The sequence below is a fragment of the Siphonobacter sp. BAB-5405 genome (assembly GCF_002872335.1).
GTDB lineage: Bacteria > Bacteroidota > Bacteroidia > Cytophagales > Spirosomataceae > Siphonobacter.
In genome coordinates, this window is sequence record NZ_NJAG01000001.1 from 115,343 (window position 1) to 230,685 (window position 115,343).

Below are 115,343 nucleotides of genomic sequence, written 5' to 3' on the forward strand. Positions count from 1 at the left end.
TGGTAGGTCGATTTAAGGAGCAACAGGGCTTCTGCCAGCCGTTCGCGTACGGGTTTCATCGCCATGTGAATCATCCGTTCCTGCGACTCCCCCAACGCTTTCGCCAGCATTTTCATCAGATCATTGGCCACTTTCACGTTGGCATCAATCAGGTGGTTGAAATCCGTGGCAGGCAGAAAGCAGGCCTGCGTATCGTCCAGAGCCACCGCCGAAGCCGTGTACTTGGTATTTTCAATCAGAGAACGATAGCCCAGCGTATCGCCCGACTTCGCCAGACGAATGATCTGCTCCTTCCCTTCTGAGTTAAGTCGGCTGATTTTCACTTTTCCGTCGAATACACAAAACAGACCGAACGGGCGATTGCCTTCGTGGAAAATGACCTGTCCCTTTTTATACGTGTGAAAGCACTTATTCTCATTCATCTCCAGCAATTCGTCGTGCTGACAATTTTTGAACAGCGAATGTTCACGAAAAGCACAACGTTGGCACTCAGGAGCAGCTTGCGATTTCATCAGGATCTTGTTTAAATGCCAAAACGTATATGGTATCACTACCGGTTGGCCTGACAAAGTTGCAAGGTCACATCAGTTAGAAAAATGATAAAAATCAGTTTCCGGACTTAATTCCAATCATGGAAAAAGGAAATGGAAAAGCGGACTTTTGGGGCTGCAACGAACGTAACATCCGCCGTTGTCATCCGGCTTTCCCAGGTCTTGCCTGATTTACCTGCCATGAACAGCTCCACTGCTTCCTTATCCATTGCTGCACCTACGCATTGCTACCATTGTGGCAATGATTGTGCGGAAGATGCCCTCCACGTAGACGATAAAACGTTTTGCTGTGAAGGCTGTAAGACCGTTTATGAACTACTGGCCGACCACGAATTATGCGGGTACTATTCACTGGGAAAAAGTGGGATTGGCACCTCTCCTAGTTTAGCCCGATTCGAATTTCTGGATCACGCCGAAATCAGTGATTCCTTACTCGATTTTCAGAACGATACGCAGGCGAAAGTAACGTTTTATCTGCCCGCCATCCACTGTTCTTCCTGCCTGTATCTGCTCGAACACCTGCCGCGTCTCCATCCGGCGGTATTAACCAGTCGGGTCGATTTTATGAAAAAGCAGGTCAGCATTCTGTACCGAAAAACGGGCGATAACCGAATTTCACTACGGGAGCTGGCCGAACTGCTAGCCTCGGTAGGGTACGAACCGCTGATCAGCTTACAGGATGTGGTGAAAGAACAGCAAAGCCCTACCTACCGTAATCTGCTCACACGTATTGGCGTTGCGGGATTTTGTGCGGGAAACATCATGCTCTTTAGTTTTCCGGAATACCTGGGGCTGGAAGATGATTCGTATAAGGTACTCTTTGGCTGGCTTAGCCTGATTCTGTCGTTACCGGTCGTCTTTTATTCCGGCGGTGGGTACTTCGAATCCGTGTACAAAAGCCTACGAGCTGGGCGGCTTAACCTCGATTTCCCAATTCTGTTAGGTATTCTCGTCGCCTGGGGACGGAGTGTCTACGAAGTGCTTTTTCTGCAACAGAACGGCTACTTCGATTCGCTGACGGGCCTGACGTTCTTTTTGTTGGCTGGACAGTGGTTCCAACAGAAAAGCTACGCCTTTCTTTCGTTCGAGCGGGATTATAAATCGTACTTCCCGCTGGCCGTTACGCGGATTAAGAATTTCCTGACGGCTGAGACGGAAAGCATTCCGGTTCAGCAACTTCGTCGGGGCGATCGCATCCGAATTCGGCACGGCGAGCTTATTCCTGCCGATAGTCTTTTATACCGGGGAACGGGCCTGATCGATTACAGTTTTGTGACGGGAGAAGCGGTCCCCGAGTCCAGAACGGTGGGCGAACTGGTCTACGCGGGTGGACGACAACTGGGCGATTCCGTGGAGCTGGAAGTACTGAAAGACGTTTCCCAAAGTTATTTAACCCAACTCTGGAATCATACGGCTTTTGCTAAAGGTCAGGAAAGTCGGTTGAAATCCTTTGCGGATCAGGTCGGTAAATACTTCACGATCAGCGTACTCACGCTGGCAACGTTAACGGCCCTGTACTGGTACGCGTACGATCCTTCCAAAATCCTCAACGCTTTTACGGCGGTACTCATCATTGCCTGTCCCTGTGCCCTGGCTCTTTCGTACCCCTTTGCTCTGGGGCACGGTATGCGGATGCTCGGTCAGAAAAAGCTATATCTGAAAAACGCCGAAGTCATCGAACACATCGCTCAGTGCGATACGCTGGTTTTTGACAAAACGGGTACGCTGAGTACCACTGAAGTCAGTCCGATCCAGTATCAGGGCGAACCGCTCACGGCAGAGGAACGCGTGGCTCTGGCTTCGCTGGTTCAGCATTCTACGCACCCGATTAGTGTGAAACTGCTGGAATATCTCCAGGAATCCACACGAAAACCCGTTACAGGATTCGAAGCCGTAACCGGAATGGGGCTTTCCGGCGTCGTCGATACGCACGTACTGAAATTTGGCTCCGCGGCCTGGGTAGGTGTTTTAGACCGGGAAGGTTCCGCCAGCTTTTTTAGTATCGATGGGCAGGTGAAAGGGGCTTTCCAACTCGTGCACCAGTACCGCGAAGGCCTCGACGAAACACTGACGCAGCTGGCTCATTCCTACGAACTGTACGTTCTTTCCGGCGACTCTGATGCGGAAAAGCGTACCCTGAGTCGCTGGTTTGCCAGTGATCACATGGTCTTTAAGATGAAACCCGAAGACAAACTAACCTTTATTCAAACGCTTCAGCAACAGGGTAAAAAAGTAATGATGCTGGGCGACGGGCTCAACGATGCCGGAGCCCTGAAACAGGCCGATGTGGGGATTGCCCTGACGGATAATACGCTGCATTTCAGTCCGGCCAGCGATGCGATTCTGGAAGCTTCTCAATTAAAGCATTTAGGACATTTTCTGAAATTCAGTCGTACAGGCCTGAAAGTCATTCAGTTCAGCTTCCTGATTTCACTCATTTACAATTTTATCGGCTTAAGCTACGGGCTTACAGGTAATCTGGCTCCAATTGTAGCGGCCATTCTCATGCCCGTCAGTTCGGCTTCCATGCTTTTCATTGCCATTACGGGCATGCACTGGGCGAGACGGCGGGAGTTGGTGAGGGTTTGAGCAGGTTTGAGGTAGTATAAAGTTTGACTGTGAGTTTGAGCAGGTTTGATAAAGGTTTAAGGTTTGAAGGACTCCAGCCTTGGAAATGTTTTAATCGACGAGTATTTCATTCTTTATGAAGATTAAAAAAACCAAGAAACAGCTTATCAACGCTTGTAACGCCAACCTTCCCTATCAAACTAACTCAAACTTTAAACCTCCTCAAACCAATTCAAACCTGAAACCACCTCAAGACCCACCACCAACCCCACCCCATTAAATCCTTTCACACTACAACATCTTTCCATGTACATTCTGATTTTCTTTCTGGCTCACTGGTACCTTTCCCTGTTTTCACAAACGTTTTTCCTGCATCGTTACGCGGCTCACCAGATGTTTACGATGTCGAAGGGTTGGGAGCGATTTTTCTACTTTTTCACCTGGGTTACGCAGGGTTCGAGTTTCCTGAGTCCGTACGCGTACGGGGTCATGCACCGGCTACACCATGCCTTTGCCGATACCGAGAATGATCCGCACTCCCCCAGCTTTTCAGACAATGCCTTCGATATGATGTGGAAGACCAAGAATATCTACAACCGCATTTTGAAGCATAAAGAAAACGTAGATCCGAAGTACTTCAAGAACGTTCCGTACTGGGGCTTTATGGAAAAGATTGGCGATAACTGGCTTTCGCGTATTGGCTGGGGTACGGCGTATACGCTGTTTTACATGCACTACGCCACCAGTCCCTGGATGTATTTGCTCCTGCCGATTCACTACCTGATGGGTCCGGTGCACGGGGTAGTGATCAACTGGTTTGCTCACAAGTACGGCTATACGAATTTCAAAGTGAATGATACGGCGAAGAATCTGCTGCCTTTTGACTTTCTGATGATGGGCGAATCATACCACAACAATCACCACAAGCTGGGTGGACGGGCGAATTTTGGCGTTCGCTGGTTTGAGTTCGACCCTACGTATCCGTTTATTCTGCTGTTCAATAGCCTGGGTATTCTGAAACTGAAGAAGAATAATGATTTGAATTATATGTAGACCCAGGATTTGAATTGAAGGCTGCTAAAAAACAAATCGAGTTTACGAATCTTTCTGACAAGATTCGTAAACTCGATTCTGGGTCGGAACTCATTACAACTGATTCGATCCGATTAATACGGCTTCGACTCGTGGCTTTCTTCTTCGGCCTGCTTTACCGCATCTTTGGAAGACGTACTACCAATCGGGCCTTTCTGGATGTCCATGCTGGCGGCGGCTTTGAGGCCGTCGGCTACGCGTTGACCGTATTCCGGATCGCACTGCGTGAACAGATCAATCATCCGGTCCTGGATTTCCTTCTTGGCCGGAGCCAGCGTATTGACCAGGTTGGTGATCAGATCGTCGCGTTCCCAGTCTTCAAACGTCCGGTAGCGTTCGCCCGCCTGAGCGAAGTTGTTCTGACGATCGATTTTCTGACGTACCAGCTTGGCTGCATAGTAAGGTTCGTAATCATTGCCGGCTTTAGGGGCTTCCTGTAGACCATTCATCACCGAAGGCTCGTAGTTTACGTGCGGATTGCCCCCTTCGGGTACATCTACGTGATACGCCATTTGTCCATCCCGCTGATTGGTTGCCACGTGTGTTTTCGGAGCGTTGATGGGCAGTTGCAGATAATTACTACCGATGCGGTACCGCTGCGTATCCGAGTACGAGAAGGTACGGCCCTGCAGCATTTTATCATCGGAAAAATCCAGACCGTCGACCAGAACCCCCGTACCGAAAGCCGACTGTTCTACCTCGGCAAAGTAATTTTCCGGGTTACGGTTCAGCGTCATTTTACCAACGGGCAACCAGGGGAACTGATCCTGCGGCCAGATTTTAGTATCATCCAGCGGGTCGAAGTCGAGTTCCGGATGATCATCATCACTCATGATTTGTACGAATAATTCCCACTCGGGGTAATTACCTTCCTCAATGGCGTCGAACAAATCCTGGGTTGCGTGATTGAAGTTTTTACCCTGTACTTCCTGGGCCTGCTCCTGCGTCAGGTTTTTGATTCCCTGCAGGGGTTCCCAGTGGTATTTAACAAGTACGGCCTCCCCGTCGGTGTTCACCCACTTGTACGTATTCACGCCCGAACCCTGCATTTGCCGGTAATTAGCCGGAATGCCATAGGGCGAGAATAAAAACGTAATCATGTGCATCGCCTCGGGCGTGCCGCTGATGAAATCAAAAATGCGTTCGCCGTCCTGACGGTTCGTTACGGGATCGGGTTTGAAAGCATGTACCAGATCGGGAAATTTCATGGCGTCCCGAATGAAGAACACTTTCAGGTTATTACCCACGAGATCCCAGTTGCCGTCTTCGGTATAAAACTTGACGGCAAAACCACGGGGATCCCGCAGGGTTTCGGGCGAGTGCCCCCCGTGAATGACCGAAGAGAACCGCACGAATACGGGGGTTTGTTTTCCCTTTTGCTGAAATAACTTAGCTCGGGTATACTTGGAAATGGGCTCGTCCCCTACCGTACCATACGCTTCGAATACGCCATGGGCTCCGGCTCCGCGAGCGTGCACCACGCGTTCGGGAATGCGTTCGCGGTCGAAGTGGGAGATTTTTTCCAGGAAATGGTAGTTTTCCATCGTGGCCGGACCGCGATTCCCTACCGTACGGATACTTTGATTGTTAGTGACGGGGTGACCCTGGCGAGTGGTCAGCGTTTTGTCGGAATCAGTACCATTCGCATGGCCATTCTGATTCGCACCGTTTTCATTGCTCATAGGTAACTTGATTTATTTATGAATTAGAGGATTTCTGGGCGTGTAAGGCCGCCACCAGGATTTCGTAGCTTTCAGCATTTTCCTGGACCATGGCGTAATCAATGGGGTTTTTCCCGAAACGATCTTTCAGTAAGGGATCAGCCCCGTGTTGTAATAGTAACTCGACTAATGCTTTATGATTGAATGTGGCCGCAAAGGTTAGAGCCGTGGCTCCGTTCCCATTGGTAGTATCTACTGCCGCTCCGAATTCAAGCAACAATTGGGCTATTTCGGTGTACCCTTTGAAACAAGCTCCCATCAATGGCGTATTGCCCATGGCATCCTGAGCGTCCGGATTTGCCTGAGCTTCCAGTAAGAGCCGGACTGCTTCCGGGTGGTTATAATACCCGGCAATAATCAGGGGCGTACTTCCGCGGGCATCGACTACGTCGGGATGTAGCGTTTCCAGTTCCTGCTCCAGGGCTTCGAGGTTGTTTTGCCGGGCGGCTTCAAAAATGTCCATAGTGTACTCGTCGGGATCGGTTAAATAGAGGGTAATTACTGATACTTTTGATTCCCTGCCAAGATAGAAAAATTGATAACAAAATGAGCGAATGCCGGGCGAAGCACTAATGGATTTATTGGCCAGGCTAACAACCGTTCATTCCTCTTTTCCCTGAGGGAAGGAGTAGAACATTTCTCAATAATCGTGCCATTCCAAAAACCCGATCAGCTTTGTTTATCAGCTAATTAGTTAGGTTTATAATCTTCGTAAAATTGCTCGTCGAAGGTACGACCGCTCGGAACGCCGTACTTTAAAATGCGATACGCCATCCAGCCCACGACCACGGGAGACAGCAACCAAAGCGTGGCGACTACGGGCGTGGAAAGCCAACCCAGGTTAGCCCCGACCGTATAAACCAGTAAGTACAGTGTTGCAAAAAATAGTGGGAAACGAACGTTTTTCATGGCTAAGTTGATTTAACAGTGTTGATTTGATGCTCATCTCTTTTAAGCACCCTTCGATGGACTCCCCCACAAAAAAGATATTCCTTGATAGCCCCGAAGCCGTTCGGCATCTGGTAGATTCATTCTACGAGAAAGTACAGCAGGATTCTCTGCTGGCTCCCATCTTTACAGAGGTTGCCCAGGTAGACTGGTCGAAGCATTTGCCGAAGATGTACGCGTTCTGGGAAAATTTGCTGCTGGGCAATAATACGTACCACGGCCATCCGTTCCGTCCGCATTTAATTGTCAATCAGAAACATACGCTAACGATTGAGCACTTCGAACGCTGGTTACAACTGTTTACGCAAACACTTTCGGAAAACTTTGAAGGCCCCATGGCCGAGCAGGCCCGCGAGCGGGCAACGCAGATTGCTCTGGTCTGGAACTCCAAACTGGAATACCTCAACAACGACTCGTACATGGAACGCTAGACCCGGCGATTTCCTCTTCTCCCTCGAAAATCACCCCAAAGGGTGATTTTTGTCATTTCTATCCCTTCCCATTATTTAGACCTTTGGAACTGAAAATCAAAGGTTTATGAATATCATTTTCATTCTCATCGGCATTAGCCTCTTGCTGGCTCTGGGTTTTCTGGGAGCCTTCTTCTGGGCGATGAAGTCCGGACAAAATGATGACATGTACACGCCGGGCATGCGAGTGCTGCTCGACGACGAGAAATGAATTCCCCTAACATCCCTTATCACCCATGATTTCCCACGCTGCTTCCCCTGCCCCTCCGACGACGCTCGAACGCTTTGCGTACGACAACCGGGTGGTTAAGGCCTTTTCGATTGCGACAATTGTGTGGGGACTGATCGGTATGCTGGTGGGCGTAATTGCCGCCACGCAGCTGTTTCATCCCGGCATGAACCTGGACAATCAGTACACCACTTTCGGACGAATCCGGCCCCTGCACACGAATGCTGTCATTTTTGCCTTTGTGGGTAATGCCATTTTTATGGGCGTTTACTACTCGCTTCAGCGACTGCTGAAGGCCCGCATGTTTTCCGATACGCTGAGCTGGATTCACTTCTGGGGCTGGCAACTCATCATCGTATCCGCCGTACTGACCCTACCCCTTGGTTTTACGACTTCCAAGGAATACGCCGAACTGGAATGGCCTATCGATATTGCCATTACGGTCATTTGGGTGGTATTCGGTATCAACATGTTCGGTACGATCATCAAACGCCGCGAACGTCACCTCTATGTAGGGATCTGGTTCTATATCGCCACGTTCGTTACGGTGGCCGTTCTGCACATTATCAACTCGTTTGAAATGCCCGTTAGCTTCCTGAAAAGCTACTCCATGTACGCGGGGGTTCAGGATGCTCTGGTACAATGGTGGTACGGACACAACGCCGTAGCATTCTTCCTAACGACGCCGTATCTGGGCATGATGTACTACTTTCTGCCGAAGATGGCGAATCGTCCGGTTTACAGTTATAAGCTTTCCATTCTGCACTTCTGGTCGCTGATTTTCATCTATATCTGGGCTGGTCCGCACCACTTGCTGTATACGAGTTTGCCCGACTGGGCTCAGTCGCTGGGTACGGCGTTCTCGATCATGCTGATTGCTCCGTCCTGGGGTGGGATGATCAACGGTCTGCTTACCCTTCGCGGAGCCTGGGATCAGGTTCGGGAAGATGGACGTCTGAAATTCATGGTGGTCGGCATTACGGCCTACGGGATGGCCACCTTCGAAGGTCCGCTGCTTTCCCTCAAAAACGTAAATGCCATCGGTCACTTCACCGACTGGATCGTGGCTCACGTACACGTGGGAGCTCTGGGCTGGAACGGCTTCCTGACGTTTGCCATTCTGTACTACATCGTTCCTAAACTCTGGAAAACGGAATTGTACTCGAAACGAATGGTAAATATTCACTTCTGGCTGGGTACGCTCGGCATCCTGTTCTATGCCGTACCGATGTACATTTCCGGCTTTACGCAGGGCATGATGTGGAAAGAATTTACGCCCGAAGGCACGCTGAAATATCCCGCTTTCCTCGAAACAACGCTTCAACTGTTACCCATGCACATGATGCGGGCCGCGGGTGGCGTCATTTACCTGGGCGGTGCCATCCTGATGGCCTTCAACCTTTTCAAAACGATGGCTCAGGGTAGTTTCCAGGCCAATGAAGCGGCTGAAGCTCCGGCTCTTACGCCTGAGTACGTAGCTACGGGTGGTGACACCTACTGGCACCGCGTTCTTGAACGTCGCCCCATGCAATTGCTGGCCGGCTCGCTGATCGTGATTCTGATCGGTACGGTGCTGGAAATCATTCCGACGTTTACGGTTGAATCCAACGTAGAAACCATTGCCGCGGTACAGCCCTATACGCCGCTGGAATTGCAGGGTCGGGATTTGTACATCCGTGAAGGCTGTAATAACTGCCACAGTCAGATGGTACGGCCCTTCCGCTCGGAAACGGAGCGATACGGTGAATATTCGAAAGCCGGCGAGTTCGTATATGACCACCCGTTCTTATGGGGATCGAAGCGTACGGGTCCGGATTTACACCGCGAAGGATTCAAATATCCCGACTCCTGGCACTACCACCACATGAACGATCCGACGACGATGTCACCTGGTTCCATCATGCCGCCGTACCCCTGGTTACTGACCCAGAAGCTGGATAACAGTCAGCTGGAAGCGAAGCTGAAAACGATGCAATCCCTGGGCGTTCCCTACGATGATTACGCCATCAGCGACGCTCAGGCGAATGCCCAGCAACAGGCCGAAGGGATTACCAATCGCCTGAAAGCCGAGGGCATCAAGATTCAGTCCGACAAAGAAATTATCGCCCTGATTGCGTACCTGCAACGACTCGGTACGGACATAAAAAACGCTCAGGCCGCTAAATAGACATTGGTTGGAGGTTGTTTGTTGCTGGTTCGTAGTTCAACACTTCATCAACAAACCATTACCGGGGACCGCCATCCCTACCAACAACGAACAACCACCAGCTAAAAACTAACAATCAAACCAACCATGTTTCGCAACCTTGTTACCCAACTTCAGGGAGCTGATTTCTACATGATTTCCTCGCTTCTGATTTTCGTTGCCTTCTTTGTTACGGTGAGTCTGTTTGCCTTACTGACGGATAAAAATCACCTTCAGGAAATGAGCAAAATGCCTTTGGAGAAATAAGCTTCTCAGTTTACAGTTGTCGGTTTACTGTTTTCAGTTTCGTAGTACCCGTTTGAACAAAGTCACCCCCTGAAAAGGGTGAACTGTAAACTGTCTTTTAACCCCTACTTTCATGAACTTTGAGATAAAAACCGGCGAGGATCTTTTCCTTATTGTGGTTCTCTGCTGCCTGATCTTGGGAGCGTTGGCTCTGATGGTCACGACGCTTCATTTGTATTTGACCGTTAAACAGGCTTTCCCTGATCAGACCAAAAAGGAACTGGAAGAGCAATACCAGTACAGCAGTTTCTGGCATCGGATCATGGGCCTTCGTCCTACGGCCATGAATGCCCAGCTGATGCTTGAGCACGCCCCCGATGATATTCAGGAACTGGATAACCCCACACCGGGGTGGTTTATGGCCCTGTTCTACGGCACCATCGTTTGTGCCATCGGTTACATGCTCTACTACCACGTGCTTGGCCCCGGTGATGTAATGAATCAGGAGTATACGACCGAGATGGCCGTTGCCGAGAAAGCCCACGAAGCATACCTGAAAAAATTTGCCAATTCGGTTAACGAGTCGAACGTGACGATCCTACGCGACGAAAAAGCAATCGAAGCGGGGAAGAAAATCTTCGATCAGAACTGTACGGCCTGTCACGGTGCCGCGGGGGAAGGAAAAGTAGGCCCGAACCTGACGGATAACTACTGGCTGCACGGCGGTACGATCAACGCCGTATTCAAAACCATTGCCGAAGGTGTTCCCGACAAAGGGATGCTTTCCTGGAAAAAACAGTTGAATCCCATTCAGATTCAGCAGGTATCCAGCTATATTTTTTCCTTACAGGGCACGAAACCGGCCGGAGCCAAAGAGCCGCAGGGAGAGGAAGTAAAGACGGTTCCTGAAGTTGCCAAACGCTAAGGTCATGTTCACCATAGATGAAGATATAGAGTTTCTTGCCCACGGGGCGGTCTCGGGTCAGCGAAAGTATCCCCGCTGGCCCGAAGGCGGCCGCCTGCTGCGGTGGCGGGAAATCGTAGCGGGCGTTCTGCTACTGATTCTTTTTGGTCTTCCCTGGCTGGAGATTGAGGGGCATCCGCTATTTCTGTTCAACGTACTCGAACGTCAGTTTATCTTCTTTGGCGTACCCTTCTGGCCGCAGGATTTTCACCTGGTAGCCCTGGGTCTACTGGCGTTCATTGTTTTCATCATCGTATTTACGGTGGCCTTCGGACGAATCTGGTGCGGTTGGGCCTGTCCACAAACGATTTTTATGGAAATGGTTTTCCGGCGAATCGAACAGTGGATTGAAGGCGACTTTAAAGCTCAGCAACGCCTGACAGCCGCTCCCTGGACCGCCGAAAAAATCCGGAAACGCGTACTAAAACATGGTCTGTTTTTCCTCATCGCTTTTGCCATTTCGAATACTTTTCTGGCGTACGTCATTGGCAAAGACGAATTGATCCAGATTCAGACCGATAACCCTGCCAACCATTTAGGCGGACTGGCGGCTTTACTGATCTTTACGCTGATTTTTTATTTCGTCTTTGCCCGGTTACGGGAAATGGTCTGCGTGGTGATCTGTCCCTACGGACGTTTACAGGGCGTTTTGCTTGACAAAAAATCCATCGTCGTCGCCTATGATTACGTACGGGGCGAACCCCGGGGAAAACTTCGGAAGCAGTCTACCGAAGTCAAAGGCGATTGCGTAGATTGCTCCCTCTGCGTACAGGTTTGTCCAACGGGCATCGACATTCGCAAGGGTACGCAACTGGAATGCATCAACTGTACCGCCTGTATCGACGCCTGCGACGGCGTGATGGATAAAATCAGTAAGCCTCATGGGCTGATTCGATACGCTTCGCAGGAAGGTATCGAGCAGGGAAAGAAATTCCAGTTTACGGGACGGCTCAAAGCCTATACGCTGGTTCTGATTCTTTTACTGGGCGGCTTGGGCTACCTGCTTCTGACCCGAAAAGCCATCGAAACGACGGTACTGCGAGCTTCGGGACTTACTTTTCAGCAGCAGGCCAACGGTCAGATTTCCAATCTGTATACGGTAGAAGTACTTAACAAAACGTTCAAGCCGGTTGCGTTGGAATTTAAAGTCAAAAATCCGGGCTTCTCGTTACAGTACGTAGGTCAGCCCCTACAAACGGCACAACCGGGTACGTTTACCAAAAGCTCCTTCTTTTTGCTAACGCCCGCGAAAGGCATTCAGGAAAATAAAACGCCGCTCACGATTGAAGTACGGGCGAACGGTCAGCTGATGCAGGAAGTAAAAACGAATTTCATGGGTCCGGTTTTGTAGTTTTTCAGAAAGCATATCCACTTTCTGAAAACTGAAAACCACTAACCAACAACTAAGCTATGAACTGGGGCAAATCCATTATTCTGGCCTTTATTCTCTTCGGTAGTTTCATTGGTTTTCTGGTCTACCGAATGATGCGTACACAGGTAGATCTGGTACGACCTGATTACTACCAAACCGAAATGGCTTACCAACAGCAAATTGATCGCGTAGCCCATAGTAAGGCCGCCAAAGAGCTGGTCACCATGCAGTACCGTCCGCAAACGCAGCAGGTGCAGTTTTCCGTACCGAACGCAGTACAGGAAGGCAAGATTCAGTTCTTCCGCCCTTCTGATGCCAAGCTGGACTTCACCGTCGCCGTGCGACCCGGTGCCGCTGCCCAGACCATCTCTACCGAAACCCTAAAAACGGGTTACTGGCGGGTAAAAGTTACCTGGTCAGACGGTAAGCAGGAGTACTACACCGAAGAAGAAATCATTATTTGAGATAATAGATGATAACGTTTAGAGGATAGGTAAAAACGTCTTTAGTCTGTCCTCTATCATCTCTATTCTTTATCCATTCCCATGGTTCTCGCCTTTCTCACCGGACTTCTTTCCAGCATTCACTGCGTCGGCATGTGTGGCCCAATTGCTCTGGCCTTACCCGTGGGTGGTTTGTCGGAAGGACGGATGCTACTGGCTCGACTGAGTTACAACCTGGCCCGAACGCTGAGTTACGGGTTATTGGGCTTGCTGGTAGGATTTGTGGGCGAACGCGTATCCATTCTCGGCTGGCAACAATACCTTTCGCTGCTGGCGGGAGTACTGATGGCAGGCTTCGTGATAGCCGATCGCTGGATTGGCTTTAGTCCCTTCGCACAGCTGAAATCAACTTTTAGTAAGCTATTACAGCAGAAAACCTGGATGGCGTACGTGGGCGTTGGGTTTATCAACGGCTGGTTGCCCTGTGGGATGGTATACGTGGCACTGGCGGGAGCTCTGGCGGCTGCAACGCCCGTTCAGGGTATGCTCTGGATGCTGGCATATGGGGCAGGCACCATTCCGGCGATGCTGGCCGTGGGCTGGGTTTGGCAGTGGGTGAGTTTACCTGTACGCCGAACGTTGAACCGCTGGGTACCCGTACTGACGCTGGCGATTGCGTTGCTGTTTGTCTGGCGGGGACTGGGATTGAATTTGCCGTCTCGTCCGGGTTTGCCTTCGGCGGGGGTTCCGGTTTGTCATGAAAAGTAGGCACAGCCTACTAATTTGATCATCCGTAGCGGATGCTACGGATAACGGGATTTGGTTACCTGACGGGAAGGTTCACATTGGCTTGGCTGTAGCTTATGGCATTTTTTGCCAAGCAACTGGTTGAGAAACACGCCTTTCCAGCTCTTCAGCAAACCTATCCTTAACATAACTCTTCCCACGCAGCGAGTTGTTCGTAGCATCCGCTACGAACCATCTAATTTGTAGGCTGTGCCTACCCCACTGATTCAACGGTACACACGAAATAAACTACCCGCGGTTTCTTTGCTGCATGATCTTCAAACCTTATCAATTCAGTAATCCTCGGGGTATTTATTTTATCAGTTTCGCAACGGTTTACTGGATCGATGTATTCACCCGAATTCATTACCGAACCATCTTTCTGGATAGTCTAACGTTTTGCCAGCAACACAAAGGCTTACGCCTTCATGCCTGGTGCCTCATGAGTAATCACGTGCACCTCATCATTAGTGCAGCAAAGGATTTTAACCTTTCTGATATACTCCGGGATTTAAAGCGGCATACGGCTACTACGCTCATAGAAGCGATTAAAGAAGATCCGGAAAGTCGGAAAGAGTGGATGCTCTGGATGTTCCAGCGAGCGGCTCATCACAACAAACGCAATGACGATTACCAGTTCTGGCAACAGGATAATCATGCGGAAGAACTCATCACGCCCCGCTTTACGAAACAAAAATTAAATTACCTGCATCAGAATCCGGTAGTGGCCGGATGGGTTGATACGCCTGAACATTTCCTCTACAGCAGTGCCCGGGATTATACCGGATTTGGAAAAGGATTACTGGAGATTGTATTTCTTTTCTGATTTTGCACCTTCCCTAGCATAGGCTAAAGCAATGGCACGGCCAATGCCGGAGCTCGCCCCGGTTACAATGGCTAATTTATTGGCTAGACTGTGTCAGTACAACAGAATCTGTATCTGGAAATTTTGTCTCATTTACAGCCTCTCAGCAGGAAAGGTTAAGTTTAAAAGCTTATAAGTGTATAAATTTTTATTTGTAACAAACAACTAGTTCAGATTTTCTATGAATACTTATGTTACAGGATTGCTTTTTCTTTTGCTTTCCAGCTCCTGTTTCGGCCAAGACTACTCCTTGCCCACGGGTGACTACATGGATACCACTTATCAGATGAGTTCGAAATGTTCTTCCTGTCGTATCGTTTACTATTATCACATTAATGCGAAATATCCTAAAAGCTCAGCGACCTTACGAACCGAGGTTAACCAGTACTTACTTGAACGTAAGCGTTCATACCAGGGTAGCGGCTACGTTACTTTTCGTTTCATGATTGATTGTGAGGGAAAGCGAGTTCAACGGGTACGAGTTTTACAAACCAGTTCCGACTATAAAACTTATCAATTTGATAAGGTCTTCGTAAATGATTTATTTGATTTTATAAAAACACTTGATCGATGGCAACCTGGACATTATAAAAACCTGTTCCCTGTCAATTACTTAACTTATTTATCTTTTAAAATTCACGATGGAAAAGTTATTGCTGTACTACCTTAATGTTTTATTTCTTATTTTTTCTTTCTCCCCTAGCCCTGCTCAGCCTTGCAGTGACTCGGTCGTAACGGATAGTTTGATTCATCATTATCTTGAGAATGGTGCTTTTAAAGTTGGATATAACGATCCCCGTTGGGAAATGTACTGCGACAGCCTTATTGCAACCTGTCCAAACATCGCAGTGGCTTACCGTGAGAAAGCAATTCCCTATATAAAATTTGGCGATTTTGGTAAAGCGATGCTCCTCGAAGATCAGGCCGTATCGCTTGATCCTCAACAGTGGATTGACTACAGAGCTTTTTTAAAATGCATTTTTACGAGGGACTACGAAGGTGCCCTTAAAGATTTTGAACAGGCAGAAATCTATCATCCTATGGCTTCCATAATGGACCATTTTTATCCATTTTATCAGGGCCTTTGTCATTTAGAGCTGGGGAATTACCAAAAAGCTGAACAATACTTAAGACAAGATGTTTATGCACAAAGAAAAAGTAGAGCAAAAGGTATTCACTTTAATACTTATTTTTATCTGGGCGTAGTATTTTATGAAATGAAAAAATATAGCTAGCTGAAAAGTATTTAAAGATGTGTCTGTCCATATACGAGCAACATCCAGATGCCAATTATTACCTAGCTCGTTGTCAGCTTAAAAAGCAAAAGTTCAATACTGCTTTAAACTACCTAAAACAGGCAAAAAAATATATGCAGGAAGGCTTTACTTGTAATGAAGATAATATTGTCTACTCTAGCTACCCACACCAAATTACTACTTATGAAATAGAAGAAGAAATCGATAAAATTAACACTATAAGAATTCATTAACCTTTTCTGATGTACATTTATTAGACTTTGTCTATCTTTAATATAGACGATTGATAATTCCATACTTTTAACGTGATTTACTAGTAGCAATAAAATAAACATTTCTCATGAGCTATACGAATTAATTTTTAATTACCTGTATATGCCTGACTCCCTCCCCAGCCGTCCGTTACCAGCCATGACGTATCCTACGGCTCTCCTCATCGAAAAGCTACGCAAGCTTGATCAGCTTTTGCTGGAACTACTGGAATCGCTAACGCCTGAAGAATGGCAGGCCCAGACCGTAGCCAGACTCTGGAAAGTAAAAGATGTAGCCGCTCACTTACTGGATGGTAACATTCGGATCCTGTCTTCACTACGGGATGAGTATCAGGGTGAAAATCCCGATATTCGCTCCTACCAGGATTTGCTGGATTTTCTGAATGGACTCAATGCCGATTGGGTAAAGGCCATGAAACGGGTCAGTCCGCAGGTATTGATCCTGCTCCACCGGATTACGGGACCGATGTACTGCGACTATTACGCCGCCCTCGATCCGCAGGCAAAAGCCACTTTTCCCGTAGCCTGGGCCGGTGAAGAAGAAAGTCAGAACGGGATGCATATCGCTCGGGAGTACACCGAAAAATGGCTGCATCAACAGCAGATACGAGCTGCCGTACATAAACCGGGCTTATTGACGCAGGAGTTTTTTCACCCCTTCATCGACGTCTTTATGTATGGCCTGCCCCATACGTACCGAAACGTAGAAGCGTCCGAAGGGACTACCCTGAAAGTCACCATCACGACCGAGGCGGGAGGCAGCTGGTATCTGATTCGTCGACCGGATTTCTGGCAACTGGAACGCGACCCGCAACCGCACTGGGATACCGAAGTGACGCTAACCCCGGAAGTGGCCTGGACCCTGTTTTCGAAAAGTATACGTCCGCATGAACTCAGTAGTGGTGTGCATATTACCGGTGATGAGGCTTTGGGAAAAGTTGCCCTAGAAATGGTTTCGGTGATGGCGTAAACCGCCGATAGGTCTCGCTTTACTTCCGCCTGAACGTGCGGGCAATGCGTTTAAAAGTGGCCAGGTTGGCTTCGGGTTGTTCGGTGGTCATCCCAACCAGAATAAAATACCCGCCCTCCTCCGGAAAAAGCATCGTTTGGTACACGAGCTCTGGTTTACCTGCTTGATTTTTGCCACTGGCTCGTATTTCATACCCATCCAACCCGTCGATCTGAACAGGCTGCACCTCTTTTACTTCGCTAGCCTCACCGCCGGGTAAATTTTTCAGCCGTTGAATGGCAAATGTTTTTCGGTCCGCTACGGGTTCCGTACTCATTGCCGTTCCAACCATTAGCATTGGTTTAACCGAAGGAAGTTTCCCATCCGTTGTAAAAATGAGACTTCCCACCATATACTTCGCTAATTTGAATTCACTGTGGCTTACGTCTATCGTAAAGGGAACGGCGGCCAGGGGGTCGTCGTTTTGATTGACGTTGTACGTAGTCGAGAGCAGAGCCTGCCGGATGTCTTTCTCAATGTTTTTATGAGCCTCCGGATAAATACCATTGACCAATATGGTCACCTCGGCATTACCAAAAATCAGCATCTGCTTTAGGTATGGGGTGGTACCTAAGGATTGACTCACGGTGATGTAAGCAGCAGGTGCCTGATGAAACGTGATTTTCTTTTTTTCCAGTAAGGTCATTCCACGGGTTTGTAACGCTTCTGCTGTAAACCCATCGATGAGGGTCTGAGCAGCGGTATTTAACTCTGTAACCATAATGGAAGCCTGTAGATCTGCCTTTTGAAAGCCACTGAAATTCGTAGCCACTTCAAATCCAGCGGGCGGAATCATACTGCATTTGGTCCCGGGAATGATTTTCCGTTCGGCGGTTTGTGCTAACGCACTAGGTACAAAAATGAAAAAGGCAATAATGAGCTGTAATTTCATACCAGATTTAATGTACTTTATTCCTTCCCAATGGATAAGACTTCCTGCGTAGCAAACGCATTAATTATTAATAATTTGAATGGCCCATTCATTCTTATTCGGAATTTTTGCCGATTTCGTAATCACAAATAATCGGTTGCCTTTTGCGTTCACAAAAACGAATAAAGGTTCTACTCCTTTAACGATGGAATACCCATAGTTATCAGTAGCGGCATACGTTTCTAAAGGTATTTTTTTAATATAATCCAGGTTAAGAGCATTGTGAATATAGACGAATGGTAAGCCCGGATCATCCCAGTTCGTTCCTTTATTGATTATATACAAAGCATTAGCGGCCTGCGAATGATCCAAACCAATAATAGAACGATGCATATAATAATTGGTGAATACGGTATCATGCGGTACGGTACCGTTATAAACCATATCCTGCGTTTTAACTTCGGAGGATTTTAAAACAGTTCTTCCTTTCACAAAGATTCGATTTCCGTCTTCCGAAAACCACAAATCTCCATCAATATTGTAGGTACCATGGTACGGCGAATCGTACATGTATTGAGCCGTTCCATACTGAATATCAAATTTTACGATATCCGAAGGAGAAACACCATTATCCGCTACGTACAGGTATTTACCGGAAGGGTGAATTTTCGCTTTCGAACGTTCCCGAATTAACTGAAAGGGGTTCAAGGTTTCTACGCCCGTGGCTAATTCAATGCAATGAACTTTTACCGCCTGATCTCTTTTAGGAAAAGCGTAAACCCAGTTATTGGGACTCAACACAATGTCGAATACTTCACAACTAACGTCATAGACTTTAGTTACTCGCATGCTGACTAAATCGATATACGAAATACGGGCATCGTGGCCGACTACCGCCGTTTTCCCATCTAAAGCGATCGCTACACTTAAGGGAGCAAAATCCAGATCAATCGTTTTTCTGGTGTTTTTACCCGTATTATAGACGTGCAGCTGATGCGGTTTGGAAGAAGCGTAAATAAGGAGATCGGTTTTCCTGGAGTATTCGGCATCAATGACTTCAGTTTCCAAAATAATTTTTCCATCACTAATAGAAATTTCATCGTCTTTATTTTTCCGACAACTCGTAAGTTCAACGCAACAGGTAAGCAGGAGAAAAAGGTATACAATTTTTTTCATTGGACGTAAATGGATTAATACGAACAAAAGTAATTGCATCCCTCTTTCACCTAAGCGTACATTCTTATTTATTTTTCAAGTAAATTCTGAAACGAAACCTCTCCCATGCCGTCTTTTTCATACTTCGCCAGGGGCTGAAAAGTGTTATCAAAAGGCTTTTCGCCGGGTTGTAATTCCGCGGGTACGGCACTACCGGTTTTGAAGAAATAAACCGTTGTGGTACCGTATTTGGTATGCGGCATAAAATCGCCGTATTGCTTCATTTCGCTCCACAACGTGTCGTCTACCGTTACGGCATACATGCGTTTGATCGGACCCGTGTTATTCTCATTCCGGTACAACGCGACTTCCTTGAAATTCCCCTTCAAATCCTGTACGCCGGGTTGCGAGGTGGCGTTATACACCATGTAAGCCATCAGGACAAGAATGGCTCCTATAAACAGATATTTTATTTGCTTACTCATCTGATTTTCAATTAGTCAATTCTTTACGCTTTCGGCTCCACCATCACCACTTCTTCTTTTTCGACAATCACCTGGCCTTCCTGTAAATCGCGGGTTTTCCGGACGAATTTCTTCGGCGTTACGATCACCGGACACAGCGTATCATTGCGTCGTTTGGAGTAGTAAGCCGCCAGTTGAGCCGCCCGCTCAATCACCGGATTTGGAAAGCGTTTACCCGCCTGATGCCGGATGATGACGTGCGAACCCGTTACGTCACGGGCGTGCAGCCAGAGGTCTTCCTTACGGGTGTACCGCTGGGTCAGCAGGTCGTTGTTTTTCGCATTTTTACCCACGAAAATCTCGAAACCCTGGTATTCGTAGCGTTTAAAGAGCGTCGCCGCTGAGACATCGGGCTTTTCAATTTTATCAAGGCCACTCGTTTTCAGGTATTTCCGCAGCTCCTTCAGCGTTTCGATGGATTCCACTTTCGCAACCTGAGCGTCGTATTCGGCCATTTCCCGCTCCCGCACCTCCAGGGCTTCCATGAGGTGTTCGACTTCGATCTTCTCGTTTTTCGACTTTCGATAGTACGATTCCGCGTTTTTCTGCGGCGACAAATCGGGCTTGAGTCGAATCGTTACGGGCTGGTCGCGGTAGAAATCATGTAGCTCTACGGACTCGGTCCGCTCGGGAATCTGGTGCAGATTCGCCATCAGGATGTGGCCGACTTCCTCGTGCTTGATGGCCTTTTCCATCTCGTCGAGCTTTTCGTACACCGAGTCTACGTACTGCTGCGTTTTCTGTTTCCGCTTCTGTAAAGCCCGGACAATCTGCCCCTTTTCCCGGTCAAATACATTGATTCGCGAGTAGGCGTAGTAAAAGCCATTGGCCGCCTCAATCGGATCGGTAAAGGATTTCTCGGCGTCGTCGGGCAGCAGCGTCAGTACGGGCTGGTACTCCACCGTTTTAATGTAATACGTCGGATTTTCCAAATAGCCGCGTACCTGTTCCACCAATGCCCATTTTTCGTCAATGGTTTTCGACCGGTACCCCTGCCGATCCAGCCAGGCGGTGACGTCTTTGCCAAACGTAGGAAAGAGCTTTCGCCAGTCGCCATTCGCCCGATCAAAGGCTTCGCGGCTCTGATCCAGCGGTCGATCCAGCGTGGTGATGTCCAGCTTTTCGTCCGTTACGAGCTTGTTGTGAAAGAGATCCACGACCGCCGTTCCCTGCACCAGTACCAGGTTGGAACGGTTTCCAAAAAGCTTGAATACTAAATGAAAATCATCCGCGAAATCAATGGAAAACGCCCGCTCGTTCAGGTATTGCCGAACGCCCAGAATGGGTTTATCGAGTAACTCGGAGAATAAATCAACCGTATTTTTTCCCGCCCGTCGAAAGTCCTCGGGAAAGTTTAATGCCACAAAATCAGGCCGGATGGTGGCTCGTATGTAAAAATCCCGTCGCTTTCGCCACTGCTTCTCCGCCGGACAAAACCCCAGCACCAATTCATCTTTTTCCTGCGAAAAACACTCCGCCAGAACCAGGCCTTCGAGCTGGGCTTCGATCTCCCGGGAGAGCTGACGAAGAAAGTAGTAATTGCTTTGCATACCCCAAAAGTACGAACGGCCCGCCCGGAATACTGAAAGGTTTGGCAAGGGATTCGCAAAAGCTTTCTTTTGCAGGTATGCTACAGGTCAAAAATTATCGGAAAGCGTACCACGGAAGGACGATTCTGCAAGTACCCGACTGGCAGTTATCGCCGGGTATCCACTGGATTCGGGGTTCGAACGGCTCCGGGAAAAGTACGTTTTTCCGGTCCATTGCGGGTATGCTTCCCTGCGAGGGAGAAATCTGGCTGAACAATCAGTATGAAGTCAGTCTGCATGCGGTTCCCTATCGCCTTCGGGTAAATTACGCCGAAGCGGAGCCGCTGTACCCGGAATATCTTTCGGCCTTTGATCTGATTTCTTTCGTGGGAAAGGCCAAGCAGTCGCCCGCCGGGCAGGTGGATTCGTTGATTGACACGCTGGAAATCCGGGAGTTCTGGAAACAGCCCGTTGGTACTTATTCCTCGGGTATGCTCAAGAAAACGTCGCTGGTGCTGGGCTTTTTGGGGCAACCCGAACTCATCATGCTGGATGAACCCCTCATTACCATCGACGACCGGGCCGTAGCCAACGTCTGTAGCCTCATTGCGACGTACCACCAGCGGGGCGTGAGTTTTCTACTGTCTTCGCACCAGGATTTTCGCCTGACTGCATTAGCCCTGGATTCTTCGTATCTGATCCAGAACCATACGCTGGTGGAAACGCCTGCCTAATCTTACTCGCCAACGCCCTTGAACGCTGTCTTTTTTCGTACGCTGGTTACCGAATTTTACCGACAAAATTCGGGCTTCTTCCTACTGATCTTACTGATCAGTTTCGGTATCATCCGCAGCGACGATCATGTAGCCCTGTTTCGGTACGCGATGGCGTCGCCTTCTACGCTGGTGTATTACGTTATCCCCTGGATGCTGTACGGATTAAAAACGCTGAGTTTTGTTCGCAGTCAGTTTCGGCATCCGGCGTATGGATTTTTGGACCTTTGGCGGCTGATTCCATTTGGCACGCGTCTGAGCGGCTGGGTTACCATGCAGGCTGGACTGTTACTGCCCGTTTTTCTGTACGCGGGCTGGATGGGTGTGTACGCTTTTCCAGCCCGCCAGTGGTCAGCTTTAGTTCTTATAGGTCTGGTTCTGCTGGGGCTCGTCGTACTGCCAATTCCGCTACTGGAACGAATGCTGCACCAGACGAGTCGGGAAGTTCGCGTGCGTACGTTCATCCGGCACTGGCCCTTACCTTATCCGCTGTACTTCATTCAGCATTTGTTCCGGCGGCAACCGCTGTTGTTGCTCCTAACCAAAATCTTCTCCGGGTTGCTGATCATGGGGGTTTGTCTGCTGTACCCCACCGACGACTACGACGAACGGCTGTTGACCATCGGTATGCTCATCGGTGGACTGACGCAGCTGGGACTGGCTCAGGAACAGTACGTTTTCGAACACGAGTATCTGCTTTTCCTACGAAATCTGCCCCTTTCGTTCGGCAAACGGATAGGCTATCTGTTCGTCCAGGGTTTGCTTCTGTTTATTCCGGAAACCCTGCTCCTGTTCCGCTACCTACCTGCAACGGTATCGTGGCTGTACGCCGGGAAGGCCCTTTTCTTCGGGATGGGTCTGTGGCTGGCGGGTTTACACCGCTTGTATCAGAATGATAAAAGCCTGGAGAACCTCGGATCGTATGGATTGTGGGGCTTTCCAGTCGGTCTGCTGCTGATCATGTTTCAGGTAGATACGGCTCTACTGGGACTGCTGCTGTGGGCGTACGCGGGCTGGGTAAATACCTACCACTACTACCGCTCGGAATTTCATTTGCCGCAGTAGTTGCTTTCCTTTTGACTATTGAATCGTAACTTGGGGTTTGTAAGCTCTTCCCAGTTTCTATGAAAAAAGTAATTCTACTGCTCCTGATGAGTACTTCCCTCCTGCATGCCCAAACCCGCTTTCGCGAGCATACGCAGCAAACCATCGGCATTCTGAAAACGGGTACGCACAACGCCATTACCGATGTCGCCGGATTGAAAGTAGGACACGTTACGCTGATTGAAGGTCAGCAGATCCGAACGGGCGTAACGGCCATTATTCCTACGGAAGGGAATCTGTTTCAGCAAAAAATCCCGGCGGCCGTCTTTGTGGCGAATGGGTTCGGGAAAATGGCGGGAATCAGTCAGATCAATGAATTAGGCAATCTCGAAACGCCCGTCGTACTGACCAATACGCTTTCGGTAGCGGCGGGGATGCAGGGACTTGTTTCGTATACGCTGGCCCAGCCGGGCAATGCCTCCGTTCGTTCGGTCAATGCTATCGTAGGTGAAACCAATGACAGTTTCCTCAACGACATTACGGGCTTTCACGTCAAACCCGAACACGTTACCGAGGCCCTTCAGAAAGCCCAAAGGGGTCCGGTTGCCGAAGGAAACGTCGGAGCCGGAACGGGTACCATCTGCTTTGGCTGGAAGGGCGGGATTGGCACCAGTTCACGGGTACTGCCCAAAAAATCTGGTGCGTATACGGTGGGCGTGCTCGTACAAACCAACTTCGGGGGCGTGCTCGAAATCAAAGGAAAACCCATTGGAAAATCACTGGGCAAGTACTTTCTAAGTGATCAGTTGAATGATCCGGCAGATGGTTCCTGTATGATCATCGTAGCGACGGATGCTCCGCTCACCCACCGCAACCTCGAACGGCTGGCGAAACGGGCCTGGTCGGCTCTGGCAAAAGTGGGCGGTATTGCGTCAAACGGCTCGGGTGAATACGTACTGGCTTTTTCTACCAGTGAAAAGGTACGTATTCCGCACAACAGCAAAAAATTGACACAAACCGTTGAGGAAGTGGATAATGAAGCGATGTCACCCCTGTTTCTGGCTGCCATCGAAGCGACGGAAGAAGCCATCCTGAATTCCCTGTGGGCGGCTCGTACGATGCAGGGGAAGAATGGTACGGTTAACGAATTACCGAGGGATCAGGTGAGGACTTTGCTGAAGTGAGGATGGGGTTTGAAGTCTGATCGTATATAAAGTTTCAGGTTTGATTGTGTTTGAGGACACTACCAATCAACCCTGAAAGGGTTCAATATAAATAGCCAGGGGTAAAACCCCTGGCTTCACCGCCTTGTCAGGACGTTTGGTATTCATTTATAACTGCCCTACTTCAAAAAGTTAGTCTTAATAGTTTCTACCACATCACTCAGATCGCCTCGCAGGGTTTCTTTCATCATGTACATGCTAAAACCCCAGGCCTGCTGAAACTTGATTTTCGGCGGCATGGACAATTCCGTCGGATTCACCACCACATCCAGCACTACGGGTCCAGAATGACGCAGAGCTTCATCAATGGCTTCCGGTACATCTTCCGGATTTTCCACCCGAATGCCCCGAATCCCCATGGCTTCGGCCATACGGGCAAAGTTGGGATTTTTCATATCCGTACCGAAGGGCGGTATCCCCGCTACCTTCATTTCCATCGCCACAAAACCGAGGGAATAATTGTTGTAAATGACCAATTTAACGGGAAGATTGTACTGATAAATGGTGAGCAGATCGCCCATCAGCATTGAGAACCCACCGTCGCCCGCCAGTGCAATCACCTGTCGATCCGGGAATGCAAACTGGGCACCAATGGCCTGCGGCATGGCACTCGCCATCGATCCGTGCGTAAAGGAGCCAATCAGTCGCCGTTGCCGGGTCATCTTCAGATAACGAGCTGCCCAGACCGTCGGGGTTCCGACATCGCAGGTAAAAATGGCGTCCGGACTAGCCTGTTCACTTAAAACGGACGTGAGGTATTCCGGATGAATGACCCCATCGTTTTCGTCACCTTTGGCGTGTGAATCCAGCTCTTTGCGGGCTTCCTGATACGCCTCCAGCGAATCGTCGAGGTGACTACGATCCGTTTTCGGTAATAACATGGGCAAGAGGGCCTGAATCGTTGGTCCAACACTACCCACTACGCCCAGATCCAGCCGCGTACGGCGACCCAAATGTTCCGGTCGAATATCAATCTGTATAATTTTTGCCTGTTCCGGGTACCAGTCTTTGTACGGGAAATCGGTCCCTAACATTACCAGTACTTCCGCCCGACTGATGGCTTTCGCTCCGGAAGAGAAACCAATCAGGCCCGTCAGCCCTACTTCATAGGGATTTTCGTACTCCAGATATTCTTTGCCCCGTAAAGCGTACACCAGCGGAGCTTTCAACTGCTCGCACAATTGCAGGACTTCCGCGTGGGCTCCGGCACAGCCGCTACCGCCCAGAATCGTAATTCGGTCGGCCTCGTTCAGGAGCCGGGCCATCTGCTGCAATTCTTCGTCAGAGGGTCGGATGACGGGTTTCGGCAAAAAGAGGGGATGAATCAGGTTCGTTTCCTCAACGGTTTCTGACGAAACATCGCCCGATAGCGTAATCACCGCTACGCCCTGTTTTCCGATCGCATTCTGCATCGCAATCTGGAATACCCGGGGCATTTGCTTGGCCGAGGAAATCGTTTCGCAGTAGTGACTACACTGCTGAAACAGGTACTCGGGCTTGGTTTCCTGGAAATAACCCGTACCAATTTCCATACTCGGAATCTGAGCGGCAATGGCCAGAACGGGTGCCATACTCCGCTGGCAATCGTATAAACCGTTGATCAGGTGAAGGTTTCCCGGTCCGCAGCTGCCCGCACACACCGCCAGCTGGCCCGTTGCCTGAGCTTCGGCCCCGGCCGCAAAGGCAGCCGCTTCTTCGTGCCGGTAATGAATCCATTCGATTTCTCCGGAACGGCGAATTTCGTCGACCAGTCCATTCAGCGAATCGCCTACAATGCCGTGAATGCGGCGAACTCCGGCCTGTACCAGCATTTCGACCATTACGGCCGCAATTGTCTTAGCCATATCTGTAGATAGGTTTTGTATGCAAACATGCTTAGGACACAAAAGCCTTGCCAGATAGGGATAATTGCGAAGCCGTTAATGATCTTTTAATACCCGAATGGGTTCAGATGGAAGCAGTACTTTCTGAAGCAAGCGGTACGTTAGGCACAGCCTAACAAGTAGGCCGTCCGTAGCGGATGCTACGGACAACTAGCAGCTTGGGAAGAGGCTTGAAAGGGTAAACTAATTTATAAAAGCAACGGATAGGCAATTGCTTTAAATTTTTTAAACTTCAAACTACTCCACTCCCGTACAAACGACAGATAGTTAAGCCTTGAACTTTTCAAACTTCATACCAATTGAAACTTCACACCCCAAAAAAGAGCCCAGACGTACGAACACGTCCGGGCCTGTTTTTCAAATCTCAAACCATAATCAAACCTTAAAACGAGTAGCCTACCATCAGCATAAACCGTCGTCCGCTACCTCGGGTGTAGTTTTCGTTACTACCGAAGAACTGAGCGATATTGGTGTAGTAACTTGTGTTGAGCAGGTTTTCAACCCCCAGATTAAGTCGCACCTGCGTACTTACCTTATACCCAACGTTCAGATTCCAGAGGTTGTAGGATCGAATCCGTCCTTCGTAAATCGCATACGTCCCGTTAGCCCGGGGCATGAAGCGATCCCGGTCGCCCAATCGCCACCAGTTGAGGTCAACACTCAGGTTTTTAATACCCGTATAACGAGCATAAAGGGTGGTTTTATCGGGTGAGATACGGCTGGCGTTCAGGTAGGTCTCATAATCCCCATCCGAATTTTTATCCACTTTCCCTTCCGTAAAGGCATAATTTCCTCCGACAGAAAACGTCGATACCGGCGACCAGTCAAGCTGTGCTTCATAGCCCCAGACGCGTTCGGGAGCCCGCTCGGTGCTGTACACGCCTTCACCCAGGTCCACGAAGTTGGCTCCCAGCTTGGAGGTACTAACATACCCCGCCGCCGACAAGGAAAGTGTACCAACCTGACTACTAAAGCCGACTTCGTAATTATTAACAATAATGGGCTGCGTTTGGAGTTTTTCGATGGTATTCTCCTGAGCCGAACGCAGAATCCGACCTAAATCATAAATCGAAAACGCCTGTGAATAACTGACGAAGGGATTGAATGCTTTGTTTTTAGAGTAACGCAAACCGGCGTTGAAGACCAGGGCTTCGTAATCCAGATTTCCGCCTTTCACGAAAATGCTGCCCTGTCCGTTAGGTCCGGTCGCGAGTGTATTGAAGTCGGCAATTTTAGTTTTGATGTTTTCCGCCCGAACGCCCGCTTTCAGAGTTAGTCCTTCCATCAAAGCAGCACTCAGCTGAGCATAAGGGGCCAGGTTTCGCATGTTGATGTTCGGAACCCAGGCCCGACCGTCTACTAACGACTGCGAAGTCTGGTCGTTGAGCAAGTCAAAGCCGTAGGTAACGTCCCCCCGAATCCGACTGGCAATCACGAAAGGGCTGCTCAGATTGACCCGAAGTCCTTTTTTCTGGGAAGGAATCTGCGATTGGCCGGAACCGTAAAACGAAGCCGAGTTGGAATACACGGTCAGGAAATCCTGAAAGTATACACTAGCGTTGATACTGGTTCCGCCGATGATATTCCGACCGATGTACTGAAGGTTGGCGTTGTGGTTATGCCGGGTTCCTTCATCCACGCCTACACGTTTGCCAATTACGCCGATCGCAGGACTGACGCCATACTTACCCGGCTTTAGTACGTAATTGGAATGTTGATTGGAACCGTAGAAGTTATACATCCCTTCAATCCGATGCTTGCTGGAAATGTCGTAACCTATTTTCACGAATGCGTTGTAGATACGCGTTTCGCCCAGACCATACTCGGGCGAGATGACCTGACCTTCGCCATCCCGAAACACGCCCGTTTTCTCGTGCATACCACTCACTACGTAGTCTACTTTTCCGGTACGTCCGAAAAATTGCTGGGAAAAGCGGTAACCGAAGGTACTGTCACCCTGCGTATTACCCGTCATGGCCAGTTGCGTAGAGCCACCCGAATGGTCTTCCGGACGCACTTTCTTCGTGATATAATTAATCAGGCCGCCGTCGGCTCCATTACCATAAATGGAGGTCGCTCCTTTGATGACTTCAATGCGTTCAATCACGGAAGGGTCGATGGTACGAATATCGCGACCACCCGCCCGCAGGGGCGTTGATTGCGGAATGCCGTCGATCAGCACCAGTACGTTACGGCCCCGCAAGGTTTGGCCGCTATTACCAGTCTGGTTGGTGGAAGGAGCCAGTCCGGGTACCGTGTTCGAGAGAATGTTGGCAACGTTGGGACTAATGCCCGCCTGCGTTTCCAGTTCCTTCCCGGCAATCACCGTAACGGAAGAAGGCGTTTCTGCCAGCGTCTCCACCCGACGCCCCGCCGAAACGATCACTTCGGAAAGCTGTTTGTTGCTCTCTGTGGTTTGCAGCGTCACTTCATTTTTCTCACCCGCTATCAGCGTAATGGCTTGGCGTACGGTTTCATAGCCTACCCCACTGGCAATAATCGTATAGGATCCGGCGGTGGCTTTCATTGAAAAATTTCCGGCTTCGTCGGCGGTCGTGATGGCTCGAATGCGGCCCTCTTGTTCCAGCGAAATATTAATGAATGCAGCGAGTCCTTTTTCGGTGCGGACCGTTCCCTGAAGGGTAGTACGATCGGATTGAGCCTGAGCCGTAGTGAAGAAAAAGAAGGTTAAAAGAAGCAGATAGGGAAGTTTTAAATAGGGGTGCATGGAATTGACTAATTATGAACGCCCAAATTTATTTATATTTAGATTGATTACAGATAATAATTTTTCAAATTCCTATCCCCTCTTCGGCTTAGCGTGTTTTTACTTATATACGTTTAATACACTGGTCTTTAGGACAAGCAATGTTTTTTACTCCCACAATGAAGTTTGTGCAAGGGCTCCTTCCAGCCGCAGCAACCGATTTTTATGCACTAATCCACCCGCAAATCCTACGAGTTTACCCGACGCCCCCACGACCCGGTGACAGGGGGCCACAATCGAAATCGGATTACGATTCGCCGCACCACCCACGGCTCGTACCGCCTGCGGATTTCCCAGTTGTTGGGCAATCTCGCCGTAGGTGCGGGTTTGACCATAAGGAATGGTGAGCAAAGCTTGCCAGACTTGTTTCTGAAACTCGGTTCCGATAAAGTCCAGGGGCAAGGTGAACGTCTTTCGTTTTCCTGCAAAATATTCCTTTAACTGTTGTTCCGTTTCCAGCAATATCGGGTGTTGCTCGTTCGGCGTACCCAAACCAACGGAGACACGTTCGGGACGATCATTTTCCCACAGGATCGCAGCTAGCCCCTGATTACTGGCCACCAGTGTTAGCGAACCGACAGGCGAGGGTATCGTTTTGTAAGAAGTAGTCATCGTGTGTTAGACAAGCCCTGAAAAGTCAGGAACCAAGGTTTTCCAGTACGTAGGCCCTGACGCCATCGTAATCTTCCGCATCAAACCATTGAAAATGATCCTGATGGCGGAACCAGGTGAGTTGACGTTTGGCATACCGGCGACTATTCTGTTGGATTTTCTCAACCATGGTTTCGTACGCATACGTACCGTCGAAATAGTCGAATACTTCCTGATAGCCCACCGTTTTCAAGGCATAATGGTTTCGGTACCCGGCCACGCTTCGGACTTCTTCGACGAGTCCCTGCTGGATCATCGATTCCACCCGATTATTGATCCGGTCATACAGAATGGCCCGGTCGCGGGTCAGGCATATTTTCAGTATTCGGAAGGGACGCTCGACTTTGTGTCCGGTCCGGAAGCTGGAGTATGGTTTACCCGTCGCTAAACAAACTTCCAGAGCCCGTACGATGCGTTGGGTATTGTTGCGATCCACGTAGTCGAAATACGCCGGATCGAGCTGGCGGAGTTCATCGACCAAGGGGGTAATTCCCTCCTGCTCGAACCGTTCCATCAATTTTTTCCGAATGTCCAGATTCACTTCGGGCATTTCGTCCATGCCGTCGGTAATTACCTTGAGAAACAGGCCGGAACCACCCGTCAGGATGGCTACGTTGGTACGGGTAAAGATTTCCTGAATGGTTTGCAGGGCTTCGCGTTCAAAGTCACCTACGCTGAAATACTCGGCAATGGAGTGCGAATCGACGAAATGGTGCCGTATGCCCTGCCGCTCGGGCAGGCTGGGTTTAGCCGTACCGATGCTAAGTTCGCGGTAAAACTGCCGGGAATCCGCCGAAACGATTTCCGTGCCGAGTTCCTGGGCCAATCGTACGCACAATTCTGTTTTTCCAACGGCCGTCGGACCGGCGATTATTACTAAAGTAGGAAGACGCATAGCGAAACAAACGCGGCCCGAAACTGAGTCCAGACCGCGTTTTCAGGTATTAGTTACTGTTTTTCTGTTGATTTTTCCACCGCCACATGGCCCGGCTGGCCGTGGTTCGGTAGGGTCGCCAGTTTTCGGCGATTTCGATCATCCGCTTGCGAAGGTTCCGGTCTTTTTCCAGCCCATACACCAGCATCATGCCCTGCTGTACGCCCAGATCATCGACGGGAAATACGTCCGGACGCTGTAACGTAAAGATCAGAATCATTTCCACCGTCCAGCGGCCCACGCCTTTGATCTGGCTGAGGTAATCAACGAGGGCATCATCGTCATACTCGTCCCAGTTCTTGTTTTCCAGCTTTTCCTTCAACCAGAATTCCGCTACATTCTGCATGTAATGGGCTTTCGACTTGGACAAGCCCACCGAACGCAGCGTCTCAATATCCAAAGCTAAAAGTTGCTGTGGATGCGGGTACTCGCCGGGAAACAGGGTTAGAAATCGCTGAAAAATAACGGCAGCGGCCTTCGTCGACAACTGTTGGGAGACGATAGAATCGAGTAAGTCGTAGTATAAATCGCCCGTTGGCTCCGGGGCGGGTAAGGTTACCGCCGCCAGAACTTGAGCCAGTTTGGCGTCGCGATGAACCAGATGAACAAGTGCTTCCTGCATACATTTAATCCTGAGTTGGTGAATTAGTGGTGCGGTCCAGCCCTTTCAGCACCAGACCCAGCCCCACCACAGCCACGCAGCCAATGACGTTGAGCCAGAGAAAAGCCGTCAGATTCAGTACCCAGCACACGACTACCAGAATCTCGGCTCCCACTGCCGCCCAGAACGTAGCCTGGGCTCCAATCGACTTAAAGTAAAAGGCAACAACAAATACGCCCAGAACCGTTCCGTAGAACAGCGATCCCAGAATATTAACGGCTTCGATCAGGCTCCCCACGCGGCTGGCGTACATAGCAACCGCAATACTAAGCATGCCCCAAACCGCCGTACTGATTTTTGATACCCGGATGTAATGGGCTTCCGTACCGTTTTTGACCCACATGCGTCGGTAAATATCCACCACGAAGCTCGACGTAAGCGAACTGATGGCCGAAGCGATAGACCCCATCGAAGCGATAAAAATAATGGCAATTAGCAGGCCCACTACGCCCGGCGGCAGGTATTTCACCACAAAAGATAAAAATACGTAGTTGGTATCGTTGGCGTCGCCACCCTCGGCCTGTACCAGTTTTTTGGTTTGATTGCGAAGCTCCGTGGTTTGGTGGTCGAGCGTTTGGACGCGTTGTTGCAGGGAAGCAATCCCGCCTTCGTCTCCGCGTTCGAGGGCCGATTGCAATTGCGTCACGACCTGCTTTTTTTCCTCAAATCGCTGCGTATGCTCCCGCTGAAGCGTCTGGTATTGGGCGGTATGTTCGACTTTCTTTAAAGCCGTTTCGTTGAACAGCAAGGGGGGCTGATGAAACTGGTAGAAGACAAACACCAACGCTCCCACCAGCAGAATCAGAAACTGCATGGGAATTTTGACGATACCGTTCATGAGCAGGCCCAGCCGACTTTGTCCGATGGTTTCGCCCCCGAGGTACCGCCCGACCTGCGACTGGTCGGTACCGAAATAACTTAGCTGCAGGAAAAATCCGCCAATCAGTCCCGACCAGATGTTGTAGCGATCATTCCAGTCGAATTGCCAGTTGATGGTTTGTAGCTTCCCCATCTTTCCGGCCACTTCCAGCGTATCGACCAAACCCATGTTTTCGGGCAGGAGCCGTACGACCAGATACCCCGCCAGAAACATACCCCCGAGGACAATGAACATCTGCTGCACGTGCGTATAACTCACCGCCCGGCTACCGCCCAGCACGGTGTAGATCAGCAGAATGCCGCCCATGGCCAGATTCGTCCAGACAATATCCCAGCCAAAAATGGTCGATAGGATAATACTCGGAGCGTAGATACTGATGCCCGTGGAAAGCCAGCGGGGCAACAGAAACAGCAGGGCCGTGAGGGTACGGGTTTTCAGATCGAACCGCGTTTCGAGAAATTCATACGCGGTATAGACGTTTAGTCGATGGAAAATCGGAATAAAGGTAATGGAAATGACGACCATGGCCAGGGGCAGTCCGAAGTAGAACTGCACGAACCGCATGCCGTCGGTATAAGCCTGTCCCGGTCCCGACAGAAAGGTAACCGCCGAGGCCTGGGTAGCCATCACGCTCAGGCAGACGTGCCACCAGGTCAGCGTATGGCCGCCCGTCAGGTAGGTTTCCAGGTTTTGTTGCTGTCGACTGCGGTAGATGCCGTAACCTACAATGAAGGTTAGGGTAACGCCCAGTACGATCCAATCGAGTAAAGACATATACTCAAGGGTAAAGAGGTGTTTTTGGGTTTATTCGTTGGTTTTTGTTGGATCAATTTCTACGGGAATCGATGCTATGCTTTCGTCCCTACTGGGGTTTGGTGCATATAGACCGGGTTTGGTCCTGCTTACTGGCCGACTAGTAGCCCGTGAGCCTCTCCATGCCTGACAACAGCCCGCTTCAGGCCACCGCGTTGCGGCTGTCGTAGGGCATTCCGTTGCTCACGGGCGGGAGAGATTTTCATCTTCTGACAATAGTTACCGGTCATTAGTTGATAGTTGTTTTGCACATACAAATACCTTCATGGACGACATAAACCCGAACCCGTCCTATCGCGAAAAGCCGCCTTTTTCATCCGCAATGCGGTGGCCTAGTGCAGGATGAAAAGAGCGGTGTTCGCGATACGGACTAAAAAACCAGCCGTGCTTGCGGGACGAAATACTGATCCTGTAATACTCGTTTATTGTTAACAATTCCCTGTATGGAAATACGGACTAAAAGATCAGCCATCTCAGCGGGACGAAAATAGCTACCCATCCACTTAAAACCCGTTAGGAAAACGCCTCTGTAAACCACCAGAACAGCCCAATCATCAAGATAAGATTAGCGATGACTAAGGCATAGAGCTGCTGCCAGGACCGGATAAAGGGTGGCAGGCTTTCACGATCTTCATTCTTCATCATGTCCGTATGCAATCAATCCATAAAGGATGCAAACTGCCCAATTTTGAGCACTTGACCAACTTTTAGCCGTAATCCCTTCTGGAAAGGGAACGAAGAAGCCGGGCAGTTTTTGTACCTCCCGCCGATAACTTTTACGCCCGACTGTCGACTCTCTACTCTTTCATCTATTTTTGCGGCTATGGTACAGATCGCCCCTATTACCGAAAGCCTGCCCGCTTTCCTTGCCTCGCACTCCTTTTCTCAGGTAGCCGTTCTGGTGGACGAGCAAACCTTTCAGCACTGCTATCCCCGCATTCAGGCTTTACTGCCCCCGCATACGCTGATTCAGATTCGTTCGGGTGAAAACGAAAAACACCTGGAAACGGCCACGCAAATCTGGGAAGGGCTTACGAAAGCGGCTTTCGATCGCCACAGCCTGCTGATCAATCTTGGCGGCGGCGTTATTGGCGATATGGGTGGCTTCTGTGCGGCGACCTACAAACGGGGGATTGCCTTTATTCAAATCCCCTCGACCTTACTTTCGCAGGTCGATGCCAGCGTAGGCGGCAAACTGGGTATTGATTTCCAGGGACTAAAAAATCATATTGGCGTCTTCCAGATTCCCGAAGCTGTTTTGATTGATGCCGATTTTCTGGCTACGCTCCCGCCCCGCGAGCTTCGGTCGGGTTTTGCCGAGATTATCAAACATTGTCTCATCGCCGATGCGGCTAAATGGGAGGAACTCCGTCAACAAAGCTGGGAAACGCAGAACTGGACGGACCTGATCGCTCATTCCGTCGCCATTAAAGAACGGGTGACGCAGGCTGACCCCACGGAAAAAGGAATACGGAAGATTCTTAATTTTGGACATACCCTCGGCCACGCCATCGAAACGTATTTTCTGGAAGATCCCGAAAAGCGGCTCCTGCACGGAGAAGCCATTGCGGCGGGCATGCTGACAGAGGCGTTTCTGAGTCGGCAACGGGGCTGGCTGACGGAAGAACAATTCGCCACGATTCAATCGTACCTGCTTCAAACCTACGGCAAAGCCCAGATTCCTACCGATGCCTTCGAGGCAATCGTCGAATTAACGGCTCAGGACAAGAAAAACCGGGGTAAGGAAGTTCGGTTCTCCCTACTCGAGGGCATTGGTAGCTGTCGCTTCGACATTCCCGTATCCAACTCCGAAATGCAGGAAGCTCTGACGTACTACGCGGGCCTGTAAGGGCGTCGTTTCAAATCGGTTCCCTATGCATATTATTACCTTCCTTCAACAGCACTTACCCTTATCTGCGGAAGTCGTCGAAGAGCTTCAGAAAATTATTGTTCGGGAACACCTTCCGAAAAACCACGTGCTGGTCCGGCCGGGCCAGCACTGTCGAAGGCTCTTTTTCATTGAAGAAGGTCTCATTCGGGAACATTATCAAAGCCTCTCGGGGAAAGAAACGACGTACCGCTTTCATACGGAAGACAATTTCGTAACGGCAGACGAAAGTTTCATCGACGGTCAACCCAGTCAGTATTACCTGGAAACCCTGGAGGAGACAACGCTGTGTTCCATCTCGCACGAAGACTTTGAGCAGTTACTCAAACGGCATCCCCTTTTCGAGCAATTGCACGTACTGGTCATGCACCAGGTGATGCGGGAAATGAAGGAACGCATCACGGCCCTGCAATTTCAAACGGCCACCGAACGCTACGAGTCGTTACTCCAAAATCAACCCTCCATTTTTCAGCGGGTCAGCCTGGGTCATATTGCTTCGTACCTCGGCATCTCGCAGGAGACGTTGAGTCGGATTCGGAGTAAAAAGTAGGCATAGCCTAGAAATTTGAAAATCCGTAGCGGATGCTATGGATAACGCAGACTGCCGTTCTCAATACCAGTCTTCCAAAGAAATATACCTTAGAAGCAGCAGCAGAATCTACTCCTCTGTAAAAATCACTTTATCTCCCCTTTCCAAGGAGCGAGTTATCCGTAGCATCTGCTACGGACGCCCAAATTAGTAGGCTCCGCCTACCTCCCTTCGCTTTTTGACTTTTATCAAAGAGCCTGGCGTAAATCTTTCCGAGCTTTGCATGCACAACCCGAAAGCAGTGTTATGAAAGCCCTGAATTTCACGCAGCAAAGCAGCCCTATACCGGATCGACACTGGATCTTTTTATCAACGTCGTACTCCCTGCATTCGCTGATTGATTTGCTAAAAACTCTACTGAATCGCCACCAGCCGTGTACCGTCATTCATGGCCTGACGCAGCTGAATTCTCCGTTTTTTCCCGACGAGCTTACCCGTCTCGAATCGACGTTTCGTGGCCTTTTGAAAACGTATTATGTATTCGGCAGTCCTACACCAGCTTACCCGGCGTTAGACCTGCTCGAATCGCTCACCAATACATTCCCCGTATCAGAACTAAGTTTTATTCTGACGGATACGGAAGAATGGGTTGACAGTGTCCTTGAACACTTACTCTTTTTAGAAATCCCCCAATCACAAATTCACCTACTGGAAACGATTAATTAATGCAGCCATGAATACCAAATCTTATTTTCCCATCGGTTTAGCGGCCATTCTACTCGGCAGTTGTCAGAGCAAACCCGCACCTGAAACCGCCACCGCCGATCCGGCCGTACCGGTCATTACGCAAACAGTTAGTCGATCTTCTTCAGAAAATCAGATTTCGATTAGCGGAAACGTCGAAGGAAACCGGACCGTCAAACTCGGTTTTCTCGTGGCGGGAAAAATCAACTACATCGCGGCTACGGAAGGCCAGCCCGTAGTCGCTGGAAAAGTACTCGCCAGTCTGGACCCTACCAGTTACCGGCTCGGCGTGGACGCGGCTACCGCCAGCGTCAATCAGGTGCAGGACGAGTACAACCGGCTCAAGCTTATGCACGACCGCAACAGCCTGAGCGATGCCGATTTCGCCAAAGTCTCTAACGGACTCAAACAGGCTCAGGCCCAGGCCGGACTCCAGAAAAAGAACCTTTCGGATACCAAACTCTACGCTCCGTTCTCGGGCGTACTGCTCAAAAAGAATACGGAGATTGGTGAAATCGTAGGTTCGGGAATGCCCCTGTTTATCGTTTCAGACATCCAGAAAGTAAAAGTCAACGCGGCCATTCCGGAATCGGAATTACAGCGGGTGAAAATCGGTCAGTCAGCTCAGGTGTACATCTCAGCCCTCGACAGCACCTTCACCGGAAAAGTGACTGAAGTAGGTTCCGCCGCCGATGCGACGACGCGTTCGTTTTCGGTGAAAATCGAATTACGCAATCCGAAGCTCCTGATTCGTCCCGGTATGGTGGCCGAAGTGAAACTGCCTTCAACGCAGAAAACGGAATCGCTAACCTTACCCGCCGAAGCCGTCTTGCACGATACCGATAATTCTTCCTACGTTTTTGTAGCCGATTCGCAGAAAAAGCAGGCCTTTAAACGTCGCGTATCCATCGGTCGCCTGCTGGATTCTACCATTGAAATTACTTCGGGTTTACAGCCGGGCGAGCTGGTCATTACGGGTGGACAGCAAAAAATCCACGACGGTTCCGCCGTTCAGCTTACCAATACCCAGCCTTAACGTATACAAAACATCGTTCAATTTTATTTAACGGACGTATACGCTTCTTACTCTACAGGCCTTATCCAGTGTAGATCATGAATTTTGTCAAATCATCCCTAAAATATTCGCAGGTTACGCTGACGGTACTGCTGATGGTTTTTGCCGTTGGTGTACATTCCCTGCTGACCATGCCCCGCCGGGAAGACCCCAAGATTACCATTCGTACGGGTCTGGTACTGGCGTATTTCCCCGGAGCGAATTCCGCTCAGGTGGAAGATCAGGTTACGAAAAAGCTGGAGCAATACCTGTTTCAGTTTGAAGAAGTCAAGAAATCCAAAACCTTCTCCACGACCCGCGACGGTGCCGTCGTCATTAATGTGGAGCTGGAGGACAAAGTAAAAGACCCGGACGTATTCTGGAGTAAACTGCGGCACGAATTACTCGTCGCCAAAACGCTGGCTCTGCCCGAAGGTGTACGTGGCCCGATCGTCAACTCCGATTTCGGTGATACGGAAGCTCTGGTTATCGGGATTGAATCCGATCAGGCTTCGTACAACGAGTTGAAAGACTATCTACAGAAAGTAGAAGATCAGCTCCGGACGCTGCCCGCCGTGTCGAAAATCAAACGTATTGGCGAGCAGAAAGAACAGATCGTCATTACGAGCAATTCCGAAAAACTGGCTCAGTACGGCATCAAGTTCACGCAGGTGATGAACGTACTGAAATCCCAGAATGCCATTAGTCCGACGGGAAATGTGAAAACCGGAACGGCGGAGGTACCGCTCTACGCCAACGGTGGTTACAGCACCGAAAGCCAGATAGCCAGTCAGATTATCGGTACTTCCAAAACCGGAGACGTGATTCGACTCGGCGACGTAGCCCGCATCACCCGTCAGTACCAGGACCCCACGAGTACGACAACCGTAAACGGACACCGGGCCCTGATGCTGGCCGTGGAAATGCACGAAGGAAACAACATTGTGTCGTTCGGTAAGGACGTTGATGCTCAGCTGGAAGCCGTGCAGAAATTATTACCGAGTACCGTGAAACTGACTACGATTGTTAATCAGCCGCATCTGGTGGATGAGAACGTTGGTCACTTCATCCGGGAATTTTTCCTGGCTATTGTTTCGGTCGTGATTGTCGTGATTTTGCTCCTGCCCTTCCGCATTGCGGCGGTGGCGGCCATGGCGATTCCGATGACGGTTGCCGTCACTTTTGCCCTGCTGCACGCCTTTGGTATCGAGCTGCATCAGGTATCGCTGGCGGCCTTGATTGTGGTACTGGGCATGGTCGTCGATGATGCCATCGTCATTGCCGATAACTACGTGGAACTGCTCGATGAAGGACTGGACCGCTGGACGGCCGCCTGGCGGAGTGCCAGTGATCTGGTAGTTCCCGTATTTGCAGCGACGATTACGATCATTGCTTCCTTTATGCCGATGGTTATTCTGTCGGGCTCGGTGGGTGAATTCATTTTTGCTCTGCCCATTACGGTGGCCATTGCCTTGTCGGCTTCGTTCATCGTCGCCATGATTCTGACGCCACTGCTGTGTTATACCTTCATCAAAAAAGGCTTACACGATCCTTCCGAAGCGAACAAGAAGAAACGTACGTCCCTGCTGGATCGGATGCAGAATGGCTACAACGCGGCCATCGACTGGTGCATGCGTCATTCCGGCGTAACGATTCTAGGCAGTTTGCTCACAATCGCACTGGCGGGTTTACTCTTCACGACGATCCGTCAGAAGTTTTTCCCGGCGGCGGAGCGAAATCAGTTCGTCGTGGAATTGTGGATGCCGACGGGTACGAAACTTGATAAAACCCGGGCAGCCATCAGTAAAATTGAAAACGTTGTCAAGAAAGATCAGCGGGTAACGAGTTACGCCACTTTTGCCGGAACAAGTGCTCCCCGATTTTATTACAACTTTTCGCCCGAAGTACCCGTCACCAATTACGCCCAGATTCTGATCAATACCACGGATATTGCCAGTACGCAGGCGATGGCGGAAGAACTGACCCGTCAGGTCGATGCCCTGGTGCCCGAAGGACGTCCGCAGGTGAAACTCATGCAACAGGGTACGGTTACCAAAGCTCCGGTGGAAGTACGCATCGTGGGCGACGATCTGCCGACGCTCAAGCAAATCGGCGTACAGGTAGATAGTGTTCTGCGAAATACACCCGGCAGTGCATGGTGCGTACCGATTTTATGGAAGATTATTACGGGGTGAATATCAACCTCAAGGGTGAAGCCAACCGACTGGGCTTTACCACCTCCAGTATCGGGCAAACGATTTACGCCGGTTTCAACGGGGCTCCCGTGACCACCTTGTACGAAGGCACAACACCCGTGGATCTGGTGGTACGGCTGGACGAAACCAACCGCCGCAACTTCGATGATTTGCTCAACACGTACCTCTCCTCGCCCGTCACAGGAGCTTCGGTACCCCTGCGGCAAATCGCTGATCTGCAGCCCGCCTGGCAAACGGGCCGCATCATGCACCGCAACGGCGTTCGAACGCTGACGGTCCAAAGCGAAACGCAGGCCAATTTGTTGCCCTCGGAATTGCTAAAAGCGGTTCAACCCAAAATTGAGTCGCTGAAATTGCCCGCTGGTTACCGCATCGAATACGGGGGCGAGTACGAAGGACAGAAAGAAACGTTCAGCCAGATGGTTGTAGTCATGGTGATCAGTATCGTCCTGATATTCCTGATTCTGTTGTTCCAGTTCCGGAATATTAAGGAAGCTCTGCTGGTGATGCTGACCATTCCGCTGAGTTTGTTCGGAGCTTTCTTGGGACTGATTCTCACGCATAACAACTTTGGCTTTACGGCTTTCGTCGGACTGATCAGTTTATCTGGGATTGTGGTACGGAATGCGATCATTCTTGTCGATCATACCAACGAACTGCTCAAACACGGCATGGACATTCCTACTGCCGCCGCCGAATCAGGAAAACGACGCTTACGTCCGATCTTCCTGACGGCCATGGCCGCTGCCATTGGCGTATTACCCATGATTCTCTCGGGATCGCCCATGTGGAGTCCGTTGGCGAGTGTGATTGCCGTGGGCGTGGTCTGGTCGATGATTATGGCCCTGCTGACGGTACCCGTGCTGTACGTGAAAATGATTAAACCGAAAGACAAAGCGTATCTGATGAGCGTTGGCCGCGATACGCAACCCGTCTAAGTCTTTTCAACCCATTCCATTAAAACCCATGAAAAAGGTTTTGTTATACAGCTTTCTGCTCGGCTCGGCGTGGTCCGTACAAGCCCAGGAAGTACTCTCGCTGGAAGAAGCCAAAAGTCAGGCTTTACAGCACAATCGCTTGCTGAGTATTCAGAAAGAGAAAGTCCGCGAAAGCGAATACAAAGTCACGGAAGCCAAGACGAAGAATAAACCACAATTTCTGGCTTCGGGCATGTATGTCTTCAACGGGATTACGAAAGATCTGGCGATTCCCGCCGGAGCCTTTGGTCAGGTCGGAGGCACGTATCTACCGCAACAACCCGTTCCCTTATTTCAGAGTAAACACAACCTCTTTCTCGGCTCGGTTGGAGCGTACCAGCCCATCAGTCAGCTTGGAAAAATCAAAGTGGGGGTAAAAGCCGCCGAAGCCGACGTACGCATCGCCCAGACGCAGGTAACCAAAGCTGAATTGGAAGTACTCCAGGGCGTAGAAAAGCTGTATTACGGCGTGCTGATTACTCAGAAGCAGCTCGACGAAGCCAACGCCAACGTGCAGCTTACCCAGGCCAAGCTGTACGACGTAGAAAGTGCCCTGCTGGCGGGAAAAACCGACGAAGTATACAAAGTAGGTTTACAGGCCGATCTGGCCAACCAGCAGCAAAAAGTGGTGCAGATCCTGAACCAGATGGAAGATTACGAGGCGGATCTGAAAGTTGTACTCGGGGTGCCGGATACGGATTCCTTACGGCTCACTGACGTTAGCGTGGCTGGACTGGCCGTACAACCGCTGAATACCTATCTGGAAGAAGCCCGTCAGTCTAACCCGGACGTAAAATTGGCGACGCAAACCATCGAAAAAGTGGAGTACGGCATTGAAGCCGCCCGCAAGGACAAGTTGCCTAACGTCGGCGTACTGGCTGGCTACAATTACCAGAACGTCATTTCGGATTTACCAGCGAATAATTACTTCCTGGGACTGAACGTAAGCTGGAACATCTATGATTTCGGTAAACGGCGTTCGGAAGAAAATCAGCGGCTTTCGCAGAAGAAACAGGCCGAAGCCTATCAGGCTCATACGCAGGAAGACGTAGCCGCTAAAATCAGTAAAGCGTACCGAAAAGTGACACAGTCGCAACGCCTCATTACGGTGGCTCAACAGGCGGTTACCCTACGTCGCGAGGAAGTACGGATGAAAACCAATGCGAAAGAAGCGGGATTGAAACTGGAAAAAGATTTGCTGGAATCGAAGGCGAGTCTGGCGAAGGCGGAGCAGGATCTGTACGGGGCTCAACTGGCCTATCGGCTGGCCCTTGCGGAATTGAATACGCTGGCGGGTATTCGCTAGAAAAGCTTACAGGAAAGAAAACGGCGGGCGGAAGTTTGCCGTTTTTTTTATGCATATGTGCAACGGGCGGCAAGGGATTCGTTGCATCAAATCGTACTTATTTCAGCACGTAAGCGTGGGCGGGCTCTCCTTTTTCGAGTTTGATACGTACGCCGTTAATTTCTTCGGGTAACCGGCGTTCCCAGTGTTTGGTCAGACTTTTCACCCGGACCAGGATGTACTCTTTTTCGTTTTCCCGCCGGATTGCCAGTCCCAGGAACCCCTGCTCATCGCGGAGTTGCCGGGACAATTCTTTTTTGATTTCGCCTACCGTACTCATCATCTTCATCATTTACTAAGGGTGACATTCAAGGCCCGTAATACATTGGCAATGGGATTGGCAAAGGTCAGATTCCCATCACCGGCAAACAACAAGCCGACGACTAATCCCGTTCCCGCTTCCACGATAATTGATCCCGAGTCGCCGGGCTGGGAAAATGCGTTTCCGTTTTCCCCTTCAATTTCGATCTGATCCACGAAATAGGCCTGCTTGCGACCAAACGTGACGGGTAAATCCGTGGAAAGCGAAACAACCGTGCCCGTGGTATACCCCGTGGTGCGACCGTATTTTTCCACTTTCATGCCGTACGTGGGCGTGGTAATGCCCGTCAGCGTAGCCAGCGGCGGATTCGACGGAGGAAAGTTAGTGGAAACCAGCGAATTATCCAAAGGTTCGGCCAGAGCGGCGTCGACTTCGTTGGTTCCGCTAAAATCGATGGGGACAAACCGGGCCAGCGTTCCGACCCGACTCGCATTCGATCCGCCATCGCGGACGCCGGGTTGCCAGATGGGATCGCCGGTTTTCGCTTCGTTGCCATTGGCGAAAACGTGATTGTTGCTGAGCCAGTACGTCTTTCCCTGATCGTATACAGCACAACCCAGCGTCCCCGCCGATACGAGTTCATGCCCGATGGACACGCCGTACCACAGGGGTCGCTGCGAGCGGCGGATGGGTTCATTGAAGGCAATGACCTGATTGGCGTGAATCATGCGTAAATCCGGCTCGTCGACTTCCAGTACGGTAGCCAGAGCCGTAATTTCCTGCGGAGAAAGGGGATTTTGAACGAGCACGCGAATGTGGTACTCCTCCGTTCCCTCCCGTCCAATCCCGATTCCGGCAATGGCGGGCTGGATGAGATGCGTACTGCTTTCGAGTACCGTATCCAGTCCGAACGCCCGCACAATTTTATGTTGAGTAGCCAGCAACTGGCCCGACAATACACTTTTGGCCTGTACGGCTTTTTGATAATTCATACTGTTTTTAGCAACAAGTATATATTCTGTTTCGCAGGAACGGCTGGTTTTTAATTCGTATACAGTCGAAACTTATTCATAAAAAATAATGACCAACTAGTATTCTAGATTAGTATTTCGTTCCGCTGAGAGGGCTGGTCATTAGTCCGTATGACATTCTTTGTAAAAACTTTCTAACAGCTAATAACTAGTATCACAGTGTCAGTATTTCGTCCCGCAAGCACGGCTGGTCATTAGTCTCTATGCATTCCATGCCGGGCATCGCATGCGGGGCATCCCATGCCGGCACGCCCGCCGCTCTTTTCATCCTGCACTAGGCCACCGCGTTGCGGATGAAACCATTCCATGGTGGCCGCCATGAAATGGAAGGCGGCTTGAGCCCCAGAATGGAATTCCGCCATGGAATGGGATAGGACGGGGTGCGGTTTTATGTCGCCCATGAAGGCATTTGACTCTGTTCTAACAACTGGCAACAAACAACTATCAACTTTCAAAAGATGTCAGAAGATGCAAACCTCTCCCGCACATGAGCATTCCATTCTGGGCCATTCCATGGCGGCAACTGAACGACCTACGACAGCCGCAACGCGGTGGCCCTGGAGTAGGCTGTCGTCAGGCGTGGAGGGGTCCAGCCTGGAAGGCTCATGTGCTACTAGCCAGCCAGTAAGAAGTGCCAAACTCCGTCTAGGTGAATAACGAAGCTCCATAAGAACTCACTACAAAGGGACTACTAGTCAGCTAGTAAGGAACACCAAAACTGGTCTTTATAAACCGTAAACACCCCTTAGGATTTACGAAACGCCCCATAACTACTCAACTTATCTGCCCGCAGTACCTGACCCGTGGACTGAAACAGCATATAGTTTACTTCTACTGAGGCATGGTACTCGATCACCGCATTTCGCCAGAGGCGTTTGGTAACCTGATACGATCCCTGCGAGGAAATTTGCAATCGCAGGTGGTACGCGGCAGGTTCCTGCAATACTTGATGAAGCTGTTCGATCTGTCGCAACGAGGCCAGCGTGGATACCGGACTTTCAGTAACCTGTAAGTCGGTCCAGATTTTTGTCCCCGTTTGCTGATACGATGCGAGGGCCGTTTTCAATGCATCAACGGTTTGGGTTCGTTGCCGGGCCTGAAACATTTTTTCCGCTTCGTTGCCCGCCCAGGTAGCCAGACGTTCGCGAAAGGCTTCCAGATCCAGATTCGTCTCCGTCGTGCGTTCCAGTAGCTGAGAAAGTTCCGATAAGGTTCGTAACACTACGGATTCCGATCTAACCCGAACAGGATATAGCCGTGGATAAAACAAAGTCACGGCAGCCTGACTGCCTTGCAGCTCTTTTTGCAAGAGAGCTACGGCGTCTTCTTCACTGAGCGTTACCGGCTGACTCCTGATTTCCACTTCTTTCCGAAACAACTGCACCAGTTCGGCCAGCGACTGTACTACGCCCGTGGCCAAAGCCGGAGCCGCCAGCCATCCCATACCCAAATTCTGACTTTGTGCCAGCGGTTTATTTTCCAGCAAGGCCCTCCCCTGCTCCAGCACTTCACGGGCTTGATCCAGAGTCGTTTGAATCGACGTATTCAGCGACTGAAGTTGCTGAAGTATCAGTTGATAATTGCTCAACGCCATTACATCCGATTCCTGATAAATAATGAGTCGTGTTCCTGCAGTCAGAATCGTCTGATTATCGGTGTACACCTGCCTCATCAGTACGCGTAACTGCTGATGAGCGGATTCGGTGATTTGCGGAAATTGTACGCCTTCCCCCACTAAAATACTTCCGCTGGGTACAGGCAGAGGATTCGTGGGTCGTTCGCCCGTAAGCGTTCTGATCTCGGCTACCCGCGTTTCGGCGATGCGTTTTTCGGCTTCTACGCGTTCAGCCCGGGCTTTTGCCAGCGTAGCTGCCTGGCGGGCCTGCTTCAACTCGGCCTCTTCGGCGGGCGTAGTTCCTTCCATAGTAGGTAGTCAGAGGTTAAAGAATAGGGCAGGTATTCCCACCAAACGATTCATTTCTCAAAAGAGCTGATTACGGTCTAGAGATACAAGTTTTTAGGAAGAAATAAGGCAGGCGAAAATGATTTTGCCACTACCCGGCACAACTGGTTTTCTAGCCTGCCAAGCTTAATGAAACCCTTTGGAGCGACGCAGAACTAACAAACGTTTCCAACTTTCTACGATCTACTAACTCTTTTTCCACTCATCCCGGTAAAGTGACCACTCATCCCTGAAATATTAAAAAAACGCCCCTGACTGCAACGCAGCCCTGATTCGCTGCATCCTTGGTGTGTAAATAAGGTCAGCCGTTTTGGAACGCAAACCCCATCAATCACCGCTCATCCAGCAACCAAGCCTTACATACTACTTTGCATTGCATAGTACCTGTTTTCAACCCAACTTTGAATCATCAATCAGGCCAGTCACCTCTGATGAACGTACCCAAGCCATGATTTTCTAAAACAACCGATTAGCTCACTTTTGCCTGTCAATCTCAATCGATAAAAGCCATGAAAACTTCCATTCAATCTCTGTTCGCTCTTGCTTTTGCTTTCGTTACCCTGAACAGCTTTGCTGCTCCTCGTCCAACGGAAGATCCTAAGGGAACCGCTAAATCTTCTTATGCCGTCAATGTCTTCAAAGGGAAACAAGGCAAAGTCAACTTTCTGTTGGAAAAAGTAGCGGGTAAGAAACTGATCGTTTCGCTGCGAAATGCCAAGGGCGATATTCTTTTCAGTGAAAACATCAGTAAAAACGCTACCGGCTACGCCCGCCGTTTTGATATGAACGAACTGGCCGATGGTCAATACCACATTGAAGTGACCGATGGTGAAACCGTCGTCAAAAAAGACATCAGTCTAAATACCGATAAGCCCACTCGCGTGGTGTTTGTGAATTAATTAATTTCCCTATATTCCTTCAATCGTGTCTGAATGCTCTCAGGCCTTTGTCTAGCCGACAAAGGCCTGAAACTTTTTTATAGGGGGTAATCGAAATCGGGAACCCTCTTTTACAAAAGAATCTTTTGTAAAAACCCGACTCTTAAAAAAAGTCTATCGGTTACCTTTGCACCCCCGAAGCAATAAAACGTACTATGACTACAGCAACGGCTCGATTAATTACGAAGCCTTCTGTCCCGACCGAAGCTCTCCGTGACCTCGCTGCCCGCCTTGAAGGCGAATTCTACTACGACGAAACCATGCGTACGCTTTACGCAACGGATGCCTCGGCGTATCGCGAGTTTCCTACGGCTGTAGCCTTGCCCAAGACGCAGGAAGACCTTAAAACGCTCATCGCCTTTGCCCGGCAGTACCACACCTCGCTTATTCCGCGTACCGCCGGTACGTCTCTGGCGGGTCAGGTAGTGGGGGCCGGTATTGTGGTTGACGTTTCCAAATATTTTAATAAAATCCTGGAAATCAATCCCGAAGAAGGATGGGTACGGGTACAGCCCGGCGTCGTACGCGACGAACTGAACCTGTTCCTGAAACCCTACGGATTTTTGTTTGGACCCGAAACGTCCACGGCTAACCGGGCCATGATTGGGGGTATGGTGGGCAATAACTCCTGCGGTTCCAACTCCGTTGTTTACGGTTCCACGCGGGAACACGTTCTGGAAGTGAAAACCCTACTGGCGGATGGTTCGGAAGCTACCTTTGGTTCCCTTTCGGCAGATCAACCTCTGGTACAATCTCTGCTTAAAGGCGAAACTACCTTGCCGGGTATTTCCAACCATTTAGAAGCCGACATTTATCGCAAGACCTTTGAAATTTTAAAGGATACAGCAAATCAGGAAGAAATCCGTAAGAATTTCCCGAAACCCAGCATCGAACGCCGGAATACGGGATACGCCCTGGATATGCTGCTCTACTGCGAGCCGTTTACGCCCGGAGGTATGGATTTCAATTTCTGCCAGCTCCTGGCCGGATCGGAAGGTACGCTTTGCTTTCTGACGGAAATCAAATTGCACATCAATCCTCTACCACCTAAGGAAGCGGGCTTGATTTGCGTACACTTTCATTCGGTCGATGAGGCCTTACGGGCCAATATCATCGCCATGCAGTACAAGCCTTCGGCGAGTGAGTTGATCGACCATTACATTCTCGAGTGTACGAAAGAAAACATCGAACAGAGTAAAAACCGCTTTTTCGTGCAGGGCGACCCCGGAGCCATTCTGGTCGTTGAGTTTCGAAAAGAAACCAGGGAGGAAATTCTGGAAGTAGCCGCCCGCATGGAAGCCGAAATGAAAGCGGCTCACCTGGGCTACCACTTCCCCATCCTGTTTGGAGCCGATACGGGTAAAATCTGGGCCCTGCGTAAAGCCGGATTAGGGCTGCTTTCCAACCTGCCCGGTGATGAAAAAGCCGTAGCGGTGATTGAAGATACGACGGTCGATATCCATGACCTGCCCGACTACATTCGGGATTTCAACGAAATTCTGGCGAAAAACGGCATGAGTGCCGTGCACTACGCCCACGCGGGTTCGGGCGAGATTCACCTGCGTCCGATCATCAACCTGAAGACCCGCGAGGGGAATCAGCAATTCCGGTTGATTGCCGAAGAAATTGCCAAACTGGTAAAGAAATACGACGGTTCGCTTTCGGGTGAACACGGCGATGGCCGCTTGCGGGGCGAGTTCATTTCCTGGATGGTGGGCGAGAAAAACTACGCCCTCATGAAGGAAGTGAAGCGGATGTGGGATCCGGAAAATATTTTCAATCCCGGAAAAGTGGTTGATACGCCGCCCATGCATACGTTTCTGCGATACGAGCCGGGTCAGCAAACGCCGCATTTCCAGACCTTTTTCCGGTATCAGAATCAGGACGTGCTTCAACACGCCGAGCAGTGCAACGGTTCGGGCGACTGCCGTAAGACGGAATTGAGCGGTGGTACCATGTGCCCCAGTTTCATGGCGACGCGAAACGAGAAGGAAACGACGCGAGCCCGGGCCAACATCCTGCGGGAGTTTCTGACTAATTCTACGCAAACCAACCGTTTTGCCCACGACGAGATCAAGGAAGTTCTCGACCTCTGTCTGCTCTGCAAGGGTTGCAAGGCCGAATGCCCTTCAAACGTGGATATGGCGAAACTCAAAATGGAGTTTTTGCAGCATTACTACGAAGCCAAAGGCGTACCACTACGTTCGAGGCTGGTGGCTAATTTTACTTCGCTGAACAAACTGGCTAGTCTGGCTCCCTGGGCGTATAACGGCATTTTTGATACCCCGGCCTTGCGACGCGTGGCAAATAAAATGGTCGGTTTCCACCCGGATCGTACCATGCCTTTGCTGGCGAAGCAAACTTTTACCAACTGGTGGAATAAGGAAGCCAAAACGAAAAAACCGTTAGCTCCGAGTTTCTACCTGTTTGCCGATGAATTCACGAACTATAATGACGTGGAAATCGGCAAGAAAGTTGTGCAGCTTTTTGAGCGATTGGGTTACAATGTGCTATTACCCGGCGAAAACATGCAGTCGGGACGGCCCCAGTTGTCGAAAGGCTTACTGAAAATGGCGAAAGAAGTAGCCAACCGTAACGTGCGACTACTGCGTACGCTTATCACGAAAGATACGCCGCTGGTGGGTGTAGAGCCTTCGGCCATTCTTACCTTCCGCGATGAGTATCCTGATCTGGTAGATGAAGAACTGGTTGACGATGCCAAAGCCATTGCCTCGCACACCTATACGTTCGAGGAATACCTGGCTCAGGAACTCGACGCCAAACGCGTCAAAGCTGATCAGTTTACGACCGAAAAACGGCTTATCAAACTGCACGGACACTGTCAGCAAAAGGCCATGAGTTCGCTCGTGCCGAGTAAGAAAATTCTGTCCTTACCCGCTAACTACGAGGTCCAACTCATTCCTTCGGGATGCTGCGGTATGGCCGGAAGTTTTGGGTACGAAGCCGAGCATTACGACGTTTCCATGAAAATTGGGGAACTGGTTCTTTTCCCAACGATTCGCAAACAGCCCGAAGAGGTGATCATCGCCGCAGCGGGTACGAGTTGCCGCCACCAGATTCACGATGGTACGGGTCGGGAAGCCCTGCACCCGGCGGAGATATTGTGGAATGCGTTGGCGAAATAGCCGGTATACTTCTTCCATCAAAAGCCTCGCAGTCGCTTCATATATTGGGGCAACTGTGAGGCTTTTTGTTTCTAAATGTCTCATTCATTTACGCTGAAGCATGGGCTTTCAAACAGGTCCAGAGCATACCTTAGCAAGAAGAGATGAACCAAACGCTACGGAAATTGATTTATATGTATATACACACATTGACTCATGACACTTCGTACCATTCATAAACTCATTCATCCGCAGCCTCGCCCCATGGGCCCGCTAACGATGCACCAACCCCTGCCCGCTGCCGGAATTGATCAGATTGATCCGTTTTTATTACTGCACCACCACGGTCCACAGAACTTTCCGGGTCGGAATAGTGGCTTACCCTTTGGCCCCCACCCTCACCGGGGTTTTGAAACCGTCACGTTCATTTACGAAGGCGATGTGCAGCACCGGGATAGCAGCGGTTTTGCCAGTACGATTGACAGAGGGGGCGTTCAGTGGATGACGGCAGGCAGTGGTTTAGTTCACTCGGAAGGCTCGTCGCCTGAATTTCGGGAAAAAGGGGGCCCGGTCGAACTCATTCAGCTCTGGACTAATTTGCCCGCTCAATTCAAAATGGTGGCTCCCCAGTACACGGGTTTACAGCAAAAAGACATCCCGACCGTAACCCTTCACAAAGGTACGGCAGCGGTGGTTTCGGGAACCTGGGACCATACACAAGGCCCCATTCAACCGATTTATGAGGTTGCACTGGCAAACATTACCCTGGAGGCGGGTGGAAGCTTCACCCGTACGATCGAAGCGAATCAGAATATTCTGTTCTATTTACTGAATGGAAGTATTACCGTCAACGGAACGGCCATTAGTGGTCGAACGCTGGTCGTTTTTGCGAACGAGGGGGAAGAAATTCAGGTACAAGCCTCGGCCTACTCACGGATTCTCCTGGGTTCGGCCCTGCCCATCCAGGAACCCGTCGTCACGCACGGTCCGTTTGTGATGAATACTCGCGAAGAAATTCAGGAAGCCCTGTATGATTATCAGATGGGTAAAATGGGAACCTTATAACTTAGCGTTTTGGGTTTAGTGTTTTGAGTTTCGGGATAAGTGTCGGAATAGTGTATCAGGGAGTTGAATAGCTACAAAAAAACACTATGTCTTCAAGGTATCTAACCCTTACCAGTCAGAAACTTAACTCTAAACTCTAAACCCAAAACTCTAAACTAAAGCTTATACGCCTGGCGACCCAGTAGCAGCCACTTTCCTTTTTCCTTCACCCAGGTCAAGAGTACGCCTAGTTTGACTTGTCCCGCCTGCCCTTTGTTGGCCGTTTCGCCCGCGAGCGTATGCCGTACCAGAGCCGTACTACCTACTACCGTGACGGTTTGATCACTTAGGTTGATGGATTTAAAGACGGAATTTCCGTTTGTCAGGTTCTCTACAAACAGAGCTTTATCTTCAATCAGGCCGCTCGAATGTCCGTAATTAAGCCGATCATGGGTAATGGCCATCAGATCCGCTTTGTCTCCTTTCATCATGGCCGCTTTGAGTTGTTCAACGGCCTGCGTTACGGCGGTTTCTTCTTTCGACTGAGCCACAGCCGTAAGGGTAAGGGTTAGTAGTGCCATACTCACTACCAGTACTAGCGTTTTTTTCATAGCTATCCGGTTGTTTGGATTTACTCGTCCAGAGGTTTATTCAGAGAAGACGGATAAAAACGTTTCCTCCCTCATTACTTCCTAGATCAATCGGGTGCCGTTGGGTACCGGGCGTTCGGGTTGAGCCAGTACAATGGCTCCATCAGCATCGGGAAATCCCGTTACCAGTACTTCCGAAAAAAAGTTAGCGATTTGCCGGGGCGGGAAGTTAGTCACGGCGATCACCTGTTTTCCAACCAGTTCTTCCTTGGTGTAATGCACCGTAATCTGGGCCGAAGAACGTTTTTCGCCGAGTTCAGGGCCAAAATCAATCCAAAGCTGGTAGGCAGGTTTTTTGGCTTTAGGAAAATCTTCTACACGAAGAATCGTGCCGATCCGTAATTCTACGGCTTCAAAATCATTCCAGGAAATCATAAATGAGCGAGCTAATGAAAGGCACAAAAAAAGCCTTTTCGTTAGAAAGGCCAGCACTGAAGGGGCTAAAAAAATAAGTCTCCGATCCGAGAAACCCGAATCGGAGAGCGGCGTCTATCCAACCCACGTTATACCCGATCTGCAGACGCAGCGAGATCGAGTGAGATCTTTATGAATTTCCCCGAAGGGAGTCAATGCTTTTTTTAAAATCGAAATACGGAATTCGTATTCTTAAAACTGCCAAACATTCACTATCACGCTGATTGCGGCTGTTTTACTCTGCAACATTACAAGATTTTTCTCACATTCATACGCATTATTCCTAAATTTTTTTCAAATTGATGTATAAACATGCATTGTTCTTCATAAATGAGCTTTTTTACTCACCAACTAATGGCAGTTATCTGATCTCAATGCTTATAAAACTACCTGATTCTCTTAAAAATAAGCTTTTATGATGAGTTATTACCAAAAGCCTATGTATAAATTAATCATATCTTTCTTTAGAAGTTTTTTAGCAGGCTAAAAATCATCCTGCAGGACTTATTTTTGTTCCATGCTTATTCTTTCTATCGATACTTCTACGCGAGTTTGCTCCGTAGCATTGCATCAGCAGGGCGAATTACTGGGTTGCTATGAACTGTTGACGGAGAAAACCCATTCGTCCCTACTCACGACGCTCATTGAAAAGGTCGTAACGCACGCGGGTTTTTCGCTTTCTCAACTTGATGCCGTGGCCATAGCCAAAGGTCCGGGATCGTACACGGGCTTACGCATCGGCGTATCCACGGCGAAAGGATTATGTTATGCTCTGGATAAACCCCTGATTGCCGTTCACACCCTGGAGGCCATGGCGGCCCAGTTACAGCCGTTCTATCCGACCACCCATGTGCTCTGTCCCATGATTGACGCCCGTCGGATGGAAGTATACTGTGCCGAATACGAAGCGGGTACCCGACAAGTGTTGCGAGAGACGCAAGCCCGTATCATCGACGAACATAGTTTTGCGGAACTTTTACAGGAGCGTCCCGTTGTGTTCTTTGGCGATGGGGCCGCTAAATGCCAGCCCCTGCTGGCTTCGTATCACCAGGCTATTTTTCCATCGGTGAGCATTCATCCCTCGGCGGTTACGGTGGGTTATCTGGCCAAGGAGGCGTTTGATAAGCAGGCGTTCGAAGACCTGATTACGTTCGAGCCTTACTACCTGAAAGAATTTATGGGCACATTGCCCAAAGCTAAATTATAGTTGACATGGAAACACCAGAAATTATCAACCGGGTTGCTACGTCGGGCCTGGTTACGCTGGATCTGGAAACCTACTATCATTCGGGCGAACGGGTCCTATACGACCTGAAGGATAACCTGTTTATGGAGGCTATCCTGCGGGAAAAAGATTTCCGGGAGTTTCTTAAATCCCACGACTGGAGCCAGTATACCGGAAAAAATGTAGCGGTCCTCTGCTCGGTAGACGCAATTGTACCCACCTGGGCGTACATGCTACTGGCCATTCACCTGGAGCCTTTTGCCCATACGATTGTTTTCGGCGATGCCCAGGCCCTGGAGGACAAGCTGTTCTACGAGGCACTCGAGCAGATTAATCCGGAAGACTACCGGGGAGCCCGCGTAGTCGTGAAAGGCTGCAGTACCTATCCCGTACCCGTAGCGGCGTACGTAGAGATTGCCCGGAAACTTCGCCCGGTCGTACAGACGCTCATGTTTGGTGAACCTTGCAGTACCGTTCCGCTCTACAAAAAAGCGAAACAGTAGGTTCAGAAATCGTTCGGCAATTCGTATAATCCGGAGCGAATGGCTTTCTGCCATTCCGCTTCGGGGCTGTACCCTTCCCTCTGATACATGGGGTTAGATACCCTGCCGACGGAGCGAAAATCGTGAACATCCTTTATCAATGCGGCCCGCTGGGTTTTAATAACGGGCGTATTTTTCACGTAGGTCAATCCACAAAAGACGACACTTCCCACCAGGCCAACGCTGGCGAACAAACGTCGCCACCGGACATTCTCCAGAACGGGTAAGGCCAGTACATAAACGAGGATAAACGCCAGAGCGGTGGCGATCCGGTATCGAGGCACGCAAATGGCCAGTATTGGCGGGCGGTGTAGGGAAATGGCTCCGGCAGTTAAAACAACGAAACCGAAGTAGGCCAGATTAAACGCTTCGGCTGGATTGGATCCCACCGAACGGGAATCCTTCCAGGCCTTTCGCAACCACAGCAGACTTCGTACAGCCACGAACGTACAGAGCACAATTCCTACCCCCATAGGAACAATAGGCCCATTAATGGCCGCCGGCAGAGAGGTGGGGAATCCGATCAGTGCTCCGATGTAGCCAAATCCGGCCTGTATCACTTCCCACAAACGATTCTGCCGATGGTGCATATTTCCCACAAAATCCTGAAAATAGGTGTTTGCAACCCAGCCGAAGGCCAGGGTCCATCCGATCAGTTGTCTTCTTTTTCGTTGCATAACCAGCAGCACTAACCCTAGTGGCCATACGAATAGACCATTGCCGCTGGTAAAGGTGGCCAGCAGAGCCATACTCAGACTACCGGCAAAGCGAATCCAGCCCCGGCCTGGCTGGTCAGACACCCCTGTTAAGTCTGGACTGATGAGCCACCATAAAGACCAGCCTGCCCAGCACCAGACCCCCAGGTTTTGCAGAGCAGCCATGGCAAAGAAAGTATTCTCAAAATACTGTAGCTGAAACAGCAGAAACGGCACCGGCAGAAAGTAAAAAAGCGGTAAGGCGGTAGACTGGAAACTACGATAAAACAGCCCTAAAATGCCCAACAAAGCCAGATTTCCCCAAAGGATGATGGATCGAAAATTAATGGGGCCGCACGCATACGCTACGAGCGATACCCAGCGGGTATAGCCAATCCGGTGTTCATTGTGTAAAGCGATACTCCAGCCAAAAGCCTCTTTTATTGTAGGAGCTTCACGAATCAGCTGGGTCGATGCCAGAATGGCGTGAAAGTCGTCGAGTTGAGGTACGTTCACAGCAAAGCGAATGACCCAAAGGAAATAAATCGATACTGGCAGGAGCAGTATCGCGGCAATAAGCGAACGCATTGATGTTAGGTCAGGTAGTTGGACAGTAGGTTTCGGGGGTTGAAGTGGCCCGATTCATTGTTTCTCAAAACTAAAAAAAAACCTGAAATCACGTTTTCATTTCTTAATAAATCCGGGCTTTCCGGGGCTTTACCTATAGGGGGTATAACTTGCTGCTTTCTTTTCGGTACTTTTGCCGAAAGTTTGTACGCATGAACGCTACCCTAGCTAATACCATTTTCCGCCAGAGCATTGACGTGTATCACCAGACGGATCATGTAGATACCCCCCTTCAGAATCCGTACGAAGCCCAAAGTATGGAGGCCCTGCTGTACCAGAAAAACTGGATTGATACGGTACAGTGGCATTTGGAAGATTTGATTCGCAGCCCGGAAATCGCTCCCGAAGAACTGGTTGGACTGAAACGTCGCATTGACCAGTCCAATCAGGACCGGACGGATACGGTTGAAAAAATGGACGACTGGTTTATTGCCCTCCTGGGCGATGCTCCCCGCAAACCAACGGCCCGGCTGAATTCTGAAACCCCTGCCTGGCTCCTGGACCGTATGTCGATACTCCAGTTGAAAATTTATCATTTCCGTGAACAGGCTCAACGTTTGGAAGCTTCGGATGACCATCGGCAGAAAGCCCAGCAAAAATTACACCTGTTACTCGAACAAGAAACGGATCTGGCGAACTGCTTTGACGAACTGCTCGAAGATATTCGCAACGGTGATCGCTATATGAAAGTGTACCGGCAGATGAAGATGTACAACGACCCTACCCTGAATCCCGTTTTATACCAGCAGAAGTAAGGAGCGAGCATACGCCGAGTGATGAAGCAATTAATTATTTTCCGGTTTTCGGCCATGGGCGACGTGGCTCTGTTAACGCCCGTCGTACGGGCCATTGCCGAGGCCTATCCCGATCGGCAGCTTACCGTCGTCACGCGACAGAAGTTTGCTGTCTTTTTCGAAGGTATGCCGGGCGTTCGGGTGTTCGGAGCTGATCTGGCCGGTCGCCACAAGGGCATGACAGGTCTGTATCGACTGCACCTTGATTTGAAGGAAGCCGGACCTATTGAGTACATCATTGATACGCACCAGAATTTGCGGACGGCTATTCTGAAAACCTTCTTCCGGTTTTCGGGTATACCCAGCGTTACGCTTGACAAGGGACGACAGGAGAAGAAGGCATTAACCCGGCAGGAAAACAAGATTCGGCGTCCCCTGCTCCACAGCATCGAGCGGTACCTGGATACCTTCAGCCGGGCGGGTTACGCCGCTACGCTAGGTACGGCTCCGTACTTTGCTACGTCAGCAGCAACTGAAGTACAGGATTTTCTGAGAAACATTCCCGCTAAAAAATCGAATGAAGTCTGGCTGGGTGTTGCTCCTTTCGCCCAGCACGAGCCTAAAATGTGGCCTTTCGAACGCATTCAGCCAACTCTGGAGCTTATCCGTCAGCAACGACCGGTTCGGATTTTTCTCTTTGGCGGTGGAGCGGCTGAAGTTGCTCAGTTACAAACGTTGGTGGAGACGTTTCCCGAAGCGGTACTGGTCGCCGGAAAACTTTCCTTCCGGGCCGAACTCACGCTGATTCGTCAGCTTGAGCTGATGCTTTGCATGGATTCCGGCAATATGCACCTGGCCGCCTTGAGTGGCGTACCCGTACTTTCGATCTGGGGAGCCACGCACCCCTACGCAGGTTTCGGCCCCTGGGGCCAATCCGAAGGGAATATGATTCAGATTTCGCCGGATGAATTGTCCTGTCGTCCGTGCTCCGTATTTGGGAATAAACCCTGTTTTCGGGGCGATCTGGCCTGCATGAACTGGATTACGCCTGAACTGGTAGCTGACCGGGCTCTGCAATTACTTGACACCCCCTAAAAGCAATCGGGTCCCGCTGGCGGCCAGGACCCGATCGTACTCTAATCCACTACAGGAAGCAGTCCCTGTTGGCGGTCAGGTTCTACTCGGCACTTATCTATGTTACTCACTCATTCGTTGTTACGGCTAACGTTACTTCTACGTTGTTACGGGTAGCGTTTGAATACGGGCATACCTGATGAGCTTTCGCTACCAGAGCTTCGGCCGTAGCCTGATCTACCCCTGGTACATTAGCATTCAGGGTAACGGCCAGTCCAAATCCACCGGCATCGTTTTTACCAATACTTACTTCCGCAGTAATCGTCGTCATACCCGCTTTTACTTTTTCAGTACGGATAATCAGGCTCAGAGCACTGTCGAAACAAGCGGCATAACCAGCCGCAAAGAGTTGCTCGGGGTTCGTGTAGGCTCCACCGGGGCCACCCATTTCTTTCGGAGTCCGCGTTTGCAGATCCAGTACCCCATCACTCGATTTTACCTGACCGTTGCGACCACCTGTGGCGGTTGCGTGGGCCGTATATAATTTTTCCATGGCTGTTGATGTTACGATACTTGGGTATGTTGTACTAAAAATTGTTGCAGCTGCTCGCGTAGCTGCGTAACCTGCTCCCGTTCCAGACGCAGACAGCTAAACATTTGGTCTGGGATGGACGCGGCCTGCTCCTGTAAGGCTTTTCCGGCTTCCGTCAATGTAATGTTTACCACCCGTTCGTCGTGACTGCTGCGGATACGGGTCACCAGGGCTTTTTCCTGCAACCTCTTCAAGAGGGGCGTCAGCGTCCCGCTATCCAGCCAGAGTTGTTCGCCTAATTCTTTTACCGTGACCGACTCTTTTTCCCACAGTACCAGTAAAACTAAATATTGCGGATACGTCAGCGAAAGTTCTTCCAGCAAAGGACGATACAGACCTGTAACAAGCCGGGACGCAGCGTACAGCGGAAAACAAAGTTGCTGATCAAGCTTAAGCTGTTCCATATTCATCTTACGATTACAAATATATTGTGCACAATTTAATTTTGAACAATTATTTAACCCCTATTTTTATAAATAAATGCGAATGAAAGGCAAAAATCACTTATATCACTGACTATCAACGTAAAAAAAGATGCCTGTCGGTTTCCCGGCAGGCAATTATTGTTGTTCTCAGGCTATTTCAGGTATTCAACGAATGTAAAACGAAGGTCAATTCTTCCAAAGCTTCGTCGACGTGCCGTTCGGTTGTGCGAAAGTTGACGAAAGCCGCCCGCAGACAAAACGTGTCTCCCAGTAACGTTGGCGTCATCAATACTTTCCCCCGCTGATTGAGTAAGGCCAGGAATTCAGCGGCTCGCTCGGGCACCTGGCGAAGCGTAAAACAAACGACGTTGAGCCGCACCGGAGCCACCAGCCGGAAATCCGTACTGGCTTCGAGGGCCGCTCCCAGACGTCGGGCACAGGTTACACTTTGCTCGACCATAGTCGCAAAACCCGCTTTTCCGTAAGCCATGAGACTGAACCAGGCGGGTAAAGCCCGCAATCTCCGGGAATTGTCAGGCAGAAAATTCAGGTACGAAAAATTCGCTTCCGGATCACCCAGGTACGGAGCATTGGAATTCTGGAAGGTTTGTACCTGTAAATGCTGATGTTTTCGCTGTGTGAAAATGACGGCACTATCGTACGGAACATTCATCCACTTGTGGCAATCGACGGTGATACTGTCGGCGTTTTCCCAGCCCCGCAAGCGGTCGGCGTATTGGGGTGAGCAGGCCGCAAATCCGCCAAAAGCCGCGTCTACGTGCCACCAGAATGGGTACTGCTGCCGGAGTCGCTGTACGCCGAGGAAATCATCAAAATCGACGGTATTTACCGTTCCGGCACTTGTACTGACAATGATGGGCTGGCCCTGATACTGGCGGAGTTTTTCTTCCAAGTCTTCCAGATCAACGGCTTCACGATCCGGAAGGGTCCGCAGTTTGATCAGGCGATTACTACCCATTCCCAACATCGCCATGGCTTTGCGTACGGCCGAGTGCGGGGTAGCCGCCAGAACGATGGGTTGCACGGACAAGCCTTCCCGAGCAATATCCTGACCCATTTGTACGCCTGCCCACTGCCGGGCTACGGCTAGACCCGTGAAAATGGACATGGTCGCTCCCGATACAAACCCGCCCGTGAAGGTATCCGGTAAGCCCAGCAACTGCCGCATGCTTCGAATCGTTTCGACTTCCAACTGAGCCGAGCGATCACCCGTTCCCTGAAGGCTCTGCGGATTCGCATCAAATACGGACGTGAGCCAGTCGCCCGCCATAGCCGCTGGCGTGGTACCACCCACCACATAACCCCAGTACCGAGGACCGGCACTGGCCACCATCCAAGGCTGGTAATGCTGGCGGAAAAAGGCCAACGCCTGAGCGGTTCCCCAACCCGCTTCGGGCAATTCTGCCGAGACGAAATCCTGTACCTGCGGGCTGGTGGGTACGGATTCGATATTCTGAAGATAGGCCGTGGCCTGGGACCGGACTTCTGCCAGCAGGTCATCCCACTGCTCGATGTCCGTTTGCAAAAATGAATTCATGGCTTTTACTACAGGAAAGTTTGAAGGCTGAACCGGCGATGGTAATTCATTTGACCGGTATGATAGGCGAGATGTATGAGCAGATGCGTTAGGACTACGGCAATGCTTTGCTCGGGGAAAATCGACAGCACCTCCGTCGGATACGGAGCTTCGAGGTCGTCCATCTGCTCGATGGACTGCCGAATCAGGGCGGGCAAAGCATTTACTTCCGTTAGTAAGGCCGTACGTGAAAAAACTTGCTGCGTAAACTCGGCTTCGCGGTTGCGTTGGTACGGCACCTTACCCAGCGTCAGGCCAATGTAGGTTTTCAGATTACCGATCAGGTGTTGCCCCAGATGTCCGGCGGAATTAATGATTCCGGGTACTACCGCCCAAAGCGTTTCTTCATTCGGATAGGCCTGCAGTTCACTGGAAAGTTTGGCCAGTTCACGATCATAAAATCGGATATAGTCGGCTTTGGTCATGGGTGGAGAAACGATAGAAGGACTAACGATCTTTTTTGTTTGAACCGGCATGGGCTGAATAGACTTTCCTACCCATGCTGTTTTCATTCGATGAAAAGGACTTACGCCTCCGCTGCTTCGACAACCAAAGCTCTCTTTTTCTCCTGCTGTCGTCGGTACCCCTGATTGACCAGATACACGCCCACCATAGTAATAGCAAAGGCCAGTCCCGTAATCCAGGTGACGTGTTCGTGCAAAATCAAATAACCTAAAACAATGGCCACCAGCGGATTAATATAGGCATACACCGAAACTAAACCCGCGGGCAACTGGGACATCGCGTACAGATACGACACAAACGCAACAATCGATCCGAAGATAATCAGGTACAGCAAAGCCAGCCCCGAAGTCAGACTCAGCGAGGGCAGGTGCTGCCAATCTTCCGCCAGAGCACTGAGTACCCAAAGGCCCGTACCTCCGACCAACATTTGAATAGCCGCATTGAAGAAGGCATGGGACTGAGCCCGGTGCGTTTGCGTATACAGCCCCCCACTCGCGAAAGACAGGCACGAGAAAAGCGTTACGCCAATGCCCATCAGCGACTTCCGATCGGCCATGAAGTTCATGTGATCGCGAAAGACCAGTAGTACACCCAGAAAACCCATGAGCATCCCCAGAACGATCCGGCCATTGAGCTTATCCTGCGGTCGGATGACGAGTTGAATGAGGATGGTAAACAACGGAATCAGCGAGCAAATGAGAGCCGCCAGTCCACTCGGAATAAAGCGTACAGCCCAGCCCACGATGCCCGTTCCGAAGGTAATCATGCACAAGCCGGGAATGATTTGCAGTTTAATATCGGACCATCCGCCGGGTACGGCCCGGTATCGGATCACGACGAACGTGAGTAACAACAGCCCGGCTGTCATATTGCGAAGAGCCATGAATAACAGAGCCGGAAAGCCCGCCACCCCAATACGGGCGGCCAGGTAGGTCGTGCCCCAGAGGAAACAAATGGTAGCCAGAGCTACATACGCTTTTTGAGTGTTTCGCATCGCCGTAGTCAGGAAAGTACGCCGCAAAACTCGGGTTTCTTTCCAAGCGAAAACAGATGCAGATTTTTAAAATAAGAGCAGAACAGATTTACTTCCATTATCTCGGAAATCTTCGGTATGATTCTCAGTATGAAACCCATACTTTCAGCTTCCGGCTTTTACCTTTGTACTCCGAACAGATTACCATCGCTGTCTTTTGTTTCGTTATGGCGAACGCATCCCTTACCGAAGAGTTTCTATACGTTCAGGTAGCCGAACGGCTGGAAAAGCAAATGGAGAGCCAAATTCTCAAGACGGGCGATAAACTTTTATCTCTGCGGGCTCTGAGTCTGGAACAAGGCATCAGTCTGAGTACTGCCTATAAAGCGTACGTCGAATTGGAAAATAAGGGCCTGATCGAAGCCCGACCTAAGTCCGGGTATTTCGTTCGGTATACGTCCAGGCGGGTCCCGCAGCTCCTGCCCGCCCCGCCCGTTGATCGTTCGCCGGAAAAGGTCAGCGTCGACGCCATGATTCGCCGGGTATACGAAAACCTTTCCCAAACTGATGTGATCAAATTATCCGTAGCCACCCCGGCTCTGGAACTGCTACCCGAAGCCAAGCTCAACAAAGCCATGCTGGAAGCCCTCCGGCAAAACCCCAGCAGCTGTACGGACTACGAAGAACTACGCGGGAACCTGACCTTACGCAAACAGATTGCCAAACACGCCTTCAACTGGAATGGCACCCTTACGGAACACGAGGTAGTAACCACGCAGGGTTGTATGGAGGCTCTGGTCTTCTGTCTGAAAGCCGTTACCAAACCCGGCGATACGGTAGCCATTGAAAGTCCGACCTACTTTGGCATTTTCAATGTCATGAAAAGTCTGGGGCTGCGGGTACTCGAAATTCCTACCGATCCTACCGAGGGTATTCGAATCGATTTGCTGGAGCAGGCTTTGGAAACAACGTCCATTGCGGCTTGCCTGTTCGTCCCTAATTTCTGTAATCCGGTGGGAGCCTTGATGCCCGATCACCGCAAGAAGCAGTTGGTCAAACTGTTGGCTTCGCGGGAAATCCCGCTGATTGAAGACGACATTTACGGAGAAATGTACTTCGGTAAAACCCGGCCCCGTACCTGCAAGAGTTTCGATACGCAGGGACTGGTCATGCTCTGCTCGTCAGTATCCAAAACGCTGGCTCCGGGGTACCGGGTGGGCTGGTGCATTCCGGGCCGTTTTCTCGAACAGGTCCTGAGTGTCAAACTCATGCATACGGTGTCTTCGGCTACGCCTACGCAGGCGGCCATTGCCATCTTTTTTGAAACGGGTCGGTATGATTTACACATGCGAAACCTGCGGAAAGCCCTCCACACGCAATGTTTGCGGTATTTACAGGCTATTGCCGACTATTTCCCCAGAAGTACGAAAGTCAGTCGTCCGCAGGGTGGGTACGTTTTGTGGATTGAGCTGGAAGCAGGCATCGACGCGTTTGAAGTATACGAAAAAGCCTGGCTCGAAAAGATTAGCATTGCTCCGGGGCATATCTTCAGTACGGATGCCCGGTTTACGAATTACCTGCGAATCACATTTGGGGCTCCGTATACGCCAGAAATCGATAAAAGTCTGAAGAAACTGGGACGCCTGATTGAGTCCTTGCGGAAATGAACCATTCCTAAAAACTGAAACGTCCCGCCTGCTTCAGGCGGGACGTTTCAGTTTATTTCTCCGTCTTTTCGGATTTAGCTTTGGTTTCTTTGGTGCGAACCGTTGGGTACTTGATTCCTAGCTGTTCGAGATAGGATTTGTACTTCGTTGGATCGTAGTAGTACTTCTTCATTTTCTCCCGAAACTCCGCCATGATTTCGGTATTGAGGTGGATGGCGGGTTTGTCCGTTTCCCGTACCAGGGGTTCGTATTTGACGTCCTTGGTTTGCACAGTGGAGTAATAATTCCAGGCGTTTTTGACCAGATCCGGACTGACGAGCAAATCCAGAATCGTCATGGCTTCTACCTTGGCCCCGGCAGTAATCCCCTTGTGAGCAATCGGCGTGGCCATCGAGATCGCATTAGCCCAATGGTGACCTGGCAGCCCAGGAATATTGGAAGGGTACCGCAGGACAATCGTCGGCATAGACCAGGAAATATCCGCAATATCGTCAGAACCCCCTCCCATCGATACCACGGGTGGCTCGATGGTACTGTCGAGTTTAACGGCCAGTCCGCTTTTCTCGGGTGACATCAATTCTTCCTGAATGGCTTTCGCCAGCGTCTGATCTTCCGAGGACCAGGTCGGCAGCCCTACCTTTTTAATGTTTTTGAACGTCGCTTCAGCGATGGGCTTACTGAAGTGTCCTGGCCAGGCCGAGCCCAGTATTTCGTAGGTGTACTTGGTATCAGTCATGATGGAGGCACCTTCCGCCATTTTCACACCATAATCGAATAATTGTTTAATCTTATCGTAACTCCGTTCCCGGAAGTAATACCATACCGAAGCTTTGGAAGGCACCACGTTGGGCTGATCGCCCCCGTCCACGATCACGTAATGCGAGCGTTGCGTGGGCAACAGGTGCTCCCGCTTGAAATTCCAGCCAATGTTCATCAGTTCTACCGCGTCCAGGGCACTGCGGCCCCGCCAGGGAGCACCGGCGGCGTGAGCGGCGGCTCCTTCAAAATTGAACTTGACCGAAACCAGTCCGTTGTTGCCGACATCTCCGTACACAACCCCCAGATTATTTCCTACGTGGGTGAAGATACAGGCGTCTACATCCTTGAAATAACCGTCCCGAATGTAATACGCCTTGGTCCCTACCTGCTCTTCGGCCACACCCGGCCAAAGCATGAGTGTACCCGAAATCTTTTCCCGCTCCATGATTTTCTTTAAAGCCAGGGCCGCGGTGATATTCAGCGGATTGCCCGAATTATGGCCTTCCCCGTGGCCGGGGGCTCCGTCGATGATGGGATCGTGGTAGGCGACGCCGGGCTTTTGCGAGGCTTTCGGAATACAGTCAATGTCCGAGCCAACGGCAATTTTAGGTTTTCCGCTACCCCAGGTTGCTGTCCAGGCCGTTGGAATACCACCGATGCCGCGTTGAATGGTAAAGCCGTTTTTCTCCAGAACGCCCGTCAGGTATTTGGACGTTTCGTGTTCCTGAAAGCCCAGTTCGCCGAAGCTGAAGACCATATCATTCATTTCAGCAGAAAAGTCTTTCATTTTATCAATTTCTGCCGCCAACTCCTGCTTGAGAGCCTCCAGCTTTTTCGCCGGGACGAGCAGATTTGCCGTCGCTTCGGGAGCTTTCTTTTTGCTCTGGGCCGAGGCGATTCCGCAACCCATCGTTACCAGCAATACCAGCAGAGCCGGGATTGAAATAGAAGATTTCATGGATGGTTTTGGTTTAGGATGATGGATCGTTGATTGAATCCGCACGTTCCAAAATTTTAGTTTTAGAACGTGCGGATGACTCTTTGAATAGAAGGTTTTAAGAGTTCGAAGGGAACGCCTCTGAAATTCGTAGGTTGTATACAATATACCTCACTTGCATGGGATTGGCAGGCAGCTGTTAAAGGCTGTACAAGTGGTACAGCTTTGAAAACTTGTACCTCCATCAAGTCCCAACCCCGGAGGGGTTTTATGCGATTAGCCCCGTATGAAATGCGGGGTGCGTCCCGCCCGGTAGGCACAGCCTACCAACTTTTGCGTCCGTAGCCAATGCTACGGACAACGCGTGTGAGCGGGGCGGGGAAACTGCAAACTGCCTCCTACCACTCGCAGCTATACGCATCAAAACTACCAATCGGTGCTCCGTCGGGTTCTTTCGAGGGAGGCGTAATCACCACCGTTTCCGGACTACTTTCAAACTGCTGAATCTGGGCCAGAGCAAATTGATACTGAGCCTTTTGATTGACGTCACTCGTAGTTGCTTTTCCCAACCACGCCTTTAGTTCCTGTAGTTTGAGCGTAGCCACAGCCCGTACTTGGTTGGCAGCATCTTTATTGGCCGCCAGTTGAATGAGCTGATCGAGTACCGCACCGTTCACCACGCGTTGTACTTCTCCCGCGTAGCCTGCCTGGGGGGCCGACTTCCAGGTCGTTTCTACCACTTTATCTACGACTTCGCTGAAATCGGGTAAGCTGTTATCAATGGCATGATTCCCAATCAAACGGGCGGCCCGTTCGTGTTGCAGGACGAATCGCAGCGTCATTCCTGCCGCAGCTTCAGCGGGAGCCAAGGGATCGAAGGTTAGACCCGTACGATCTTTGAAAACCTCCCGGTAATTTTCGTTAAAGCCGTACGGACGTGGGGGAATCAATTTGATGATGTTATTCGGCAGTACGAGTTCTTCCGCTTTCAGGGTCGCCATCAAGGCATCCAGGGCCTGCCGCTGCTCGGCTCCACTCACGTACTCCATCACCTTCTGCTTATCGCCACGAACGGCGTAGGTGTAAAATACGCCGCCTACTACCTTACTGGCCGCTTCTACCTGATAGCGATGGAACAGGTACAGAGGAACGAGGGCTTCTTCCAGCGTAGCCATTGGAGCACCAACGGGAATTTTCTTCTCGCTGAAATTCGACAAAGCTATTCGGCGTACCTGCATCACCCGATTCAACTCTTCTACTGAATTTTTACCATTGTCCCATAAGTGCGTAATGGGATGAGCCGATCCTTCGGGCCGTCCATCCTGATCGCTCAGGAACAGAAAGCCTTTGTCGATGTAATCATCAATGATCTTCTTGAGTCCTTTCTTTTCTTCGTCTTTGTTTTTGAATTCCCGGTAGGCGTAGTTAATGGCAATCTTATCCCAATCACCAATCTGCTTGGTGTACGCATCGGACAGACTTAGCTTGTTTTGCCCCATGATACGTACCAGTGGGTGCGGGTAATCCATGACGGAAGCCCGGTCGTTTTGGTTGGAAGCGTAGTTGTGGGGTAAGCCGAGGGTATGACCCGTCTCATGGGCCCCGAGTTGCCGCAGACGGGCCAGAGCCATTTCTTCGGCTTCTTTACTGGGTTTGTCACCTTCGTATTCGCCCACCAGTCCATTGGCAATCAGGTAGTCCTGACGTACCCGTAGGGAACCCAGCGTCACTTTTCCTTTGATGATTTCACCCGTACGTGGATCGGCGACGCTGAAGCCGTACGACCAGCCCCGCGTCGAACGGTGTACCCATTGCACGAGGTTATAGCGAATATCCATCGGATCGGCGGTATCGGGCAGTACTTTCACCTGAAACGCATTCTTAAAACCCGCCGCTTCGTAGGCCTGATTCCACCAGGAAATGCCGTCCATCAAAGCCGAGCGAATGGGCTCGGGAGCACCGGGATCCATGTAGTATACAATCGGCTTGATGGGTTCAGAGACCGCCGCATTTGGATTTTTCTTTTGCAAGCGATGCCGACGAATGTAGCGTTTGGCAATGGGCGTACTAAAGGGCGAGGAATAGTCAAAAAACTCAATGGAATTGATGCCCGCCCGGGGGTCAAACTCACGGGGCTGATACCCGGCATCGGGCAATTTGATGAACGAGTAATGTTCCCGAATCGTGATGGCGTTTGGCGTCGGTACGACTTCCCGCAGGAACGGACCGGCCTGTTCGCCCGTCAGCGTCAGGGTTACCTCTACTTCGGTATTTTCCGGAAAGTTTTTAGTATAAGGCAGGTAGAACGCACAACGGCTGGGGTCCAGACGAAAGACACCCTGTTTGGCTCGGGCAATCGCCGAAGCGGCTTCGTACCCATCGCGTAGGTAGAAGTTAGTGGCATCAACCAGTACGGACTTCCCTTCTTCGGCCATGACATCAAAACCCCAGAGTACGGATTGAGCGAACGACTGCTCGACGGCCCGCATTTCCATTTTATCGCCCGAGGTCGCACGGTACCCGTAATTCTGTTCGACCATCAGTACTTTGGGGCCCGACCGTTGAAACTTGATGATTTTTCCGGCACTGATTTTTCCGCGATCCAGGCCGATGTCGTTGGAACCGATACCGGCGGGCAAGGCCGTATGAAAGAGAATTTCCGTATCCAGTTTGTCGATTTCCAGATACATTTTCCCTTTTTTGGCATCCCAGTACAAATTCAGATAGCCCGGCATTTTTTGCAGGCCCGTCGTAGCTCCGGAGATGCCCTGAGCCCAGAGATTGAACGAAAAGGCCAGGGATACGCCCAGTAAGAAAAGTTTACGCATACGAATAATTTTAAGAGGAAATCAAAATGGAAAGATGGGTACTCTTACAAATAAACTATGGCTGATTACTACATCTACAAAACAAAAGTTAGATTAATCAGCTTTTCACCGTCAATAATACAAAGGATCGGGTTTCAAATTTTCAGAATTGCGATTAATCCTGAAATTAATCCGTCCATTCTCTGAAGTTTGTGCTTCTTTCGCGAAGAAATTGAAGAATCTTACGCCTATGAACATTCTGGAGCTCGACCATGTGGCCCTATACGTGGCTGATGCCGAACAAAGCATACAGTTTTACCGGGACGTGCTGGAGTTAGAACCCCTGCCCCGCCCCGCTTTTGACTTTCCCGGAGCCTGGTTTAGTTTAGGTGGGAACAAACAGTTACACCTGCTGGGCAATCGGGCGGAACCGCTGGAAGAAACCGTGTTGGGTTCCCGAAAAAATCATTTTGCCGTAAAAGTGGCCGATATGGAAGAAACGGAAGCATTCCTACGCCGGAAAGGACTGACCTTTAGAGGCCCCAAGGCCCGACCCGACGGTATTCGTCAGATTTTCCTGCAGGATCCGGATGGCTACTGGCTGGAATTCAATGAATAGTTTCTGCGACTTCCAACGCTTTGGGGCCTTTTAGCGTCTATAGAAGGCAACAGTTTTGAAGTACCTCTCCTGTATACGCAGGGAGGTATCGACTTATTAGTAAAAAAGCTCCGTGGAAACGGAGCTTTTTTCTTATCATTAGTAGGGAGAGGTTAAATCAAACCTGCTTTCGCTTCCCGTAAGTACAGTTGAATGGTATTTTCCAGTCCGTAATACAAAGCATCACAGATGAGGGCGTGACCGATGGACACTTCCAGTAAGCCCGGAATATTCTGCTGAAAATACCGCAGGTTGTCCAGACTCAAATCATGACCGGCATTGATGCCGAGTCCTAAGGCATTGGCCCGTTCCGCCGCTTTGATAAAGGAATTCAGTGCCAGCGACTGATCAATGGAATATTGGTGAGCGTAAGGTTCCGTATACAATTCAATGCGGTCCGTACCCGTTTCGGCCGCTCCTTCCACCATGCGTTCGTCGGCATCGACGAAAATGGACGTACGAATACCCGCTTCCTTGAACATACCCACCAGATCGATCAATCGGCTGCGGTGCTGAATGGTATCCCAACCCGCGTTGGAGGTTACGGCTCCCAGTGCATCGGGTACCAGAGTTACCTGAGCGGGCTTTACCTGTAGTACCAGGTCCACAAATTTCTTTTCGGTTGGGTTGCCCTCAATGTTGAATTCCGTCGTTAGTACCTGACTCAAATCCAGCACATCCTGGTAGCGAATGTGCCGTTCGTCGGGCCGGGGGTGTACCGTAATCCCCTCCGCTCCAAAGCGTTCGCAATCCAGTGCTACTTTAACAACATTGGGATTATTTCCACCGCGAGAATTACGCAGGGTGGCTACTTTATTAATGTTTACCGAAAGACGAGTAGGCATAGACTGGATGATAAGCAGGGGATCACTGCGAAAAAACCCCTTCTGCGGTTGAGATTTTGTAACTTTGCAGCGTGGAGAACCATTCTTTGCGAAGAACAGTTCTAAATAACGCCCCAAATATTGCGGTAAATCTCTTGTAATTTTTATAGACCACCCCTGAATTTTTAGGTCATGTCACTCAAATCAACCATTGAAGCTCAAATCAAGTCAGCGATGCTGGCTAAAAATCAAACCCGTTTATTAGCCTTGCGGGCCATTAAATCGGCTATTTTACTGGAAGAAACGGCCGGAACAGCACACGAATTAACGCCGGAACAGGAAACAAAAATTCTAATGAAGGCCGTCAAGCAACGGAAGGATTCCGCGGAAACCTACGTAAGCAATGGTCGTCAGGAATTGGCTGATAAAGAGTACAGCGAAATCGCCGTTATCGAGGAGTTCCTACCCAAAATGCTGACGGAAGAGGAGTTGAAAGGCCATTTACAGGAAATCATCACTCGCGTAGGAGCCACTGGCCCCAGCGATTTAGGTAAAGTGATGGGCGTAGCCACCAAGGAACTAGCAGGTCTGGCGGAAGGAAAAACGATCTCGGCTACGGTGAAACAGTTGCTGAGCTAGTACTGAAGTTTGATCGTTTCAAATTTGAAGTTTGATTGGTTTAAAGTCGTTTGAAGAAAAATTTGGGGCTTGGTTCGTTTGTAGGGGTTTGAAAAACGGTAGGATAAGACGGGCCGTGAACAGGCGAAAAACGTACTGGATTACAGGCAGGAATCGAAGGGATGCTTCTTTCTGATTCTCAGAAGTAGAAAGTCCCAGGGCCTTAAACCCGACCCCCACTCAAACGTTAAACCAATCAAACCTCAAATTCAAAACTCACTCAAACCCTACCCGCACACACCCACGGTATGAATTTTAATTTTCTTGACCTGCTTCTACTCGTACCGCTCACTTATGGAGCGTATACGGGCTTTCGACGGGGCGTACTGGTCGAGATTATTGCGGTTATTGCTTTTGTCGTTTCGCTTATACTGGGTTTCAAACTTTTGAACGAAGCGATTGCCTTTGTAGCACCTTACGTGGGTGAAACCGTAGGCCGTAAATTTCTCCCGTACATCGGATTTTCGAGCATTTTCGTGCTGGTCATTTTTACCATCAATCGCTTTGGATGGCTGTTGCGAAGAAGCCTCCGCTATACCATCTTCGGAAGTTTCGACAGTATGGCTGGAGCCGTAGTGGGTCTGTTCACCTATGCCTTTGGCATCAGCGTCTTTTTGTGGTTGTTACAGGCCCTTGGCATGGGCTTTCCCAACCGTGAACAGATGACGGGTAGTTATGTCTATCCCATCATCCGGCCCTTTGCACCGAAAGTGCTGGATAAAGTATCCGACGCCATTCCCAAGCGGGATCGGCTCATTGAAAAAGTCGAAGAGTTACGAAAAGAATAACCGCACTGGAACCCAATACTTTAGAAAGCAGTTGCACCAACGTATTACCAAAAACGAGCAATGGACACCATCGTTAAACAAGATATTCGTAAGCTCTCGGCAGAGGGGTTGAAGGCCTTTTTGGTCGAACAGGGAGAACAGGGATTCCGGGCGAAACAGATTCTGGAATGGCTATGGAAAAAGTCTGCCCGTAGTTTCGAGGAAATGACCAACCTTTCCAAGAAAACGCGGGAATTGCTCGAAGCTCACTTTGAAATCCGTCCCCTGAGCGTAGCGAAAGAGCAGATTTCAAGTGATAAAACCATTAAATCGGCTTTCCGACTCTACGACGGAAAACTGATCGAAGGCGTATTGATTCCCGCCGACGACCGGATGACAGCCTGCGTATCTAGTCAAGTAGGCTGCTCCCTGACGTGTAAGTTTTGTGCGACGGGTTACATGGATCGCGAACGCAACCTGGACCCCGCCGAAATTTATGATCAGGTCGTAACCATCAAGAATCAGGCCGAACAGAAGTACGGACAACCCCTGACCAACATCGTGTACATGGGCATGGGCGAACCCCTGCTCAACTACGCAAACGTACTGAAGTCAGTGGATCATATCACTTCACCGGAAGGCCTGAATATGTCACCCAAACGCATTACCGTCAGTACGGCGGGTATCGCCAAGATGATTCAGAAGCTGGGTGATGACGGCGTGAAATTCAATCTGGCCCTTTCGCTGCACGCTGCTAACGACAGCAAGCGGAATCAGATCATGCCCATCAACGAAAGCAATACGTTGGTGGCTTTGAAAGATGCCCTGAAGTATTTCTACAATAAAACCGGGAATAAGATTACGCTGGAATATATTCTCTTTTACAACTTTAACGATTCGGTGGAGGATGCGAAGGAACTTTGGAATTTTGCCAAACATATTCCAAACGCCCACATCAACATCATCGAGTACAATCCCATCGAAAACGCTCAGTACAAGAATACCGACCCGCAGACGCTGGCCAAATTCGCCCGCTTCATCGAGCAGAAGAACATCCCGATTACCGTGCGTCGTAGCCGTGGAAAAGATATTGATGCCGCCTGCGGTCAGCTGGCAACGAAAACAGCCCCGATAACGGTTGAATAATTTCTAAATTTGTTTCTTTTCGTAAAAATTCTGTATTTCCGGCACCATTCCGAAGGATACGCTGGAGAAACCGCCCAACTCTCAGCGAACGATTGGCGAAAGTCCTATTTCCCCAATCGTTACGCGAGCATACGTTTCGGGTTAGGGGTCCCCTATCCATAGAGTCTTAACAATTCCTTAACATTAGGCCCGATCCCTTTCCGTAGCTTCGCGTCAAAATAGCCCCCTAACTCCTTATGTTCGGCTTAGAGACTGGAATTTTCTTTCTTCTGTGTATCTGCCTTTTTTGTGCGTGTGCCTTTGAATTCGTGAATGGTTTTCACGATACGGCCAATGCCGTAGCCACCGTAATTTACACTAACTCCCTGAAACCCAACATTGCAGTAATTTGGTCAGGATTCTGTAACTTCCTTGGCGTATTCTTCGGTGGCATTACCGTTGCCATGGGAATTGTAAACCTGCTACCGGTTGAACTGCTGATCGACCAAAATGTTTATCACGCAGTAGCGATGGTCCTATCCCTACTGCTGAGTGCCATCATCTGGAACCTGGGCACCTGGTACTTTGGTCTGCCCTCCTCTTCTTCCCACACACTGATTGGCTCGATTCTGGGCGTAGGTCTGGCCTACTCCCTGTTGCCTGAAAACGTATCGGGCGTGAGTTCCGTCAACTGGGACAAAGCGAAAGAAACAGGTTTTGCTCTGCTTTTATCGCCGCTGGTCGGTTTTAGTCTGGTGATTATTCTGATGTTTATTCTGAAGCGTACCGTGAAGAATGACATCATTTTCAAAGAACCCAAAAAGAATCAAACGCCTCCGACCTGGATTCGTAGCATTCTGATTATGACCTGTACGGGTGTTAGTTTCTTTCACGGCTCCAATGATGGACAAAAAGGAGTCGGTTTGATTATGCTGATTCTGATCGGTATTACACCCGCTTATTTTGCTCTGGATGCCAGCAAGGATACCTCGCATCTCCAAACTAATCTGGTACAGATTCAACAACTCGTCAATCGGATTGAAGAACCGCGTCTGGCGACGTTAGATCAGGAACGTCTGCGGGTGGTTAAGGCCAGCATTAATGATCTGGATAGCGTCATGAAGGCTACAAACGGCCATATTCCTCCCCAGCTTCGTCTGGAATCCAGAAAAGATATTCTTCTGATCTCAAGAGATTTGACGAAAATTCAGAAAGACGGTGCCCTCACGCTCAACCGCGATGAAGCCGCTACGCTGAGCAGTTCACTGTCGGCAATGAAATCCTACACGGAATACGCTCCAACCTGGGTTATTCTGATGATTTCCCTTTCCTTAGGTCTGGGTACCATGGTGGGCTGGAAACGTATTGTCGTAACCGTAGGAGAAAAGATTGGTAAACAACACCTGACCTACGCTCAGGGTGCCAGTGCCGAATTAGTCGCCGCTAGTACCATCGGTCTGTCGTCAGGACTGGGTTTACCCGTTTCTACTACGCACGTTCTTTCCTCAGGAATTGCCGGAAGTATGGTGGCCAACAAGGGTATTAAAAACTTGCAGGCCGGTACCATTCGTAACATTGTCCTGGCCTGGGTGCTGACCCTGCCCGTATCCATGTTCCTGGCCGGTACGCTGTTCATCTTCTTCCGGGCCGTCCTGTAAGGTTAGCTGGTTGTAACTAGTAGCTGGTTGTTTGTACTGGCATATGATACAAAGGAAATCCCCCGAGCGGCTTCTCGGGGGATTTCCTTTTATGGGATATTGTTCCCATACATGCACACCATGGGTTTCACCCATGGCTAGTGAAATTGAACCCCTTCGGGGTTTGCTCTTCCAATCTCAGAGTAATAAACCAGGTAGATCAAAAAGCTTTTGATCTACCTCCACTACTCACCCAACAACGATCCACCTAAAACCAGCAACTAATTTTCCAGCTCCTGAATGGCCAGCCAGCTCATCAGGCCAGCTCCGATTTCCAGAGCCTTTTCGTCAATATCAAAGGTAGGTGTATGCACGCCGGAGATGATGCCACGATCTTCATTTCGCGTACCCAGGCGATAGAAGCAGGAATCGACTACCTGTGAGTAAAAGGCGAAGTCTTCGCCCGCCATCCAGATGTCCAGATCGATAATATTTTCCTCCCCAACGTAGGCTCCCGCTTCCGCCCGCAAGCGACGGGTCAGCTCGGGATGGTTTTCCAGGTACGGATAACCCCGGACAATGTCTACGACACAGGTAGCTCCCATGCTTTCAGCCAACCCTTCGGCCAGCTTCTGGATACGCCGGAGGCCTTCTTCCCGCCAGACTTCATCCATACAACGGAAGGTACCGTCGATGTGGACTTCGTTGGGAATAACGTTCGTCGCTCCGTCAGCGATTACCCGTCCAAAGGAAAGAACCGAGGGCGATTTAGGCGGACGATTTCGTGAAATAACCTGCTGTAAAGCTACGATGAGATGCGAAGCAATGAGTACCGGATCGATTAAGGAATCGGGAGCCGCTCCGTGCCCACCCTTCCCTTTCACGGTCAGGTAGATTTCGTCGGTAGAGGCCATGTACATTCCTTCCCGGAAACCGATCTTACCTACGGGAATCTGCGGAGCTACGTGCTGACCGATCATGCCCGCCGGAGCCGGATTTTGCAGTACGCCTTCGCGGATCATCATGGAAGCTCCACCCGGAGCCTTTTCTTCACCGGGTTGAAACACCAGTTTTACGGTACCTTCAAATTCGTCCCTTAACTCCGTCAAAATACGGGCTACGCCCAATAGCGAAGCCGTGTGTACGTCATGACCACAGGCGTGCATAACGCCCGGATTCTGACTTTTGTAGACGACATCATTCGCTTCCAGAATGGGCAATGCATCCATATCGGCTCGCAGCCCTACGACCTTTTTTCCCGGATTTTTTCCTTCGATAACAGCCACTAATCCCGTATTGGCCAAGGGCGTCGCCTGTACACCCAGGCTTTGTAGCTGAGCAGCCACAAATTTCTGCGTCTCGTATTCCTGAAAAGATAGCTCGGGATGACTATGCAAATGCCGGCGGTTCGCTACAAAATCCGTTGCGTAAGCGGCGGCCAGTGCTTTGATTTTCTCTTTCATTCGTGGTGTAACCATTGCTGTACCTCTTTTTTCAGGGACGGCAAATGATTTTTTAGTAAAGTCCAAATACGGTCCCACGATTCCTCCTGGGAATGGCAAAATTGAAGAATCGATTGCGTCGCCGTAAATGTAATAACCGAATTTATTTCTACTAAGCGACCCAGTGCCTGGCCAATAAGCCTGATTTCCCGCTCCAGTGTTTCCTGCAAAAGTACATTAGTATCTTCTGCCTGAAACACAAAGCCAGTTCCTAAGGAAGATTCAATTTCGTGAATGGACAACTCGATTTCAAAAAGGCAGTTTTCTTCATACGTATTCATACACACTAACCAAAATGGCGGAGGTAATTAAATCAACTCAATACGTTACTTTCGTATACCTTTAGCTAACGTCAAGGCTAATGGCTAAAAGCTCGTTTTTGAATGTATGCAAAAATAGAACTCATTTAGGCGTTCGATCCTTATAGTAAAAATTTTCAGAATAGTTCCAACCTTTTTCTCCGCAAGCGTGTCCTCCAGCCGGAGGAGCAATACATGGCTTGATCTTTACGAATGGTTTTTGATGAACATGAGCTGGTAATGGGCTGCCGCCGCAAAGATCGCGTCTCGCAACGTCGTTTATACGAAGCGTTTGCGGGCCGTATGCTGGTGGTATGTCTCCGCTATGTCAAAAGCCGCGACGAAGCCGAGGACATTTTGCAGGAATCGTTCATCAAGATTTTTGACAAAATAGACACCTTTCGCTTCGAATGCCCGCTGGCAGCCTGGGTTAAACGCATTGTTGTCAATACCACGCTGAATTACCTGCGGGATAATCGCCGGTACCGTTTTGCTGAAGAACTTGATCACGTGGCCGAAGAAGTGGCCACTACGTTTTCAGAGGAACTTCACTGGAAAGACCTGCTCCAACTTGTTCAAGAACTACCTCCCGGCTGTCGGGCGGTATTTAACCTCTATGCGATCGAAGGCTATCAACATCAGGAAATTGCAACGATGCTGGGTATTTCGGAAGGAACCTCCAAATCGCAGTATAGCCGGGCCAAGAGCCTTTTGCAACGCATGTTGACAAACCATCGTCTGACTGAAAATGGACATTAACGTTTACTGGGCATGAGCCAGCTGGAACCAAACGATTTCGAAGAACAATGGCGTAAAGCTTTTGATGAAGCTTCCGAGCCCCCGAGTGAAGGGCTCTGGAGTCGCATTGAACAGGAGCTTCCGCCTGAGCAGCCAATTGGCCTGCCCTTTTTCTGGGTAGGTGTGGTGCTGTTGTTTCTGGTAAGTCTGGGTAGTCTGGGATGGTGGTACAGCCACCGGGCCGAAGCAACAAAAGGCTCCGTGGCATCTACGCCCGCCGTCACACTTCGGAAATCGGCTCGTTCTCCTCAAGCCAGTGCTTCTACCCGGTCTGAGACCAGCCCTCGGGGACAGGTTACTGCTTCACAACCTACAGCGACAGTAAAACCGAATACTTCAGTGGCAGTTCCTTCGCCATCGGCTTCCAGTCGTAGAACATCGACTACGCCTGGTCCTGTTTCACAATCCAGTTCGGTAGCCCGTCGGGTATTGAGAAGGGCTACTTCCATTGAAAAAACAGAACGGCAAACTACTGCCCGGGTGATTGAGCGAACTTCGCCGGCCCTGCAGACCATCCAGCCACTGGCTCCCTCCACCCCGTCATCGGTTAGCACCGACAGCACGGTAGCGACACGAGCAGCCGCGTTACTGCTCCAGCAGGCCACCACCAAACCCTGGTCTTTATACGCAATTACGGCCCAGCCGAAGCAACCCCCGGTAACTATGCCTGCTCTGCCGGGCAAGCGTATACCGCAGTCTAAATTCTGGATGAGTCTGAACGCTGGCATTATCCGGTTTAATCCTTCCGTAAGTTCTGTTACTGCGTTTCCCTCGTATACAAATTACTCGTATGGCCCACTATCCCAGCGAGTAACACCTACTACAGAACCAAACTATACGAAAAAAGGCACGCATATTTCCTATCAGCTGGAGTGGCTGGCGGGAGCCCGGCTTTCACGGCACTGGTACCTGGAAAGTGGCGTTCAATTTTTACGCGGCCATTCGACCCTGAACAACAACCTGGTACTGATTCAGGGTTCTGGCATCCTTAATGCATTCGCAGATCAGCTCAGCTATAATAAATCGAATCAGGTGCCGAATGGGCCGACTACACCGGACCCGAGCCTGCAGGGTATGAATAATCTGTACTCAGCTAACTCCTTCCGGTACACGTTTGAATACCTCTCCGTGCCCATAAGCGTAGGGTATGAATTGCGGCCCGGCAAGCGTTTGAACTACTTCGTCTCGGGCGGATTATCAGTGGATTTTTTCCTGAGAAACGTGCTCGTGGATGATTCGTACATCGGTATTCCTCCGGCGGAATACGGCCCGAAAGATGGCATTTACCGGAATGTATCCCTCAGTACCACGGCGAATGCAGGAGCTAACTACCGGTTGAGCCGGAAGACTTCCCTGAATGTAAAAACCTTCGTCCGTAAAAGTCTTATGAATGGCTTACAGGGTGATTACCTCAAAATACATCCCGTTACGTTAGGCGTGGGTATGGGCATTCGCCGGGATTTCTAATCAGAAGTGAATACGTAGAAAAAAAGGTTCGGGACCCGGTGTTTCGAACCTTTTTGTTTGGTATGAAAAGCAGGATGAGTACACTTGTTTTTCTTCCCTACCACATCACCTTTAAACCATCCACCACGTACTTTTTGATTTGATCATCGTTGCTGATGAGCGTGTACCGATTTTGAATGGCCTGCCAGATTAACATCCGGTCGAAAGGATCTTTGTGGTACGTGGACGCTAACTGATGATAGCTGGCGGCGTCCTCCGCCGAAAACTCCGTAATGGAAAACCGCATTTCCCGGCAAGCCCCGGGGAAATCCTGCGGGGTAAATACATCTAAATCTAATTTATCCAGAGCGTACTTAATGGAAATTTCCCAGAAACTGATCGTGCTGATGACAATTTCGTTGGTGGGATCTTCCAGCACCCGTCTAACCTTTTCGGATAGTTTTTCGGGTTCGGTTACGGCCCAGATCATGGCATGCGTATCTAACAAATAGGTCATACTTCGAGAAACTCTTCTTCAGTCATTTGATAATTATCTTTGAAAACCACCTTTCCTTTTCCACGTAAAATCCCCAGCGTTCTGGGCTGCAATTCTTCTTCTTTGGGAATCAGGAAGGCTTTGATTTCTTTCTTTTTGCCAAAGGTGATGGCAATTCGCTCTCCGGCTTCCACTTCTTTCAGGACTTCCGAGAAATGGGTTTTTACTTCACCGACTGTCATTGTTTTCATAATTTCCAAATAGTTATCATCCAAAGTAAAGATTTTCTTGTCAAGTTGTCAAGTAAGACTTTAACTGGATTTTAGTTGTAGCCTATTGAATCCCTTTCAGTTACGTCGAATACTGACTAGACTAGCCTTTGAGCCTGTGCTTTTTTAGCGGGAATAGCGGCTTTCATAGGTATTGAACGCCGGTCATCGTTGGCCCCAGTTATTAAATAGAGAAACCGTTCAGCCTGGTGAAGCAGTACCAAACTAAACGGCTCAAAAGAGGCTTTCGACTTACCTTATTCCGTATAATCAGCCGAACGACTGATATCTTCCCAGGCCTTACTATGCTTGAGTTCGTTTTCAAGTTTTTGCTGGTAACGCTCTACGGCCCAGGCACCCAGTTGTAAGCGTAGCGGAGGCTCTTCACGGTCCGCCAGTCCAATCAGAATTTCGGCGGCTTTCACGGGATCGCCCACCTGTTTGCCATTCGTTTTTTCGAAATAATCCCGAATCTTTCCGGCCGTTTCGGCGTACTCCGGCAGGGGTTCGGCTATTTTGATGGATGAACCGGCAAATTCCGTACGGAATGGTCCGGGTTCAATAATCGTCACTTTGATCCCAAAAGGTCTGATTTCCTGAGCGACACTTTCGAAAATTCCTTCCAGAGCGTATTTGGAGCCGTTGTACATCGAAAGTCCCGGCGTAGAAACCAATCCCGCAATCGAGGAAAGCACCTGAATATACCCTTTTTTCTGCTCCCGCATGAGGGGTAGTACGGCTTTGGTGACATTGATGGTACCAAAAACATTCGTGTCAAACTGCGTCCGTAATTCTTCCTGACTTACTTCTTCCAGCCCCCCGCCCAAGCCATAACCGGCGTTGTTGATCAGTACGTCGATCCGACCGAAGCGTTCGTGAGCCGATGATACGGCTGAATTGATTGCCTCCAGATCGGTAATATCGAGCGACAGGGTAAGCAGGTTTTCAGACTCCCCTAATTCCTGTAACGTTTCAACGCGGCGGGCCGTCGCAACGATCTGCTCGCCTTTTTCCAAGAGTTGACGGGCGATTTCCTGACCGAACCCCGATGAACAACCCGTAATGAACCAAACCATGGTTTCTGTATTTAAGAGTGAATGTTGGATGGGCTTGAGGTGGTTTGACGTTTGAGAAAGGTATCAAGTTTAAGAGGGTTTCAGGTTTGAAAATGGCTCGAGGTTTGAATGAACTTCTTCAAACTTCAAACTGCTCTAACCTTATATTGCTACTTTTTTCATTCTTAAACCTTCCAAACCTCAAACTTTATTTAGTCTTAAACCTCACCAAACCTAAAGTCCTACGACTTACTCAAAATTGATACCAGGGCTGGTTTGAGTTCGGGATACAGGTATTGAAAATCGGTTTCCAGCCGAATTCGCTGGTTTAAGACATAATTGCCTCCCAGTACCACAACGGCCATTTCCCCAAATAGTGGCTTCAGTACCCAATCCGGAACCTTGGGAGCCCAGTAGGGTTTATGCAGTACTTTGGCCGTGGTACGCACCAGTTCCTCATTGGTGACGGGATGTGGGGCTACGGCATTGTAAGCTCCCGTCCAGCCCGGGTTTTCCAGAGCTTCGATGTACATCCGGCAGAGGTCGTCGGTATGAATCCAGCTGATGTACTGTTTTCCCGAACCGAGTGGCGAACCGATCCCCAGCTTCACGGGAATCAGAAAACTTTTCAAGGCTCCTCCCTTGGTGTCCAGCACAATACCCGTACGCAGTTTGGAAGTTCGAATCCCCAGAGCAGCCAATTCATCGGCCGCCGCTTCCCATTGCACCACCACGTCGGCCAGGTAATCGATCCCGGGGGTATACTGCTCGGAGAGCCATTCGGCACCGGTATCGGCTCCGTAATAGCTAATGCCCGAAGCGGAGACGAAGGATTCAAACCGATGGCCGGTTTCGCGGAGTTTACGGGCAATCAGTCCAATGGTTTTCGTACGGCTATCGATGATTTCCTGTTTGCGTTCGTCCGTCCAGCGACCTTCTGCAATGCCCGCTCCGGCCAGATGGATCAGGTACTGGCTTTCGGCGAGGGCTTTTTCGTCGAGTTCTTGCTTATTGACATCCCAGCGATATTGCTTGACTTTCGGATCAATGCTGGCTTCGCTTTTACTGCCCCGGGTGAGGTAGGCAACGGCATAGCCGCGTTCAAGTAGTAATTCGGTGAGTCGTGTACCAATCAGGCCGGTACCCCCCGTGAGCAGAACTTGTTTCATTGCCGTCTTGACTTTTTCTAAAAACCAGGCAAAAGCGGTAAAGTTCTAAGCCATTTCAGCGAATGACTAAAAACTTAACAGCTACGAAAGATTCCAGTGAAAAAGAATACCGATTTTTGCCCGAAATCTCCGCTCATTCCATGCGTTATCTGCTTTCTTTCGTACTTTTTTTGATACTGTCTCCCCAAGCCTTTCATAAGGTTTGCCGCCAGAAAAACGAACCCCTTTCGCAGTTTTTCCACTGGGAACCGGGTAAGAAGATCATCATGGCTCACCGAACGACGCCCCTGCCGGGCTATTCGGAAAATACGTTGGCGGCCATGAAACACGCCTACCGAATCGCTCCTTGTGCCACGCAGGAAATCGATGTACGCATGAGCAAAGACAGCGTACTAGTACTGCTGCACGATGCGACGCTGGAACGGACGACTACGGGTACGGGCAAGCTCAGCGATTTTACGTATCAGGAACTACGTAAGCTGGAATTACGGAATGAAACGGGAAAGGTACTACTCGGTCAACGTATACCGCGACTTGAAGAACTGCTGACATTTGCCCGGGGGAAAGTGGTACTCTTTCTCGACAAAAAACCAGAGACGGATCCGATTCGGATGATGACAGCCGTTAAGAAGGCTCGTATGCTTGGTGACGTTATCGTCATCTGCTACTCGATCGCTGAAGCTCAATTCCTTCACCAGCGGTATCCTTCCCTCATGCTGGCCTTGGGTTTCAATGACACTAAAGCCATTGAAACGATTGAAAAATCCGGATTACCCTATAAGAATCTCGTCGCTTTGACACCGGGTCACTTACAGCCTCAAGCCTTTTACGATCGGATTCATGCGATGGGCATCATGACTTCCGTAGGCACAAATGGGAACGTGGATACGCTGCCTTTCACTCAGGCAAGACCTCTGTATGAACAAGTATTACAGCGGGGTGATATTATTTGTACGGATAGCCTTCAACGCGTACAAACGCTCTTTCAACCTTAGTCAACAATCAAAGGCTGGACCGTCACCGGCGTCGGTACGGCTTCTCCAATGGTTTCCCGAACGCTGGCTTCAATAATCTGACACATAGCGTTCAGCGGCAGGTCATTAGGTTCGGTACCAAACGGCTCTTCAATTTCATTGCCAATCGCATCCACCGCAATAAAGGTATACCCGATGAATACCACGATAAAGGGCGTGGTCCAACCCAAAGTATCCACCAAACCAAAGGGCAGGAATAATCCGTATAAGTAGACCGTTCGGTGCAGAAGCACATTATATGTGTACGGAATGGGCGTATTGGCAATGCGTTCACACCCCGCTAAAATGCCCGAAAGATGATTGATCGTCGTGTCCATCGTGACCAGCGTAATCGAGTCGAGCTGGCCGCGTTGGCGTTGCTGCTGCAGCCAGTACCCCATTTCCCGCAGAATCAGTACGGGTTTGAATCGAGCATGCATGAGACGATCGGTAAGCTCCGGAGATAACAGCCGTCGCAAGTCCGCTTCCGGACTCGTTTTCCGTAACTGATGTTTCAGGGCATAAGTAAAGGCAATCAATAAGCGGGAAAAGAGCTGAATTTCAACAGAATCCATCGACAAGCCGCTCAAGGTCGTTACCTGTCGCATCAATGAACGACTTTCCAGGACCAGAGCCCCCCACAGTTTTCTTCCTTCCCAGTACCGGTCATAGCTCGCACTATTACGAAAGCCCAGAAAGATGGCTACGGCGACGCCAATCAGCGTAAAAGGCGTAGGATTCAGGGCAATTTTTACCTGGAAGATTTCTCCCCGTAAGTAGACGACCGCACAGCAGAAGAGGAACAGAATGATCAGCCGCGGGTAAATTTTTTCAATGATGGAGCCTTTCCAGACGAAGAGCAGACGAAACCAATTGTGATGCGGAGGAACAACCATACGAACAACAAACCAGATACGGCCGCAAAGGTAGGCATTAGCAGCCCCGGACCGAGCGGCTTTTCTATTTAATCCTGCGATTGGGTAGGGTACGGCTTAGGAACGGAGTTTTTGCAACTAAAGTCTTTCGCTTTCTTATGGGAGTACCGCGTATGAAAAGTCTAGCTAAACGTAATCCTCTTGATCTGTTTTTAACCCTTCATCAACCCACTGATTGCCTGTAGTCTGTGTATGGCTCCTGGCCTCAATCCCCAAGCAACCTGATAGGCCAGCGACGCTTCGACGTTTAGGGTATTAGGTTCATGCCCTCCGTTAACCCACCGTATACCTGTGGGGTTTTGTCTACATCCAGCGGATGTGCCAGCGAACGCACCGTTCTGCTGAACCATCCGGAGCATTTTCCTTTTCGATTATTTTTATTCTGCTCACTACATGATCCACTTAAACCTTTTTTTCAGACGTGGTTTGGTATTTACACTCGGTCTGGGTGTGTTATCAGCCCATGCTCAACCGCTCGTCCGTCAGCAGGCTACGGTGGCCCTGAATATCGCACCTGCCCGGGCCGTCATTCGTATCACCGGACGGGTAACGGATGAAACCCAGCAGGGCCTGCCCGGGGTCAACGTTTACCTGAAAGAGAACACCAGCGTAGGGGCAACTACCGATGCCAACGGAGCATACAGCTTCAACGTCCCCGACGATCAGGCCAACGGCACGCTGGTTTTCAGTTATATTGGTTATAAAAGTCAGGAAATAGCCATCAACAACCGGACGGAAGTCAACGTACAACTTGAACCCGATAACCAGTCACTGAATGAAGTCGTCGTCATTGGTTACCAGAGCGTTCGGAAGAAAGATCTGACCGGAGCTACGGGTCTGGTAGAAATTGAGAATACGAGTAAAATCGTGACCCGTTCGGCCGTGGAATCCCTGCAAGGGCAGCTTTCGGGCGTAACGATCCGGAACGGTGGTGCTCCCGGTCAGGAAGCCGTCATTCAGATTCGGGGATTGAGTACGCTCAACGGAAATTCCAATCCACTTTACATCATCGACGGCATGTACGCCGACGCCAATACGACCGTCAACCCCGATGATATTGCTTCGATGCAGGTATTGAAAGATGCCTCCGCAGCCGCCATCTACGGATCACGGGCGGCCAACGGCGTGGTGATCATTACTACGAAAAAAGGCAAGGAAGGGCCGATGAAAGTAAGCGTGTCGGGACGGTACACCCTTTCCTCGATTCCCCGCCGCTGGGATATGATGAATGCCCAGGAATACGTCGATTTCAACCGTCGGGCTTATCAGGCCGCCGGGTACGCCCTGCAACCTTCCATTGCAAACTTCAATCCCGCTACCAGCCCCAACACCAACTGGCAGGATGAATTAATTCGAACGGGTTCGGTACAGGATTACAACCTGACGCTTTCGGGCGGTGGAGCCAATTCAAGCTATCTGATTTCGGGCAGTTATTTCAAAGACGAAGGAACGCTGATTCGTAATAATTTCGAACGGATGTCCCTGCGGATCAATACGGAAGCGAAACGTGGTCGGGTTACGTTCGGCGAAAACCTGATGATTTCCAACTCCGTACGCAATAGTCCGTTCAGTGGCGGTTTTGCGGAGGGCAATCCCTGGTACGATCTGGCCAATAACCTGCCCATTATCCCCGTTCGGGATCCCAGTCTGATCAGTACGAGCAATCCGGGTGGCTATGGTTTCGGTTCGATCAACACCCGTACCTTCTCCCGAAATCAGGTGGCAGTGGCCGAGCTTACCCGCAATCATACTACGTTTTTCAAAGTACTGGGAAATGCCTATGTGGACGTTAAACTCTTCGATTGGCTGCAATACCGTTTCAATGCCGGTCTGGAAACCAGCTTCGATAACGCGGGTGGCGTTCGCCGCGAAGGCCTCTGGTACTGGAATCAGTCACCGGAATTCAGTAGCACGGGCGAAAACCGTTCGCAATTCCTGAGTACGCTTTTTGAGCATACGCTGAACTTCAACCGGACGTTTGGCAAGCACAGCATCAACGGCGTCGTCGGGCTGGTGAATCAGACTATTCGGAATAACAACGCGTTTGCCAGTCGTCAGCAACTCACCGTCGCCAACGGTCAGTACTTTACGACGATCAGTTCGGCCACGGGTGGCATGACGGCTTCGGGCGGCAACAACCAGACGCTTATCGGCTCGTACCTGGGTCGCTTGAATTATACCTTCGATGATCGATACCTGGTTACGCTGACCTTCCGGTCGGATAAAGATTCCCGCTTCTCCCCCAATTACCGCCGGGGTAACTTCCCCTCCGTGGCCCTGGGCTGGCGGTTGAGCGAAGAAGAGTTTTTCAAAGTTAGCTGGATCAACGATCTGAAAATTCGCGGTTCGTATGGGGTACTGGGTCAGGCCAATCTGGGCAATTATCAGTATACCGGTTTCATTACGCAGGGTCCACGGGCCGTATTTGGTTCTGATCAAACGGCTTTTCAGGGTGCTACGCAGGCCCGGATTGTCAACCAGAATCTACGCTGGGAACAAAAAACGACGACCAACTTCGGCGTGGATCTGAGCATGTTCAACAATCGCCTCGGCGTTACACTGGACGCCTTCCGTTCCGTTGCCCGCGATGTACTGGTGCAATCGCCCATTCCGGCGTATACCGGTAACCTCGGCGGCAATCCGCTTACCAATATCGGTTCCATCCAGAACCAGGGCGTGGAGCTGGACCTGACGTACCGCAACAATGATAAGGATTTTAAATGGTCGATTTCGGGTAACCTTTCCGTCATCCGTAACAAAGTGCTGGAATTGGGTAACCTGGGCATCGATCCCGAAACCGGACAATCCCGTAATTACATTGCCACGACCCTCACTCGTTCGCAGGTGGGTCGTTCGATTGGTGAGTGGTTCCTGCTCAAGACGGATGGTATCTTCCAGAATCAGGGTGAAATCGATGCTCACCGGGCTCAGGCGGCTTACGCCAAACCGGGCGATATTCGTTACGTGAATGCCGTAGACAATGGTACGAACGACGACATCAACTCCCTGGATCGCCTATTCGTGGGTTCGCCCTGGCCGAAACTGCAAGCCGGTCTGCAATTCAATAGCTCTTATAAGAATTTCTCGCTGGCCGTACAATTCTATGGTTCATTCGGTCAGAAAGTCTACAATGATGTACGCCGCGATCTGGATGCTCTGGGCTATTCCAACTACCGCCGGGGTATTCAGCCCTGGACGGCCGAGAATCCCAATACGGATTTTCCCCGGATTGGCGTTTCGTACGGAACGGGGATCGCCGGTGATCCGGCAGTGGATCGGGGTATCGTTTCCAACGCCCGTAATGACAGCGATCGCTGGCTGGAAAGTGGTTCGTACCTGCGAATCCGGAACGTGGAATTCGGGTACTCCATTCCCAAACCGTTCCTGACCCGCTTTGGCCTGAGCGATGCCCGCGTCTACGTAAGCGGTCAGAACCTGTATACGTTTACCGGCTACACGGGCCTCGATCCGGACATCGTGGGTGGTAACGTAATCCTCGAACCGGGTCTGGATGCGGGTAACTATCCGTCTTCCCGCATGGTGTCTTTCGGCTTAAATCTCAACTTCTAAACCGCTGATTTCCTGACTATTCAGAAAATCGTCGTATTGACTTTGCTACGTATGAAAAAGATAAAATTTATTCTCTACGGCTTGCTGCCCCTACTGATGGGGTGCAACCGGGATTTTGATGCACCCAACCCCAACTCGCTTACCGTTGAGCAATTCTGGCAGTCGCAAAACGATGCCGTTCGGGGCGTCAATGCCGTATACAGTGGCCTGCACCGTACGCCGCTGTACGGTCGCTGGATGTTTTACCATACCAGCCTTCGTTCGGACGAAGGGTTCGGTTCGGGGGGGGACATTGGTCTGAATAACCTGATGAGTTTTGTACAGACCGATTACAATCAAAACCTCACGGCAGGCACCTGGGCGGATAGTTACGTGGTCATCTGGCGGGCGAATCAGGTACTCGAAAACGTTCCCGGCATCACCATGGATGAGACCGTGAAGCGTCGCCTGCTGGCGGAAGCCAAGGTACTACGGGCCCTGATGTATTTTAATCTGGTGAGTTTGTTCAATCGGCCTCCTCTGATTCTTCGTTCGGTACTTACGTCGGATACGCCCAGCAACGCGACTCCCGAACAAGTCTGGGCCCAGATTCAAACCGACCTTACCGAAGCCGCTCCCGACTTACCCCTGCGGTACTCGGGCGACGATCTGGGTCGCGTAACCCGGGGTTCAGCGTATGGTTTGCTGGGCAAAGCTTTGATGCAGCAACGTAAATTCCAGGAAGCCCAAACCGCTCTGGCCTGGTTCATCACGGGCGAAGGACGCGACGTGTACCGGCTCATGCCGAATTACCGCGACAACTTCATCATCACCCAGGAAAACAATACCGAATCGGTATTCGAAATTCAGTTTGCCCAGAATAACAACGAAACTACCGACGACGATACGCAGGAAGGTGCCGTGATTAACGTCGGAGCGTCGCTGCCGCAGTTTCTGGCTCCCCGGGGCGTGGGCTTCTCGGACGGTGCCGCCCGCCGCTGGATGATCGGGGAAATGCAGAAGGAACGTACGACGACGGGTGCCCGTGATCCTCGCGTGGAGGCTTCGTTTTTGTACGACTCGACGGATGTACGCGGTCCCAGTCAAACGCTCATTTACGGTCAAACCTTTGCCAGTCGCTACGGTACGGGTCCGGATCGGAATTCGGTCTGGTTCCGTAAGCCACTCAACGATCACTGGAAAAATGAAGAAGGCTTCCGCTCGCCCAACAACTACCGTCTGATTCGCTACGCGGACATTCTGCTGCTCTACGCGGAATGCCTGAATGAGCTGGGTCGCACGACGGAAGCCTATACGTATGTCGATCAGGTACGCCAGCGGGTAGGACTAGCTCGCTTAACAACGGCCCAGCCGGGTCTGTCCCAAGCCCAGTTCCGGACTCAGATCAAACACGAGCGGGTTACTGAACTTTCGGGCGAAGGCCAACGCTGGTTCGACCTGCAACGCTGGGGCGAATTGACGGAAGCCAATCTCCCCGCCCTGCGGGCACGCGATCCGGAGTTTGGTTCGTTTACACTCAATAAGTCGGCATACTATCCTATTCCGCAATCGGACCTTGATTTGAATCCCAGTCTGTCGCAAAATCAGGGTTATTAAGGCAACGGGTGGTTCCGGAACAGTGTTGCCGGAACCACCCCTTTTACAGATCGTTATATGAATCTTCGCTATTTAGTATTGGTACTCTGGATTGGGTTTTCCTGCGGGAAAGACAACTCCACGCCCGTTACGCCACCGCCTGCTCCCTCGGAGGCTACCTTCCGAAATCCGATTCAAAACGGAGCCGATCCGTTTGTATACCGCAAAGACGGGCAGTACTACTACATGCAAACCGTAGGGAACCGCGTGGATTTGTGGCGTACGGAAAAAATGAGCGAGCTGAATTCCGCCCGCCGCACGACCATCTTTACACCACCCGCGACGGGAGCCAATTCGCGGAATCTCTGGGCCCCTGAAATCTATTTTCTGAACGGCAAATGGTACGTCTATTACACCGCCGGATCGGATACGGAAGAGTACTCCCAGCGTACCTGGGTACTGGAAAACGCCAGTGCCGATCCGACCCAGGGTACCTGGACCCAGAAAGGGCGGCTGTTCAATGCCGAAAACGATAATTACGCCTTGGATGGAAATATTCTCGAACACAACGGCAGTCTGTACTTCCTCTGGAGCGGCTGGCCGAAAGGGGTCAATAAAGTTGAACGTCAGGAAATTTACATTTCCAAAATGGAAAATCCCTGGACGCTGACGGGAAAAACGACACTGCTCACCACACCCGAACTAAACTGGGAACGTAACGGCTTTGGCGTAAATGAAGGGCCTCAGGTACTGAAAAATCCGCAGGGCCGTGTTTTCATGATTTACTCGGCCAGTTACTGCGGCACGGATGATTACGCTTTGGGTATGCTTAGTTTGCGGGAAGGCGGCGATCCGCTCAACGCCGCCGACTGGACCAAAACGCAACAGCCCGTGTTCACAAAGTCTCCCTCAGCCAATGCCTTCGGACCGGGCCATAACTGCTTTTTCCAGTCGCCCAATGGCTCGGAAAACTGGCTTTTGTACCATGCCAACACCAATACCGGCGAAGGTTGCGGCGAAAAACGTAACATTCGGATGCAACCCTTTACCTTTACCAGCTCGGGCCTGCCGCAGTTTGGCGAACCCGTCGCTACGGGTCGCTTGATTGCCGTTCCGGCGGGCGAATGATTTTACTTTTACACTATGAAATCGATTTTTCTAACCTCTCTCCTAGCCCTTGCAACGGCTACGTATGCTCAACAGCAAGCCGTTCTTCCCGGCGATCACGCCGATCCTTCGGTTACTAAAATTGGGGATACGTACTGGGCTTCGGCTACCTCGTCCAACTGGGCACCGGAGTATCCGTTGCTAAAATCCAAAGATTTGATTCACTGGCAAACCGTCGGGTATATCTTTCCGAAGCTGCCCGACTGGGCGGATTATTACTTCTGGGCACCGGAAATCTCCTACGAAAAAGGAAAAGTATACGCCTATTACACGGCTCACAAAAAAGGTGGAAATCTTTGCGTCGCCGTCGCCAGTGCTGATAAACCCGAAGGTCCCTGGAAAGATCACGGCCCGCTGATGTGCGAGTCCGACGGCTCGATTGATGCCTTCCCCATGCGGGACGAAAACGGCAAACTGCACCTGATCTGGAAAGAAGACGGCAACAGCATTCGGCAGCCGACGCCCATCTGGATTCAGGAAATGAACGAAGAACGGACGGCTTTGCTGGGTGAGAAAAAAGAACTTTTCCGGAACGATCAGCCCTGGGAGGCCAATCTGGTTGAAGGCGTTTCGATGATGCGGCACGGTGGGTATTTCTACGCTTTCTACGCGGCGGCCGGTTGTTGCGGCGAAGGCTGTACGTACGTGTCGGGCGTGGCTCGGGCTAAAAATCTGCTCGGTCCCTGGGAGAAATTTTCGGGCAATCCAATTCTGACGTCGGACGAAACCTGGAAATGCCCCGGCCACGGTACGCCCATCGAAAAAGATGGAAAATACTACTTCCTCTACCACGCGTATAGCACGAAGAGTACCGCTTACTCCGGTCGCCAGGGCCTGCTTCGGGAATTTGAATTTACGCCCGACGGCTGGATTGCCTTCAAGGCTCCCGTAGCGACGGTCAATCAGGTTCCAGCGGTCGTGAAAGATGATTTTTCGAAGGCTTCAAATCTGTGGAACTGGTCGGTTTTCCACTGGCCGGAGTATCAGACTAAAGGCGGTAAACTTCATTTGAAAGCCATTCCTGAACAGGCGGGCGTGTATCTGGCCCGTAAAACCTATACGGGTAACTACATGGCTCAGGTACAGGTAGAGGTCCCTAAAACCACGGACTTAAAAAGCGGTTTGAGTTTGATTGGGGATGATGACAATGCTCTCGGCCTTTCGGTTCAAAAGGGTGAACTGCTCGTCTGGAAGCGGGAAAAAGGAAAGGACAAAGTCCTGCAAACGCTCCCGCTGTCGAACGCGAAAACGGTAGTCTTACAGGCTCAGGTGAAAGATGGTAAAAACGTTACCTTCAAATACCTCATCAACAGAAAAAACACGCAGGTATTCGATTCCGTGGATGGAACGTTTTTGCCACCCTGGGATCGGGCCGTTCGGGTTGGCGTAATTGCCAAGGGGGAAGGTACGGGGGTGTTTGATAACTTCCTCTTGCGGTCAGAGAAGGAGTAGGTTTTCGTTTTTTAAACAGATAAAGGCTCGCTGGTATGGTGAGCCTTTGTTGTTTCCTTAACTTTTACCCCTACCGTTGTTGGTGTTTAGCGTAGCGTCACCAACAACTCAGGTGGTACGACGCAGGTAAATCAGTAGGCTGTCAGTATAAAATGAACACATGATTAGACTTTCAAACACCTAAATTCAGTGATTACAAGTGAAATTCTGCTAAAAGATTCGTAAAACAGTAGGGAGTATACTTAGAGTTGTTGGTAATGCTACGTTAAATATCAACAACGGCAGATACAGCTATGTTTTACGTAACCAAATACGAATAGTAACAATAGCGGATTTATAGCATAATGGAATGGTATTACTATCATCTTTCAGAGCTAATACTTGATGCATTGGTATTATCCTCATAGCAAATTTATCCATTATTTTTCCAAAAGTTAATAAGCTTTTTACTGTGGCATTATCATTGGCATCATAGCTGAAAATGTACGGTCCATTTTCTTTCCAGTATTGACGTAATAATAGTCGCCAAACTGCTTTTTCATAGTAATTATTTCGACCATGTAAAAATTTAGCTAAAGCTACTTCTTGCTTGAAATTTGACAGATTTTGTTTGATCTGCACCTGTATTTTTCCCACTGTTCAAATTATTTAAAGGTTTAACATATCGGTCTAGAATACGAAAATGAAGATGTAGATCTTTCCTAAGGATAATTGTTCTCCGCCGTTGTTGGTGTTTAGCGTAGCGTCACCAACAACTCAGCCTCATTCACTATAATGAGTAAGAAATCCAAACGCATCCTGATTAAATTCATAAAATCGGGCACTAGAATAATAATAATCTTCGGGTATGTGGGCCAAATTCCAGTGCGGTTGAATAGGATTATTATGAATATAGGTTAGCTTTTCTAGTATGACTTTATTTGAGTAGCAGTAGATAGATAAAGAATTTCTTTCCCAAATCTGATATTTTCGATCACCCTGTGTACTTGCTAGTTTTTCTAAAACTGCTGGATGGTTTTTTTGAATATCATTTTTAATGTACTGACCCGTAAATTTCAAAAAATCTCGTTGTACTTCTGACTTGCTAAAGGGTGGCATTATCTTCCAAATCAAGTGAAGGTGATTTGGCATAATTACAAATCCATATACAATGACTCTATTATTTTCTACTAAAAAGCGTAAACTGTCAATGATGATTTGCTTATATTTATCAGGTTTGAGTACGTGTTTCCAGGAAAGAATAGTCGCTGTGAAAAAAGCGGGATACTGATGCTCATGCATGAGTTTTAGCTATTTCTAACAAATATGGTTTATAGCTCTATAAAGCTATACGCCGAATAATAAGTACTGATTGTTAGAGACACTTCGTTAAGGCAAGAGTAGAGTAATACGAAGTAAAGTTTCGTTCGATGATTAATTCTTATTGAAGTGAAGTTGTTGGTGACGCTATGCTAAACACCAACAACGGCGAAGAGAGATCATCATTATAAAGATCATAACTAATCTCAGGCATAACCACCGTTGTTGGTGACGCTACGCTAAACACCAACAACGGCAAGAGCGTGTCTACCTATTCCACTACAACCGCTCAACCCGAAAAATCAAATCTCCTTCAGCAACTTTATCTGTGCTTCTCTTTCTTTCCTTACTTCTTCCAGATCGCCGGGAAACAGTTTATTGATCATCGTCACCGCAAAATCAGTGGCCCATAAGCCATGATATTTCGTATGCGGGCTAGCCGCTATCTGTGCCTGCGTTCTTAAAAATTTTACTTTAGCCGGGTCTTTTTCAAATTTAGCTATTCGGCTAATTTCCAGACTCAAATTCCTGGCTTCGTGATAATTGGTCTTTCCATCGAGCCATCTTTGCATGGCTTCGAATGCTGCTCTCATTTCGTGGCAGGGTTCGAAGCCCGTTTTCTCGATCAGATGTTGTCCGAATACCAAACAAAACTGCACCATTTCCCGGTGGCTTTTGGTATCGTACAGAGTTATAAACTCCTCCTTCAACGCAGGAATATCTTCTATTTTGCCGACTAACCGCTGGTATTCGTAAATATTCATAAGCTCCTGTTACCTTAGAAATCATTAACTGTTCATACCGACCTCACTCCGCCGTCGCTGGTAACGACTTGCCAAACAACTGCAAAGTCAAAACCAAGCCCAAGTATAAACGAAAGCTTTTACTCAACAACCAAACTACCCAACGAATGGATCAGACCAACGATTTGTCTTCCATTAGCTTCTATCATGGAACCAAGGCCGATTTGAAACCGGGTGATCTCATTCGACCGGGCTTTCAATCCAACTACGGTCAGCGGAATCAAGCAAAATACATCTACTTAACCGCCACCCTGGATGCCGCCATCTGGGGTGCCGAGCTGGCTGTGGGTGAAGGGCCTGAACGAATCTACCAGGTAGAACCTACCGGCCCTATTGAGGACGACCCTAACCTGACCGATAAAAAATTTCCGGGGAACCCTACCCGCTCCTATCGTTCCTTACAGCCGCTCAAGGTCGTTGGTGAAATTACGGAATGGCAGGGGCATACGCCCGAGCAACTGAAAGCCATGAAGGATAACCTGGAGCGATTAAAACAACTGGGGATTGAAGCCATCGAAGATTAATTCCTAGGTTCCGGAATCACGCCGGGGAGCGGTTGTACTCCTAGGTTGATCGGTACCAACGGCCATTCATCCGAAAAAACACGTATGAACGGTTCTCTGGCTTTTCTTTACTACTGGAACAGCTCACTCGCCTGGTGAAGGCTTCCGCTCTTTACGACCAAAATCCAGTACTCTACTCACTACGAATCGATGGAAGAAATCAAACCCTACACCAGCCTTGAGGAAGCGATGCGGGAGCTAGACAATGGTGGTCGATTTTACAATCTTTTCACCGAGGCTCAAGATGAGGTCATTACCCCGGCCGAACTGTCTAAAGTATCGGGTGTATTTCTTACGAAACAGAAAATGATTCTCTTTCTGGAAATGGCCCTTTGCCGATTGGACGAAAAAGCAAAAGCAGAGGTATTATCAAAACTGGATGATCGATTGCAACTGGATTATCAGAACTATAAACCTTTGCAGATAAGCGTTTCGGAAGCAATTCAAGTGCATTCTTCTTCCAATATTATTCTTACGGGAACGCCTAAACCCAATACTTCGAAATCAGCTCTGGAAGGCTTTGTGCTCATTGCCTTTGGAAAAACTTTTATGCTGATTCCCACCGTTGATTTATACGACATTTACGAACTAACCGACGAACAGACAGCCGAGAAACTTCTCATTGCTCACAGCAAACGTTCGGTAAAACTACCCGAACAAAAGCTGCTGGTGGGTGGGATCTGGAAACAATTTCCTGCTCCGTCGGATAAAGATCAGGCATCGACTCCTGATGTCCTGGAACGATTAACGTCGAAACAAAGCGGTAAACGCTATTTGGAAATTCATTATTTCATTGCCTAAAGGCCTTCATCTGTTTTTCCGGTTGTTGAGCCTCCTACGCTAGATACGAACCCTGGCGTAGTGAGTTCTCCTTTCTTTCTGACCTCATTTCAAATTTTTTCCTGTACTACTTTAGCAACCTAAAGGTATTGTCTATGAGGTAGCCAATGCCTACGCCAGGATACCGCCGGTCGTAAAGATTCGGCTTACGAAAATCAGCCTACGACTTCGGCGTTCCCGGGAGGCATCGACTACTTGGTTTTTGAACTTATTTAGATGAGCTGGACGTATTCGTAACGCCTTCACTAGTCATTATGACCCGTTTCAAGGTCCCGTTCTTGTTATACTGTAGTTTATCAATGCATATCGAGCGACTAAAACTGCTACCATCGGTTTGAATACCGCCGTTGTGGTAGATGAAGTACCACTGCCCTTTATGCTGAACAATCGCCTGGTGGTTGGTATTACTATTGCCGGCAATTTCGTTGAGAATGCCTTTGTATTCGTAAGGGCCTTCGATTGCATCGGCCACGGCGTACGCAATTTTCTCCGGGAAACCCGTCGCGTAACTCAGGTAGTATTTGCCTTTGTGCGTATGAATCCAGGGAGCTTCCGTAAAATCGAAACCGGGGAACTGCACCCGTTTGATTTCTCCTTCGATTTCAATCATATTTTTCTTGAGCCGGGCATAATAACATTCGCGATTGCCCCAGAAAAGCCAGGCCTGATCCTTGGCATCGATATACACCGTGGGGTCAATACAGGCCCAGGAATGGGACGAAGCGAAACAATCCTTGTTGGTAAGCAAGGGTTTTCCCAAGGCATCTTTGTAAGGGCCTTCCGGTCGATCGGCTACTGCCACGCCAATACCCGACCAGTTGGTGCTGATGTACCAGTAATACTTTCCGTTTCTTTCAATGACCTGCCCCGCGTACGCATCTCCACTCTTCGCCCAGGGGAAATTCGTTATTTGTAAGGGCACGGGATACTGGGTCCACGTTTGTAAATCCGTGGTTGAATACACCAGCCAGTCTTTCATTTTATACCCACTTTGTCCACCCGCGAAATCGTGACCCGCAAATAACCACAGGGTATCCCCTTTCACCAGAGCCGCCGGATCAGCCGTGTACGCATGCGTGATGATGGGGTTGCCTTTGGACGTGAAGGTGTAGCGATCGGAAGCCTCGACGGGTTGTAACAAGTCGTTGGGAACCCCGCCCCATTTCGCCTGCAGGCGGCGGGCTTCTTCGCGGGTAATGCCGATGACACTGCCGTGCCGGGGATTAAAGTTTTTGGTAAAGGACTCGGGTTTATCCGTAAACTGATACAGATCAGTGCTCCGCTGAAACTCATACCGCAGGTTGGTGTACAGGTCATACATCAGGATATACTCGTCCGAATCATTGCGTTTGAAGACACTGGAACCTTCCACCACAATCTTTTGATCCGAATACGCATCCAGGTACTTAAAATCCTCCACCCAGGGTCCGCTCAGCGACTTCGAAGTGGCCTGTTGAATGCCATTTTTAATTTCCTTCCCACTCTCATCTTTGGTATTCCCCTTGAAGAACAGATGGTAGGTGCCGTCTTTATATACAATATCACCGTCAATAGCTCCGTACTTGGCCCGGAACATCAGCTTGGGTTCTGCTTCAAAACCGGTAAAATCCGTATTGGCGTAGGCGGAATAAAAATCAAGCTTGGAATCGTCTTTGAAACGTACGGTGAAGTAGATCAGATACTTTTTGGCCTGTGGATCATAAATGGTTTGCGGAGCCCATACCCATTGCACTTTCCCAAACGTCTGCGGATAGGTTTTGGCCAGGTCGATACTCCGGTGCGTCCAATCTACCAGATTAGTGGATCGCAACAGGACAATCCCCGGATTGCTGCCCCAGCCGTTCTTACCGACGAACATATCGGTCGCCGTCAAGTAGAAGGTATTTCCATCCTCCCCCCGTAACAAATGCGGATCCCGAATTCCACCCGTTTGCGAGATGTCGCTGGAGGCAAGGATAGGCTGGTTATTATTTAAAGCAGACCAATGGATGGCATCCTTGCTTATCCCTAGGCGTAACTGCTCCTGCTTGAGCGGGTCTCCTGAACCCTCGAAGTAAGCAAATAGATAGCCTTCGAAGGACGATAAATTCTTTTTAGTTTGAGTAAAAGCGGACACACTGCCTAGCAGGACGAATAGGACAGTCAGTACTCGGTTACGTAAAATCATTTGAGAAGCTAAGTAGGATACGAAAGAAAGAGGTTTACCAGGTTTCTGTTCAGGCAAAGATGTAAGCTTCTGTGAAAGATTATCCTGTCCAAGAAGTTGTCATCATTCATCTGGGCTCATGGAGTGCAGGTATCACTTTTGCTGGGGCTTGGGGCGGTGATGATAGGTATCCGTTGCTTTACGACGGATCTGCATTCCTGGAGGATCCTCTACTCATATGTTGAAACGAGTGATTCATACTCATTACGGAGCTATCAATCGTAAGAATTTCGCTGTTGGTATTTAGTATAACGTCACCTCTGCCGTTGTTGGTGTTTAGCGTAGCGTCACCAACAACTTTATTACACTTCGGTTGTACAAAGAGTCTTGAACGAAAATTTACTTAGTATTATTGTATCGACAAATTCTATTTATTCACGATTTAGACAAACCTTATTATCACGTGAGTTGTTGGTGACGCTATGCCAAACACCAACAACGGCAGTAAATACAAACAACTACGAGAACATTGGGAATAGGTAAAGACTAAATAAGGCCTAAATAGACTAGATTACTATTGTCGAGAATTAAGGTGATCTATGTATAATCGAAGATTATTTGAAATTTTTAACGCAACTTCCGGTATATAAGGAATAACATTTTGAAAATTCACTTCACTTGTTAGGGGAAATCCATGATATGAATTCAAATAATTTCTTATTTTTTGTGTTAATTCCAAATCAAGCGTCAATAGAGGATCATTTTGTTCGTAATCATGATAGTTTGTTAGATGAGTAAAACAGTTACCAAAGTTATAGACTTCTGGTGCCCAATGATTATACTGACTTGCAATATTTACCATTTTACGGTCTGTAATCCTTTCCCCATTTTTCCTCCACTCAACGCCATTCACTGTATCTTCAATAAGTTTATTTAATTCTAAATCATTCGTTAAAGTATGCAAATAGCAAACTCGAATTAAAGAATCTAATTCCTGCCGCAGTAAAGATATACAGGTACCAAAAAGCTCCTGCTCATGTAATAATCTAATTGATTTAGTGTTCTCATTAGAACGTTGCATTAATATTCTCTTGAAATCAGCTAATTTAGGAGTCATAAAATTTTATTTTCAGTATTATATTATATTAGATCCGCCACACATCCAATACAATATTACATACATAGTTATTAGTAAAATAACTTTTTAAAAAATCCTAATGTCTGTTCTTTCCCCTGTATTATTGTCACCAAACCACTTACGAATGTTACAAGTCCGCCTATACCAGTAAGGGTATTAAAAATTAGATTTGATTTAATTTTTCCAACAGTACTATCGGGAATTATACCAAACCAATTGAAAATATAGATTGGCAAACTAAAGAACTCTTTGAATCCTTGCTTAAGCCAAATGAATGGATTTTTCAGCTGTTTAAAATTTTCTTTTGTTAGTTGCTCAACAATTCCAATGTACCTTAGTAAACAATCGTCAACTGAATTAACGTCAAAATCCGTTATTGTACTATCTCTGAATTTTGGAATAGTGTTCAGCACTATATTATAGTTACTTATCTTGTATTGCCGAAAAGGTCCTATATACTCCATAAGTCCAGTTTGTCCAAGCATACCTTGCATTTTATTTGCATTCTTTGTCAACCAAACATATCTTTCATGATCAATTTCTCCACGTCTTTCAAAGCTGTCGTATTTTTTATAGAAATTGTTTGTAAAAATTACAAATTGTTCTCTGTATTCTAATGTAAAATTTAGCTTTTCCTGTAATAGTACAAAACTCTTTCGTAAGGTAAAGGAACCTATCACCAAAATTGAAATGAAAAATATAATAATTATTAGTATCATGCTATAGTGTATTTGTAGCATCTTTCAGGCAACTATTAAATATACGAATATTACTCAGTACATCTGTGACGTTTCAGTGCTGGAACATCACAGACGCCCATAGCACCGAAACATCAAAATGCACTTCTCCCAAATCCGCGTTGAAAATGCAGACTAACAATAACTAATCTAACTTGATTTATAAATGCGTAAAATTTGACTAAACTAATTAAACATTAACCGTAGGTTACTTTCAACATAATTTTTGATCATAGATAACAACTCATTACCATCGATTAATTTCAAATAATACTTATAAGTACTTGATGCATACTTTTTTATAACATCAGCGGAGAACTTTAAATTCGTAACCATTATACCTGTACTAGCTTTAAGTTCATTTATTTTAAAAAGAAATCTTTCTATTACATCAACACCTATTGCTTTCTTTTTACTTGTCTTGCATTCTATTAAATGATTAGTAGGCACTGTATCATCTTTTCTTGCAATCATATCATATCCACCATCTCTTGTCTTCTTAGTTGGTTCTACATCATAACCTAATGATATAAAGACTCTTCTTACTATACATTCAAAATCATAATGATGTGTACTAAATATTTTTTTCTTATCTCTATAAATTTCCAGTATTATTTCGTCAATTTCATCCAGTTCATTTTTTGTTTTAACTTTATTAAATTGTATTATAGCTTTAGCATCTTTACCAACTATCTCATCACTAACTATATTATTTACGTTTACATCTATTAAGTCACCTCCAAAAGTTGATATAAAACTTTCAATAATTGGAACTATTGGATTACTAGCAACAACGCCATTAATAGCTGCCAACTGCTTAAGCAATGCAGAAGAACTAACGATGAATTTCATTTGTGCATATTTAATTGATGGAAATCTATAGTAGTTATGCTCCTAGTAAATATACCATAAAAAGTAAGACCCACCAGCCAAAAGCCGATGGGTCTTACTTTTTATAACAAAAACTCTTAATTCAACCGAAAACTATTCTTCCCTACCAGCTGCTCCAACCCCTTAATCAAATCATTCGAAACGTTGATTTTATTGAAGCGGCTTTGCAAGACTACCTCTACCGGACTTTCCGAGTCTTTGAGTTTCACGAACAAGTTACAGGTGCCCGGGTTTTGTTTGAACAACTCACTCAAGCTGGCCACCAATTCGCCGCTTACTTCCTGCAAATTGATCTCCAGACTCAGCTGCTTACACATCTTCTCCCGTACTTCGGGCAGGAGCTGAATTTGTGTGGCTTTGAACTCGTACTGGCCCTGGTTCCGCCAGCTCGGTTGTAGTTTTCCCCGAATGTACAGGAAACGATCCTGGGCTACGTATTGTCCCATTTTAACGTAATCGTCGCCAAACAGGGCCAACTCCATGCTTCCGGCATAATCTTCAATCGTAAACAGACAGAAGGGATTGCCATTTTTGGCGTATCGCTCCTGATACTTCGTTACGATTCCGGCAATGCGGACATCGCGGTTGTACCAGTTCTTCTCTTCTTCCGAATCGCGGAAACGGTCGAGCGTAATGTCGCAGAAGTTATCCAGCTCAATCCGGAACTCATCCAGCGGGTGACCGGAAATGTATACCCCAATCACATCGCGTTCCTGGTTGAGTTCGATCATCCGGGCCCAGGGTTCCGTCGACGGTACGCGGGGGGCCATCATGTTGGCTCCGCCACCCCCACTCATCGCTCCGAACAGTGATACCTGAGCGGCGGCTTTTTCTTCGTGGTGTTTGTTGGCGTACCGAATCAGTGTTTCAATAAACGTACCCGTTCCCGTATCGGCAAAAAACGCCGCCCGGTTGATGCCAAAGCCGTCGAAGGCTCCGGCATAGGCCAGCGATTCCAGCGTTTTCTTGTTCACCGTACGCAGGTTGATTCGGGTGACGAAATCAAAAATATCCTGGTAGGGACCATTGGCGTTTCGTTCCTGAATGATGCTATCCACGGCCGCATCGCCCGTACCCTTGATTCCACCCAGGCCAAACCGAATCTGTTTTTTCTTATTAACGTTGAATTCCTTGATGGATTCGTTCACGTCGGGACCTAATACGTCGAGACCCATCCGGCGGGTTTCTTCCATGAAGAGCGTAATCTTCTTGATATCGCCCAGCTCGTTGGTTAAGTTGGCCGCCATGTACTCTTCCGGGTAGTGGGCCTTCAGGTAGGCCGTCTGGTAGGCCACGAACGCGTAACAGGTCGAGTGCGACTTGTTGAAGGCGTACTGAGCGAAGGCTTCCCAGTCGGTCCAGACCTTTTCGAGTTTCTTGGCGTCCAGACCTTTGGCGACGGCTCCTTCCATGAATTTGCCCTTCATCTTATCCAGCGTCGCCCGGTCTTTCTTACCCATGGCCTTCCGCAGTACGTCGGCGTCCCCTTTGGAGAAGCCCGCCAGTTTCTGCGACAGCAACATCACCTGCTCCTGGTACACTGTGATTCCGTAGGTATCGGCCAGGTATTCTTCCATTTCGGGAAGGTCATAGACAACGGGTTTACGTCCGTGTTTCCGATCAATAAATTCAGGAATGTACTGAATCGGACCGGGTCGGTACAGGGCGTTCATGGCAATAAGGTCCTCAAACCGCGTCGGTTTCAGTTCCTTCATGTACTTCTGCATCCCGGCACTTTCGTACTGGAAGATTGCGTAGGTTTCACCGCGTTGGAACAGCTCGTAGGTCTTCGCATCGTCGAGCGGCAGGCTGTCCAGGTCAATTTCCACACCGTGGTTTTGCCGGATTAGAGCCAGTGCGTTTTTCAGGATCGTCAGCGTGGACAATCCCAAAAAGTCCATCTTGATTACCCCGGCATCCTCAATCACTTTCCCTTCAAACTGGGTAATAAACCAGTCCGAATCTTTCGAGGTACACACGGGAATAATCTCCGTCAAATCCATCGGAGCAATGATGATCCCCGCCGCGTGGATACCCGTACCCCGCACGGAACCTTCCAGTTTCAGGGCTTCGGTTAGCACCTTTCCGGCGACGGTATTGGATTTCATCGTATCCCGCAATTTCTGGATATTCTGAATCTCCTCGCCGCCCCAGCCTTCTTTATCCTTCACGCCGCCGGGTCCGTCGATGGGAGCCAGCAGGACGCGTTGCAGGTTCAGGTCCAGGGGTTTTTCCGGAATCAGTTTGGTCAGGATATTCGTCTCATCCAGCGGCAAATCCAGTACGCGGCCTACGTCTTTGATCGCCGACTTGGCTTTCATCCCCGTATAGCTCACAATCTGGGCTACCTGATTTCGACCGTATTTATCAACGACGTAATCAATCACTTTCTGGCGACCGGCATCGTCAAAGTCCGTATCAATATCGGGCATGGATTTCCGGTCAGGGTTCAGGAAACGCTCGAACAGTAGGTTGTACTTGATCGGGTCAATGTTCGTAATGCCAATACAGTACGCCACCGCCGAACCCGCCGCCGAGCCCCGGCCCGGCCCGACAAATACGCCAATGTCGCGACCCGCCTTGATGAAGTCCATTACAATGAGGAAGTACCCGGCGAAACCCATCGTTTTAATGGTATGCAGCTCGAAGTTGAGGCGTTCCTCGGCTTCGGGCGAGATGGTTTCGTAGCGTTGTCGGGCTCCTTCAAATGTCAGGTGACGCAGGTATTCCCACTGGTTCAGGGTATCATCGGCGTGTACCTTGAATTCGTTGGGAATGGGGAAATTAGGCAGCAGAATGTCTTTCTTCAGTTTCGGTTCGAAACACTTGTCGACAATCTCCTGCGTATTATCCAGGCCTTCGGGAATGTGTCCCCAGACCTGCAACATTTCGTTCTTCGTCTTGAAATAAAATTGGTCGTTGTAAAAAGCAAACCGCGAGCCGCGGGGCATGGCCTCGTCATCCGAGAAGTCCTTGGCCGAGGGCGTACTCTGCTTTTCACCGGTGTTGACGCACAGCAAAATGTCGTGGGCGTTGGCATCCTGCTGATCTACGTAGTGACTATCATTGGAGACAATCACCTTTACATTGTGCTTACGGGCAAACTTGAGCAGCACCTCATTGACCCGCTTCTGATCTGGGATTTCGTGATCCTGTAGTTCGACGTAGAAGTCTTCGCCGAAGATATTCAGCCACCACAGAAACTCCTTTTCACCTTCCTCTTCGCCCTTCCGCAGAATGGCTTTCGGTACGCTAGCCCCGATACAACAGGTCGTAGCGATGAGGCCTTCGTGGTACTGTTCGATCAGGGTTTTATCAATCCGGGGGTACTTGCCGTACATGCCTTCGATGAACCCCAGCGAACAGAGCTTGACCAGATTTCGGTACCCAACTTCGTTTTTGGCCAGCATCAGCTGGTGGTACCGAACGTCTTTCTTTTCCTTGGTAAACTTCCGCTCATGCCGATCCTGTACTACGTAAAATTCACAGCCTACAATGGGTTTTACCCCGTGCTTTCCGGCTTCGGCCACGAATTTGAACACGCCGAACATATTACCGTGGTCGGTAATGGCTACTGCCGAATGTCCGTCCGCCTTGGCTTTCTTGAACATACCGCCAATGTCAGCGGCACCATCGAGCAAGGAAAATTTGGTATGGCAGTGAAGATGGGAAAAATGCATAGTAACGGGGCTCTCTATCCTACAACAAAATCAAACTTGAAGATACGATGAAAAACGTAGGAGGGCAAGTTAGGTTCCGATTGCCCCAGGATTTTCTATATCGGGCGAATGATGATTTCGCTCGTCTCTGTGGTTTTGTAAATTTAGAGTTCAGGCCCTATACTCAACCAGACCATGGTATTTCCTAGTAAATACGTTTATCTATACTACCTATACTTTACATTATCCAAAAATACCTATCTTACTACCGAATAACACCTAGATATTACCAAACACCTTATTATTTACTATTTTAAATTCTTTTCATTTAGTTTTAGCCTATATTCATTACCGTTACCCCAGGTGTTTCATTTTTTGCATCCGCTTTTATTTTCAAAGTACAAGTACTCTCATTTTATACTCAACTTGGTGCTGTGATTTAAGCCATTTGTTAGTAACGGTTATGGCTTAAACCGCAGTTAATCTTTAATAATTTAAACACTAACCTGATATCTTTTAACTTTTCATATTTTTTAAACTTATGTTAAGCCACGCAAAAAAGTAGGTAAATGACTTTGTAATTGAATCCTTTGCTTTCATATTTGTATGTCAACCCTATTGATTTCCATGCTACTAAGGTATTTTTTGACCGCTTAAACGCTGTAATCCGAATCCATAATTTCCACCCTTCGTTAAGTGTTTCCTTTTTTTAAAGTTGTATGAAAAAACTTTACTTTTTACTCCCTCTTCTTCTACTAGGCTGGGCGAGAGAGTCCTTTTCCCAACAAGCTGGTAATGAGTGGATTAATTACCAGCAGTCGTATTTTAAAATTCCTGTTACACAGAAAGGAATTTACCGTATTACCTACGCTGAGCTACAATCCGCCGGTTTTGATCTACAAGCCAACCCTCAACAGATTCAATTGTTCAGACGAGGCGTTGAACAGGCTATCTCTGTTGTCGGCGAGGGTGATGGGAAATTTGACGGTAGCGACTACATTGAGTTTTTTGGCGTAGGGAACGACGGCTCCCGTGATGCTGAACTGTACGTACCTAAGGAATCACACACTAACCCCTACGTGAGTTTATTTACGGATAACTCCTATTATTTTCTGACCGTCAGTCAAAGTACCAAAGGAAAACGTGTAGCGGTATCTACGCTTTCTTCGAATGGGCTTACCGCTGAAAGCTATCACCTGGCAGAAACCGTCATTGCTTACAACAAAGCCTTTCACGTAGGTGCTTCTTACGACGCCGTTAATAACTTACAGGATTACCAGCAGGGTATTTCGGTGAGTGAATTTGGTCCTGGTAAAGGATATATGGATGAGCGGATTTATGCCGGCAGTAGCCGTAACTACACGCTTCCGCTGATTAACGCATACCGGCAGGGTCCGGCTCCCAGCCTGGAAACTTCGTTCTATGGCGTAGGCCGGGGAGCCCACAGCATTGACTTTACCGTAGGAAACTCGTCCGTAACCAATACAGCCTTTTCGGATCTTCAGACGGTTAAAGTAAACAAATCCCTGGACTGGAGTAACTTCAACACCAACGAAGGCACTGCTACGATTACTTCCAAGCAAGGCTCGAATGCAGTCGTTTATTTCAAGCTTAGTTATGCCCAAACACTCGACTTGTCGGGTATTAGTGGCAAAGCTATCAATACCCGCACGAATAGCTCAGGTACTTCGCTTCTTCGCTTTTCGAATGCCACTTCCAATGACCAGGTTTATGATATTACGGATCTGAATGCCGTGCAAAAAATTACGGCAACCCTAACGAATGGTACACTGGACGCAGTCGTCGGAAACGCACAAAGCACCCGGAATCTTTGGGTAAGTCGCACGGCTGGTTCTGTGGCTAGAATTGAACGCGTTTCGTTCCGTTCCATTAACGCCAGCGATTACAATTACCTGATTCTGACTTATAAATCCCTGCAACAGGGGGCTGATGCCTATAGTGCCTACCGGGCTTCCAGCCAGGGCGGTAGCTATAAACCTTTAGTAGTGGATATGGATTTGATTTCCAATCAGTTTAACTACGGAGAAAATAGCCCTCTGGCCATCCGGCGGTTTGCTGACTATATGGCAAAAGGTGGTTCCAGACATCTGTTCCTGATTGGACGGGCCATTGCACCTCAGTACTTCCGGACTGGTAATCTTACCACCAGCGAAGCCATGAACGAGGTTAATCAGATTCCTACGGGTGGCTGGCCTGGCTCCGATTGGCTGCTGGTGATGGGGCTCAACGGCAAGGCTGCCAATGTTCCCGCTCTTTCCGTAGGCCGACTGAATACGATCACTTCAGACGAAGTATATGCTTATTTGAATAAAGTAAAAGAATACGAAAGCCAACCTGCAGCCTTGTGGCGTAAGAGATTCCTGAACCTGAGTGGCGGTCGTGATTTCAACTACGAAATTCCTACGTTTAAAAACTACGCCAACGGCTATTCCAACATCGTTAAAAACGCACCGCTCGGCGGAAATGCCAAGATTATTTCCAAACAAACGACGGCCAACGTGGAGTTTTTCGACGTTTCGAAAGATGTAAATGCGGGGCTAAGTATGATTACGTTTTTCGGTCACTCCGGTCCCGGCTATACGGACATTGACATTGGACTGGCGACGAACAGCAATTTTAACAACAAGGGTAAATACCCGATTATGTTTGTGAATGGCTGCGAAGCAGGGAACATCTTTTCGAATGATAACATTCAGACGGTTGGTACTAACTGGGTCAATACAGCCGATCGGGGAGCAATTGTATTCCTAGGTTCTTCATTTCTGGGATGGCCGAGTTACCTGGATCGCTATTCCAGCCTTCTGTTCCAAAATCTTTCGAGCTCTACTTATCTCAACAAATCGTTTGGCGATGTACTCGTAGCGACAACCACTCGCTATGTATCGGACAACCCGAACAACAAAATGACCATAGGACACGCCCAGGAATTTAACCTACAGGGTGACCCGGCCATTGTTCCATACCCCTTAACCAAGCCTGATCTGGCTTTTGAGGCAGGTAACCTGTTTGTACAATCAGGTAGTACATCAACGGGAAATTTCAAACTGGGTGTAGTGGTTAGCAACTTGGGTACCGTACCAGGTACTAACGTTAAAGTTTCACTGAAACGGACGGTAAATACTGCTGCTTCCAACAACACGATTGCCAATGTTTCAAACAATACGATGGACCTGGGTACACTGACTTTCAATCCGGTTCGCTATCGGGATACCCTGTATTTCGACGTTACTAACACCATGAATGCGGTGAGTAACAATCAAATCGATGCCGTTATCGACGCAGAAAACGCCATTGATGAAGTTACCAAGAGCAATAATCAGCTCGCCTTTGACTATGTAATTGATGCTCCTCTACCCGTTAGCATCATCTATTTTAAAGGTCAGGTTGAATCAAGTGCGGGAAAAAGCTTTACAGGCGTAGATGCGACTTCTATTCCTGAAAACGTAGGCACCCTTTCCTGGAAAGTAAGCGATGAAAAAAACATTCTGGGCTACGGTATAGAAAAAAGCGTTGATGGGAAAAACTGGGTTAGTATTGGCTATACGCCCTCTCAGCATACTTCTTCAGCTCTGTACACTTTCTACGATACGAAACTTCGGGTAGGTAATAGCTATTATCGCCTGAAAATCGATGAAGCGTCAGAGCCGGACCATTACAGCAAGATTATTGCTCTTCGTGTGGCCCCAACGTATGGGCTGATTGCTTATCCAAGTCCAGCGGATGCGGATGTTACCATCACCATTAAAGAGAATGCGGGTAGTACTGCCACTGCTGTACAAGCCGTTCTGTATAGCCCCATGGGTCAGGCAGTCTGGAAGGGAGAAATCCGGAATGGTGCTGTTACCATACCTACCCAAAGTTTAACCAATGGACTTTATCATCTACACGTGAACGACGGTACCGCTATTCAAAAACAGAAGATTGTTGTAGCTCACTAGGAGTTATGTACTTAAAACAGAAAAAGGCCTCGCTTGAAAGCGAGGCCTTTTTCTGTTACTTCAGCGTTTCTTCCAGCCAATGATAGAATTCCCGCTGCCAGACGATCGCATTTTGAGGGCTGAGCACCCAATGGTTTTCGTCGGGGAGGTATAATAACTTGCTTTTGATGCCACGTAGCTGGGCTGCCTGAAAAGCCTGCAAGCCCTGTTCGATAGGAACCCGATAGTCTTTTCCACCCTGAATAATGAAAATAGGCGTATCCCACTTGTCGACAAAGTTGCTCGGCGACTGGCTAAAGGAACGTTGAGCTACCGCATTTTTCTTATCCCAGTACGCCCCCCCTTTTTCCCAGTTTTCGAAGAATAGTTCATCCGTAGTGCCGTACATGCTGCGGAAATCAAATACGCCGTCGTGGGCAATGAACGTTTTGAATCGTTTAGCGTGCACACTCGCCAGAGCGAATACCGAGAAGCCACCAAAACTTGCCCCTACACAGCCCCGACGATCTTTATCTACGTAAGACTCCTTCGATACGGCATCAATGGCACTCAGATAATCCTGAATGACCTGTCCACCCCAGTCTTTGCTTACCTGCTCGTTCCATTTGGTTCCATGGCCGGGCATGCCCCGACGGTTGGGGGCTACTACGATATACCCCTGGGAAGCCATCAGCTGAAAATTCCAGCGATACGAATACGACTGCGTTAATGGGGCCTGCGGTCCTCCCTGGCAATATAATAGCGTTGGGTATTTCTGAGCAGGGTCAAAATTGGGCGGATAAATTACCCACACCAGCATGTTTTTACGATCGGTAGTAGTTACCCATCGCCGCTCGGTTTTGCACAGATTCAGAGAAGACACTACATCGTCGTTTACGTGCGTAAGAGCCTGAATGGAGCCATTGGTCACATCAATCGTTACCAGTTCCGCCGGGTGATTCATGTCCGTTTTGGACGCGATCAGTTTCTGACCTACCTGCCCGATAATGTCACTCACGTCAAAATCGCCCTTGGTAAGCTGCGTAATGACGGGCTTGGCCGATGTAGTACCGGGATAGGTCACCTTAAAGATCTGCAAGGTACCGTTGATGGGTGCCCAGAAAAATAGAGTGCTTCCGTCTTCGCTCCATTTGAATCCCTCCACGTGAATATCATCGCGTTGCTGCGTCAAATTCAGCGTAGACTTTCCATTGGACACGACCAGATCCTGCTTATCGGCCTCGTATCCATCCCGCTTCATCTGGAGCCAGGCCAGATTGCCTTTCGTATTAAACGATGGATTAACGTCGTATCCCTTGTTACTTTCAGTTAGGTTTCGGGTCGTTCCGGTGGTTACATCGTATTCATAAAGATCCGTATTCGTACTGACTGCGTAATCGGTACCGAATTTTTTCTTCGTTACGTATACAACATGTTTTCCGTCGGGATGCCAGATAAAGTCCTCGTCTCCACCAAACGGTTTCTGGGGACAATCATTGGTTTCGCCGGGCATCAGATCTTTCGGCGTACCGGTTTGACCATTTACGAGCGGGGTCAGGAACACGTGATCAAACTTGCCATCTTCCCAGGTGTCCCAGTGTCGATAATTCAGTGAAGTAAAGACATAAGCATCCGATTGTGGTAAATCTTTATACTTATCGGCTCCCGTAATGTTTAGCACGGGTACAGGCTGACTACTGATGCGATACTTGCCATCGGCGGATACTTTTGAATCTCTTAATAAGCCTTCTGTAGTACTAATTTCCTGGGCTTCTCCGCCCGCCACTGGAATTTTATAAAGCTTCCGCTGACTCTTGTTGTCCGGCATTTGCGGTGTACTGACCGCGTATACTACGTATTGTTTATCATTGGAAATCCCCAGGCCCGATACCCTGCCCATTTTCCAAAGCTGTTCGGGTGTTAACCGTTGTTGAGCGTTTATTGCCAGCGAGCTTAAGAACATCCCGCCCAGCAGCCAAGCTTTTTTCATACACGTAAATCAATAGTTACTAAAAAGGCACCGTTTATTCGGTACCCTGCAAAGGTATACTAGAATCGTCTCAGATAACGCTACTGATCCCCTGTTCAATTCGTATCCAAGCTCCCCCTCGGATGAAATATTTACATTTTTTATATAAATTTTTAAATTTTATAGAATAGTATTTTATTCTGTCTTTAACTAAAATTACAGAAATATATTATTTTTTAACGAAATAATACCAGTAAAAAATAGCCTTTTATTCTTCTCCATTAACACTGAGCTTCCTAAAAATTAAGTATTTTTTTGAAAATTGAACAATGCTATACGTCGGCACAATTTGACATTTCGTAGAATAATTTTTAATAATTGCAGACAAATCACCTCCTAACAGAATAAGCCCTATTTAACTATTCAATTACTTCTACATGAAAAAATCCTTACTTTGGGTATGTGCTATTCTACTTGGAATAGTCCAGATGGTTTATGCACAAGAACGTCGAGTCACGGGGAAAGTCTCTGCCGCGGATGGACAGGGTATTCCTGGCGTAAGTGTACAGGTAAAAGGAACCACTCGTGGCGTTGTGACGGATGCATCGGGCCTGTATGCGATCAATAGCAACAGTACTTCCGATGTGCTTGTTTTCTCTGCCGTTGGTTACCGTATTCAGGAGCTGACCGTTGGTACGCAGACCACGCTTAACGTCAGCTTACAGGAAGAAACCAAGGCCCTGGATGAAGTAGTCGTTACGGGTTATGGCACCCAGCGGAAAAAGGACATTACCGGTGCTGTAACCGTTGTCAAAGGGGCCGATCTTACGGCTCTGCCTACGGCCAACCTGACGCAGGCCCTGCAAGGTCGGGCAGCCGGGGTAACGGTAGGTAACGACAACTCGCCCGGCGGTGGTACCATGGTACGGATTCGGGGATTTGGTACCATCAACAATAACTCGCCTCTATATATCGTCGATGGCGTTCCTACGCAGGGTACTCTGAATAATATCAACCCGAACGATATTGAAAGTCTGCAGGTACTGAAAGATGCGTCAGCAGCGTCGATTTACGGAGCCAGGGCCGCTAATGGGGTCGTAATTATCACCACTAAAAAAGGAAAGCCTGGCGAACCCAAGCTGACCTTCGACATGTACGTGGGCGTGCAGCGTCCGGGTAAATTCCTTAACCTGCTTAACTCCCAGGAGCTAGGTCAGCAGATTTGGGCTTCGGCACGAAACGTCGGCCAAACGCCTTCACACGGCCAGTACGGCAGCGGTGAGCAGCCCGTCATTCCGGATTACATCTATCCCTCCGGTGTATTCGAAGGCGATGCCCGCGTAGCTCGTGATGCGAATGGCAACTACGTTAACTACACCTACGATCTGCGAAATCCGGATCTGGGTAAAACGAAGTTCATGATTACGAAGGCGAACAAGCAAGGTACGAACTGGCAGAAAGAACTCTTTAATCCCGCCCTGATTCAGAACTATCAGTTGGGTACCAGCGGTGGCACGGATAAGGGTTCGTACGCGATTTCTTTCAACTATTTTGATCAGAAGGGAATCATGAAGTATACCAACTATAAGCGGTATTCTTTACGGGCCAATACGGAGTTCAAGCTGAAAGACCGTATTCGCATTGGTGAAAACTTTACCGTATCGTATGATGAGCGGGTGGGCATTACCAACAATGATGAATCAAACCCCATTGCCTTTGCCGTACGGATGAACCCCCTGATTCCGGTATACGACGTTGCCGGAAACTTTGCCGGAGCAAAAGGAGCGAACTTAGGTAACGCCCGCAACCCGGTAGCCGAGCTATATCGTAACAAAGACAACGTAACCAAAGGTATTCACTTGTTTGGAAACGCCTTTTTGGATCTGGACATCTTCAAAGGTCTGGTGTTCCGTACCAGTATGGGTATTGAGTACAATACTTACAATTTCAATCCCTTTACGCCGCTTGATCCCGAGTCTCCGGAAGCTCGCAATACGAATAGCTTACGGGTAGAAAACCGGTACGACAACTCCTGGACCTGGTACAACACCTTGACGTACAATAAAACGTTTGGCAACCACAGCATCAACGTATTGGCAGGTACGGAGGCTATTGCTACGTACGACTTCATCTTCGACGCTACTCGTAGTAACTACGCGTTTGAGGATCCCGATTACCTGTACCTGAATGCCGGTAGTCCGCTGGGCCTGCAGAACAGCGGCCGGGGCGTTAACCGTACGCGTCTGTTTTCGTTGTTTGGTAAAGTCAACTACGCCTACAAAGATTTCTTCCTGGCTGACTTTACGCTGCGGCGGGATGGTTCCTCACGCTTCAGTGCCGCGAATCGGTATGCGGTGTTCCCGGCGGCCAGTGTGGGTCTGCGTTTATCCGAACTGGCAGCTCTCAAGAATGTCAATTTCCTTTCCGACCTGAAAATTCGGTGTGGAATCTGTGCGTCATTGTCTTTTCGATCCTGATTGGCGTCATCCTGAAATATCTGGTCGTACCCGTCATTCGCAAGCTCACGGCCCGTGAACTGCCCTACTCTATTTTCCGTTCGTCGATCCGGCATTTCAAGTCCATTCTGATTTTTCTGATTCCGCTACTCGTGTTCAATACGCTCTTTCCGCTTATGCATTTGGAACGGGCCTCCCGCGTAACCATCAACCGAATCCTTGAAATTTGCATTACCATTGCCTTCGCCGTCATTCTGATCAAGCTGGTTCGGGTACTGGAGGACTACCTGTACCATTTTTTCGATTCCAATAAAATTGATAACCTCCGCGAACGGAAGCTCCGTACGCAGATTCAGTTCATCCGGAAATTCGTCATTTCGCTTATTGTCATTTTATGCTCAGCAGCCGTACTACTCAACTTTGAAAGTATGCGGAAGATCGGAGCCGGGTTATTGACGGGCGTGGGGATTGGCGGTATTATCATCGGTTTTGCTGCCCAAAAGTCTCTGGGTAACCTGTTAGCCGGTTTTCAGATTGCATTCACCCAACCCATCCGGATTGATGATGTAGTCATTGTGGAAGGCGAATGGGGAAAGGTGGAGGAAATTACCTTGACGTACGTCGTCGTCAACATCTGGGATAAACGCCGCCTGATTCTGCCCATTACGTATTTCATCGAAAAGCCTTTTCAGAACTGGACCCGTACCACCGCCGAAATTCTGGGCGTCGTGTTTATCTATACGGATTTCACCCTTCCCATCGAGCCCGTTCGCCAAGAACTCAGTCGTTTATTACGCAGCAACTCGCTCTGGGACGGAAAGGTAGACGTATTGCAAGTAACGGACTTTACCGAACGCAGTATGCAGATTCGGTGCCTGATGAGCTGCCGTAACTCCGGCGATGCTTTTGATTTACGTTGTTACGTACGCGAACACCTGATTACATTCATTCAGAACAACTACCCCGAGACGCTGGCCCGTACCCGGATTGTCCTGGAATCGCCGGATACCTCCAGCAGTAATCCCTTCTGATTCAATGGATAATACGTCAGGCTGGAACGCTCCTTTTTGGAAAGCAGGTCTGCACTTATCCTCTGACTTGTATGTGGATCGTATTCGCCTTGCTGGCGGCACTCTCGGCCGCCATTGTGGTTATTTTCTCAAAGATTGGAGTCAAGGACGTCGATTCAAATCTGGCCTTCGCTATTCAGTCCGTACTCATCATTATTGTAGCCTGGAGCGTAGTCGCCTGGCAGGGCAGCCTTAGTCAGGTGACCCGCATTGAACGTCGTACCTGGGTGTTTCTGATTTTAGCCGGTATCATTACCTGTCTTTCCTCGCTATTCAGTTTTCGGGCTCTCAAGCTCGGTGAGGCAGGAAAGGTTTCGCCCATTACGAACCTTTCCTTCGTACTGGCTCTGATTTTCGGTATCGTTTTCCTGAAAGAAAAAATCAATTGGGTCGTAATTGCCGGAGCTGTACTCATGGCCATTGGCGGCGTTATGATTGCCACCGCCCGCGAGTAGTTACTGAATGAGCAGATCGCCGTGGCCCTTACGAACACACGTACCGTCGATGAACTTGTAGTACATCCGGATGGTATCCTTAGGAGCCGTAGCTTTTACATTGATCAGTGAAATACCAGTGAAAACCGTATCGCGGGAAAGAATTACTTTAAAATCCTGATCGACCAGTCGAATCTGTACGTGAGTTGCGGAATCTTTCTTCACATACAGGCTAAAAATACCATCGCTGGGATTAGGGTACGCGAATATGTTGTGCGTATGCGGAGTTGTGCATACGGTTTCGTTTGTGGTTGAAAACAACTTTTCCTCTTGTTCCACCCAGGTATCGTTGAATTTCCAGTCGGTTGAATCCGTACTGATAATGATACCACTAGCATTAGTTCTGGTGATGCCAGTAAAGTAAATCTTTTTAGGTTCCTCAGGTTTTTCGATTTCTGGGTCTTTATCTTTTTTACAGGCAAAGAATACCAGGGCGAGCAGAAGGTAGCGGAAGTTTTTCATGGTAGCGGAAAGGTTATGGGTTTAGAACCCGGGCTGAAACTAAAGGTACGTTTTGGCATTTACAAATTAGAAACGTATAATCCAATAGTCTCAGGCGTGAATGTCGTTTGCTTAAACCATAAAAAAAGCCTGCAAGGTTTCCCATGCAGGCTGTACGCAAACAGGCAATAAAATCCAAAAATCTTAGCTCAGTCGGGCTACCGCTGCTTTGATACGGTCACAAGCTTCGGCTAGTTGCTCATCGGCAGCCGCCGTTGAAATCCGCATGCAGTTCGGAGCACCAAAACCGGAACCCGCTACCGTGGCTACGTGAGCCTGATCGAGCAGCCAGTTGCAGAAATCGTCTGAGTTGTTAATCGTCGTAGTACCGTCTGATTTTCCGAAATACGCACTGATGTCGGGGAAGGCATAGAATGCTCCATCGGGTACATTGACTTTAAATCCGGGAATTTCTTTCAGCTTTCCAACCACCAGTTCGCGGCGACGCTGATAGGCTTCCTTCATTTTCTTGGCATCATCCAGAGGACCATTAAAGGCCGCTACCGCCGCTTTCTGGGCGATTGAATTCGTACCCGAAGTAACCTGCCCTTGTAGTTTTTCTACGCCATCGGCAATCCACTTGACGGCTCCGATGAAACCAATCCGCCAGCCCGTCATGGCGTGGCCTTTGGCTACCCCATTTACGGTAATGACGCGATCTTTGATTTCAGGAATCGAGCCGATACTGAAATGACCTTCCGCCGTGAAGTTAATGTATTCGTAAATTTCGTCGGCGACCACGAACACGTTCTCGTGACGAGCCACGACCTCGCCAATCGCCCGCAATTCGGCTTCCGAGTATACGGAACCCGTCGGGTTGTTAGGAGATGCGAACATGACGACCTTGGTTTTAGGCGTAATGGCGGCTTCAAACTGCTCGGCCGTAACCTTGAAGTTATTTTCAAAAGCTCCGTCAATTACTACGGATGTACCTTCGGCAAGCTTCACCATTTCGGAGTAGCTCACCCAGTACGGAGCGAAAATGACGACTTCATCACCGGGGTTTACCAGTACTTGCAGCACGTTGGCCAGCGAGTGTTTGGCTCCGGTAGAAACCACGATGTTTTCGGGTTTCCAGTCAATATTATTATCACGCTTCAGCTTATCGGCAATGGCTTTCCGCAAATCGGGATAGCCAGCAACGGGCGAATAACCGTGGAAACCATCGTCGATGGCTTTCTTGGCGGCTTCGCAAATGTGTTGCGGGGTTTTGAAATCGGGTTCACCCACAGAAAGGCTGATGACCTTGTGTCCTTGGGCGGCCAATTCGCGGGCTTTTTTCGTCATGCCCAGCGTCGATGACTCTTCCAACGCGTTGATACGGTCGGCGAGTCTCACTTCCAGTTCTGCCACTGCCATTTGAATACGTAATTTTTGATTAGAATAATCCTGTAATCGCCACAGGGCGAAATCGGCGGCAAAGGTACGTGTTTTCAACACAAGAACGCACTACGAACTGGCTGATTTTTAATGGAAAGTTAGATTATTTACAAGACCGCTAAAAAAAGATTTTTTCCCTTGAAAAAATGAAAAAAATAAGAACCTGAAACTCTCAATGCTTTCTTCATAGTAAATCACCAACGGCCTTACGTATACCCGTCGAAATATCATCGGTCGGTAAATCATTGTAATCCTTGCCAAAGGGGTCTTCGATTTCCTCCGCAATTTCCTCTAAACTGGACAGTACGTAGAAAATAAAAAGTACCATCGGGATCACGGAGTAGTGGAGCGTAAGTACGTAGCCAAAGGGCAGGGACAGACAGTAAATGGAGATGAATTTCTTGAGAAACAAACTATACGAAAACGGGATCGGCGTTTTTTTGATCCGTTCGCAACCGCCGAGAATGTCCGTAAATGACTGAAATTCGGGATTGAGTACCAGCAAATGTTCGGGCCGAATGACGCCTTTCTGGTACAACTCATCCATCTTACTGAAAATCCGCATCGCCATCTGGTTAGGTACGTGTTGCTCCGGATTCAGATCAGTGGGGTTAAAACCGGGAGCGGCTTTTAAGTCTTCTGGTACAAAGACGCCGCGTAAATGGTTTTTCAGCGAGAAGGCGTAGTTGGGAATCATGTGTCGGAAAAAAGCCCGGTCGTCGGTATCCTCCTGTGGAATAATATGGGCCAGTTTTATCGCCAGATTTCGGGAATTATTAACCAGACTTCCCCAGAGCTTCCGCCCCTCCCACCAGCGATCGTAGGCCGAATTGGTCCGAAAAACCAGTAAAAGCGACATCACAAAACCCAGTAATGAATGAGCCGTAGCAATACTTCTCAGATCAGAGTCCGGCCCCGGATGCCAGAATTCCAGTACTAGCACGGCTACTATCGTTGTGTATACCGTCATTCCAACGAGAAGCGGAGCCAGTCGGTGAATGGTTTCAGCCTTGTGAACGCGAAAGACGGCCTTAAACCAGTCTTTGGAATTGTATTCAACCATGAAGGGGTTTTGATTTTAGGATTATTGTCGTTGCAGTATGATTGGTTCGTCTAGCCTAATCATTTTTCAGGATTTGTACATTATCCTGCACCATTCTTCTACTAAAAAAATCGTGTCGACCGACTAAGCCGGCAGGCACAGCCTACTAACTTTTACGTCCGCAGCGAATGCTACGAACAACCCGTTCCCCTTACATGACCCTGTTTCATTTTTCGTGATTGAAACAGGAAGACTATTCTGTTTGGTACAGTTTAAAAACGTGCAACCCTTTCCTCAACCGACTTCCTAACTCCCAAGGAGTTCAATGTGATTAGCCCCGTATGCAATGCGGGGTATAGGTGCGTCCCGCCTGGTAGGCACAGCCTACCAACGTTTGCTTCCGTAGCGAATGCTACGAACAACCCGTCCCGTTTACGTTATCGTTTTTCTATACTGAAAATTGAAACGGGACGATTAAGTGCGACACCCCCTGTGGGGCTGGTTTGGAAACGTATACCAGTTACTGCCTCTTTAATCGAATCCCCAAACCCGAAGGGTTCAACCTGATTAGCCCCGTATGCAATGCGGGGTACGAGGCACCAGCTATCCTTTTCCCGACTTCAGCCTTCATTTTCTGCCTCTTCTCCCGACCGTTTACGCCAAGCCCTACCATCCATCAATAATTTAGCCACCAACGATCAAGCAATGGTACCAAATGCAGCCTTAAGCTGCTAATTTGCATCCTGCATCTTTTGTGACATCAACCGCTTCCCCCATGCGTCATATACTCCTAACCGCTTTGGGAGCTTTACTTCTGGCACAAAGTCCGGAATTGAAAGCCCAGCATTCCAACGAAACTTTACTGGTTCGTCAGCCTACGTTATCCAAAACGCACATTGCCTTTACGTACGGCGGTGATCTCTGGATTGCCAATCGGGATGGTTCGCAACCCCGCCGACTTACGGTTGCTCCTGGTACGGAAAGTGGCCCCTTGTTCTCTCCGGATGGACAAACCATTGCCTTCACCGGCACGTACGACGGCAACGCCGACATCTATACCATTTCGATCAACGGCGGTGAACCCAAACGCGTAACCTGGCATCCCAGTGCGGATGTAGTCCGTAGCTGGTCGCCCGATGGTAAACACCTGTTGTTCACGTCGACGGCCAATTCAACCACACCCCGTTATCCTAAATTGTTTACTGTATCGCTCAATGGAGAATTACCGCAGGAATTACCCATCATCATGAGCGGTAACTGGGCCAGCTACTCACCCGACGGTCAGACGATTGCGTATACAACCATTACGGATGCTTTCAACACCTGGAAACGCTACCGGGGCGGGATGACGACGCCCATTCGTCTGGTGAATACGAAAACGATGGATTCGGAACTGATTCCGCACGTGAATGCTTCCGACGTTCAGCCCGTGTGGATTGGTTCGAAAGTCTATTTTCTTTCGGATCGGAATCGAATCATGAACGTGTTTGAGTTTGATCGTTCGACCAAACAAGTCAAGCAAATCACGCATTACACGGATTATGATGTCAAAACGCTGACGGGCAACGGATCGGAACTGGTCTTTGAATACGCCGGACGTCTGCATACCCTGGAACCTGCTTCGGGTAAAGCCACACCCGTCCCCATCAGTATATCTCCCGAAATTCTGGCTCTACGACCCACCTGGAAAAACGTTTCCAACATGATTCGGAATGCCAGTCTTTCGCCCAGCGGGGTACGCGTGGCAATCGAAGCACGCGGCGACATTTATACCGTTCCAGCGAAAAAAGGCGACTGGCGTAACCTGACGCACAGCGATGGTACCCACGACCGCGACCCAATCTGGTCCCCCAAAGGAGACAAAATTGCTTACGTATCCGACGCTTCCGGCGAATACCAGCTGCATTTGGTGGATCAGAAAGGCGAGAAAGAGCCGGAGGTTATTTCGCTGGGCGAGCCTTCCTTCTATCGCCTGACGGAGTTTTCGCCCGATGGCAA

General features: G+C 49.2%; 98 protein-coding genes and 1 pseudogene (2 of these 99 running past the window's edge). 52 read left to right on the top strand and 47 right to left on the bottom strand.

The annotated features are described in order from the left end of the window. Window positions 1-512, bottom strand: the 5' portion of a protein-coding gene (locus tag BWI97_RS00445) for a Crp/Fnr family transcriptional regulator (protein ID WP_102199630.1). 196 nt of this gene lie to the left of the window's left edge; 512 of the gene's 708 nt are visible here — the first part of the coding sequence; its start codon is at window positions 510-512; the stop codon falls past the left edge of the window. Between the two features lie 132 nt (window positions 513-644). Here BWI97_RS00445 and BWI97_RS00450 point away from each other — a divergent pair, with 132 nt between their 5' ends. Both BWI97_RS00450 and BWI97_RS00455 read left to right on the top strand, forming a co-directional pair. Next, complete coding sequence (locus BWI97_RS00450; RefSeq protein ID WP_233207708.1) at window positions 645-3,140, top strand: heavy metal translocating P-type ATPase metal-binding domain-containing protein; 2,496 nt, start codon at window positions 645-647, stop codon at window positions 3,138-3,140. Window positions 3,141-3,425: 285 nt separating this feature from the next. Further along, complete coding sequence (locus BWI97_RS00455; protein WP_102199631.1) at window positions 3,426-4,172, top strand: acyl-CoA desaturase; 747 nt, start codon at window positions 3,426-3,428, stop codon at window positions 4,170-4,172. A gap of 113 nt (window positions 4,173-4,285) precedes the next feature. Here the strand turns inward: BWI97_RS00455 and BWI97_RS00460 are convergent, their stop codons facing one another. The 3 genes from BWI97_RS00460 to BWI97_RS00470 all read right to left on the bottom strand — a co-directional run bounded on the left by BWI97_RS00460 (window position 4,286) and on the right by BWI97_RS00470 (window position 6,841). Continuing rightward, complete coding sequence (locus tag BWI97_RS00460; protein ID WP_102199632.1) at window positions 4,286-5,893, bottom strand: catalase; 1,608 nt, start codon at window positions 5,891-5,893, stop codon at window positions 4,286-4,288. A 16-nt stretch (window positions 5,894-5,909) separates the two neighbouring features. After that, window positions 5,910-6,395 (bottom strand): ankyrin repeat domain-containing protein, encoded by a 486-nt coding sequence (locus BWI97_RS00465; RefSeq protein WP_102199633.1) that lies wholly within the window; start codon window positions 6,393-6,395, stop codon window positions 5,910-5,912. Window positions 6,396-6,622: 227 nt separating this feature from the next. Continuing rightward, window positions 6,623-6,841: a hypothetical protein gene (locus BWI97_RS00470; protein ID WP_094816636.1), complete on the bottom strand. Its 219-nt coding sequence runs from the start codon at window positions 6,839-6,841 to the stop codon at window positions 6,623-6,625. A 56-nt stretch (window positions 6,842-6,897) separates the two neighbouring features. On the opposite strand from BWI97_RS00470, the gene BWI97_RS00475 reads away from it, so the two are divergent. The 9 genes from BWI97_RS00475 to BWI97_RS00510 all read left to right on the top strand — a co-directional run bounded on the left by BWI97_RS00475 (window position 6,898) and on the right by BWI97_RS00510 (window position 14,401). Then, the gene (locus BWI97_RS00475; protein WP_102199723.1) at window positions 6,898-7,311 is read left to right on the top strand and encodes a group III truncated hemoglobin; all 414 of its coding nucleotides are present in this window, start codon (window positions 6,898-6,900) and stop codon (window positions 7,309-7,311) included. A gap of 106 nt (window positions 7,312-7,417) precedes the next feature. Then, window positions 7,418-7,561 carry a cbb3-type cytochrome oxidase assembly protein CcoS gene (gene ccoS / locus BWI97_RS00480; RefSeq protein WP_094816634.1) on the top strand — a complete coding sequence of 48 codons (144 nt, stop codon included), beginning with the start codon at window positions 7,418-7,420 and terminating at the stop codon, window positions 7,559-7,561. A gap of 25 nt (window positions 7,562-7,586) precedes the next feature. Then, window positions 7,587-9,746, top strand: coding sequence for a cytochrome-c oxidase, cbb3-type subunit I (gene ccoN, locus BWI97_RS00485; RefSeq protein ID WP_102199634.1), 2,160 nt, complete (start codon window positions 7,587-7,589; stop codon window positions 9,744-9,746). A 126-nt stretch (window positions 9,747-9,872) separates the two neighbouring features. Beyond that, window positions 9,873-10,031 (top strand): hypothetical protein, encoded by a 159-nt coding sequence (locus tag BWI97_RS28010; protein WP_165796030.1) that lies wholly within the window; start codon window positions 9,873-9,875, stop codon window positions 10,029-10,031. Between the two features lie 112 nt (window positions 10,032-10,143). Further along, window positions 10,144-10,935 carry a cbb3-type cytochrome c oxidase N-terminal domain-containing protein gene (locus tag BWI97_RS00490; RefSeq protein WP_102199635.1) on the top strand — a complete coding sequence of 264 codons (792 nt, stop codon included), beginning with the start codon at window positions 10,144-10,146 and terminating at the stop codon, window positions 10,933-10,935. A gap of 4 nt (window positions 10,936-10,939) precedes the next feature. Further along, window positions 10,940-12,325 carry a cytochrome c oxidase accessory protein CcoG gene (ccoG, locus tag BWI97_RS00495; protein ID WP_102199636.1) on the top strand — a complete coding sequence of 462 codons (1,386 nt, stop codon included), beginning with the start codon at window positions 10,940-10,942 and terminating at the stop codon, window positions 12,323-12,325. A 59-nt stretch (window positions 12,326-12,384) separates the two neighbouring features. Continuing rightward, window positions 12,385-12,810 (top strand): FixH family protein, encoded by a 426-nt coding sequence (locus BWI97_RS00500; RefSeq protein ID WP_094816628.1) that lies wholly within the window; start codon window positions 12,385-12,387, stop codon window positions 12,808-12,810. An 81-nt stretch (window positions 12,811-12,891) separates the two neighbouring features. Then, a complete protein-coding gene (locus BWI97_RS00505) occupies window positions 12,892-13,557 on the top strand; it encodes a sulfite exporter TauE/SafE family protein (protein ID WP_094816626.1) in 666 nt (221 codons plus the stop codon). Window positions 13,558-13,846: 289 nt separating this feature from the next. Next, window positions 13,847-14,401: a transposase gene (locus BWI97_RS00510; protein ID WP_102199637.1), complete on the top strand. Its 555-nt coding sequence runs from the start codon at window positions 13,847-13,849 to the stop codon at window positions 14,399-14,401. Here BWI97_RS00510 and BWI97_RS27305 read toward each other — a convergent pair. Then, entirely contained in the window at window positions 14,375-14,470 is a 96-nt protein-coding gene (locus tag BWI97_RS27305) for a hypothetical protein (protein WP_199181970.1), read from the bottom strand. The genes BWI97_RS00510 and BWI97_RS27305 overlap by 27 nt on opposite strands. A gap of 611 nt (window positions 14,471-15,081) precedes the next feature. Here BWI97_RS27305 and BWI97_RS00515 point away from each other — a divergent pair. The 3 genes and pseudogenes from BWI97_RS00515 (at window position 15,082) to BWI97_RS00525 (ending at window position 16,938) form a co-directional block, all read left to right on the top strand. Next, on the top strand, window positions 15,082-15,675 hold the full coding sequence (locus tag BWI97_RS00515) for a tetratricopeptide repeat protein (protein ID WP_102199638.1): 594 nt from the start codon (window positions 15,082-15,084) through the stop codon (window positions 15,673-15,675). 11 nt (window positions 15,676-15,686) lie between these two features. Continuing rightward, window positions 15,687-15,929 (top strand): annotated as a pseudogene (locus tag BWI97_RS00520) (hypothetical protein); the annotation flags it as partial. A 142-nt stretch (window positions 15,930-16,071) separates the two neighbouring features. Then, entirely contained in the window at window positions 16,072-16,938 is an 867-nt protein-coding gene (locus BWI97_RS00525) for a DinB family protein (protein WP_233207709.1), read from the top strand. A gap of 19 nt (window positions 16,939-16,957) precedes the next feature. Here BWI97_RS00525 and BWI97_RS00530 read toward each other — a convergent pair whose 3' ends face one another. The 4 genes from BWI97_RS00530 to BWI97_RS00545 all read right to left on the bottom strand — a co-directional run bounded on the left by BWI97_RS00530 (window position 16,958) and on the right by BWI97_RS00545 (window position 21,125). Then, window positions 16,958-17,869, bottom strand: coding sequence for a hypothetical protein (locus BWI97_RS00530; protein ID WP_102199641.1), 912 nt, complete (start codon window positions 17,867-17,869; stop codon window positions 16,958-16,960). A gap of 60 nt (window positions 17,870-17,929) precedes the next feature. Then, on the bottom strand, window positions 17,930-19,024 hold the full coding sequence (locus BWI97_RS00535; protein WP_102199642.1) for a YncE family protein: 1,095 nt from the start codon (window positions 19,022-19,024) through the stop codon (window positions 17,930-17,932). Window positions 19,025-19,092: 68 nt separating this feature from the next. Beyond that, complete coding sequence (locus tag BWI97_RS00540; protein WP_199181966.1) at window positions 19,093-19,488, bottom strand: hypothetical protein; 396 nt, start codon at window positions 19,486-19,488, stop codon at window positions 19,093-19,095. A 23-nt stretch (window positions 19,489-19,511) separates the two neighbouring features. Continuing rightward, entirely contained in the window at window positions 19,512-21,125 is a 1,614-nt protein-coding gene (locus tag BWI97_RS00545) for an NFACT RNA binding domain-containing protein (RefSeq protein ID WP_369826512.1), read from the bottom strand. A 29-nt stretch (window positions 21,126-21,154) separates the two neighbouring features. Here BWI97_RS00545 and BWI97_RS00550 point away from each other — a divergent pair, with 29 nt between their 5' ends. The 3 genes from BWI97_RS00550 to BWI97_RS00560 are packed head-to-tail and all read left to right on the top strand — an operon-like array spanning window position 21,155 to window position 24,057. After that, window positions 21,155-21,790, top strand: a complete 636-nt coding sequence (locus BWI97_RS00550) for an ATP-binding cassette domain-containing protein (RefSeq protein ID WP_102199643.1) — start codon at window positions 21,155-21,157, stop codon at window positions 21,788-21,790. Window positions 21,791-21,808: 18 nt separating this feature from the next. Beyond that, a complete protein-coding gene (locus BWI97_RS00555) occupies window positions 21,809-22,894 on the top strand; it encodes a hypothetical protein (protein WP_102199644.1) in 1,086 nt (361 codons plus the stop codon). Window positions 22,895-22,953: 59 nt separating this feature from the next. Then, the gene (locus BWI97_RS00560) at window positions 22,954-24,057 is read left to right on the top strand and encodes a P1 family peptidase (RefSeq protein WP_094816606.1); all 1,104 of its coding nucleotides are present in this window, start codon (window positions 22,954-22,956) and stop codon (window positions 24,055-24,057) included. Window positions 24,058-24,215: 158 nt separating this feature from the next. Here the strand turns inward: BWI97_RS00560 and poxB are convergent, their stop codons facing one another. From poxB to BWI97_RS00590, 6 genes are all read right to left on the bottom strand, one after another. Next, a complete protein-coding gene (poxB, locus tag BWI97_RS00565; protein WP_102199645.1) occupies window positions 24,216-25,940 on the bottom strand; it encodes a ubiquinone-dependent pyruvate dehydrogenase in 1,725 nt (574 codons plus the stop codon). 421 nt (window positions 25,941-26,361) lie between these two features. Then, window positions 26,362-28,707, bottom strand: coding sequence for a TonB-dependent receptor (locus BWI97_RS00570; RefSeq protein ID WP_102199646.1), 2,346 nt, complete (start codon window positions 28,705-28,707; stop codon window positions 26,362-26,364). 147 nt (window positions 28,708-28,854) lie between these two features. Further along, complete coding sequence (locus BWI97_RS00575; protein ID WP_102199647.1) at window positions 28,855-29,358, bottom strand: methylated-DNA--[protein]-cysteine S-methyltransferase; 504 nt, start codon at window positions 29,356-29,358, stop codon at window positions 28,855-28,857. A gap of 25 nt (window positions 29,359-29,383) precedes the next feature. Beyond that, window positions 29,384-30,292: a tRNA (adenosine(37)-N6)-dimethylallyltransferase MiaA gene (gene miaA, locus BWI97_RS00580; RefSeq protein ID WP_102199648.1), complete on the bottom strand. Its 909-nt coding sequence runs from the start codon at window positions 30,290-30,292 to the stop codon at window positions 29,384-29,386. Window positions 30,293-30,341: 49 nt separating this feature from the next. Beyond that, window positions 30,342-30,953, bottom strand: a complete 612-nt coding sequence (locus BWI97_RS00585; protein ID WP_102199649.1) for a DNA-3-methyladenine glycosylase — start codon at window positions 30,951-30,953, stop codon at window positions 30,342-30,344. 4 nt (window positions 30,954-30,957) lie between these two features. Beyond that, window positions 30,958-32,646, bottom strand: coding sequence for a sodium:solute symporter (locus BWI97_RS00590; RefSeq protein ID WP_102199650.1), 1,689 nt, complete (start codon window positions 32,644-32,646; stop codon window positions 30,958-30,960). A gap of 862 nt (window positions 32,647-33,508) precedes the next feature. On the opposite strand from BWI97_RS00590, the gene aroB reads away from it, so the two are divergent. The 7 genes from aroB (at window position 33,509) to BWI97_RS00620 (ending at window position 41,399) form a co-directional block, all read left to right on the top strand. Beyond that, window positions 33,509-34,534, top strand: a complete 1,026-nt coding sequence (gene aroB, locus BWI97_RS00595) for a 3-dehydroquinate synthase (protein ID WP_102199651.1) — start codon at window positions 33,509-33,511, stop codon at window positions 34,532-34,534. A 25-nt stretch (window positions 34,535-34,559) separates the two neighbouring features. Further along, window positions 34,560-35,123, top strand: coding sequence for a Crp/Fnr family transcriptional regulator (locus tag BWI97_RS00600; protein WP_094813010.1), 564 nt, complete (start codon window positions 34,560-34,562; stop codon window positions 35,121-35,123). Window positions 35,124-35,408: 285 nt separating this feature from the next. After that, on the top strand, window positions 35,409-35,828 hold the full coding sequence (locus BWI97_RS00605) for a hypothetical protein (protein ID WP_094813007.1): 420 nt from the start codon (window positions 35,409-35,411) through the stop codon (window positions 35,826-35,828). 7 nt (window positions 35,829-35,835) lie between these two features. After that, window positions 35,836-36,882: an efflux RND transporter periplasmic adaptor subunit gene (locus BWI97_RS00610; protein ID WP_102199652.1), complete on the top strand. Its 1,047-nt coding sequence runs from the start codon at window positions 35,836-35,838 to the stop codon at window positions 36,880-36,882. 77 nt (window positions 36,883-36,959) lie between these two features. Next, complete coding sequence (locus BWI97_RS28880) at window positions 36,960-39,095, top strand: efflux RND transporter permease subunit (RefSeq protein ID WP_255402534.1); 2,136 nt, start codon at window positions 36,960-36,962, stop codon at window positions 39,093-39,095. After that, on the top strand, window positions 39,056-40,054 hold the full coding sequence (locus tag BWI97_RS28885) for an efflux RND transporter permease subunit (RefSeq protein ID WP_255402535.1): 999 nt from the start codon (window positions 39,056-39,058) through the stop codon (window positions 40,052-40,054). Before BWI97_RS28880 ends, BWI97_RS28885 begins: the two co-directional genes overlap by 40 nt. Before the next feature lie 28 nt (window positions 40,055-40,082). Further along, window positions 40,083-41,399, top strand: a complete 1,317-nt coding sequence (locus tag BWI97_RS00620) for a TolC family protein (protein WP_102199653.1) — start codon at window positions 40,083-40,085, stop codon at window positions 41,397-41,399. 97 nt (window positions 41,400-41,496) lie between these two features. Here BWI97_RS00620 and BWI97_RS00625 read toward each other — a convergent pair whose 3' ends face one another. Then, a complete protein-coding gene (locus BWI97_RS00625) occupies window positions 41,497-41,730 on the bottom strand; it encodes a hypothetical protein (protein ID WP_102199654.1) in 234 nt (77 codons plus the stop codon). Further along, complete coding sequence (locus BWI97_RS00630; RefSeq protein ID WP_102199655.1) at window positions 41,727-42,692, bottom strand: hypothetical protein; 966 nt, start codon at window positions 42,690-42,692, stop codon at window positions 41,727-41,729. Before BWI97_RS00630 ends, BWI97_RS00625 begins: the two co-directional genes overlap by 4 nt. Window positions 42,693-43,218: 526 nt before the next feature. Here BWI97_RS00630 and BWI97_RS27570 point away from each other — a divergent pair. Then, window positions 43,219-43,359: a hypothetical protein gene (locus BWI97_RS27570; RefSeq protein ID WP_158242652.1), complete on the top strand. Its 141-nt coding sequence runs from the start codon at window positions 43,219-43,221 to the stop codon at window positions 43,357-43,359. Window positions 43,360-43,476: 117 nt separating this feature from the next. Here the strand turns inward: BWI97_RS27570 and BWI97_RS00635 are convergent, their stop codons facing one another. Beyond that, on the bottom strand, window positions 43,477-44,655 hold the full coding sequence (locus BWI97_RS00635; protein ID WP_102199656.1) for a hypothetical protein: 1,179 nt from the start codon (window positions 44,653-44,655) through the stop codon (window positions 43,477-43,479). A 548-nt stretch (window positions 44,656-45,203) separates the two neighbouring features. Between BWI97_RS00635 and BWI97_RS00640 the strand changes: the two genes are divergently transcribed. The 3 genes from BWI97_RS00640 (at window position 45,204) to BWI97_RS00650 (ending at window position 49,822) form a co-directional block, all read left to right on the top strand. Continuing rightward, the gene (locus tag BWI97_RS00640) at window positions 45,204-45,593 is read left to right on the top strand and encodes a hypothetical protein (protein WP_102199657.1); all 390 of its coding nucleotides are present in this window, start codon (window positions 45,204-45,206) and stop codon (window positions 45,591-45,593) included. 194 nt (window positions 45,594-45,787) lie between these two features. Continuing rightward, complete coding sequence (locus tag BWI97_RS00645; protein ID WP_102199658.1) at window positions 45,788-48,778, top strand: FAD-binding and (Fe-S)-binding domain-containing protein; 2,991 nt, start codon at window positions 45,788-45,790, stop codon at window positions 48,776-48,778. Window positions 48,779-48,973: 195 nt separating this feature from the next. Continuing rightward, window positions 48,974-49,822 carry a pirin family protein gene (locus tag BWI97_RS00650; protein WP_199181967.1) on the top strand — a complete coding sequence of 283 codons (849 nt, stop codon included), beginning with the start codon at window positions 48,974-48,976 and terminating at the stop codon, window positions 49,820-49,822. Between the two features lie 155 nt (window positions 49,823-49,977). Here the strand turns inward: BWI97_RS00650 and BWI97_RS00655 are convergent, their stop codons facing one another. Next, window positions 49,978-50,412, bottom strand: a complete 435-nt coding sequence (locus BWI97_RS00655) for a nuclear transport factor 2 family protein (protein WP_102199659.1) — start codon at window positions 50,410-50,412, stop codon at window positions 49,978-49,980. An 81-nt stretch (window positions 50,413-50,493) separates the two neighbouring features. Then, window positions 50,494-50,826, bottom strand: a complete 333-nt coding sequence (locus BWI97_RS00660; RefSeq protein ID WP_094814489.1) for a tRNA-binding protein — start codon at window positions 50,824-50,826, stop codon at window positions 50,494-50,496. Between the two features lie 556 nt (window positions 50,827-51,382). Here BWI97_RS00660 and tsaB point away from each other — a divergent pair. Both tsaB and BWI97_RS00670 read left to right on the top strand, forming a co-directional pair. Continuing rightward, complete coding sequence (tsaB, locus tag BWI97_RS00665) at window positions 51,383-52,072, top strand: tRNA (adenosine(37)-N6)-threonylcarbamoyltransferase complex dimerization subunit type 1 TsaB (RefSeq protein WP_102199660.1); 690 nt, start codon at window positions 51,383-51,385, stop codon at window positions 52,070-52,072. A 5-nt stretch (window positions 52,073-52,077) separates the two neighbouring features. Then, the gene (locus BWI97_RS00670; protein WP_094814485.1) at window positions 52,078-52,593 is read left to right on the top strand and encodes a DUF2480 family protein; all 516 of its coding nucleotides are present in this window, start codon (window positions 52,078-52,080) and stop codon (window positions 52,591-52,593) included. Between the two features lie 2 nt (window positions 52,594-52,595). Here BWI97_RS00670 and BWI97_RS00675 read toward each other — a convergent pair whose 3' ends face one another. Further along, window positions 52,596-53,915, bottom strand: coding sequence for a hypothetical protein (locus tag BWI97_RS00675; RefSeq protein ID WP_102199661.1), 1,320 nt, complete (start codon window positions 53,913-53,915; stop codon window positions 52,596-52,598). A 191-nt stretch (window positions 53,916-54,106) separates the two neighbouring features. On the opposite strand from BWI97_RS00675, the gene BWI97_RS00680 reads away from it, so the two are divergent. Both BWI97_RS00680 and BWI97_RS00685 read left to right on the top strand, forming a co-directional pair. After that, window positions 54,107-54,709: a DUF4254 domain-containing protein gene (locus BWI97_RS00680; protein WP_094814481.1), complete on the top strand. Its 603-nt coding sequence runs from the start codon at window positions 54,107-54,109 to the stop codon at window positions 54,707-54,709. Between the two features lie 21 nt (window positions 54,710-54,730). Next, window positions 54,731-55,783, top strand: coding sequence for a glycosyltransferase family 9 protein (locus tag BWI97_RS00685; protein WP_102199662.1), 1,053 nt, complete (start codon window positions 54,731-54,733; stop codon window positions 55,781-55,783). A gap of 106 nt (window positions 55,784-55,889) precedes the next feature. Here BWI97_RS00685 and BWI97_RS00690 read toward each other — a convergent pair whose 3' ends face one another. The 5 genes from BWI97_RS00690 to BWI97_RS00710 all read right to left on the bottom strand — a co-directional run bounded on the left by BWI97_RS00690 (window position 55,890) and on the right by BWI97_RS00710 (window position 59,862). Next, complete coding sequence (locus tag BWI97_RS00690) at window positions 55,890-56,315, bottom strand: organic hydroperoxide resistance protein (RefSeq protein WP_102199663.1); 426 nt, start codon at window positions 56,313-56,315, stop codon at window positions 55,890-55,892. 11 nt (window positions 56,316-56,326) lie between these two features. Continuing rightward, window positions 56,327-56,764, bottom strand: a complete 438-nt coding sequence (locus BWI97_RS00695; protein WP_102199664.1) for a MarR family winged helix-turn-helix transcriptional regulator — start codon at window positions 56,762-56,764, stop codon at window positions 56,327-56,329. A gap of 172 nt (window positions 56,765-56,936) precedes the next feature. After that, entirely contained in the window at window positions 56,937-58,337 is a 1,401-nt protein-coding gene (locus BWI97_RS00700) for a pyridoxal-dependent decarboxylase (RefSeq protein WP_102199665.1), read from the bottom strand. An 8-nt stretch (window positions 58,338-58,345) separates the two neighbouring features. Continuing rightward, window positions 58,346-58,888, bottom strand: a complete 543-nt coding sequence (locus BWI97_RS00705) for a DinB family protein (RefSeq protein WP_102199666.1) — start codon at window positions 58,886-58,888, stop codon at window positions 58,346-58,348. Window positions 58,889-58,902: 14 nt separating this feature from the next. Then, a complete protein-coding gene (locus BWI97_RS00710; RefSeq protein WP_233207710.1) occupies window positions 58,903-59,862 on the bottom strand; it encodes a DMT family transporter in 960 nt (319 codons plus the stop codon). A 179-nt stretch (window positions 59,863-60,041) separates the two neighbouring features. On the opposite strand from BWI97_RS00710, the gene BWI97_RS00715 reads away from it, so the two are divergent. Continuing rightward, a complete protein-coding gene (locus BWI97_RS00715; RefSeq protein ID WP_102199727.1) occupies window positions 60,042-61,481 on the top strand; it encodes a PLP-dependent aminotransferase family protein in 1,440 nt (479 codons plus the stop codon). 52 nt (window positions 61,482-61,533) lie between these two features. On the opposite strand, the gene BWI97_RS00720 is transcribed toward BWI97_RS00715, so the two are convergent. Together BWI97_RS00720 and BWI97_RS00725 are read right to left on the bottom strand one after the other, a co-directional pair. Then, on the bottom strand, window positions 61,534-63,198 hold the full coding sequence (locus BWI97_RS00720; RefSeq protein WP_102199667.1) for an amidohydrolase: 1,665 nt from the start codon (window positions 63,196-63,198) through the stop codon (window positions 61,534-61,536). A gap of 377 nt (window positions 63,199-63,575) precedes the next feature. Further along, a complete protein-coding gene (locus BWI97_RS00725; protein ID WP_102199668.1) occupies window positions 63,576-66,005 on the bottom strand; it encodes a zinc-dependent metalloprotease in 2,430 nt (809 codons plus the stop codon). A gap of 229 nt (window positions 66,006-66,234) precedes the next feature. Here BWI97_RS00725 and BWI97_RS00730 point away from each other — a divergent pair, with 229 nt between their 5' ends. Further along, on the top strand, window positions 66,235-66,603 hold the full coding sequence (locus BWI97_RS00730; RefSeq protein WP_094816882.1) for a VOC family protein: 369 nt from the start codon (window positions 66,235-66,237) through the stop codon (window positions 66,601-66,603). Between the two features lie 152 nt (window positions 66,604-66,755). On the opposite strand, the gene BWI97_RS00735 is transcribed toward BWI97_RS00730, so the two are convergent. Next, window positions 66,756-67,487 (bottom strand): pyridoxine 5'-phosphate synthase, encoded by a 732-nt coding sequence (locus tag BWI97_RS00735; protein ID WP_102199669.1) that lies wholly within the window; start codon window positions 67,485-67,487, stop codon window positions 66,756-66,758. A 171-nt stretch (window positions 67,488-67,658) separates the two neighbouring features. On the opposite strand from BWI97_RS00735, the gene BWI97_RS00740 reads away from it, so the two are divergent. The 4 genes from BWI97_RS00740 to BWI97_RS00755 all read left to right on the top strand — a co-directional run bounded on the left by BWI97_RS00740 (window position 67,659) and on the right by BWI97_RS00755 (window position 71,694). Further along, a complete protein-coding gene (locus BWI97_RS00740; protein WP_102199670.1) occupies window positions 67,659-68,105 on the top strand; it encodes a GatB/YqeY domain-containing protein in 447 nt (148 codons plus the stop codon). Between the two features lie 287 nt (window positions 68,106-68,392). Further along, window positions 68,393-68,932, top strand: coding sequence for a CvpA family protein (locus tag BWI97_RS00745; RefSeq protein WP_102199671.1), 540 nt, complete (start codon window positions 68,393-68,395; stop codon window positions 68,930-68,932). A gap of 60 nt (window positions 68,933-68,992) precedes the next feature. Beyond that, complete coding sequence (rlmN, locus tag BWI97_RS00750) at window positions 68,993-70,057, top strand: 23S rRNA (adenine(2503)-C(2))-methyltransferase RlmN (RefSeq protein ID WP_102199672.1); 1,065 nt, start codon at window positions 68,993-68,995, stop codon at window positions 70,055-70,057. A gap of 236 nt (window positions 70,058-70,293) precedes the next feature. Beyond that, window positions 70,294-71,694: an inorganic phosphate transporter gene (locus BWI97_RS00755; protein WP_102199673.1), complete on the top strand. Its 1,401-nt coding sequence runs from the start codon at window positions 70,294-70,296 to the stop codon at window positions 71,692-71,694. A gap of 260 nt (window positions 71,695-71,954) precedes the next feature. Here the strand turns inward: BWI97_RS00755 and BWI97_RS00760 are convergent, their stop codons facing one another. Then, window positions 71,955-73,136 (bottom strand): M20 family metallopeptidase, encoded by a 1,182-nt coding sequence (locus tag BWI97_RS00760; protein ID WP_102199674.1) that lies wholly within the window; start codon window positions 73,134-73,136, stop codon window positions 71,955-71,957. Window positions 73,137-73,687: 551 nt separating this feature from the next. Here BWI97_RS00760 and BWI97_RS00770 point away from each other — a divergent pair. Both BWI97_RS00770 and BWI97_RS00775 read left to right on the top strand, forming a co-directional pair. After that, window positions 73,688-74,233, top strand: coding sequence for an RNA polymerase sigma factor (locus tag BWI97_RS00770; protein ID WP_094816889.1), 546 nt, complete (start codon window positions 73,688-73,690; stop codon window positions 74,231-74,233). Window positions 74,234-74,245: 12 nt separating this feature from the next. Continuing rightward, complete coding sequence (locus BWI97_RS00775) at window positions 74,246-75,739, top strand: hypothetical protein (RefSeq protein ID WP_102199676.1); 1,494 nt, start codon at window positions 74,246-74,248, stop codon at window positions 75,737-75,739. A 97-nt stretch (window positions 75,740-75,836) separates the two neighbouring features. Here BWI97_RS00775 and BWI97_RS00780 read toward each other — a convergent pair whose 3' ends face one another. The 4 genes from BWI97_RS00780 to BWI97_RS00795 form a co-directional block, all read right to left on the bottom strand. Further along, window positions 75,837-76,235: a type II toxin-antitoxin system VapC family toxin gene (locus BWI97_RS00780; protein WP_094816891.1), complete on the bottom strand. Its 399-nt coding sequence runs from the start codon at window positions 76,233-76,235 to the stop codon at window positions 75,837-75,839. Beyond that, window positions 76,232-76,465: a type II toxin-antitoxin system Phd/YefM family antitoxin gene (locus BWI97_RS00785; RefSeq protein ID WP_094816900.1), complete on the bottom strand. Its 234-nt coding sequence runs from the start codon at window positions 76,463-76,465 to the stop codon at window positions 76,232-76,234. The genes BWI97_RS00780 and BWI97_RS00785 overlap by 4 nt, the downstream gene beginning before the upstream one ends. A 275-nt stretch (window positions 76,466-76,740) precedes the next feature. Beyond that, on the bottom strand, window positions 76,741-77,559 hold the full coding sequence (locus BWI97_RS00790; protein WP_102199677.1) for an oxidoreductase: 819 nt from the start codon (window positions 77,557-77,559) through the stop codon (window positions 76,741-76,743). A 221-nt stretch (window positions 77,560-77,780) separates the two neighbouring features. Then, entirely contained in the window at window positions 77,781-78,707 is a 927-nt protein-coding gene (locus BWI97_RS00795) for a TIGR01777 family oxidoreductase (protein ID WP_102199678.1), read from the bottom strand. Between the two features lie 62 nt (window positions 78,708-78,769). Between BWI97_RS00795 and BWI97_RS00800 the strand changes: the two genes are divergently transcribed. Beyond that, on the top strand, window positions 78,770-79,702 hold the full coding sequence (locus tag BWI97_RS00800; RefSeq protein ID WP_102199679.1) for a glycerophosphodiester phosphodiesterase family protein: 933 nt from the start codon (window positions 78,770-78,772) through the stop codon (window positions 79,700-79,702). Here the strand turns inward: BWI97_RS00800 and BWI97_RS00805 are convergent. Beyond that, window positions 79,699-80,616, bottom strand: a complete 918-nt coding sequence (locus tag BWI97_RS00805) for a bestrophin family protein (protein WP_102199680.1) — start codon at window positions 80,614-80,616, stop codon at window positions 79,699-79,701. The two genes, BWI97_RS00800 and BWI97_RS00805, sit on opposite strands and share 4 nt — an antisense overlap. Window positions 80,617-81,105: 489 nt before the next feature. On the opposite strand from BWI97_RS00805, the gene BWI97_RS00815 reads away from it, so the two are divergent. The 4 genes from BWI97_RS00815 to BWI97_RS00830 are packed head-to-tail and all read left to right on the top strand — an operon-like array spanning window position 81,106 to window position 88,419. Further along, window positions 81,106-84,225 (top strand): TonB-dependent receptor, encoded by a 3,120-nt coding sequence (locus BWI97_RS00815; RefSeq protein WP_233207711.1) that lies wholly within the window; start codon window positions 81,106-81,108, stop codon window positions 84,223-84,225. 51 nt (window positions 84,226-84,276) lie between these two features. Next, a complete protein-coding gene (locus BWI97_RS00820) occupies window positions 84,277-85,821 on the top strand; it encodes a RagB/SusD family nutrient uptake outer membrane protein (protein WP_102199728.1) in 1,545 nt (514 codons plus the stop codon). A 57-nt stretch (window positions 85,822-85,878) separates the two neighbouring features. Then, window positions 85,879-86,928 (top strand): family 43 glycosylhydrolase, encoded by a 1,050-nt coding sequence (locus BWI97_RS00825; RefSeq protein WP_102199682.1) that lies wholly within the window; start codon window positions 85,879-85,881, stop codon window positions 86,926-86,928. 15 nt (window positions 86,929-86,943) lie between these two features. Next, window positions 86,944-88,419 (top strand): glycoside hydrolase family 43 protein, encoded by a 1,476-nt coding sequence (locus BWI97_RS00830; RefSeq protein WP_102199683.1) that lies wholly within the window; start codon window positions 86,944-86,946, stop codon window positions 88,417-88,419. A gap of 291 nt (window positions 88,420-88,710) precedes the next feature. Here the strand turns inward: BWI97_RS00830 and BWI97_RS00835 are convergent, their stop codons facing one another. The 3 genes from BWI97_RS00835 to BWI97_RS00845 form a co-directional block, all read right to left on the bottom strand. Next, complete coding sequence (locus BWI97_RS00835; RefSeq protein ID WP_233207712.1) at window positions 88,711-89,040, bottom strand: hypothetical protein; 330 nt, start codon at window positions 89,038-89,040, stop codon at window positions 88,711-88,713. A 141-nt stretch (window positions 89,041-89,181) separates the two neighbouring features. Next, window positions 89,182-89,700 (bottom strand): transposase, encoded by a 519-nt coding sequence (locus BWI97_RS00840; RefSeq protein WP_102199685.1) that lies wholly within the window; start codon window positions 89,698-89,700, stop codon window positions 89,182-89,184. Between the two features lie 320 nt (window positions 89,701-90,020). Then, window positions 90,021-90,482: a putative immunity protein gene (locus BWI97_RS00845; RefSeq protein WP_102199686.1), complete on the bottom strand. Its 462-nt coding sequence runs from the start codon at window positions 90,480-90,482 to the stop codon at window positions 90,021-90,023. 146 nt (window positions 90,483-90,628) lie between these two features. On the opposite strand from BWI97_RS00845, the gene arr reads away from it, so the two are divergent. Next, the gene (gene arr, locus BWI97_RS00850) at window positions 90,629-91,045 is read left to right on the top strand and encodes an NAD(+)--rifampin ADP-ribosyltransferase (RefSeq protein ID WP_102199687.1); all 417 of its coding nucleotides are present in this window, start codon (window positions 90,629-90,631) and stop codon (window positions 91,043-91,045) included. 189 nt (window positions 91,046-91,234) lie between these two features. Then, entirely contained in the window at window positions 91,235-91,885 is a 651-nt protein-coding gene (locus tag BWI97_RS28015; RefSeq protein ID WP_199181969.1) for a hypothetical protein, read from the top strand. Between the two features lie 247 nt (window positions 91,886-92,132). Here BWI97_RS28015 and BWI97_RS28215 read toward each other — a convergent pair whose 3' ends face one another. The 5 genes from BWI97_RS28215 to dnaE all read right to left on the bottom strand — a co-directional run bounded on the left by BWI97_RS28215 (window position 92,133) and on the right by dnaE (window position 100,516). Further along, complete coding sequence (locus BWI97_RS28215; RefSeq protein WP_102199688.1) at window positions 92,133-94,091, bottom strand: family 43 glycosylhydrolase; 1,959 nt, start codon at window positions 94,089-94,091, stop codon at window positions 92,133-92,135. Between the two features lie 553 nt (window positions 94,092-94,644). Next, window positions 94,645-95,187 (bottom strand): hypothetical protein, encoded by a 543-nt coding sequence (locus tag BWI97_RS00865; protein ID WP_102199689.1) that lies wholly within the window; start codon window positions 95,185-95,187, stop codon window positions 94,645-94,647. A gap of 71 nt (window positions 95,188-95,258) precedes the next feature. After that, a complete protein-coding gene (locus BWI97_RS00870) occupies window positions 95,259-95,927 on the bottom strand; it encodes a hypothetical protein (protein WP_146010833.1) in 669 nt (222 codons plus the stop codon). Window positions 95,928-96,131: 204 nt separating this feature from the next. Next, entirely contained in the window at window positions 96,132-96,722 is a 591-nt protein-coding gene (locus BWI97_RS00875; protein WP_233207716.1) for a restriction endonuclease, read from the bottom strand. A 191-nt stretch (window positions 96,723-96,913) separates the two neighbouring features. Then, window positions 96,914-100,516 (bottom strand): DNA polymerase III subunit alpha, encoded by a 3,603-nt coding sequence (gene dnaE / locus BWI97_RS00880; RefSeq protein WP_102199692.1) that lies wholly within the window; start codon window positions 100,514-100,516, stop codon window positions 96,914-96,916. Between the two features lie 698 nt (window positions 100,517-101,214). Between dnaE and BWI97_RS00885 the strand changes: the two genes are divergently transcribed. Further along, window positions 101,215-104,454, top strand: coding sequence for a C25 family cysteine peptidase (locus tag BWI97_RS00885; protein WP_102199693.1), 3,240 nt, complete (start codon window positions 101,215-101,217; stop codon window positions 104,452-104,454). 55 nt (window positions 104,455-104,509) lie between these two features. Here BWI97_RS00885 and BWI97_RS00890 read toward each other — a convergent pair whose 3' ends face one another. Beyond that, on the bottom strand, window positions 104,510-106,423 hold the full coding sequence (locus BWI97_RS00890) for a S9 family peptidase (protein WP_102199694.1): 1,914 nt from the start codon (window positions 106,421-106,423) through the stop codon (window positions 104,510-104,512). 467 nt (window positions 106,424-106,890) lie between these two features. Here BWI97_RS00890 and BWI97_RS00895 point away from each other — a divergent pair, with 467 nt between their 5' ends. The 3 genes from BWI97_RS00895 to BWI97_RS00905 all read left to right on the top strand — a co-directional run bounded on the left by BWI97_RS00895 (window position 106,891) and on the right by BWI97_RS00905 (window position 110,383). Further along, complete coding sequence (locus BWI97_RS00895) at window positions 106,891-108,879, top strand: SusC/RagA family TonB-linked outer membrane protein (protein WP_233207713.1); 1,989 nt, start codon at window positions 106,891-106,893, stop codon at window positions 108,877-108,879. Then, complete coding sequence (locus BWI97_RS00900; RefSeq protein ID WP_233207714.1) at window positions 108,843-109,889, top strand: mechanosensitive ion channel family protein; 1,047 nt, start codon at window positions 108,843-108,845, stop codon at window positions 109,887-109,889. Before BWI97_RS00895 ends, BWI97_RS00900 begins: the two co-directional genes overlap by 37 nt. A 71-nt stretch (window positions 109,890-109,960) precedes the next feature. Next, window positions 109,961-110,383, top strand: a complete 423-nt coding sequence (locus tag BWI97_RS00905; RefSeq protein WP_094808231.1) for an EamA family transporter — start codon at window positions 109,961-109,963, stop codon at window positions 110,381-110,383. On the opposite strand, the gene BWI97_RS00910 is transcribed toward BWI97_RS00905, so the two are convergent. The 3 genes from BWI97_RS00910 to BWI97_RS00920 all read right to left on the bottom strand — a co-directional run bounded on the left by BWI97_RS00910 (window position 110,384) and on the right by BWI97_RS00920 (window position 113,366). Continuing rightward, window positions 110,384-110,884: a hypothetical protein gene (locus tag BWI97_RS00910; RefSeq protein WP_102199696.1), complete on the bottom strand. Its 501-nt coding sequence runs from the start codon at window positions 110,882-110,884 to the stop codon at window positions 110,384-110,386. It abuts the gene before it with no gap. A gap of 183 nt (window positions 110,885-111,067) precedes the next feature. Beyond that, window positions 111,068-112,282 (bottom strand): pyridoxal phosphate-dependent aminotransferase, encoded by a 1,215-nt coding sequence (locus BWI97_RS00915; protein WP_102199730.1) that lies wholly within the window; start codon window positions 112,280-112,282, stop codon window positions 111,068-111,070. A 205-nt stretch (window positions 112,283-112,487) separates the two neighbouring features. Then, window positions 112,488-113,366, bottom strand: coding sequence for a bestrophin family protein (locus tag BWI97_RS00920; RefSeq protein WP_094808229.1), 879 nt, complete (start codon window positions 113,364-113,366; stop codon window positions 112,488-112,490). Between the two features lie 754 nt (window positions 113,367-114,120). On the opposite strand from BWI97_RS00920, the gene BWI97_RS00925 reads away from it, so the two are divergent. After that, window positions 114,121-115,343: the 5' portion of a S41 family peptidase gene (locus tag BWI97_RS00925; RefSeq protein WP_102199697.1), read on the top strand. The gene runs 2,095 nt beyond the window's last position; only the first 1,223 of its 3,318 coding nucleotides appear in the window; its start codon is at window positions 114,121-114,123; its stop codon lies beyond the right edge, outside the window.

Excerpts from the sequence above, each read along its gene's own strand:
- BWI97_RS00590 (WP_102199650.1), bottom strand. The coding sequence starts at position 32,646 with ATGTCTTTACTCGATTGGATCGTACTGGGCGTTACCCTAACCTTCATT.
- BWI97_RS00450 (WP_233207708.1), top strand. The coding sequence starts at position 645 with ATGGAAAAGCGGACTTTTGGGGCTGCAACGAACGTAACATCCGCCGTT.
- arr (WP_102199687.1), top strand. The coding sequence starts at position 90,629 with ATGGATCAGACCAACGATTTGTCTTCCATTAGCTTCTATCATGGAACC.
- BWI97_RS28885 (WP_255402535.1), top strand. The coding sequence starts at position 39,056 with ATGGTGCGTACCGATTTTATGGAAGATTATTACGGGGTGAATATCAAC.
- BWI97_RS00700 (WP_102199665.1), bottom strand. The coding sequence starts at position 58,337 with ATGAATTCATTTTTGCAAACGGACATCGAGCAGTGGGATGACCTGCTG.
- BWI97_RS00725 (WP_102199668.1), bottom strand. The coding sequence starts at position 66,005 with ATGCGTAAACTTTTCTTACTGGGCGTATCCCTGGCCTTTTCGTTCAAT.
- BWI97_RS00465 (WP_102199633.1), bottom strand. The coding sequence starts at position 6,395 with ATGGACATTTTTGAAGCCGCCCGGCAAAACAACCTCGAAGCCCTGGAG.
- BWI97_RS00820 (WP_102199728.1), top strand. The coding sequence starts at position 84,277 with ATGAAAAAGATAAAATTTATTCTCTACGGCTTGCTGCCCCTACTGATG.
- ccoN (WP_102199634.1), top strand. The coding sequence starts at position 7,587 with ATGATTTCCCACGCTGCTTCCCCTGCCCCTCCGACGACGCTCGAACGC.
- BWI97_RS00630 (WP_102199655.1), bottom strand. The coding sequence starts at position 42,692 with ATGAATTATCAAAAAGCCGTACAGGCCAAAAGTGTATTGTCGGGCCAG.
- miaA (WP_102199648.1), bottom strand. The coding sequence starts at position 30,292 with ATGCGTCTTCCTACTTTAGTAATAATCGCCGGTCCGACGGCCGTTGGA.
- BWI97_RS00540 (WP_199181966.1), bottom strand. The coding sequence starts at position 19,488 with ATGAGTAAGCAAATAAAATATCTGTTTATAGGAGCCATTCTTGTCCTG.
- BWI97_RS00790 (WP_102199677.1), bottom strand. The coding sequence starts at position 77,559 with ATGGTTTGGTTCATTACGGGTTGTTCATCGGGGTTCGGTCAGGAAATC.
- BWI97_RS00825 (WP_102199682.1), top strand. The coding sequence starts at position 85,879 with ATGAATCTTCGCTATTTAGTATTGGTACTCTGGATTGGGTTTTCCTGC.
- BWI97_RS00575 (WP_102199647.1), bottom strand. The coding sequence starts at position 29,358 with ATGACTACTTCTTACAAAACGATACCCTCGCCTGTCGGTTCGCTAACA.
- BWI97_RS00620 (WP_102199653.1), top strand. The coding sequence starts at position 40,083 with ATGAAAAAGGTTTTGTTATACAGCTTTCTGCTCGGCTCGGCGTGGTCC.
- BWI97_RS00625 (WP_102199654.1), bottom strand. The coding sequence starts at position 41,730 with ATGATGAAGATGATGAGTACGGTAGGCGAAATCAAAAAAGAATTGTCC.
- BWI97_RS00670 (WP_094814485.1), top strand. The coding sequence starts at position 52,078 with ATGGAAACACCAGAAATTATCAACCGGGTTGCTACGTCGGGCCTGGTT.
- BWI97_RS00690 (WP_102199663.1), bottom strand. The coding sequence starts at position 56,315 with ATGGAAAAATTATATACGGCCCACGCAACCGCCACAGGTGGTCGCAAC.
- BWI97_RS00680 (WP_094814481.1), top strand. The coding sequence starts at position 54,107 with ATGAACGCTACCCTAGCTAATACCATTTTCCGCCAGAGCATTGACGTG.
- BWI97_RS00920 (WP_094808229.1), bottom strand. The coding sequence starts at position 113,366 with ATGGTTGAATACAATTCCAAAGACTGGTTTAAGGCCGTCTTTCGCGTT.
- BWI97_RS00885 (WP_102199693.1), top strand. The coding sequence starts at position 101,215 with ATGAAAAAACTTTACTTTTTACTCCCTCTTCTTCTACTAGGCTGGGCG.
- BWI97_RS00730 (WP_094816882.1), top strand. The coding sequence starts at position 66,235 with ATGAACATTCTGGAGCTCGACCATGTGGCCCTATACGTGGCTGATGCC.
- BWI97_RS00470 (WP_094816636.1), bottom strand. The coding sequence starts at position 6,841 with ATGAAAAACGTTCGTTTCCCACTATTTTTTGCAACACTGTACTTACTG.
- BWI97_RS00905 (WP_094808231.1), top strand. The coding sequence starts at position 109,961 with ATGTGGATCGTATTCGCCTTGCTGGCGGCACTCTCGGCCGCCATTGTG.
- BWI97_RS28215 (WP_102199688.1), bottom strand. The coding sequence starts at position 94,091 with ATGATTTTACGTAACCGAGTACTGACTGTCCTATTCGTCCTGCTAGGC.
- BWI97_RS00865 (WP_102199689.1), bottom strand. The coding sequence starts at position 95,187 with ATGACTCCTAAATTAGCTGATTTCAAGAGAATATTAATGCAACGTTCT.
- BWI97_RS00830 (WP_102199683.1), top strand. The coding sequence starts at position 86,944 with ATGAAATCGATTTTTCTAACCTCTCTCCTAGCCCTTGCAACGGCTACG.
- BWI97_RS00735 (WP_102199669.1), bottom strand. The coding sequence starts at position 67,487 with ATGCCTACTCGTCTTTCGGTAAACATTAATAAAGTAGCCACCCTGCGT.
- BWI97_RS00740 (WP_102199670.1), top strand. The coding sequence starts at position 67,659 with ATGTCACTCAAATCAACCATTGAAGCTCAAATCAAGTCAGCGATGCTG.
- BWI97_RS00895 (WP_233207713.1), top strand. The coding sequence starts at position 106,891 with ATGGTTTATGCACAAGAACGTCGAGTCACGGGGAAAGTCTCTGCCGCG.
- BWI97_RS00650 (WP_199181967.1), top strand. The coding sequence starts at position 48,974 with ATGACACTTCGTACCATTCATAAACTCATTCATCCGCAGCCTCGCCCC.
- ccoG (WP_102199636.1), top strand. The coding sequence starts at position 10,940 with ATGTTCACCATAGATGAAGATATAGAGTTTCTTGCCCACGGGGCGGTC.
- BWI97_RS00490 (WP_102199635.1), top strand. The coding sequence starts at position 10,144 with ATGAACTTTGAGATAAAAACCGGCGAGGATCTTTTCCTTATTGTGGTT.
- poxB (WP_102199645.1), bottom strand. The coding sequence starts at position 25,940 with ATGGCTAAGACAATTGCGGCCGTAATGGTCGAAATGCTGGTACAGGCC.
- BWI97_RS00805 (WP_102199680.1), bottom strand. The coding sequence starts at position 80,616 with ATGGTTGTTCCTCCGCATCACAATTGGTTTCGTCTGCTCTTCGTCTGG.
- BWI97_RS00570 (WP_102199646.1), bottom strand. The coding sequence starts at position 28,707 with ATGCACCCCTATTTAAAACTTCCCTATCTGCTTCTTTTAACCTTCTTT.
- BWI97_RS28010 (WP_165796030.1), top strand. The coding sequence starts at position 9,873 with ATGTTTCGCAACCTTGTTACCCAACTTCAGGGAGCTGATTTCTACATG.
- BWI97_RS27570 (WP_158242652.1), top strand. The coding sequence starts at position 43,219 with ATGAGCATTCCATTCTGGGCCATTCCATGGCGGCAACTGAACGACCTA.
- BWI97_RS00915 (WP_102199730.1), bottom strand. The coding sequence starts at position 112,282 with ATGGCAGTGGCAGAACTGGAAGTGAGACTCGCCGACCGTATCAACGCG.
- BWI97_RS00635 (WP_102199656.1), bottom strand. The coding sequence starts at position 44,655 with ATGGAAGGAACTACGCCCGCCGAAGAGGCCGAGTTGAAGCAGGCCCGC.
- BWI97_RS00685 (WP_102199662.1), top strand. The coding sequence starts at position 54,731 with ATGAAGCAATTAATTATTTTCCGGTTTTCGGCCATGGGCGACGTGGCT.
- BWI97_RS00785 (WP_094816900.1), bottom strand. The coding sequence starts at position 76,465 with ATGAAAACAATGACAGTCGGTGAAGTAAAAACCCATTTCTCGGAAGTC.
- BWI97_RS00535 (WP_102199642.1), bottom strand. The coding sequence starts at position 19,024 with ATGAAAAAAATTGTATACCTTTTTCTCCTGCTTACCTGTTGCGTTGAA.
- BWI97_RS00780 (WP_094816891.1), bottom strand. The coding sequence starts at position 76,235 with ATGACCTATTTGTTAGATACGCATGCCATGATCTGGGCCGTAACCGAA.
- BWI97_RS00720 (WP_102199667.1), bottom strand. The coding sequence starts at position 63,198 with ATGAAATCTTCTATTTCAATCCCGGCTCTGCTGGTATTGCTGGTAACG.
- BWI97_RS00515 (WP_102199638.1), top strand. The coding sequence starts at position 15,082 with ATGGAAAAGTTATTGCTGTACTACCTTAATGTTTTATTTCTTATTTTT.
- BWI97_RS00705 (WP_102199666.1), bottom strand. The coding sequence starts at position 58,888 with ATGAAAACAGCATGGGTAGGAAAGTCTATTCAGCCCATGCCGGTTCAA.
- BWI97_RS00455 (WP_102199631.1), top strand. The coding sequence starts at position 3,426 with ATGTACATTCTGATTTTCTTTCTGGCTCACTGGTACCTTTCCCTGTTT.
- tsaB (WP_102199660.1), top strand. The coding sequence starts at position 51,383 with ATGCTTATTCTTTCTATCGATACTTCTACGCGAGTTTGCTCCGTAGCA.
- BWI97_RS00645 (WP_102199658.1), top strand. The coding sequence starts at position 45,788 with ATGACTACAGCAACGGCTCGATTAATTACGAAGCCTTCTGTCCCGACC.
- BWI97_RS00550 (WP_102199643.1), top strand. The coding sequence starts at position 21,155 with ATGCTACAGGTCAAAAATTATCGGAAAGCGTACCACGGAAGGACGATT.
- BWI97_RS00605 (WP_094813007.1), top strand. The coding sequence starts at position 35,409 with ATGAAAGCCCTGAATTTCACGCAGCAAAGCAGCCCTATACCGGATCGA.
- BWI97_RS00760 (WP_102199674.1), bottom strand. The coding sequence starts at position 73,136 with ATGAAAGAGAAAATCAAAGCACTGGCCGCCGCTTACGCAACGGATTTT.
- BWI97_RS00610 (WP_102199652.1), top strand. The coding sequence starts at position 35,836 with ATGAATACCAAATCTTATTTTCCCATCGGTTTAGCGGCCATTCTACTC.
- BWI97_RS00770 (WP_094816889.1), top strand. The coding sequence starts at position 73,688 with ATGGTTTTTGATGAACATGAGCTGGTAATGGGCTGCCGCCGCAAAGAT.
- BWI97_RS00600 (WP_094813010.1), top strand. The coding sequence starts at position 34,560 with ATGCATATTATTACCTTCCTTCAACAGCACTTACCCTTATCTGCGGAA.
- BWI97_RS00800 (WP_102199679.1), top strand. The coding sequence starts at position 78,770 with ATGACTAAAAACTTAACAGCTACGAAAGATTCCAGTGAAAAAGAATAC.
- BWI97_RS00640 (WP_102199657.1), top strand. The coding sequence starts at position 45,204 with ATGAAAACTTCCATTCAATCTCTGTTCGCTCTTGCTTTTGCTTTCGTT.
- BWI97_RS00655 (WP_102199659.1), bottom strand. The coding sequence starts at position 50,412 with ATGAAAAAAACGCTAGTACTGGTAGTGAGTATGGCACTACTAACCCTT.
- BWI97_RS00795 (WP_102199678.1), bottom strand. The coding sequence starts at position 78,707 with ATGAAACAAGTTCTGCTCACGGGGGGTACCGGCCTGATTGGTACACGA.
- BWI97_RS00475 (WP_102199723.1), top strand. The coding sequence starts at position 6,898 with ATGGACTCCCCCACAAAAAAGATATTCCTTGATAGCCCCGAAGCCGTT.
- aroB (WP_102199651.1), top strand. The coding sequence starts at position 33,509 with ATGGTACAGATCGCCCCTATTACCGAAAGCCTGCCCGCTTTCCTTGCC.
- dnaE (WP_102199692.1), bottom strand. The coding sequence starts at position 100,516 with ATGCATTTTTCCCATCTTCACTGCCATACCAAATTTTCCTTGCTCGAT.
- BWI97_RS00755 (WP_102199673.1), top strand. The coding sequence starts at position 70,294 with ATGTTCGGCTTAGAGACTGGAATTTTCTTTCTTCTGTGTATCTGCCTT.
- BWI97_RS00715 (WP_102199727.1), top strand. The coding sequence starts at position 60,042 with ATGGCGAACGCATCCCTTACCGAAGAGTTTCTATACGTTCAGGTAGCC.
- BWI97_RS00530 (WP_102199641.1), bottom strand. The coding sequence starts at position 17,869 with ATGAAATTACAGCTCATTATTGCCTTTTTCATTTTTGTACCTAGTGCG.
- BWI97_RS28880 (WP_255402534.1), top strand. The coding sequence starts at position 36,960 with ATGAATTTTGTCAAATCATCCCTAAAATATTCGCAGGTTACGCTGACG.
- BWI97_RS00500 (WP_094816628.1), top strand. The coding sequence starts at position 12,385 with ATGAACTGGGGCAAATCCATTATTCTGGCCTTTATTCTCTTCGGTAGT.
- BWI97_RS00660 (WP_094814489.1), bottom strand. The coding sequence starts at position 50,826 with ATGATTTCCTGGAATGATTTTGAAGCCGTAGAATTACGGATCGGCACG.
- BWI97_RS00585 (WP_102199649.1), bottom strand. The coding sequence starts at position 30,953 with ATGCAGGAAGCACTTGTTCATCTGGTTCATCGCGACGCCAAACTGGCT.
- BWI97_RS00890 (WP_102199694.1), bottom strand. The coding sequence starts at position 106,423 with ATGAAAAAAGCTTGGCTGCTGGGCGGGATGTTCTTAAGCTCGCTGGCA.
- BWI97_RS00525 (WP_233207709.1), top strand. The coding sequence starts at position 16,072 with ATGCCTGACTCCCTCCCCAGCCGTCCGTTACCAGCCATGACGTATCCT.
- BWI97_RS00745 (WP_102199671.1), top strand. The coding sequence starts at position 68,393 with ATGAATTTTAATTTTCTTGACCTGCTTCTACTCGTACCGCTCACTTAT.
- BWI97_RS00910 (WP_102199696.1), bottom strand. The coding sequence starts at position 110,884 with ATGAAAAACTTCCGCTACCTTCTGCTCGCCCTGGTATTCTTTGCCTGT.
- BWI97_RS00460 (WP_102199632.1), bottom strand. The coding sequence starts at position 5,893 with ATGAGCAATGAAAACGGTGCGAATCAGAATGGCCATGCGAATGGTACT.
- BWI97_RS28015 (WP_199181969.1), top strand. The coding sequence starts at position 91,235 with ATGGAAGAAATCAAACCCTACACCAGCCTTGAGGAAGCGATGCGGGAG.
- BWI97_RS00510 (WP_102199637.1), top strand. The coding sequence starts at position 13,847 with ATGATCTTCAAACCTTATCAATTCAGTAATCCTCGGGGTATTTATTTT.
- BWI97_RS00505 (WP_094816626.1), top strand. The coding sequence starts at position 12,892 with ATGGTTCTCGCCTTTCTCACCGGACTTCTTTCCAGCATTCACTGCGTC.
- ccoS (WP_094816634.1), top strand. The coding sequence starts at position 7,418 with ATGAATATCATTTTCATTCTCATCGGCATTAGCCTCTTGCTGGCTCTG.
- rlmN (WP_102199672.1), top strand. The coding sequence starts at position 68,993 with ATGGACACCATCGTTAAACAAGATATTCGTAAGCTCTCGGCAGAGGGG.
- BWI97_RS00840 (WP_102199685.1), bottom strand. The coding sequence starts at position 89,700 with ATGCATGAGCATCAGTATCCCGCTTTTTTCACAGCGACTATTCTTTCC.
- BWI97_RS00560 (WP_094816606.1), top strand. The coding sequence starts at position 22,954 with ATGAAAAAAGTAATTCTACTGCTCCTGATGAGTACTTCCCTCCTGCAT.
- BWI97_RS00675 (WP_102199661.1), bottom strand. The coding sequence starts at position 53,915 with ATGCGTTCGCTTATTGCCGCGATACTGCTCCTGCCAGTATCGATTTAT.
- BWI97_RS00695 (WP_102199664.1), bottom strand. The coding sequence starts at position 56,764 with ATGAATATGGAACAGCTTAAGCTTGATCAGCAACTTTGTTTTCCGCTG.
- BWI97_RS00870 (WP_146010833.1), bottom strand. The coding sequence starts at position 95,927 with ATGATACTAATAATTATTATATTTTTCATTTCAATTTTGGTGATAGGT.
- BWI97_RS00775 (WP_102199676.1), top strand. The coding sequence starts at position 74,246 with ATGAGCCAGCTGGAACCAAACGATTTCGAAGAACAATGGCGTAAAGCT.
- BWI97_RS00845 (WP_102199686.1), bottom strand. The coding sequence starts at position 90,482 with ATGAATATTTACGAATACCAGCGGTTAGTCGGCAAAATAGAAGATATT.